This window comes from Parabacteroides sp. MSK.9.14 (assembly GCF_019041495.1).
GTDB classification, from domain to species: domain Bacteria; phylum Bacteroidota; class Bacteroidia; order Bacteroidales; family Tannerellaceae; genus Parabacteroides; species Parabacteroides merdae.
The window spans coordinates 1-115,343 of record NZ_JAHPXO010000005.1; the positions used below are offsets into that span (position 1 = coordinate 1).

91 protein-coding genes, 6 tRNA genes and 2 pseudogenes (1 of these 99 running past the window's edge) are annotated in these 115,343 nt (G+C 46.5%); 39 read left to right on the forward strand and 60 right to left on the reverse strand.

The genetic code is table 11. The features are described 5' to 3' along the window. Positions 1 to 74: 74 nt before the first annotated feature. Positions 75 to 2,228 (forward strand): annotated as a pseudogene (locus tag KTG12_RS03980) (helicase-related protein); the annotation flags it as partial. Between the two features lie 63 nt (positions 2,229 to 2,291). Here the strand turns inward: KTG12_RS03980 and KTG12_RS03985 are convergent. The 5 genes from KTG12_RS03985 to KTG12_RS04005 all read right to left on the reverse strand — a co-directional run bounded on the left by KTG12_RS03985 (position 2,292) and on the right by KTG12_RS04005 (position 6,305). Then, positions 2,292 to 3,305: a YhcG family protein gene (locus tag KTG12_RS03985; protein WP_004295486.1), complete on the reverse strand. Its 1,014-nt coding sequence runs from the start codon at positions 3,303 to 3,305 to the stop codon at positions 2,292 to 2,294. A 136-nt stretch (positions 3,306 to 3,441) separates the two neighbouring features. Then, complete coding sequence (locus KTG12_RS03990; RefSeq protein WP_004295487.1) at positions 3,442 to 3,768, reverse strand: helix-turn-helix domain-containing protein; 327 nt, start codon at positions 3,766 to 3,768, stop codon at positions 3,442 to 3,444. A 3-nt stretch (positions 3,769 to 3,771) separates the two neighbouring features. Then, positions 3,772 to 4,083: a helix-turn-helix domain-containing protein gene (locus KTG12_RS03995; protein ID WP_004295488.1), complete on the reverse strand. Its 312-nt coding sequence runs from the start codon at positions 4,081 to 4,083 to the stop codon at positions 3,772 to 3,774. A gap of 398 nt (positions 4,084 to 4,481) precedes the next feature. Continuing rightward, the gene (locus KTG12_RS04000; protein ID WP_004303821.1) at positions 4,482 to 5,342 is read right to left on the reverse strand and encodes an RteC domain-containing protein; all 861 of its coding nucleotides are present in this window, start codon (positions 5,340 to 5,342) and stop codon (positions 4,482 to 4,484) included. A gap of 105 nt (positions 5,343 to 5,447) precedes the next feature. Next, on the reverse strand, positions 5,448 to 6,305 hold the full coding sequence (locus KTG12_RS04005; RefSeq protein ID WP_005681366.1) for a helix-turn-helix transcriptional regulator: 858 nt from the start codon (positions 6,303 to 6,305) through the stop codon (positions 5,448 to 5,450). A 431-nt stretch (positions 6,306 to 6,736) separates the two neighbouring features. Between KTG12_RS04005 and KTG12_RS04010 the strand changes: the two genes are divergently transcribed. The 4 genes from KTG12_RS04010 (at position 6,737) to KTG12_RS04025 (ending at position 11,678) form a co-directional block, all read left to right on the forward strand. Next, on the forward strand, positions 6,737 to 7,936 hold the full coding sequence (locus KTG12_RS04010; protein ID WP_119215288.1) for an acyloxyacyl hydrolase: 1,200 nt from the start codon (positions 6,737 to 6,739) through the stop codon (positions 7,934 to 7,936). Positions 7,937 to 7,989: 53 nt separating this feature from the next. Further along, positions 7,990 to 9,312 (forward strand): tRNA (N(6)-L-threonylcarbamoyladenosine(37)-C(2))-methylthiotransferase MtaB, encoded by a 1,323-nt coding sequence (gene mtaB / locus KTG12_RS04015; RefSeq protein WP_119215287.1) that lies wholly within the window; start codon positions 7,990 to 7,992, stop codon positions 9,310 to 9,312. Positions 9,313 to 9,700: 388 nt separating this feature from the next. After that, positions 9,701 to 10,588, forward strand: coding sequence for a lysophospholipid acyltransferase family protein (locus KTG12_RS04020; RefSeq protein WP_119215286.1), 888 nt, complete (start codon positions 9,701 to 9,703; stop codon positions 10,586 to 10,588). 25 nt (positions 10,589 to 10,613) lie between these two features. Then, positions 10,614 to 11,678: a glycosyltransferase family 2 protein gene (locus KTG12_RS04025; RefSeq protein ID WP_005637051.1), complete on the forward strand. Its 1,065-nt coding sequence runs from the start codon at positions 10,614 to 10,616 to the stop codon at positions 11,676 to 11,678. Between the two features lie 314 nt (positions 11,679 to 11,992). Here the strand turns inward: KTG12_RS04025 and KTG12_RS04030 are convergent, their stop codons facing one another. The 4 genes from KTG12_RS04030 to folB form a co-directional block, all read right to left on the reverse strand. Then, positions 11,993 to 12,637 carry a MarC family protein gene (locus tag KTG12_RS04030; RefSeq protein WP_005648061.1) on the reverse strand — a complete coding sequence of 215 codons (645 nt, stop codon included), beginning with the start codon at positions 12,635 to 12,637 and terminating at the stop codon, positions 11,993 to 11,995. Between the two features lie 58 nt (positions 12,638 to 12,695). Continuing rightward, on the reverse strand, positions 12,696 to 13,940 hold the full coding sequence (locus KTG12_RS04035) for a PNGase F N-terminal domain-containing protein (RefSeq protein ID WP_138272537.1): 1,245 nt from the start codon (positions 13,938 to 13,940) through the stop codon (positions 12,696 to 12,698). A 6-nt stretch (positions 13,941 to 13,946) separates the two neighbouring features. Then, a complete protein-coding gene (locus tag KTG12_RS04040) occupies positions 13,947 to 15,392 on the reverse strand; it encodes a monomeric [FeFe] hydrogenase (protein WP_005637059.1) in 1,446 nt (481 codons plus the stop codon). Positions 15,393 to 15,517: 125 nt separating this feature from the next. Next, on the reverse strand, positions 15,518 to 15,880 hold the full coding sequence (folB, locus tag KTG12_RS04045; RefSeq protein ID WP_005648063.1) for a dihydroneopterin aldolase: 363 nt from the start codon (positions 15,878 to 15,880) through the stop codon (positions 15,518 to 15,520). 92 nt (positions 15,881 to 15,972) lie between these two features. Between folB and KTG12_RS04050 the strand changes: the two genes are divergently transcribed. Continuing rightward, a complete protein-coding gene (locus KTG12_RS04050; RefSeq protein ID WP_005648064.1) occupies positions 15,973 to 16,329 on the forward strand; it encodes a polymer-forming cytoskeletal protein in 357 nt (118 codons plus the stop codon). Between the two features lie 94 nt (positions 16,330 to 16,423). Here the strand turns inward: KTG12_RS04050 and KTG12_RS04055 are convergent, their stop codons facing one another. The 9 genes from KTG12_RS04055 to rpsF form a co-directional block, all read right to left on the reverse strand. Then, on the reverse strand, positions 16,424 to 17,677 hold the full coding sequence (locus KTG12_RS04055) for a DUF6383 domain-containing protein (protein ID WP_138272536.1): 1,254 nt from the start codon (positions 17,675 to 17,677) through the stop codon (positions 16,424 to 16,426). A gap of 304 nt (positions 17,678 to 17,981) precedes the next feature. Continuing rightward, on the reverse strand, positions 17,982 to 20,666 hold the full coding sequence (locus KTG12_RS04060; RefSeq protein WP_005637072.1) for a 4-alpha-glucanotransferase: 2,685 nt from the start codon (positions 20,664 to 20,666) through the stop codon (positions 17,982 to 17,984). 105 nt (positions 20,667 to 20,771) lie between these two features. Continuing rightward, positions 20,772 to 23,315 (reverse strand): adenosylcobalamin-dependent ribonucleoside-diphosphate reductase, encoded by a 2,544-nt coding sequence (locus KTG12_RS04065; protein WP_036724401.1) that lies wholly within the window; start codon positions 23,313 to 23,315, stop codon positions 20,772 to 20,774. Between the two features lie 253 nt (positions 23,316 to 23,568). Continuing rightward, complete coding sequence (gene dnaA, locus KTG12_RS04070) at positions 23,569 to 24,957, reverse strand: chromosomal replication initiator protein DnaA (protein WP_005637083.1); 1,389 nt, start codon at positions 24,955 to 24,957, stop codon at positions 23,569 to 23,571. 380 nt (positions 24,958 to 25,337) lie between these two features. Continuing rightward, on the reverse strand, positions 25,338 to 26,222 hold the full coding sequence (locus KTG12_RS04075; protein WP_022322900.1) for an MlaD family protein: 885 nt from the start codon (positions 26,220 to 26,222) through the stop codon (positions 25,338 to 25,340). 37 nt (positions 26,223 to 26,259) lie between these two features. Beyond that, positions 26,260 to 27,465 (reverse strand): N-acetylmuramoyl-L-alanine amidase, encoded by a 1,206-nt coding sequence (locus KTG12_RS04080; protein ID WP_173022985.1) that lies wholly within the window; start codon positions 27,463 to 27,465, stop codon positions 26,260 to 26,262. Between the two features lie 127 nt (positions 27,466 to 27,592). After that, entirely contained in the window at positions 27,593 to 28,036 is a 444-nt protein-coding gene (gene rplI / locus KTG12_RS04085) for a 50S ribosomal protein L9 (protein ID WP_005637097.1), read from the reverse strand. Positions 28,037 to 28,056: 20 nt separating this feature from the next. After that, positions 28,057 to 28,326 (reverse strand): 30S ribosomal protein S18, encoded by a 270-nt coding sequence (gene rpsR / locus KTG12_RS04090; RefSeq protein ID WP_005637107.1) that lies wholly within the window; start codon positions 28,324 to 28,326, stop codon positions 28,057 to 28,059. A 2-nt stretch (positions 28,327 to 28,328) separates the two neighbouring features. Next, a complete protein-coding gene (rpsF, locus tag KTG12_RS04095; protein ID WP_005637109.1) occupies positions 28,329 to 28,682 on the reverse strand; it encodes a 30S ribosomal protein S6 in 354 nt (117 codons plus the stop codon). Between the two features lie 1,050 nt (positions 28,683 to 29,732). Here rpsF and KTG12_RS04100 point away from each other — a divergent pair. Then, entirely contained in the window at positions 29,733 to 30,734 is a 1,002-nt protein-coding gene (locus KTG12_RS04100) for an alpha/beta hydrolase (RefSeq protein WP_119215304.1), read from the forward strand. A gap of 112 nt (positions 30,735 to 30,846) precedes the next feature. Next, complete coding sequence (locus tag KTG12_RS04105) at positions 30,847 to 32,328, forward strand: capsule assembly Wzi family protein (RefSeq protein ID WP_119215284.1); 1,482 nt, start codon at positions 30,847 to 30,849, stop codon at positions 32,326 to 32,328. A gap of 1 nt (position 32,329) precedes the next feature. Here KTG12_RS04105 and KTG12_RS04110 read toward each other — a convergent pair whose 3' ends face one another. Next, a complete protein-coding gene (locus KTG12_RS04110) occupies positions 32,330 to 33,067 on the reverse strand; it encodes a 1-acyl-sn-glycerol-3-phosphate acyltransferase (RefSeq protein ID WP_119215283.1) in 738 nt (245 codons plus the stop codon). Positions 33,068 to 33,204: 137 nt separating this feature from the next. Here KTG12_RS04110 and KTG12_RS04115 point away from each other — a divergent pair, with 137 nt between their 5' ends. Then, a complete protein-coding gene (locus KTG12_RS04115; protein ID WP_005637127.1) occupies positions 33,205 to 33,375 on the forward strand; it encodes a hypothetical protein in 171 nt (56 codons plus the stop codon). A 67-nt stretch (positions 33,376 to 33,442) separates the two neighbouring features. Here the strand turns inward: KTG12_RS04115 and KTG12_RS04120 are convergent, their stop codons facing one another. From KTG12_RS04120 to mtnA, 21 genes are all read right to left on the reverse strand, one after another. Continuing rightward, positions 33,443 to 33,751: a DUF3467 domain-containing protein gene (locus tag KTG12_RS04120; protein WP_005637128.1), complete on the reverse strand. Its 309-nt coding sequence runs from the start codon at positions 33,749 to 33,751 to the stop codon at positions 33,443 to 33,445. Positions 33,752 to 34,089: 338 nt separating this feature from the next. Continuing rightward, positions 34,090 to 34,971: an AraC family transcriptional regulator gene (locus tag KTG12_RS04125; protein ID WP_005637129.1), complete on the reverse strand. Its 882-nt coding sequence runs from the start codon at positions 34,969 to 34,971 to the stop codon at positions 34,090 to 34,092. 5 nt (positions 34,972 to 34,976) lie between these two features. Next, positions 34,977 to 35,840, reverse strand: coding sequence for an endonuclease/exonuclease/phosphatase family protein (locus KTG12_RS04130; RefSeq protein WP_005637130.1), 864 nt, complete (start codon positions 35,838 to 35,840; stop codon positions 34,977 to 34,979). Positions 35,841 to 35,967: 127 nt separating this feature from the next. Continuing rightward, the gene (rpoC, locus tag KTG12_RS04135) at positions 35,968 to 40,254 is read right to left on the reverse strand and encodes a DNA-directed RNA polymerase subunit beta' (RefSeq protein WP_005637131.1); all 4,287 of its coding nucleotides are present in this window, start codon (positions 40,252 to 40,254) and stop codon (positions 35,968 to 35,970) included. Positions 40,255 to 40,327: 73 nt separating this feature from the next. Then, the gene (gene rpoB, locus KTG12_RS04140; protein WP_005637132.1) at positions 40,328 to 44,140 is read right to left on the reverse strand and encodes a DNA-directed RNA polymerase subunit beta; all 3,813 of its coding nucleotides are present in this window, start codon (positions 44,138 to 44,140) and stop codon (positions 40,328 to 40,330) included. Positions 44,141 to 44,247: 107 nt separating this feature from the next. Next, positions 44,248 to 44,625 (reverse strand): 50S ribosomal protein L7/L12, encoded by a 378-nt coding sequence (gene rplL, locus KTG12_RS04145; protein WP_005637133.1) that lies wholly within the window; start codon positions 44,623 to 44,625, stop codon positions 44,248 to 44,250. 45 nt (positions 44,626 to 44,670) lie between these two features. Continuing rightward, positions 44,671 to 45,201, reverse strand: coding sequence for a 50S ribosomal protein L10 (rplJ, locus tag KTG12_RS04150; protein WP_005637134.1), 531 nt, complete (start codon positions 45,199 to 45,201; stop codon positions 44,671 to 44,673). A gap of 16 nt (positions 45,202 to 45,217) precedes the next feature. Beyond that, entirely contained in the window at positions 45,218 to 45,916 is a 699-nt protein-coding gene (gene rplA / locus KTG12_RS04155; RefSeq protein WP_005637135.1) for a 50S ribosomal protein L1, read from the reverse strand. A gap of 15 nt (positions 45,917 to 45,931) precedes the next feature. Beyond that, positions 45,932 to 46,375, reverse strand: coding sequence for a 50S ribosomal protein L11 (gene rplK / locus KTG12_RS04160; protein WP_005637136.1), 444 nt, complete (start codon positions 46,373 to 46,375; stop codon positions 45,932 to 45,934). 74 nt (positions 46,376 to 46,449) lie between these two features. After that, a complete protein-coding gene (gene nusG / locus KTG12_RS04165; RefSeq protein ID WP_005637137.1) occupies positions 46,450 to 46,992 on the reverse strand; it encodes a transcription termination/antitermination protein NusG in 543 nt (180 codons plus the stop codon). 12 nt (positions 46,993 to 47,004) lie between these two features. Continuing rightward, complete coding sequence (secE, locus tag KTG12_RS04170; protein ID WP_005637138.1) at positions 47,005 to 47,199, reverse strand: preprotein translocase subunit SecE; 195 nt, start codon at positions 47,197 to 47,199, stop codon at positions 47,005 to 47,007. Positions 47,200 to 47,218: 19 nt separating this feature from the next. Continuing rightward, positions 47,219 to 47,291 (reverse strand) — tRNA-Trp (locus tag KTG12_RS04175). A 48-nt stretch (positions 47,292 to 47,339) separates the two neighbouring features. Beyond that, complete coding sequence (gene tuf, locus KTG12_RS04180) at positions 47,340 to 48,527, reverse strand: elongation factor Tu (RefSeq protein ID WP_005637139.1); 1,188 nt, start codon at positions 48,525 to 48,527, stop codon at positions 47,340 to 47,342. Between the two features lie 52 nt (positions 48,528 to 48,579). After that, a tRNA-Thr gene (locus KTG12_RS04185) sits at positions 48,580 to 48,651 on the reverse strand. A 10-nt stretch (positions 48,652 to 48,661) separates the two neighbouring features. After that, positions 48,662 to 48,734 (reverse strand) — tRNA-Gly (locus tag KTG12_RS04190). Between the two features lie 42 nt (positions 48,735 to 48,776). Further along, positions 48,777 to 48,859: transfer RNA gene (locus tag KTG12_RS04195), tRNA-Tyr, on the reverse strand. A 93-nt stretch (positions 48,860 to 48,952) separates the two neighbouring features. Beyond that, a tRNA-Thr gene (locus tag KTG12_RS04200) sits at positions 48,953 to 49,026 on the reverse strand. Positions 49,027 to 49,122: 96 nt separating this feature from the next. Beyond that, complete coding sequence (gene hpf, locus KTG12_RS04205) at positions 49,123 to 49,422, reverse strand: ribosome hibernation-promoting factor, HPF/YfiA family (RefSeq protein ID WP_005637140.1); 300 nt, start codon at positions 49,420 to 49,422, stop codon at positions 49,123 to 49,125. Next, on the reverse strand, positions 49,419 to 50,321 hold the full coding sequence (xerC, locus tag KTG12_RS04210; protein ID WP_173022987.1) for a tyrosine recombinase XerC: 903 nt from the start codon (positions 50,319 to 50,321) through the stop codon (positions 49,419 to 49,421). The genes hpf and xerC overlap by 4 nt, the downstream gene beginning before the upstream one ends. Positions 50,322 to 50,403: 82 nt before the next feature. Next, the gene (rpsU, locus tag KTG12_RS04215) at positions 50,404 to 50,595 is read right to left on the reverse strand and encodes a 30S ribosomal protein S21 (protein WP_005637142.1); all 192 of its coding nucleotides are present in this window, start codon (positions 50,593 to 50,595) and stop codon (positions 50,404 to 50,406) included. 97 nt (positions 50,596 to 50,692) lie between these two features. Further along, a complete protein-coding gene (gene mtnA / locus KTG12_RS04220; RefSeq protein WP_005650426.1) occupies positions 50,693 to 51,742 on the reverse strand; it encodes an S-methyl-5-thioribose-1-phosphate isomerase in 1,050 nt (349 codons plus the stop codon). A 324-nt stretch (positions 51,743 to 52,066) separates the two neighbouring features. Between mtnA and mnmA the strand changes: the two genes are divergently transcribed. Next, positions 52,067 to 53,143, forward strand: coding sequence for a tRNA 2-thiouridine(34) synthase MnmA (gene mnmA, locus KTG12_RS04225; protein ID WP_005648093.1), 1,077 nt, complete (start codon positions 52,067 to 52,069; stop codon positions 53,141 to 53,143). Between the two features lie 354 nt (positions 53,144 to 53,497). Here mnmA and KTG12_RS04230 read toward each other — a convergent pair whose 3' ends face one another. The 3 genes from KTG12_RS04230 to KTG12_RS04240 form a co-directional block, all read right to left on the reverse strand. Then, positions 53,498 to 54,439, reverse strand: a complete 942-nt coding sequence (locus KTG12_RS04230) for a ribose-phosphate pyrophosphokinase (protein ID WP_005637158.1) — start codon at positions 54,437 to 54,439, stop codon at positions 53,498 to 53,500. A 146-nt stretch (positions 54,440 to 54,585) separates the two neighbouring features. Continuing rightward, positions 54,586 to 56,277 (reverse strand): alpha-amylase family protein, encoded by a 1,692-nt coding sequence (locus KTG12_RS04235; RefSeq protein ID WP_155143699.1) that lies wholly within the window; start codon positions 56,275 to 56,277, stop codon positions 54,586 to 54,588. Between the two features lie 58 nt (positions 56,278 to 56,335). Beyond that, the gene (locus KTG12_RS04240; RefSeq protein WP_119215303.1) at positions 56,336 to 57,175 is read right to left on the reverse strand and encodes a patatin-like phospholipase family protein; all 840 of its coding nucleotides are present in this window, start codon (positions 57,173 to 57,175) and stop codon (positions 56,336 to 56,338) included. Between the two features lie 180 nt (positions 57,176 to 57,355). Here KTG12_RS04240 and KTG12_RS04245 point away from each other — a divergent pair, with 180 nt between their 5' ends. The 3 genes from KTG12_RS04245 to KTG12_RS04255 all read left to right on the forward strand — a co-directional run bounded on the left by KTG12_RS04245 (position 57,356) and on the right by KTG12_RS04255 (position 63,476). Continuing rightward, on the forward strand, positions 57,356 to 59,560 hold the full coding sequence (locus KTG12_RS04245; RefSeq protein WP_155143697.1) for a sodium-translocating pyrophosphatase: 2,205 nt from the start codon (positions 57,356 to 57,358) through the stop codon (positions 59,558 to 59,560). A 465-nt stretch (positions 59,561 to 60,025) separates the two neighbouring features. Beyond that, positions 60,026 to 62,218: a glutamine synthetase III gene (locus tag KTG12_RS04250; protein WP_005637168.1), complete on the forward strand. Its 2,193-nt coding sequence runs from the start codon at positions 60,026 to 60,028 to the stop codon at positions 62,216 to 62,218. Positions 62,219 to 62,315: 97 nt separating this feature from the next. Beyond that, on the forward strand, positions 62,316 to 63,476 hold the full coding sequence (locus KTG12_RS04255) for a 6-bladed beta-propeller (RefSeq protein ID WP_155143695.1): 1,161 nt from the start codon (positions 62,316 to 62,318) through the stop codon (positions 63,474 to 63,476). A 15-nt stretch (positions 63,477 to 63,491) separates the two neighbouring features. Here the strand turns inward: KTG12_RS04255 and KTG12_RS04260 are convergent, their stop codons facing one another. Continuing rightward, the gene (locus tag KTG12_RS04260; RefSeq protein ID WP_005637175.1) at positions 63,492 to 64,463 is read right to left on the reverse strand and encodes a discoidin domain-containing protein; all 972 of its coding nucleotides are present in this window, start codon (positions 64,461 to 64,463) and stop codon (positions 63,492 to 63,494) included. Here KTG12_RS04260 and KTG12_RS22235 point away from each other — a divergent pair. Further along, positions 64,407 to 64,616: pseudogene (locus KTG12_RS22235) on the forward strand (AraC family ligand binding domain-containing protein); the annotation flags it as partial. The gene KTG12_RS04260 and the pseudogene KTG12_RS22235 overlap by 57 nt on opposite strands. A 222-nt stretch (positions 64,617 to 64,838) precedes the next feature. Next, positions 64,839 to 65,153, forward strand: coding sequence for a helix-turn-helix transcriptional regulator (locus KTG12_RS21670; RefSeq protein WP_227226067.1), 315 nt, complete (start codon positions 64,839 to 64,841; stop codon positions 65,151 to 65,153). A 60-nt stretch (positions 65,154 to 65,213) separates the two neighbouring features. Here the strand turns inward: KTG12_RS21670 and KTG12_RS04270 are convergent, their stop codons facing one another. The 7 genes from KTG12_RS04270 to KTG12_RS04300 all read right to left on the reverse strand — a co-directional run bounded on the left by KTG12_RS04270 (position 65,214) and on the right by KTG12_RS04300 (position 74,316). Beyond that, positions 65,214 to 66,407 (reverse strand): glycoside hydrolase family 97 catalytic domain-containing protein, encoded by a 1,194-nt coding sequence (locus KTG12_RS04270; protein ID WP_138272534.1) that lies wholly within the window; start codon positions 66,405 to 66,407, stop codon positions 65,214 to 65,216. Beyond that, positions 66,346 to 68,346, reverse strand: coding sequence for a glycoside hydrolase family 97 protein (locus tag KTG12_RS04275; RefSeq protein WP_022322190.1), 2,001 nt, complete (start codon positions 68,344 to 68,346; stop codon positions 66,346 to 66,348). Before KTG12_RS04275 ends, KTG12_RS04270 begins: the two co-directional genes overlap by 62 nt. Positions 68,347 to 68,513: 167 nt before the next feature. Continuing rightward, positions 68,514 to 69,866, reverse strand: coding sequence for a TolC family protein (locus KTG12_RS04280; RefSeq protein WP_122298190.1), 1,353 nt, complete (start codon positions 69,864 to 69,866; stop codon positions 68,514 to 68,516). A gap of 14 nt (positions 69,867 to 69,880) precedes the next feature. Further along, complete coding sequence (locus tag KTG12_RS04285; protein WP_122298191.1) at positions 69,881 to 71,002, reverse strand: efflux RND transporter periplasmic adaptor subunit; 1,122 nt, start codon at positions 71,000 to 71,002, stop codon at positions 69,881 to 69,883. Positions 71,003 to 71,081: 79 nt separating this feature from the next. Continuing rightward, positions 71,082 to 72,344, reverse strand: coding sequence for an ABC transporter permease (locus KTG12_RS04290; protein ID WP_122131830.1), 1,263 nt, complete (start codon positions 72,342 to 72,344; stop codon positions 71,082 to 71,084). 30 nt (positions 72,345 to 72,374) lie between these two features. Next, a complete protein-coding gene (locus tag KTG12_RS04295; RefSeq protein ID WP_122205299.1) occupies positions 72,375 to 73,640 on the reverse strand; it encodes an ABC transporter permease in 1,266 nt (421 codons plus the stop codon). Then, positions 73,633 to 74,316: an ABC transporter ATP-binding protein gene (locus tag KTG12_RS04300; protein WP_022321819.1), complete on the reverse strand. Its 684-nt coding sequence runs from the start codon at positions 74,314 to 74,316 to the stop codon at positions 73,633 to 73,635. Before KTG12_RS04300 ends, KTG12_RS04295 begins: the two co-directional genes overlap by 8 nt. A 358-nt stretch (positions 74,317 to 74,674) precedes the next feature. Here KTG12_RS04300 and purT point away from each other — a divergent pair, with 358 nt between their 5' ends. The 9 genes from purT (at position 74,675) to KTG12_RS04345 (ending at position 86,514) form a co-directional block, all read left to right on the forward strand. Continuing rightward, positions 74,675 to 75,856, forward strand: a complete 1,182-nt coding sequence (purT, locus tag KTG12_RS04305; protein ID WP_022321818.1) for a formate-dependent phosphoribosylglycinamide formyltransferase — start codon at positions 74,675 to 74,677, stop codon at positions 75,854 to 75,856. A 98-nt stretch (positions 75,857 to 75,954) separates the two neighbouring features. Then, positions 75,955 to 76,677 carry an MBL fold metallo-hydrolase gene (locus KTG12_RS04310; RefSeq protein ID WP_022321817.1) on the forward strand — a complete coding sequence of 241 codons (723 nt, stop codon included), beginning with the start codon at positions 75,955 to 75,957 and terminating at the stop codon, positions 76,675 to 76,677. A 28-nt stretch (positions 76,678 to 76,705) separates the two neighbouring features. Beyond that, positions 76,706 to 77,083 carry a VOC family protein gene (locus tag KTG12_RS04315; RefSeq protein WP_022321816.1) on the forward strand — a complete coding sequence of 126 codons (378 nt, stop codon included), beginning with the start codon at positions 76,706 to 76,708 and terminating at the stop codon, positions 77,081 to 77,083. A gap of 120 nt (positions 77,084 to 77,203) precedes the next feature. Further along, a complete protein-coding gene (locus KTG12_RS04320; RefSeq protein WP_005637207.1) occupies positions 77,204 to 78,166 on the forward strand; it encodes an ROK family protein in 963 nt (320 codons plus the stop codon). Between the two features lie 103 nt (positions 78,167 to 78,269). Continuing rightward, complete coding sequence (locus KTG12_RS04325) at positions 78,270 to 78,785, forward strand: NUDIX domain-containing protein (protein ID WP_022321815.1); 516 nt, start codon at positions 78,270 to 78,272, stop codon at positions 78,783 to 78,785. A gap of 80 nt (positions 78,786 to 78,865) precedes the next feature. Next, entirely contained in the window at positions 78,866 to 81,865 is a 3,000-nt protein-coding gene (locus tag KTG12_RS04330) for a tetratricopeptide repeat protein (protein ID WP_122298192.1), read from the forward strand. Between the two features lie 9 nt (positions 81,866 to 81,874). Next, entirely contained in the window at positions 81,875 to 83,626 is a 1,752-nt protein-coding gene (locus KTG12_RS04335; protein WP_022321813.1) for a hypothetical protein, read from the forward strand. Between the two features lie 218 nt (positions 83,627 to 83,844). Beyond that, positions 83,845 to 85,173: an MATE family efflux transporter gene (locus KTG12_RS04340; protein ID WP_022321812.1), complete on the forward strand. Its 1,329-nt coding sequence runs from the start codon at positions 83,845 to 83,847 to the stop codon at positions 85,171 to 85,173. A gap of 63 nt (positions 85,174 to 85,236) precedes the next feature. After that, positions 85,237 to 86,514 (forward strand): O-acetylhomoserine aminocarboxypropyltransferase/cysteine synthase family protein, encoded by a 1,278-nt coding sequence (locus KTG12_RS04345; protein WP_022321811.1) that lies wholly within the window; start codon positions 85,237 to 85,239, stop codon positions 86,512 to 86,514. A gap of 136 nt (positions 86,515 to 86,650) precedes the next feature. Here KTG12_RS04345 and KTG12_RS04350 read toward each other — a convergent pair whose 3' ends face one another. From KTG12_RS04350 to KTG12_RS04360, 3 genes are all read right to left on the reverse strand, one after another. Continuing rightward, on the reverse strand, positions 86,651 to 87,805 hold the full coding sequence (locus KTG12_RS04350) for a glycosyltransferase family protein (protein WP_155143693.1): 1,155 nt from the start codon (positions 87,803 to 87,805) through the stop codon (positions 86,651 to 86,653). Next, positions 87,802 to 88,602: a UDP-2,3-diacylglucosamine diphosphatase gene (locus KTG12_RS04355; protein ID WP_122202841.1), complete on the reverse strand. Its 801-nt coding sequence runs from the start codon at positions 88,600 to 88,602 to the stop codon at positions 87,802 to 87,804. Before KTG12_RS04355 ends, KTG12_RS04350 begins: the two co-directional genes overlap by 4 nt. A gap of 127 nt (positions 88,603 to 88,729) precedes the next feature. Then, complete coding sequence (locus tag KTG12_RS04360; protein WP_022321809.1) at positions 88,730 to 90,886, reverse strand: translation factor GTPase family protein; 2,157 nt, start codon at positions 90,884 to 90,886, stop codon at positions 88,730 to 88,732. 214 nt (positions 90,887 to 91,100) lie between these two features. Here KTG12_RS04360 and hemW point away from each other — a divergent pair, with 214 nt between their 5' ends. The 3 genes from hemW to KTG12_RS04375 all read left to right on the forward strand — a co-directional run bounded on the left by hemW (position 91,101) and on the right by KTG12_RS04375 (position 93,140). Continuing rightward, entirely contained in the window at positions 91,101 to 92,228 is a 1,128-nt protein-coding gene (hemW, locus tag KTG12_RS04365; protein WP_005648175.1) for a radical SAM family heme chaperone HemW, read from the forward strand. Positions 92,229 to 92,401: 173 nt separating this feature from the next. Then, a complete protein-coding gene (locus tag KTG12_RS04370; RefSeq protein ID WP_008154394.1) occupies positions 92,402 to 92,977 on the forward strand; it encodes a zeta toxin family protein in 576 nt (191 codons plus the stop codon). Beyond that, entirely contained in the window at positions 92,970 to 93,140 is a 171-nt protein-coding gene (locus KTG12_RS04375) for a hypothetical protein (RefSeq protein WP_005637232.1), read from the forward strand. Before KTG12_RS04370 ends, KTG12_RS04375 begins: the two co-directional genes overlap by 8 nt. Positions 93,141 to 93,731: 591 nt before the next feature. On the opposite strand, the gene KTG12_RS04380 is transcribed toward KTG12_RS04375, so the two are convergent. Continuing rightward, positions 93,732 to 94,091, reverse strand: a complete 360-nt coding sequence (locus tag KTG12_RS04380; protein ID WP_005637239.1) for a hypothetical protein — start codon at positions 94,089 to 94,091, stop codon at positions 93,732 to 93,734. Between the two features lie 468 nt (positions 94,092 to 94,559). Further along, positions 94,560 to 95,696 carry an aldose epimerase family protein gene (locus KTG12_RS04385; protein WP_173022984.1) on the reverse strand — a complete coding sequence of 379 codons (1,137 nt, stop codon included), beginning with the start codon at positions 95,694 to 95,696 and terminating at the stop codon, positions 94,560 to 94,562. A 136-nt stretch (positions 95,697 to 95,832) separates the two neighbouring features. Here KTG12_RS04385 and KTG12_RS04390 point away from each other — a divergent pair, with 136 nt between their 5' ends. The 7 genes from KTG12_RS04390 to KTG12_RS04420 all read left to right on the forward strand — a co-directional run bounded on the left by KTG12_RS04390 (position 95,833) and on the right by KTG12_RS04420 (position 108,308). Beyond that, entirely contained in the window at positions 95,833 to 96,627 is a 795-nt protein-coding gene (locus KTG12_RS04390) for a thymidylate synthase (protein WP_005637244.1), read from the forward strand. A 111-nt stretch (positions 96,628 to 96,738) separates the two neighbouring features. After that, entirely contained in the window at positions 96,739 to 97,236 is a 498-nt protein-coding gene (locus tag KTG12_RS04395) for a dihydrofolate reductase (RefSeq protein WP_005648179.1), read from the forward strand. Between the two features lie 133 nt (positions 97,237 to 97,369). Next, a complete protein-coding gene (locus KTG12_RS04400; RefSeq protein WP_155143691.1) occupies positions 97,370 to 103,054 on the forward strand; it encodes an alpha-2-macroglobulin in 5,685 nt (1,894 codons plus the stop codon). A 142-nt stretch (positions 103,055 to 103,196) separates the two neighbouring features. Next, positions 103,197 to 103,574 (forward strand): DUF1573 domain-containing protein, encoded by a 378-nt coding sequence (locus KTG12_RS04405; protein WP_022321804.1) that lies wholly within the window; start codon positions 103,197 to 103,199, stop codon positions 103,572 to 103,574. A 25-nt stretch (positions 103,575 to 103,599) separates the two neighbouring features. Continuing rightward, positions 103,600 to 104,715 (forward strand): DUF1573 domain-containing protein, encoded by a 1,116-nt coding sequence (locus tag KTG12_RS04410; RefSeq protein WP_046451853.1) that lies wholly within the window; start codon positions 103,600 to 103,602, stop codon positions 104,713 to 104,715. A gap of 82 nt (positions 104,716 to 104,797) precedes the next feature. Continuing rightward, complete coding sequence (gene meaB / locus KTG12_RS04415) at positions 104,798 to 105,898, forward strand: methylmalonyl Co-A mutase-associated GTPase MeaB (protein WP_022321802.1); 1,101 nt, start codon at positions 104,798 to 104,800, stop codon at positions 105,896 to 105,898. A 4-nt stretch (positions 105,899 to 105,902) separates the two neighbouring features. Then, positions 105,903 to 108,308 (forward strand): PQQ-binding-like beta-propeller repeat protein, encoded by a 2,406-nt coding sequence (locus KTG12_RS04420; RefSeq protein ID WP_138272529.1) that lies wholly within the window; start codon positions 105,903 to 105,905, stop codon positions 108,306 to 108,308. An 81-nt stretch (positions 108,309 to 108,389) separates the two neighbouring features. On the opposite strand, the gene pfkA is transcribed toward KTG12_RS04420, so the two are convergent. From pfkA to porQ, 4 genes are all read right to left on the reverse strand, one after another. Beyond that, positions 108,390 to 109,370: a 6-phosphofructokinase gene (gene pfkA, locus KTG12_RS04425; RefSeq protein ID WP_005637251.1), complete on the reverse strand. Its 981-nt coding sequence runs from the start codon at positions 109,368 to 109,370 to the stop codon at positions 108,390 to 108,392. 96 nt (positions 109,371 to 109,466) lie between these two features. Continuing rightward, positions 109,467 to 110,339 (reverse strand): 4-hydroxy-3-methylbut-2-enyl diphosphate reductase, encoded by an 873-nt coding sequence (locus KTG12_RS04430; protein WP_216945411.1) that lies wholly within the window; start codon positions 110,337 to 110,339, stop codon positions 109,467 to 109,469. 2 nt (positions 110,340 to 110,341) lie between these two features. Further along, positions 110,342 to 111,034 carry a (d)CMP kinase gene (cmk, locus tag KTG12_RS04435; RefSeq protein WP_036724312.1) on the reverse strand — a complete coding sequence of 231 codons (693 nt, stop codon included), beginning with the start codon at positions 111,032 to 111,034 and terminating at the stop codon, positions 110,342 to 110,344. A 222-nt stretch (positions 111,035 to 111,256) separates the two neighbouring features. After that, positions 111,257 to 112,249 carry a type IX secretion system protein PorQ gene (porQ, locus tag KTG12_RS04440; protein ID WP_005637256.1) on the reverse strand — a complete coding sequence of 331 codons (993 nt, stop codon included), beginning with the start codon at positions 112,247 to 112,249 and terminating at the stop codon, positions 111,257 to 111,259. A gap of 222 nt (positions 112,250 to 112,471) precedes the next feature. On the opposite strand from porQ, the gene KTG12_RS04445 reads away from it, so the two are divergent. The 5 genes from KTG12_RS04445 to KTG12_RS04465 all read left to right on the forward strand — a co-directional run. Continuing rightward, complete coding sequence (locus KTG12_RS04445; protein WP_005637269.1) at positions 112,472 to 113,161, forward strand: energy transducer TonB; 690 nt, start codon at positions 112,472 to 112,474, stop codon at positions 113,159 to 113,161. 64 nt (positions 113,162 to 113,225) lie between these two features. Further along, positions 113,226 to 114,200, forward strand: coding sequence for a polyprenyl synthetase family protein (locus KTG12_RS04450; protein WP_005637270.1), 975 nt, complete (start codon positions 113,226 to 113,228; stop codon positions 114,198 to 114,200). A 2-nt stretch (positions 114,201 to 114,202) separates the two neighbouring features. Further along, complete coding sequence (locus tag KTG12_RS04455) at positions 114,203 to 114,991, forward strand: TatD family hydrolase (RefSeq protein ID WP_122204114.1); 789 nt, start codon at positions 114,203 to 114,205, stop codon at positions 114,989 to 114,991. Between the two features lie 144 nt (positions 114,992 to 115,135). Continuing rightward, positions 115,136 to 115,223, forward strand: a tRNA-Ser gene (locus tag KTG12_RS04460). Positions 115,224 to 115,304: 81 nt separating this feature from the next. Beyond that, positions 115,305 to 115,343, forward strand: the 5' end (the start) of a protein-coding gene (locus KTG12_RS04465; protein WP_005637272.1) for a MotA/TolQ/ExbB proton channel family protein. Its footprint extends 699 nt past the window's final position; only the first 39 of its 738 coding nucleotides appear in the window; it begins with the start codon at positions 115,305 to 115,307; its stop codon lies off the right edge, out of view.

The following is a 115,343-nucleotide window of genomic DNA, read 5'->3' on the forward strand; positions in this document are numbered from 1 at the left end:
TGAATTTCAATATATTTAGAATGTCAAACAAAAAAATAAGAAAGTTCTGATAATGGCTCAAATCCAAAATTTCGGATTTATGCCACAAATTCAAGAACCTGACTTTCACGACCCGGCATGACCGGGTGGCGGGCCTCGGAAATCCCGAGGGGTCGCAGCGGGCGCTCAACATGCTTTTCGCGCTGCGTACCATACAGCAGCGCACGGGCCGCGACCTGGGGGCGACGTTCCTCTCGGGAACGACCATCTCCAACTCGCTCACGGAACTGTACCTGCTTTTCAAGTACCTGCGCCCGAAGGAGCTGGAGCGTCAGAATATCCGCACCTTCGATGCCTGGGCGGCCATATTTGCCAAGAAAACCATCGACTACGAGTTTTCCGTGACCAACGAGGTCGTGCAGAAAGAACGGTTCCGATATTTCATCAAGGTTCCCGAACTGGCCATGTTCTACTCCGAGATTACAGATTACCGCTCGGCGGAGGATATAGGGATCGACCGACCGCAAAAGAACGAGATATTGCACAATATCCCGCCGACACCCCAGCAGACGGAGTTCATAGAACGACTGGTGCAGTTCGCCAAATCGGGCGATGCCACGCTCCTGGGCCGCCTGCCGCTCTCGGAGCGGGAGGAAAAGGCGAAAATGCTCATTGCCACAGACTACGCCCGCAAGATGTCGCTCGATATGCGTATGATAGACCCCGAACTATACAGCGACCACGTGGACAACAAGGCGAGCCACTGCGCCCGTATGATTGCCGGTTACTACCGCCGTTTCGAGGCGTACAAAGGTACGCAGTTCGTATTCTCCGACCTGGGAACCTACAAACCCGGAGCGGGGTGGAACGTCTATTCCGAGATACGGCGTAAACTCGCGGAGGATTACGGCATACCCCAAAGCGAGGTGCGGTTCATCCAGGAGGCGACCTCGGAAAAAGCGCGCAAGGAGATGATCGCCGGTATGAACACCGGAAAAATCCGCGTACTCTTCGGATCGACCGAGATGCTCGGGACGGGAGTGAACGCGCAGAAACGCTGCGTGGCGATACACCACCTGGACTGCCCCTGGCGTCCCAGCGACCTGGAGCAGCGCGACGGGCGGGGAATACGCACCGGGAACGAGATCGCCAAACTCCATGCCGACAACAAGGTGGACGTGATATTATACGCCGTCGAGAAGTCGCTCGACGCCTACAAGTTCGGGCTGTTGCACAACAAGCAACTGTTCATCCGCCAGCTCAAGACCAACAACATGGGAAGCCGTACCATCGACGAGGGGGCCATCGACGAAAAGAGCGGCATGAATTTTTCCGAGTATGTCGCCGTCCTCTCGGGAAATACAGACCTGCTGGACAAAGCCCGCCTGGAGAAGAAGATTGCCACGCTCGAAAGCGAACGCCAGGCATTCGTGCGCGGCAAATCATCGAGCCGCTACAAGCTGGAGCAGATCACGGAGAAGATAGAGAAGAACAACGACCTGATACGGCGTATCGGCAAGGATCTGGAACACTTCAAGGCCCGCGTCGAGTTCAACGAGGACGGCTCGTACCGCAATCCCGTGAAACTGAACGGGCTGGAAACCTCCGACCCCAAGCTCATCGGGAAACAGCTCAACCATATCGCCGAAACGGCACGCACGCTCGACAGGCTCGAACCCATCGGGAGCCTCTACGGGTTCGAGCTGCTCGTCCAGAGCGAAACGACCGGGAAAGACGGGCTCGACCTGGTGCAGAACCGTTTTTATGTCCGGGGTGAAGGGGATTATCTATACCAGTATAACTACGGGAATATCGCCTCCGACCCGCGACTGGCGGCGATGAACTTCATCCACGCGCTCGCGACCATCGAGCCGACACTGGAGAAATTCCGGAAAAAGAATGAGGAACTGGAGAAAGATATTCCCGTCCTGCGGGAAGTGGTGGAAAGTTCCTGGCGCAAGGAGCCCGAACTGACGGCCCTAAAAGCTGACCTGACGGAAATAGACCGCAGGATACAGCAAAGCCTCAAACCGATAGAAGAGAGCGAGGGAAAGGAGGCGGAGGAGGATAACGACGTGTGCCGGGAACGGCATGACACGGCGGAAGAGCTCCCGAAGGAAGACAACACGGCGGCCCGTATTCCTTCCCGGCTGCGGCAGATTGCCGACGCCTCCGGGGGGCGCATCGTGATCGCGGGCGTGGGCAGCCCGCCGGAGAACGGCCCTGCGAAGAAAGGGATCAAGATGTAAACGAAAAGCCGACGGAAGTACAGATTTCCATCGGCTTTTTTCATATGTCCGTGAGCGTTGTCGTCACACTTCCTGCAAGAGTGTTTGCAGCTCCTCCTGCGTGGGAAGATAGGTCATGTACTGGGCGGCGAAGACCTGCTTTTCATCTTCGGGCAGCGTATAACGGACGACCGCGTCGTTTTTCTCCGCGCAGAGGACGATACCCACCGGAGGGTTATCCCCGGGATTCATCAACTCACGGGTGTAGTAATTGACATACATCTGCATCTGCCCCAAATCCTGATGGGTCAGCTCCCCGGATTTAAGGTCTATTAAAACGAAACAACGGGCCAGGTAATTGTAAAAGACCAGGTCGATGTAGAAATGCTTGTCATCGAAGGAGATACGCTTCTGTCGCGCGACGAAGGCGAAGCCTTTCCCGAGTTCGAGCATCAAGCGCTGCAAGCGGCTGATGAGCAGTTGCTCCAGATCGGTTTCCAGAAAATGCTCTCCCTGCGGGATACCGAGAAACTCCAGGATATACGGGTCGCGGATGATCTCTTTGGGTTCGACACGTCCGGGTTCGGTACGGGAAATCTCCTCTTTCACAGCTTTCTTGTCTCGGCTGGCCAGCAGGCGGTCATAGAAAAGCGTGTTGATTTGGCGGTCGAGCTGCCGGACACTCCAGTTTTCCTTGACGCACTCGTGCAGGTAAAAATCACGGGCGGCATCGCCCGACACCTTGAGAAGCGTGCGGCAATGCGACCAGCTCAATTTATCACACAGCGTGTGATATTTCGGGTAGCACTGGTAAAACTGCCTCATGTACCGCAGGTTGGTGGCCGTGAACCCGTTTCCGAACTCCGCCACGAGCCGCCTGGAAAGGGTGTTGATGACAGCCTTGCCATATCCGGCACGGTCGGTTCCCTGCTGCTCGTACTCCACTATGTATTTCCCTACCTGCCAGTAAGCCCTCACGAGGGTCGAATTGACATGATGTATCACCTTCGCGCGCGCTTCCTGCAAGATATGGCGCACATTATGCAGCAGCTCTTCCTCCCCTTTGTCGGCAGGATATATTTTATCAGTTTCTTTCATTGCTTCATTATTATATAGGCTTCATTCAGCAAACATACTGATTTTACGGCAAATATCGAGCGGTTGTACCGCCTTGTCGTGCCTTATTCCATGTATCTCCGCGTTTTTCCATGACGCCGGACTCTCGGGACAGGGCCTAACCGGAACCGGCAGGACGATCCTTTTTCAGCTTGCGGAAATTACTGAAGTTACGCTCGATGAACCGCAGGACGTCCGATTCCCGGTAGAAGGTCTTGTGATAGATCATCTCGTAAGGCAGCTCTCCCGAGGTGCGGTAACGCTGGAGTGTGCGCTTGCTGATATTGAGCATACGGCACAGGTCGTAATTGTCCAGAAGACGCTCCCCGTCAGGCAGGATGGAAAGCGGTTGCTCCACGTCCCCCGCGCACAGCTTCTCGATACGTTCCAGCCGTTCCGAGAGCCGCTGCATCCATCCGTCGAAATATTCCTTGTCCAGAAACATGGCCTACTCCTTTGGTTGGTTCTTGCGCCGCACGGAACGCTCCTTCAGCACACGGCGGATTTCCGTGAGGGAATAATACAGCTTCCGGTTGATGGCCGAATAGGTGATCACGTGATCCGAGCGGAGGCGTTGAAGGGTACGCCCGCTGATACCCAGGTAACGGCAGACCTGCTCGCCGTCCATCCATTCGTCGTTTATATACTCCTTATTCCATGCACGCCCCTTTTCAGGGAGAGAGGCGATTGCAGCCTCTATTTTCTCTATACGCCCGACAAGCTCGTTATAGGCTCGCGAACCGATCACTATGATTTTCATACTCCTTTGTTTTTTAGTCTGTTACAAAGGTCGGGCTTATATGGACAGCTTAAAACGAGGTCGGTACGACTTTTTTTTGATAATTTGCAGTGAACTGATTCTCAACGGTTCATGCGGTGAAGAAGGCAGTGTTTTTTACCGAAATCCGCGGCCCGTACTCGGTATTTTTATGGGCAGAAATGCGATAGAATACTGTGATTCAACGCTTAACGGTGTTCTAATCCGGACGGGGCTACAACGGAACACCCGTATCGGCTCCTTATACGGGTGCAAATACGGGCGTTCGGGAAAGTTCCTTTCGAGAGTTACGGGGGAAAACCGACCTCGGTTCTTTTGTTATATACAACGCTGATTATCAGTGTTTCTATAAGGAATAGAGTGCTTTACCGGTTCATATTCTACTCGGAATTGCCGTTTTTCTTGTTTCGCTTCCACGTCTGCATACGTTTAAGCAGGGCCTCTTTCGCCTTGTCAAGCCACGGTGTCGGGTTGTTTCGGATTTTCATATCGCAGAATGTCCTCGAAAGGTTCATGTCGAGGTGTACGTTGAAAGCGTTGGAAATGTAGCTGGCAAGTTGCGTGAGTGGCACATTGCCGAAACAGCCTTTACTGTCGAGCAGGTAAATAAGTTCCGTCAGATCCGTCTTCGAGTCCTGCCATGTCGGACGCACGTCAGACAATGGCAGAACCATGTTCCGGAGGTTCGTGCTCTCCAGTGATTCCAATTCGCCCATAAGATAAACCGACAACATATCGTTGGCCAGGATTTTCGCCACCTTGAAATCCGCGTTTGTCGAAAACTGCGGGTCGAGTTCATAGTAGAAGGTTTCCAGGTATTGCTCCGTGTCGGTCTGCCCGCGCAGGAAATAGAGGCTGTCCAGGTGTGTAGCGCCGCTGCGGAAATAGCGGATAAAGTCAAGGCGTTTCTGCGTGTACGCGTTGATGGCCCGAACATGGGCGTCCAGGTACTCCCGTTGTGCCTCGATACTTCCTACCGGACGGTTCATCTCGATATTGTAGAGCTTGCGGTAATAGATCAGACGGCAAAAAAGACGGGGTTTGATTTCTTTGAAGAACTTTATTTCCTCGTCATCGTTTTGAAAACGGTAGCCGATGATATATTGTTTCAAACGGTCGAACGCTTCTCCCAGGACACGTGACGCTTCAAGCGACTTTTTCAACACGTCGGTATCCCGCGATTCGATACGTTCGATACTCCGCAGGACTTCGCTGTTTAATTTTTCTATAAATGCAATCATAATCCGTCTTGTTACTTTCGCGTATAAAGTTAGCGAATCGAAAAACCGGCGGATTACGATTTTTATCTTTCTCTTCGTTTTTTTATCACGAGGCCGATTTTAATGTCAGATCCGGCCTTCCTGGCGGATGGAAGTGGGATTGCTCCCCATATTCCGCTTGCAAAAGTCCGTAAAGTGGGATTGGGCGGAGAAACCGCACATGTAGGCTATTTCCTGCAACGTGTAGTGTGTCGTCCGCAGCAACTCCCCGATACGTTCGATACGGCGCTGACGTAACCACGAGGAGGCCGAGCAGCCGAAAACCCGCTGGAAACGCCGGCGGAAGGTAATCGTGCTGGAATACCCGCAAACCCCGGCGAGTTCCGTGACGTTATCCGAGGCAAGATAATTCGATTTGACACGGGAGATGAACTCGTAATCGTCCCCCAGGTGCAACAGCTCCTCGAACTCCCCGACATCGGCGGGAGTGAGATGTTCATAAGAGGCGTCGAGCATTTTCAGCATGACAGCAGCGTTACATTCAACGGGCATACCCAATGTCTTACGGGCTTCACGCAGGTAATTCTTAAACCGCAGCCGCAGCGTGTCGTGATGCGGGTAGGAACACTGGAACAGAATGGTGCAGACCGTCCGCAGTTCATCGACACAACAGTAGCCGAAATACCACGTTACAAGACGCTCGACGTAATGGACGGCATGAAACTCCTCCGAAAGCATCAGAAGAAGCAGGAACGGGGTGAAATCCTGGTATTCCCCCGTTATGGGACGGGGTGCTTCGTCAAGCAAGGAGGCAATGTCCCGCATCAGAAGAGAATCTCCCGAGTACGCTTTTATTTGTTCGGAACTGCGGGCATAATCCCGGTAACGCGATATGACCGCCGACAAAGCATTGAACTTCACGGCGTGAACGCCTTCTATAAAGGAAGGGCGAAGACTGTTGTAAATGGATAAGTCGGTTTGCATAAGTCATTTCTATAAAACGGAGCCGCATCCCCTTGTTGCCAAAGCTCCGCAAGTCGTTACTTATGAACCGCTTGGAACACGGTACGAATCCTAATTACAAATATATCGCATCCGACAATCCGGAACAAATATCAGCAGGCAAAAATGAAAATAAACCTCGTTATTTTTGATTTTTACCTGCAATAATATTATATTTGCAAACAAATAAGAGTTGTTTGACAGCATGAGAAATATAGTGTATCAAAGCACTTTACCAATTTCTTATCCGTTGCCTATTCTCATGCGAGTTTCTTTTAATCTATTTGTAGTCAATTAAATACCTTCAGACTACATCAAATATAGCCAGAGTTTAACCAACAGTACAACAATACCCAAAGGTTTGACAAACTAAATTTTTACCTATCTTTGGCAACCGAATAAACGGATGAGACATGAAGAACTGGAAAGTACTTATTACAATATGTGTGTTAGGATGCACTCATATATGTGCACAAGAGACAGGGGCGAACGACACCGTCTCCCGCCATCCGCTCACACACGGGGTCGGTATCGACTTCCGTCCCGTCTACCTCATCCCCACCAATGAGTTCTTTGCCGGCGCAAACGCTGCATGGCAACCCTTGCGTAAGTCCGTGTCGGCACACCTGAAATACTCTTTCCGGTTTCATCCCGATTCGCGCTACGGGAAATTATACCCGCACACGTACCAGGGAATCGGTGTCTCATACCACTCTTTCTTTGACAAGGCCGAGATCGGGACTCCGGTTGCAGTATATGCATTCCAGGGAGCACGCATAACCCGGCTCTCCTCCCGCCTGTCACTGGATTACGAATGGAACTTCGGGGCCTCTTTCGGATGGAAAAAGTACCATCCGGGAACCAACGCCTATAATTATGTTGTGGGGTCAAAGATCAATGCCTATATCAATTTGGGATTCTTGCTGAACTGGCAACTGGCGGCAGGATGGCAACTGACGGCAGGCATCGACCTGAGCCACTTCTCCAACGGAAACACCCAGTACCCCAACGCAGGCGTCAATACCGTCGGAGGCAGGATAGGTCTGGTGCACACCTTCGGAGCAAATGCCGGGACGGTGATGTCAGGCAGGCGGACCACACAACGCATCAAACCTCACATCAGCTACGACATCGTCTTATACGGCGCCTCGAAACGAAAAGGGGTTATCAAGCCCGATGAAGCCTACCTGGCCCCCGGCTCGTTCGGCGTATTAGGATTCAATTTCAATCCTATGTATAACTTCCACCAATATTTCCGTGCCGGAGCATCGCTCGACGTACAATACGACGAAAGTGCCAACATCAAGGAATACGAAGCCGACTACAACGACCAGGCCGAGCACAGGTTTTACCGTCCGCCATTCAAGGAACAATTGGCAGTCGGGCTATCCGTACGGGGCGAACTGGTCATGCCGATCTTCACGATCAATGTAGGCATAGGCTACAATGTTTACCACAAATGCACCGATACGCAAGGGATGTACCAAATCCTGGCGCTGAAAACATCTGTCACACGCAACCTGTTCCTGCACGTGGGATACCAGTTGAGCAAATTCAAAGACCCCAACAACCTGATGTTAGGGATAGGTTACCGGTTCCACAATAAACGATAAGAATATACTATCTCCAAACATTTTCCGTAAATTTGCGCGATAATTAAAAGACAATGATTGATAAGACTGTTTTTGAGAACAAGATAGCCGCATACTATACCTTAGGATGCAAGCTGAATTTCGCCGAAACTTCGACCATAGGGAAAGTCCTTGCCGAACAGGGCGTACGCAAAGCACGTCCGGGTGAAAAGGCCGATATTTGCGTTGTCAACACCTGCTCCGTGACAGAACTTGCCGACAAGAAATGCCGCCAGGCGATCCGCCGGATCGGCAAACAGCACCCAGGGGCGTTCATCGTCGTGACCGGTTGCTACGCCCAGTTAAAGCCGGAAGAGGTTTCCCATATCGAAGGAGTCGACCTTGTCTTGGGAGCCGAGCAGAAGCTGGATTTATTAATGTATCTGGACGATCTGAAAAAGAGAGAAGAGGGAGGCGCCATAATCGCTTCCCGGACGAAAGATATCCGTACTTTCTCCCCTTCCTGCTCGGCAGACGACCGTACGCGCCATTTCCTGAAAGTGCAGGACGGATGCGATTATTTCTGTTCCTACTGCACGATCCCCTTTGCTCGCGGACGCAGTCGCAACGGGACGATCGCCAGCATGGTGAAGCAGGCCGAAGAGGTCGCCTCAAACGGGGGAAAAGAGATCGTGCTGACAGGCGTCAACATCGGCGACTTCGGGAAGAGCACCGGGGAAACGTTTATCGACCTGATCCGCGCCCTCGACGAGGTGGAAGGGATCGTACGCTACCGTATCTCCTCCATCGAACCGAACCTGATCACGGACGAGGCGATCGATTTCGTGGCATGCAGCAGACGTTTCGCTCCTCATTTTCATATTCCGTTACAGAGCGGAAGCGACGAGGTGCTGAAACTGATGCGCCGCCGTTACGACACGACCCTGTTCCGGCATAAGATCGAAAAGATCAAAGAGGTCATGCCGCACGCCTTTATCGGCGTCGATGTGATCGTCGGTACGCGGGGTGAAACGGATACCTGTTTCGAGGAGGCCCGCACCTTTATCGAAAGCTTGGACATCAGCCAGCTGCACGTGTTCAGCTATTCGGAACGGCCGGGTACGCAGGCACTCAAGATCGACCACGTCGTCGACCCGAAAACCAAGCATGCCCGCAGCCAGCAATTGCTGGACATATCCGACCGTAAGCTCCATGCTTTCTACGAAGCGCATATCGGCCAGAAGGCGAATGTCTTGTTTGAACAAACACGCAAAGGAGGCATGATGCACGGCTTCACGGAGAATTATATCAAGGTGGAGATCCCGTACGACCACTCGTTGGTCAATGAAACCCGGCAGGTCATACTGGAAGGTTGGAACGAGGACAAAACGGCGTTAGTAGTAAAGATTATAGAATAAATGATTTATCCGTTACTTTTGGCTTGATCCAAAAGTAGCCAAAAGATCAAGGCTTAACCGACAGTTCTTCTGCAACCCCGTGTCAAGCACGGGGGACAAGCCTGTTCCCACATCAAATGTGGGATCGCAAAGGAGCAGGTAGCATCGGCAATCCCCGAAGAGCCGTCAGGCTCTATTTCCGGCCTAAGCCGGTGAGCGTTAAGCGCAGAGACCGTAGTGAGCGCCCGGAGCGTCTGCTGTCTGAGCGAAGCGAGTTTCAGACGCGACAGTGAACGAAAGGAACGGAGTAGCGAAGCAGCTTTAGCCTTGAACTTTTGGTTACTTTTCTTTCAAGAGAAAAGCTACAGATAAATCAGCATTTACACAAATAAAAACTAATAAAACCATCATGTGGAATAAAATACAATATGCGCTTATCTACAGTTGGGTAAAGGTTCATGCCTTATTGCCGATGTGGGCGCTTTATATATTATCGGATATCCTCTATGTTCTGGTCTATAAGGTCGTCAGATACAGGGTGAAAGTCGTCAGGCAAAATATGAAAGCCTCTTTTCCCGATAAATCGGACACCGAACTGCGCCGGCTGGAACGCGAGTTCTACCATCACTTCGCCGACTACGTGGTCGAGACGATCAAGCTCGCCCACATCTCCCTCGAAGAGTTACAACGCCGGGCTTTCCTGAAAAATCCCGAACTGGTAGACACGCTGATGGAGAAAGGGCACACCTGTTTTATCCTCCTGATGGGACATTACGGCAACTGGGAATGGTTTTCCGGCTCGACTTCCCGTTTCAAGGATTCCCGCATCTACCAAATATACCGCCCCCTCAACAACCAGGCATTCGATCGCCTGTTTTTTAACCTGCGTACGAAATTCGGTTCCTTCGGGATCAAAAAACAGGACACCGTGCGTGATGTCATCACCCTGAAGAAAGACAAAACCCGCTGTGTCGTGATCTTTATCGCCGACCAGACACCGAGCCGGAACAACCTGCACTACTGGACGAACTTCCTGAACCAGGATTCCTCCATCCTGACCGGCCCCGAACGCCTTGCCCGCAAACTGGATTTGCCGGTCATATTCCTCGACACGAAGCAGGTGAAACGCGGCTACTATACCATAGATATGAAACTGGTGACCGAGACTCCCAAAGAGACTCCTGAGAACTGGATTACCGAACAATATGCCCGCTTGATGGAAAAATGTATCTTGCGCAATCCGTCGGGGTGGCTTTGGACGCATAAGAGATGGAAACATAAGAGAGTTGAAAGTTAAATTACAAAAAAAGCACACACACAATATGAAAACAAACGAAAACTTTCAACTTTCAACTTTCAACTTTCAACCGGACAAACGTCTTGCCGTCGTCATCCTAAACTGGAACGGCCGCGCGCTGATGGAAGAATTCCTGCCCTCCGTTGTCGCTTGCACACCCGGCGAATGGGCAGATGTAATCGTTGCCGACAACGGCTCTACGGACGATTCCATCGAGATGCTGAAAACAAAGTTTCCGACGGTCGGCATCATCCGGCTGGACAAGAATTACGGCTTTGCCGAAGGATATAACCAGGCATTGAAGCATATCGGACACGAATACACAGTCTTGCTCAACAGCGATGTCGAAGTCACTCCGGGATGGCTGGATGCACCTATCGCCGCGCTGGACGCCGACAAAACGATTGCCGGCGTCCAGCCCAAGATACGCGCCCAACGGAATAAAGAATATTTCGAGTATGCCGGAGCGGCAGGGGGATATATGGACCGGTACGGCTATCCGTATTGCCGTGGACGCGTCCTGCATGTCGTCGAGAAAGATGCCGGACAATATGACACGCCTGCCGACCTGCTTTGGGCCACGGGAGCCTGCCTGTTCGTCCGTACGGCCACTTACAAAGAGGTGGGCGGCCTCGATGCCGGGTTCTTTGCCCACCAGGAAGAAATCGATCTGTGCTGGCGGCTACGTTCGCGCGGCTACCGGCTGGTCTGTACGCCATCGTCGGTCGTGTACCACGTGGGAGGCGCCACGCTGAATGTCGAGAGTCCGCGCAAGACGTTCCTCAACTTCCGAAACAACCTGCTGATGCTATATAAGAACTTGCCGGAAAAGGATTTGAAGCACGTGATGCATGCACGTTTCTGGCTGGACTATATCGCCGCTGCCAAGTTTCTGCTGACCGGCCATTACCCGAACGCCCGTGCCGTGTATGAGGCCCGGAAGGCGTTCCACGAGCTAAAACCGTCTTACGAACCGGTCCGCCGTGAGAATCTCGCCAAAACAAAACTTTCCGGCATTCCGGAGTTGCGAAAAGGAAGCCTGATCTTAGCGTTCTATTTACAGGGGAAAAAGAGATTCACGGAACTATGAACAGAGAGAATTTTGCAGGCAAACGGACAAGTACGGACAGAACGGACACCCGATATATAAAAATCCCGACATTTTACTAAAACGCTAATAATCAACAAATAACCTCTAAAATCCATTCCAAAAACCACTTTTGGGATGCACGTCTGTTGCAAATCGGATGTCCATAATTTCCAAGTGTCCGTTCTGTCCGCATTTGTCCGCTTTCTATTCCTTTAAAACATAACATCATATTAAACAGGCAGATACAAAAAACAACACTCTTTACCGGACTGTACCGGAGTTGCAAGGGAAAGCAATGCCTTCCCTTGTCTTTTTTACAGGTTCGAGTGCTGCAAAATGTCGATCATGATCGGCTTGAAACCGCTCACGAAACACTCTACGGCGATCACCATCAGAATCAATCCCATCAGGCGCATCATGACGTTATTGCCCGTCTCGCCCATGTAACGGTTCAGACGTGTGGAAGCGCGGAGGATCAGGTAGGTGATAAAATAGATCAATCCGATCGTCCCGATCAAGATGCACTTCTTTGCCAATGTCACGGCATCGTCCATCAGCATCAAGGCATTGGCGATCGCACCCGGCCCGCAGAGCATCGGGATGGCAAGGGGCGTAATGGAAATGTCGTTCACATATGTCTTCACCTCCTCCTCTTTCAGCTTGGCTTTCGCATAGCGTGCCTGCAACATGTCGAAACCGATCGTGAAGATGATAATGCCACCCGCAATACGGAACCCGTTTGTCGAAATACCGAAAAACTTGAACAGGAACTGCCCGGAGAAAGTGAAAACCATCAGCGTTAGGAACGATACGATTGTAGCGCGGCGGACAATGGCACGACGCTGTTCCTCACTCATGCCATTCGTCATGGTCAGAAAGACAGGCATCGTCCCTAACGGATTTGTCAGCGTAAAAAACGAGGTAAAACATAACAGAAAAAAAGGTAACAATGAATCCATAATAATACTATTTTTATAATGTGTCAATAGAATAATGTGCCAATAAAATATCGGCACATTATTTTTCCCATACTAAATAAGCAGACACGAGCCAATGGTTCAGCTTGTTCCCGTCTATCTCTGCTGCTTCGGGAATGCTGACCGTGAAAGTATGCTTGCCCGGCGCGATATCTGTCAAAAGAATCTCTTCAGGCATCACATCCGAACCCGGACACCAGTTGGAACGTGACAGGTCGGATGATCCTAACGGTTCTTCCACTTTCTTTTCCGAATAACCGTCTTTGGCAATATAAGAAGCCAGGCGCTCTTTCAACCACACGCCCGTTGCCGGGTTGAAACGGCGGAAAGAGGCACAATCCGAACGCCAGGGGATGAAGTTCAACACTTCTTTCCCATCGATCGAAACGATATTGCGTTTCTCGACAAATTCATCACCACCGGAATGGCCGCCATGACCGGTCACGATATATTTCAGCCGGACATTACGCACACCGGCGGGAATCTCGAAATCCGTCGACACGTCCCGACGGGCAAAGATATCCGGATAGGTCTGCCCCTCGTAGTAGACCGTATTCATCAACGGCTCCACATGGCGGCGGGTCAGCGGATCATAAGCCAGGCCGGATTCATCCACATCGACCGTCATACTGGCGATATAGCCTTCCGTCGTCCAGGTGTCGATAAAGATGCCAACATAGGCTCCTCCTTCCAAAAGTGGATACAGGTCGGTTATATCCTGTTCCCAGCTGACGCTATCTTCCCAATGGTCGATATAGACCGGCTTACGGTTATGCGTCAGACTGTCGTCGGGAGCACTGAAATGTCCTACCCCGAAAGGTGTCATGAAACGCATCAGTTCGACCGTCGGTTTATAATCTTCGCCCGCAACGATCCCGACCATGTGTTCCAGCTTCGTACTATCCACTTCCGGGAACTGCTTTTCTCCCTTAGCGATGTTCAGCAGGTTGATGCCCGACTCTTTCGGCAGGACGAAACAGGAACCGGATTTATCCCAGCGGTCGCCGTTGGAGGCAATCGTCACCTTCAATTTGACAAACACATTGCGTTCGTATTCGGGCAACGTTATTTTCTTCAGGATGATACGCCCGTTCACCAGATGGTAAATGCTGTCCGCCCCCGGCGCATTATAGGCTTCCGGATAGATATCCGGTGCAAACCGTACGGGCGTATCGTCAAACACACGTACGGTAAAGTCTCCTTTCGCAGGAATCTCCCGCGGTCCGCATGCCGTCAGCAATAACGCTCCCGCCAGCGAAAAGAGTAAAACAATCTTCTTCATCATTTGCGTTTAGTATTTAGTAAGCTCTTTAAGCAACTGTTTCTGCCCGGCAGACCGGTCGCCATGCACACACGGACCGGTCACACAACCGCCTTCACAGGCCATCACCTCGATAAATTGTCCCGGAGCCTTGCCTGTCTTAGCGTATGCACGCAACAATGCGACGTTCTTCTTCGTAAGGTTGGCCACTTGGATCGTATTCAAGCTAGCATCCTGGTCTTCTTTCAAGTAGACCTTCACCGCATTGATCACACCGCCTGCTTGTGCAAATCCATGTGCCTCACGTACGGAGTTACGCAAGACGGTGAACGGTTGTGCCTCTTCGATCTTGATATCCATACCGGCCAACACGGAACCGACCTCTTCGAACGTGAGCGTAAAATCCACACAGGGGTCCATCTTCACTTCTTTCCGCTTCGCCACGCACGGGCCGACGAACACGATCTTGGCATCCGGATATTTCTCCTTCACGATCCGGGCGGTGTAATACATCGGCGAACCGGTAGTCGAAATATATTTTTTCAAGTCCGGGATATGTTTCTCGGCAAGCTGAATATAAGACGGACAACAACTGGTCGTCATAAACGGTTGGCCTTCCGCCAACTTTTCTTTCAGTTCTTCGGCTTCGTGGCGGGTCGTCTCCATCGCTCCCTGCGCCACTTCCACAACTTCAAGGAAGCCCAGTGACTTGATGGCACCGTAGACCTTCTCCACCGGAGCCGCAAACTGGGCCAGGATGGACGGGGCGACAATGGCTACCATCGGTTCCTTGTTGCGCAGGCGTTGCAGGATGTCAAACACCTGGGATATCTCGAATATCGCCCCAAAAGGACAGGCGTTCACGCATTTGCCGCAATAGATACATTTGGATTCGTCGATATGTTCCACCCCGTACTCGTCCTTGCTGATCGCCTTCACCGGGCAAACTTCCTCGCAAGGGATCGGGATATACACGATAGCATGATAGGGGCAGTTTTGGTGGCATTTGCCGCAACTGATACAGGTATCATGGTCGATCTCCGCCTGCCCGTTCTTCTTGAAGCGGATCGCGTCTTTCGGACAGTTCATATAACAGCTGCGCGCCACGCAGCCACGGCAAAGGTTCGTAATCTCATAGTTCACCTGTACGCAGGACGAACAGGCTTCATCCACCACGCACATCAGGTTCTCTTTCTTGTTTTCCGAACGCAGCAACGCTTGTTTGGCGTATTCAGACAAAGGGGTCAGCTCGTCGACCTCGTCCTGCATATCGAATCCGAGCAGCGGCAATGTCTTGTACTTCCACACAGCCCGTTCTTTGTGCACACAGCAACGGCCGATGACTTTCGACTTACGGGGACTCAACTCGATAGGCAGACGGTCTATCTCTTCGAGCAGACGGTTTTCCTTCCAAAGTTTCACTAACTTCGCCAGCAATCCGTGGCGGACAATCATTACATTGTTGGTAAATGCCATGGTGAATATATTATTTGTGCTTTAGGCTACAAAGATACGGAGCATACGCCCCTCCCGCCAAATAACGGACCAGCTAAATTATAAAAATCTTTTGCCGAAGGACTAAGCCCGGCAAAAGATTGATTTCAGGAGAAAGTTTCACCAAGGATGATCGATGCGCTATGGACATCACCTCCGAAGGGCGGATTCAGCTTAGAGAGTTTCAACTCGACTGCTGCCAGCTGGGGGAAACGCTCCTTCAGAGCATACAAAATCCGTCCTGCCACATGTTCTATCAGCTTGGAAGGGATATCCATCTGCTCTTTTACAACCGCATAGACGGCCGCATAGTTGATCGTATCGTCCAATTCGTCACTCTTCACAGCCTGCTCCAATGGAGCCGTAAGAATCAGATCCACAACGAAATCGTTCCCCACCTTCGTCTCCTGCGGCATTACGCCGTGGTAGGCATAGAATCTCATTTTCTCCAGTTCTATCTTTGTTGTCATAATTCGTTATTTTATCTGTAAATGTAAATAAAGTAAACCTTTCTGCCAAAAAATAGTCTTATATTTGCGATAAGCAACTAACTACATATATGATGGGAATAAAGCAAAAAGAAGAAAACACGAATGGCGGCCTGCATAATACCCTTGCCGCCGGTACGACCGTTAAAGGCGACATCGTGACGGAAACAGACTTCCGCCTGGATGGAAAAATCGAAGGAGATGTAAGTTGTAGCGGCAAGATCGTGATCGGCCCGAAAGGGAACGTCACGGGAAACATCGTTTCCACAAATGCCGAAATATTAGGGGAAGTGGAAGGTTCCATACACGTCAGTGCCAAACTTGTCCTGAAAGCGACCGCCGTCATCAAAGGCGATATATTCGCCCAAACGCTGGAGATCGAACCGAACGCCCGCTTCAACGGGGTTTGCAAGATGTCAGGGGAAAAATAACGACAAAATCCTTTTTCATAATAAAGTCACAGAACCGGAGGAGCGTTTTCTCCTTCAATTCTGTGACTTCTTGTTTTATATCTGACAGTCGTCCTTACCGTAACAAGACTTTCACGCATGTCCCGTCTTCCAAGACGACAATATAGACGCCTTCAGCCAAACCGGTCATTTCGCTATAGCCATCCGATAGAGAAACGGTGCGAACCGTCTGCCCGGCAATATTGACTACTCGCACTTTCATCGGTTCGGATGTCGTGATACAGATACGTCCATCGATCGCCTGTATGTGGCTTTCTCCCTTCGCGATGATTTCCGTAGCCGTCGGATCATCATCGAGAGGAACTTCCACGACAGAACTGCTGTCGAATGTCGGAACAGACAACCTATCGCCTGTAAGGTTCGCCTTGCCGTCCCAGGGGAAATCCTCACCGTTATTCGGATCGGTGAAGAGCTTTTCATTGATGGTGGTCACGAAATCGGAAGCCGAAAGTGCCTTGGCAAGCGTGCCGGAGCCAGCACCTTCCAGATAATAGCAGTCAATGATGGAGGGCAGTTCTTCCTCACCTGAGCGGAGGGTGCTTTCGCTGCAATCATCACCCGAAATCGCGCCACCGGTCACCTTGCCCATATTGTAACAGTTATAGACGCTCGCATCGCTGCCTATGTATCCGGTAATGCCACCTGCCATACCTGCCGGATCGATGACCGTCCCGGCATTGTAGCTGTTCGAAACGCTGCTGATCTTGCGCATACCGCCGGTCAATCCGCCAATGCTTCCCTCTGCCGTCCCGCTGACAGTGGCAGTGCTGAAGCAGTTCTCAATACGTCCGTAGCTGAGCATCCCGCTGATGGCACCGGTGTATTCCTGCCCATCATCAGCTTTGGAAGTGACCGTGCCGCCGACTATGCCGAGGTTCTTCACCACACCCCAAGCGACATAGCCGAACAGCCCGTACGACTGCCGCCCGTCGATCGGCTGGACGTTCAGTCCCTTGATGACATGTCCCTGCCCGTCGAAGTAGCCTCCGAAACGGACTTCATCAGGCTCCTCGCCGTTGTTATACTCACCGATCGGCGTCCAAGATTCGCCACCGAGATCGATGTCGGCCGTCAGTTTGGCATTAAGCCGGACAACCGTATCGTCGTCCATGTTGATTTGACCGTCACCGTTGGTGTCCACTTGTTCATGCTCGGAAGCATTCACCTGATCCCGGAACCATTTCAGATGTTCCGCACTCTCTATTAAATAATACCCATTCTCGTCCTGCGAGGGTTGAGTTTGCCCGAAGGCTGAAAAAGTCGGTGCCACAAATAGGGCAAGACAATAAAAGTAAAGTTTGTTCATCATATATTATAAAGTTTAAATTAGTAATCTTCAGTTCGTACCCATTGTATATTTCTTATAATAAGGAATGGATAGCCGGCGCCACAAAAAAGCCGGCTATCCCCTTCATATGAAGGGGATAGCCGGCGCCACAAAAAAGCCGGCTATCCCCTTCATATGAAGGGAGCCACGGATACTTTTTCGTTTAAACCTACTGTTATAACTTACAATGAAGCAAATATATAAAAAAATAACGGAGGAACACTCTATTTACTTATTTTCTGAAAAAATAGCGTGCTCCTCCGCGACTGTAGAACCGACTGGCTGTTTATTTTCTCCCCGAATTCCTAATCAGTTCCGTAATCTTGTTATTCAGGCAGTCTGCCTCGATCAGTTTCTCCAACGTGATGTGCATCCTGTATCGCCAATAATGGTTTGAATCGGACGGGACGTTGATGCGTTCCGCTTCGTAATCTTTCCGCTTGATGGAGTCATCCATTGCAAACCAGTCCTGTATGGGGATTATGGCCAGCATCGAAGCCGTCGCCAGGTGGTTGGAAACGATCTGCGTCGCCAAATCTGCCGTACATTCCTCTGGCGCATCCCCGGCATATCCCAGAACATTATTATAATAACGCTGTATCTTAGCACGGTCCTCTTTCCACCAGCTACGGAGCGGTGTCATATCGTGGGTGGATGTCGTACAAACCGAATGATAAGGCAGGTTGTACAAGTCCGAAAATTCACGTTGCGGAGTCTTGGGCATACGTTCTATTTCCAGACTGAATATCTGCAATTTGTTCATCACATCGGGGACGGATTCCGGGATCATTCCTAAGTCTTCGCCACAAACCAACATGTTCGTACTGCCTACCAGCGGAGTCAGGCGGTTAAAGGCTTGAGCTTTCCAGAACTCATTATGGCGGTGATAGAAAAAGTTCCAATATAACTGGTCAAAAGCATATTGGTCAGAAGCGCTCAACTCGCGATACAAGTAGGACTGGCTAGCCGAAATACGCGGGTGGAATTTATCCGGCTCACGCGGATCGCGCAGGAACAGCACTTCATTGGCTATGGCAAACAGTCCTTTCTTAATCCGAAGGGATGCCTCATCCGTCTTTCCGGCAAACAGAGCTTCCACCTTGCGTTGCGTATCGCAGAAAGGTTTCAACACGAAATGCCGCGATGATGACTGGGCCAGGAACGCACCGATCACTTCTTCCGTCTGATCGCCAAACAATTCGGGCAGGAACTCGCGGTTGATATGAGGGGTAGTCAGGCGCGCTTCATTGAAATCCAAGCCATACTGTTCGATTTCGTTCGGGGTAAGCGGCAAAGCAGGGTTGAAATGCCCGCAAAGTCCCTGAACATACTCCGACGGTACTTCCCAGATACGGAAAAAGCCTAAGATATGATCGATACGGAAACTATCGAAATAATCTTCCAATTTACGGAAACGTTTCTTCCACCAGGAGAAATTATCTTTCTCCATCATATCCCAATTATAGGTCGGGAACCCCCAGTTCTGACCATTTACGGAGAAATCGTCGGGCGGAGCACCGGCCTGACCGTTCATATTAAAGTATTTCGGTTCCATCCATGCCTCGACACTCGTACGGTTCACTCCTATAGGCAAATCGCCTTTCAGCACGATCCCGTTCTTGCGGGCATAATCGGAAACGCCCTTAAACTGGGTATGCAGGACATATTGCAGGAAATACAAGAAAGATATTTCCGGATATGCCTTGCCTCCCACGGAACAAAGTTCACGAATAGTGTTCTTATCGAATACGGAGTTCTCTTTCCATTGCGTGAAGTCGGAAGTCCGGTACATGTCACGCAAGTAGCAATAGGCGGCATAAGGCATCAGCCAGGACTCGTTTTGCGCGAAAAACTCCCGATATTCAGAGGTGGACAAGATCGCCTCGCCCTCCTGCCTGAAGTATTCCCGGCAATATTCCAGCTTATATCGAACCGTCTGTTCGTAATCGACGGCATCCAGTCCGTTCAACTCTGCCTGTTTCCGGGCAAAAAAGGCCGCCTTTTCCGGATCTGCCAGCTCTCCCAGATCGGGCAGGCTGATGTACATCGGATGAAGGGCGTAAATCGAAATGGCGCTATAAGGATACGAATCGGTACGGGTATGCGTCGTCGTCGTGTCGTTCATAGGAAGCACCTGGATGATACGTTGACACGTTTTCCTGGCCCAATCCACCAACATACGCAAATCCCCCAGGTCACCGACTCCGAAGCTCTTCTCCGAACGTAAGGAAAAGACCGGGATCACCGAACCGGCACACCGCCATAAAGGCAGGTTATCACGAAAATAAAGGCCCGAAACGATCACCGTCTCTCCCACCTGTTGCGAAGGCAGATTCAAGACACGGTTCTCATCTTCTTCCCAATATAAAGGCTGCTGCTGATCATCGCAGATCAGAAACTTATATTCCAACGGATAGGAAATCTCCCCCGCATCCAAGTCTATATGCCAGACGGGAAAGGTGTCGCAACTCAATATTAACGCTTTATCAGGATGCCAATTGCCCAAACAGTCCTGATTTCCGGTGATAGCCACGCGCTGGTTCTTTTCGACACGCGGAACAGAGATCTTGATCGTAAGTCTCTTACCGCTCTTCACCACCCGCTCATGCGTATTACACGGATGTGCAAACAAACTTTTAGTAAATGCTGAGGAATAAAAGGCCAGATTAGCAGGACGAACCTGCCAATAATCATATAGTGTATATTGGTCTGCCTGGCCGATAAAGAATACCTGATGGTTCTTTTCCCATTCCTCGAATATCTGCTTGTCGTTTACACTCAGGAAATATCTGTATTCTATATCCTTGACAGGAGAGGTCACTTCCAGTTCAAGCTGCCAGTTTCCATCTCCCTTATAACTCATTTCTTTTGCCAAAGCAGGTTCCCAGGAACCCAGCTCAGGAATCGACCCTACAACACATAACTTCTGCCCCCAAACGGTATGGAAGTTGATATTAAAGGTGACTTTCATGGTACTTTTATATTTATGATTTATGATTCATGGGATATTATTCACGATTTATGATTTATCATTTAGCGTCAATGATAAATCATAAATCATAAACCATAAATCTTTTCATCCGCATCTCGAAGCACCGCAATTGGTACAGATCAGACAACCTTCCTGGTAGACAAGTGTCTCATGTCCGCAATTCGGGCATTTCTGGCCTTTTGCCTCCGTACCGTTCGGCAGGTATTTCTTCAAAGCGCGTTCCACACCGTTCTTCCAAGTGTTGATAGATTCGTTATTCAGTTCCATACCTTGAACCAGCTTGATCACCTGGTCGATCGGCATACCGTAGCGCAAGACACCGGAGATCAGCTTGGCATAGTTCCAGAATTCCGGATTGAACTTGCCGTCCAGACCTTCGATCGTCATCTTGTAACCACGCTTATTCTTGAACTGGAAGTCGTAATGCTTCTGGCCGTCCTCGTCATAGCTCTTGATAATGCTACCCTTCGAAACGTTCTTCGGCAACATGATACCTTCATCGTCATCGGCAAGACCGGTAAAGATTTCGTACGGGCGACCATTCAGCAGACCGACAAATGCAATCCACTTCTCACGGTTGTTCTGGAATTTCACCACGTCGGCTTCCAGTTCGCGCGGACGGGTAGCCACGATAACCGGCGGCTCCATACAGTTGCAATCTTCTTTTTTCTTCTTCTTGTTATCCGTAGACAACAATACACCTGAGCGGGAACCGTCACGGTAAACCGTACAGCCCTTACAACCGCACTTCCAGGCTTCCACATACAGGGAGTTCACAAGGTCTTCCGTCACATCGGCCGGCAGGTTGATTGTTACGCTGATGGAGTGGTCCACCCATTTCTGAATACGTCCCTGCATACGGACTTTCTGCAACCAGTCGACATCGTTTGACGTCGCTTTATAGTAAGGAGACTTGGCAACCAGTTCTTCTACTTCTTCTTGTGTATATTTTTTGGAAGCAGAGAAGCCGTTGGCCAACATCCAAGTTACAAATTTATGATGGAATACGATATATTCTTCGAATGCGTCACCTGTTTCGTCGACAAAGTCAACACGAGCTTCCGCATCGTTCGGGTTCACCTTGCGGCGACGGCGATAAACGGGCAGGAACACCGGTTCGATACCCGAAGTAGTCTGCGTCATCAAGCTGGTCGTTCCCGTCGGTGCTATCGTCAGACAGGCGATATTACGGCGACCGTATTTCACCATGTCGTCATACAGCTCCGGATCGGCTTCACGCAGACGGTTGATAAACGGATTCTTTTCTTCGCGCTTTGCATCATAGATATCGAATGCACCACGTTCTTTGGCCATTTCCACAGAAGAACGATAGGCAGCCAAAGCCAACATCTTCTGTACCTTCTCGGCAAACTCTGTCGCTTCTTCCGTGCCGTAGCGCAATCCCAAGGCGGCAATCATATCGCCTTCGGCTGTGATGCCCACACCTGTACGACGTCCCTGCAATGTTTTCTTCTGTATCTTCTCCCACAGGTGGCGTTCGCTCTGTTTTACTTCCAATGATTCGGGATCGGCATCGATCTTCTCCAGAATCTTTTCAATCTTTTCTGATTCCAAGTCGATGATATCATCCATGATACGTTGCGCCAGGATAACATGCTTCCGGAACAGGTCAAAATCGAAATAAGCCTCTTTTGTGAATGGATTGACAACATATGAATATAAGTTGATTGCCAACAGACGGCAGCTATCATACGGGCACAAGGGGATCTCACCGCAAGGGTTGGTCGAAACCGTACGGAATCCGAGATCCGCATACGAATCGGGAACAGACTCTCTCAAGATCGTATCCCAGAAAAGCACACCGGGTTCAGCCGACTTCCATGCATTATGAATGATTTTCTTCCAAAGTTCGGCCGCATTGATTTCCTTCACATTGGTAGGTTCCGACGAGTCGATCGGATATTGTTGTTTATAAGGAGTTCCGTTGATTACGGCCTGCATAAATTCATCATCGATCTTCACAGAAACGTTAGCCCCCGTCACCTTCCCTTCCGTCATCTTGGCATCGATAAACGATTCCGAATCCGGATGTTTGATGGAAACACTAAGCATCAAGGCACCACGACGGCCGTCCTGGGCCACTTCGCGGGTTGAATTTGAGTAACGTTCCATAAAAGGAACCAATCCGGTCGATGTCAACGCCGAGTTCTTAACAGGAGATCCTTTCGGACGAATATGTGATAAATCGTGACCAACACCGCCACGACGTTTCATCAACTGCACTTGTTCCTCATCAATTCGAATAATCGCACCATATGAATCGGCATCTCCATCCAATCCGATTACAAAACAGTTAGAGAGTGAGGCAATTTGAAAATCATTGCCAATTCCCGTCATCGGGCTTCCTTGCGGCACGATGTAACGGAAATGATCAAACAGGGCAAAGAGTTCCTCTTCCGACAGAGGGTTAGGATACTTCTTTTCTACACGGGCAATTTCACTTGCCAAGCGGTGATGCATGTCTACGGGAGACTCCTCATAGATATTTCCGAATGCATCCTTCAAGGCATACTTATTTACCCATACTTTTGCGGCCAATTCGTCACCGGTAAAGTAGTCCAGTGAAGCTTTAAACGCTTCATCGAAGGTGTAAGTTTTACGATTCACGATTGTTTTAAGTTTAATGATGTGCAAGTTTAAGCATTGTTTATGGATTAGCCAAATTATTCAATAAAGAAAATATACATTGTCGACAAGTTCTCCCTTCCATAGACCAACCATGCTATTTATCAATAGTTTACCTTTTCTTTCAATTCAAAAAGTTTTCCAAAAAGAGAACCGACACTACAATAAGATTTTCTCAAAATAGAAAAAGGACGCAACCCGGAAGCGCATCCTTTCATATAAATATATCATCAAATCAAGCCTTGAGCAAAGCCTCGATCTCTTCTACCGAAGAACGGAAAGATTTATTCGTTTCGATCTGGTCCCTTACCGTCTTACAGGCATGCAAGACGGTTGCATGGTCACGCTTCCCGACGATCTTCCCGATATGAGAAAAAGAACTATCGGTATACTTCTTCGCCAGGTACATCGTAACCTGACGTGCCTGCACGATTTCCCGCTTGCGTGAGTTGGTCTGGATAGCGGCTAGTTCCAGATTATAGTATTTACAGACTACATCCTGAATCGATTCCACAGACACCTGCTTCTTTTCCAGTTTTACGACGCGGCTCACCACCTGTTTGGTCAAGGGCAGGTCGATCATCCGGTTGAACGCCGTAGAATAAGCCAGCAAGGACGCAACGATACCTTCCACATCACGTACATTCTCCGTCACGTTGCTTGCAATAAAATTGAACACGTCATCCGGAATCACCACACCGTCATGGCTGATCTTATTCTTCAGGATTTTCTTGCGCAAATCCAAATCCGGGCGATCCAGCTCTGCCGTCAGCCCCCATTTCAAACGGGTAATCAAACGTTCCTCCATTCCCTGCAAATCGACGGGAGCTTTATCGGAAGTAAGGATCAACTGTTTGCCCAGCAGATGCAAGTGATTGAATATATGGAAAAATGTATTCTGTGTCTTATCTTTACCGATCAGTTCCTGGATATCGTCCAAAATCAACACATCCACGCCTTGATAAAAATACATGAAATCATTTGTCGTATTTTTCCGGATGGCTTCCGTGTATTGTACGGTAAAAAGGTGGGCTGATATATACAGCACCTTCTTTTCCGGATGGATCTCCTGAATGCGGTTACCGATCGCATGGCATAAGTGGGTCTTTCCCACACCGGACGCCCCGAATACAAACATCGGGTTAAAGGTCTTCCCCGGTTCCTGTGCGATAGCCTCGCTCGAAGAACGGACCAGACGATTGCTTGTCCCTTCAAAATAATTGTCGAAGTTGTATTTAGGGTTCAAATGAGAATCCCAATCCTGACGAGCTTTAGACTCGAATAGAGAAGGGATATCCGCACTTTTCTTACCGGTACGGGGAGCGTCATTACCGGTAGGTAAAGTAATCATGCCATCTTCCTTTACCTTATCAACGACTTTGATACGATAGTTCAATATCGTACCCTGTCCTATCACACGATATAAAGTAACTTTCAATACGTTCACATACTTCTCTTCCAGATACTCGTAAAAGAACTGGCTGGGTACTTGAATCGTAAATTTATTATCCTCGTATGATAATGGTATGATAGGCTTGAACCATGTGTTAAAAGCGGCCTCAGGGACAATGTCCTTAATGACTGCGAGGCATTTATTCCACAAAGTTTGATATTCAGTCTGCATGATTTTTTACTCTCCCAACTCTACTTACAACTTCAATTTTTATTTTTACGACTACAAAGTTTAGAAATTAATTCCGAAAAAAAAAGTATCATTTTGTTTGGAACTTTTGATTGTTCAATATCCCGTTTATTGTCAGGCAGTTAATTCCAACAATCTGAATATCTTCATTTTAAAATATCAGAATCACAAAAAACCTTTGTTTAAGAGCATTCTTTAGCTCCTTGCCATCTCTGGCAACCGACTTCAAAAAAGGCCTTTCGATCCAGTTATACTTCTCAATCTAAAGGCCTTAGAGAAGTCAAACTTCTGTATTTTATATTTTTTCGTTTAATTGGAATAATTCTAAATAAACAGATTTGTACAACAAATCTTATGCAATCTTAAAATACAGAAAAATGTACATATCTTTTGGGGTTCTGCCTCAAATCGAGCAAAAGCTTGGAGGCATTGTCTGCCGTACTGTTCAGGTTATCGTAAAGAGCACGGTCGTTCAACAGGAGTCCCATACTATTATCCTTTGAGTTCAGCTTACGCGTCATCTGTTCCACGTTATCCAATGTTGCATTCACCGCATTCACGGTCGTTGCCAGATCCAGTTTTTTCAAATCCGTGCTGACATCGGCAAAGTTTCCGGTGATGACCTTCAGATCGCTCATAATGCCCGGCACATCCTTGCTCAGCATCTGGTTGAGCTGGCGGGAAGAAACAGCCAGACTATTAGTCGTTGTCTCTATATTATTCAAAGACTGGGCCAATGCCGGATGATTTACCAGCGTTTGCAAACCGCCCAGAATCGAATCGATCTTCGGCAAGAGCAGTTCCACCTGCGGGAGAATCTTTTCCTGCACGGATTGCATCATATCCGACTCCATCCGCCCCTCGATCGTATCACCGGGCTTCAGATAGTCGTCCACATACTTGTTCAGATGGATATGCAATTCACCGCCACCGAGGAAGCTGTTCACAATCGTGATATAACTGCCTTTATTAATTTTCATGTGGTCTTCCAGGCTGATATCGATCGAAATCTTATCGACGGCATCATAGTCATAAACTATCTCACGCACCAGACCGACTTTAAAACCTTCTACAAATACAGGACTCGAAACCGTCACTCCCTTTACATTCGTACAAGCCACCACATAATGATTTGTCGGTTTAAACAGATTGATCCCTTTCAAATAATTAATTCCTAAATATAGCAATGCCAGACTGACTATAAACACAAGTCCGATCTTTGCTTCTTTGGTGAATACATTTTTCATTTCTTCTCTGTATATATAAATATAAATTCTGTTACTATCAATATTTCACTTTCTTTCCATCTTTAAAGGCGACTATAAAAGCGTCCTTAAAATCTTTCGCTACCCGCCGGCGCAACTTGCGGATAGAATCGAAACTTGTCGTCTCGCCGTATGTATACTTGTAAATGCCTTTCTCAATAAAGTAATCGACATTCTTATATCCTTTAAACAATTTAGAACCGGAAGAAAGTTTTTTATCTGAGGTAAGTATTTGTATTTTATAAATCGTTTGCCCCTTTTTAACCCGACCCGCTTGCTTCGCGGAGACTGCCGACTTGGACACGCGACTCTGGTTGGACTCCTCCATCTTGTTCTTTTGGCGAATATACTCTTCGCTTCCAGGAGGCGCAGAAATCGGTTGATTATCATCAATATTATCTACAACTTCCAATATAGGAGCAGCACTTGCATTTCCCGCCAACGCACCGCGCTTGCGGTCATACTCCCACTTATATTTTGTAAAAGCATTATAAATGGCGGTTGCCAGTTTGTTTTGCCCTTCCTTCGTTCTCATGAAGCGTTCTTCCGCAGGATTCGAGATATACCCTAATTCCACAAGAATACTCGGCATGCTCGTCTTACGCAGCACAAGGAAACCCGCCTGCCGCACTCCCCTGTTATTACGCTTGGCCGAAGCAAAACATTTCTGCACCTCCGAAGCCAGGCTAATGCTCTGCTCCATATGCTTATTCTGCATAAATTCGAAAATAATATACGATTCGGAAGAAGTCGGATCGAAACCTTCATACTTCTGCAGATAATTATCTTCCAAAAGGATTGCTGAGTTTTCGCGCATAGCGACTTCCAGATTCTCATCCGTACGGGCCAAACCTAATGTATAAGTCTCCGTTCCCGATACGGAACTGCCTCTCTTCACCGCATTCGTATGAATGGAGATAAACAGGTCCGCCTTATTCCGGTTGGCGATATTCGCTCTCTCGTCCAATTCGATGAAGACATCCGTTTTGCGTGTATAAATGACTTTCACATCATCATGCTTTTCCGATATCAGGCTACCGAGCCTAAGAGCTACCGCCAGATTAATAGCCTTTTCATTGATGGACGAACCACGCGCACCAGGGTCTTTCCCCCCATGCCCGGCATCGATCACCACCGTAAACGTCTTTTCCTTTGCCTGCGACACAGGTAAAACAAAAAACAAGGCTATCACCAAATTGATATATAGAAAAGTTCTTTTTACCACTTTAAAAATTTCTTGCAAATTCGGGACAAATGTAATGTTTTTTGATGAGTTAAACTGGGCTGATCTGAAATAAAAAAAGGGCAATTCGCAAGGAATCGCCCTTTCCATTTATAGATCCGGTATAGGATTATTCAGAAACTACTTCAAAAGGAACTTCTACCGATACTTCTTTGTGAAGTTTCAAGGTAGCTTTGTAATTGCCAACTTCCTTAACAGATTCCTTGATATAGATAATCTTACGGTCTACCTCGAAACCGGCTTTTGCCAATGCATCAGCCACTTGGATATTCGTTACAGAACCGAAGATCGTACCTGTAGAGCTTGTCTTAGCACCGATTGTCAGGGCAACGCCTTCCAACTTAGCAGCCAAAGCCTGAGCATCCTCTTTGATCTTAGCCAACTTGTGAGCACGTTGTTTCAAGTTTTCAGCCAATACTTTCTTTGCAGACTCAGATGCGATAACTGCTTTACCCGTGGGGATTAGAAAGTTACGTCCGTAACCGTCTTTAACCGTTACGATATCGTCCTTGTAACCTAAGTTGATTACGTCTTCTTTCAAAATAACTTGCATATTCTGTCTCCTCTCTTTTATTATTTCATTAAATCGGTTACGTAAGGAAGCAACGCCAAATGACGAGCTCTTTTAACAGCCTGAGCGACACGACGCTGGAATTTCAAAGAAGTACCAGTGATACGACGCGGAAGAATCTTACCCTGTTCGTTCAGGAATTTCTTCAAGAATTCAGGATCTTTGTAATCGATATACTTGATGCCATTCTTTTTAAAACGGCAATATTTTTTCTTTTTAACGTCTACTGAAGGCGGAGTCAAATATCTGATTTCTGATTGAGTTGCTGCCATGATTAATTCTCCTTTACTGTTTCTTTAGATGATTTCAAACTTCTTCTCTTTGCTGCATATTCTGCTGCATATTTGTCCTGGCGGAAAGTCAGGAAGCGAATCACACGTTCGTCACGACGGAAGTTAATTTCCAGTGTAGCGATTGTTTCCGGATTTGCCTTGAATTCAACCAACTGGTAGAAGCCTGTTGTTTTCTTGTCGATAGGATAAGCTAATTTGCGCAAACCCCAATTTTCTTCGTTCACGATTTCAGCACCCTGTTCTTTCAGGAGGTTCGTGAATTTTTCTACCGCTTCCTTCATCTGAGCGTCAGACAAAACGGGAGTCAAAATGAAAACGGTTTCGTAATTGTTCATAAAACGCTGTTTTGTATTGTTATTACTAAATATTTTTTGCGGTGCAAAGGTAGGAACTTTTTTTTATTCTGCAAACAAAAACTTTTATCTTTTCAGAGCAACCTCAATTATGTTTATCCTAGTAAGCTCAGTAGCAAATCAGAATAGAAAACTCTGCCGAAGCCATGAATTAACGTTTTATCCGGCAGAGGAAATGATTAAATTGCCTACTATAAGATTATTATTGAATATAATTTAAACAGGCTCTAAACCAAACAGTTCACCTCTAATAAAAAAGGTGCAGTCAATGGCTCAATATAAACAACTCATTACAAGTAGCTTACAGAGGTTTTCCGTTCATTGTGGTTCAATCCTACATCTTAAAATAAATATATTAATATATATATAGGCTCATATCCTTGTACCCCTTTAAACCGGCATAGACACGACAGGTATGAGAAGAATCCCTTCTTTCGCATCCGGAAGTCCGGTCTTTTACCTCCCGAACTTCTTGGTTTGACACGCCAAAGTCCCTTGTTTCGTACACAGAAGTCCCTTATTTCAAGGCTCACCCGGATATTGCACGATCGTCCTCACCTGTAGGGGGAGTCTACATCTTCTTCCCTTTCCTTCAATCGTTTCCCCGTGGCTCTGTCTTTAGCTCCGGGTTTACCCCTACCCATTGGGACAACCGTTTCCCTGCCGATACCGACATCAAATCAGAACTGTAAAGGACCGCCAATTCCTCCCCCCGTAACTCCTGACTTCGAATTCATTCATCATCGTAATCCCCATCGTTTTATCGTCCCGTAAAGATAAGCAATAATTAGTGATATTCAAAATATAATGGCATCTATATTCTACCTTTTCCTACCTGTTACCGCACCGATCTTCGCCGATATTCCCCAAACCGTATTCCTGCCTGTTGCGAGGCCCTACCTTCGTGTTGTCATTGATAATGAAAACAGGTAGAGCGACCAATACGAATTCATAAAAATCGATATCTTTGCAATCGGTTATCTGCAACAAACATCAGGACGAATGCGTTATAATAAAGAAATTAAAAACGATATGACACGAAAACTATATTTTACAATCTTATCACAGCTCTTCATATCTACAATTTACGCTCAATACGTCCCGGACATACTGGGCGATAATTATCTGCGCCGGACCATTCAGATGCCGGATGACTACGAGGGGAAAGTCGTCTGCACGCTTGTCAAGAAGCCACAGTTACCGGAGGCCAAACAGGCAATCTTGTATATACATGGCTACAATGACTATTTTTTTCAGAAACAATTGGGTGACAGCGTGAATGCCCACGGTTATAACTTTTATGCTATGGACCTCCGCAAGTACGGACGCTCGATACTGCCGAACCAGAATCCTTTCTTCTGCAAAAGCTTGAAAGAGTATTTTGCAGACCTCGATACTGCCCTTGCCATTATTAAGGAAGAGGGGAATGACAAAATATTGCTGATGGCACATTCTACCGGTGGATTGATTACCCCGTATTATCTGGACAGCAAAAAAGGTAAACTTCCTGTCGACGGATTGATATTGAACAGCCCCTTTCTGGACTGGAATTTCGGATGGATGATGGAAAAAATCGTGATCCCTGTAGTTTCCTGTATAGGGAAACTATTTCCTAACCTGACCGTACAAGGATACGGGGATGCTTCGTATGCTCATAGTCTGCTCAAACAATTCAAAGGGGAATGGGTATATAATACGGACTGGAAGATGATTAACGGCCATCCGAAAAAAGCCGGATGGATAAACGCCATACAAGAAGCGCAGAAAACAGTGCAGAAAGGGATCGGCCTGGACTGTCCGGTACTGGTGATGTCGTCAAACAAGTCGTTCCCGGAAACAAAAGAATGGAATAACGAATATCTGTCTTCCGACATCGTGCTGGACATACACGATATTCAAAAATACGGACAGAAATTAGGCAATTATGTTACACGTGACACGATACAGAACGGGATTCATGACTTGATACTCTCTGAAAAAGACTCGCGCGACCATGTATATCGCACAGTGTTCGACTGGTTGCCAGGAAAATAAACATTGATTATTCTGATATTTGTATTTTCAGAATGCTTATACTTCTTTTCGAAATGAGATATCCGCCGGTAAGTTTTAATCCTTACCTTTGTCCGGTTAAAATAAATATGGAATGAAAGCCTTACAGACAATCATTGCAGTTGCCACTCTTCTCCATGCTGCAAATACTTTTGCACAGACGGAAGAAGCAGAAGATGCAACCTCATATAAAGCCGAAGTTTTCGGATCGGCCAGCAGCGGATCGACAACTCCGTTCTGGATGGTGAGCAATCGGTACGGGGTAGTTCCCCTAGACGCCAATAACGGCTATCTCAACGCTGGAGTTTTTCATCAACAACATTTTGGAAAGGGATTTCGCTGGAGTGCAGGGCTGGACATTGTAGCTGTCGTACCCCGTTACCGTAATGTGTATATCCAACAGATATATGCCGAGTTAGGATATAAAAGTATGCTTCTGAGTGTGGGGAGCAAAGAAAACCGGCATTCGCTTTGGGATCATTCCCTTAGTTCCGGTGACATGGTTCTCTCCTCCAACGCACGCCCGATTCCGGAAATAAAACTGAGTATGCCGGAATTCACCGTCGTTCCGCTCACAAAGGGTTGGATGCAGGTGAAAGGAGATTTTGCGGTAGGCAAGTCTTTCGATACCAAATATCTGGAAGATTTCTCCAATGGAAAACAAACCTATATAAAGAACGTCCTTTGGCATCATAAATCTTTTTACGTCCGCATCAAGGACACGCAAAACAAATTCCCGCTTTCCGGTATTATCGGCGTGCAACACTGGGCGCAATGGGGTGGAACATCCAGCAATCCGAGAATAGGTGTACAACCTCACTCCCTGAAAGATTTTATCCGGGTAGTTTGTGGTAGCGAAGGCGGAGACAATGCAACTCTGTCGGACCAGGTCAACGTGCTTGGCAATCATTTCGGTTCGTACGATTTCAAACTGGAATATACGATGCCGAACTGGAAACTGGCAGCTTATCATCAGCATTATTTCGAAGATAAATCCGGAATGATATTCGTGAACGGGACAGACGGACTTTGGGGAGCACAGTTGGATTTGCCACGCCTTCCCTGGCTAAAAAAGGTTGTAACGGAATATTTGGTCACCCGCAATCAGAGCGGACCGTTCCATTTTATCATCTTCGATCATGACAAATATCAAGGTCCGGGTGGTGGCGGAGATGATTATTACAATAATATAGAATACATAACCGGTTCTTCCTATTTCGGACAAGGTATAGGATCACCGCTTCTGACTTCCCCCCAATACAATACGAACGGGGATATAGATTTCAAGAATACACGTGTACGTGCCTGGCATTTGGCATTTGAAGGAGACCTGTCGCCAATGGTTTCCTATCGCCTCAGATACACACTCATGAATAGCTGGGGAAAACCTTACGCCCCGTTTCTGAATAACAAAAGAAGCAATTCCGGACAGGTGGAAGTCAAATATCGCCATCCACGCCTGCAAGGTTGGGAATTCACAGGAGCTGTGGCCGCAGATGCAGGTTCACTCTATGGGGATAACGTCGGGTTCAGTCTGAGTGTCTGCAAACGCGGCATTTTAAAATCCTGGAAATAGATTATTTATATTGCTCCCATAAGGCTGACGCAATGATGTCTTGTGTTTTGTCAGCCATCTGCTGCAATCCTTTATGGGAAGCATCCATCCCTTCGGTCGGGATAGGCGGATGAATGACCATTTCCATCTTGTGACGGTGAATATTCAACGAACCGATCGGCAATACGTCAAAAGGTCCGTTCAAGGTGATCGGGACAATCTGTAAATGCTGGTCGGCTGCCATCTGGTAAGCTCCTTTCTTAAAACGGATCATCTTTCCGTTATAAGTACGTGAACCTTCCGGGAATACCACCACCGACGTTCCGTTCTTCAGGCTACGTTCCGCCTCCAACACGCTACGGGCGGCAGCTTTCGGTGTCGAATTATCGACAAAAATAAAACCTGCAGCCCGGCAAGCAGCTCCCACAAACGGGATTTTGGCAATACCGGCTTTCATCACCCACTTGATCGGTACACCCAAAAAACCATATATAAGGAATATGTCGAAAGCGCCTTGATGGTTGGCAACAAATACGTACGATTTCTTCCGGTCTATATTTTCCCGTCCTTTCACCTTCACCGGGCAAAGGGCCAAATGGCAAGTCAGCCATGACCAAATCATTCCCGGATAATAAGCAAATATTCTTTCCCCGCCTAATAGGCAACCAACAATAACCGTAAGGGCTGTCAGTATGGTCAATGCCACAAAAACAGGAACCACAAACAGCCATAAATAGAGCATATAAAGTATCCGTAGCATATATAACTGTATTATTTCACAAATATAAAAGCTAAATTCAATGGTTTCATCATTTTTGTCCCAAAATATTTTTGCAATCGGGTTATTATTGCTTTATTTGCGGTAGAAAAAAAATAATATATAAAATATCTATCACCATGAACGAATTATTGAAAAATCTGGGGGTAATCGTACTCCTTATCGGTGTTATCATTTTGGCTGTACCGGCAATTAACGGAGGATTGTCAAATACTATTCTTCTTACCGGTTTAGGAGTCATTATTCTGGGTTATATCGGTCATATCGTTATAAACAAGAGACTCGGATAATCACACACTTACAAATAAAAAAGTCCGCTCCTTAGGAACGGACTTTTTTATTTTCTGTCCAGGATAATCAGGCTTCCCCTTTCACACCTCCGATGGGAGGAACAAAATCTTCAAATTTGGCAGTCTTACCATTTGCTTGTTCTTCAAACTTTGCCAGATTATCTTGCAAAGCAAACAACAGTCGTTTTGCATTGTCCGGAGTCAGGATGACACGACTTTTCACCTGTGCCTTCGGAGCACCCGGCACAACGCGGATAAAATCCAATATGAACTCGGATGAAGAATGTGATATAATTGCCAGATTTGCATACGTTCCCTGAGCCATCTCTTCTGACAGCTCTACTTGAATCTCATTTGTCGGTTTGTTATTTTCCATATTCTTATTATTTGATTATAAATATTCCAAGACAAATATACATATTAAAATCGGAATAGTATCAAATAAAAAGGGCTACCTTCACAGGCAGCCCTTTTTCAGTTGTGTTTTTAATTCTCAATTCTTTAGACCAATGTAAAAAAAATACCTTATTGTGTTTAATATTCTATAATCTCGACGCTTAAACTAAGGCAATTCGTCTTAGTAATTTCATTGTTTATTCAACGTTACAAAGATATGCCTCATACAATTAACCACCAAATACTATTTTATCATTATATGATACTATTCCGTCACAGATAATTCATTTATTTTGCAAATTAGTTTAAAATCATGTTTTAAATCCTAAAACGAGTACGTGCATATTTTTCACGATATTCGGTAGGAGTATTACCTTTTCGTCGCTTAAAAGCCCGATTGAAATTCGATAAGTTATTAAAACCAGATTTATAGCATATTTCTGCTATTGTATCACTTGTGTCAATCAGTCGGCAAACCGCTTCAGCTATACGAATGTCATTCAAATTGTCGATAAAAGTTTTTCCCGTCCACTTTTTCAGAAACCGAGTAAGCGACGCTTCGCTCATATTTATTAACGAAGCAAGTTCGGACAATAAAACCGGACGCTGATAATTTTCATGCAAAAACAACATGATCGTATCCAGACGATCATTATCTATATTGCTAAAGTTTTCTACAGTATTGATAGCATTTAACTTGCGTGCCTTTTCATCTAACGACAAAGTCTTGAGTATTTCTATCAAACGTAATAAATTGTGAAACGAATCCGGTTTATCACTCGATAGCTTTTTAAGTTCGGGTTGAATACGCAAAATCATTTCACGGCTAAAGACAAGACCGCACGAGGCTTTCTCAAACATATCTTTTATAGTCTTGAAATGACGCTTGTTGATAAAACTATCAAAAAGAGAGGCATGGAACTGAATTGTTATTTCCAAAATATCCGTACTCAGACATTTGTGATTTGAATAAGCATGCTTGGCTCCACCTGCAACCAATAACAGATCAAGCTCTTCCATCTCCTCCACCGAATCACCAACGATTCGAATCGCGCCAGCAGCATTCTCCAAATAGTTCAGTTCAAATTCCGGATGCACATGAAGCGGATAGGAAAAACTACGCTTAGGTCGCTGCATCACCAGAAAACAATCTTCCGGTGAAAGCGGCGTAATTTCTCTTAATACATCTACGGAACCCATAACATTTACTGAACAATTATTCTCGATATAACAGGACAATGGTCTGAAGGATATAAGTTATCCAGACTTTCAGCCAAAACACCATGACGAAGTACTTTGACATTACCTTTTACAAAGATATAATCAATCCATACACGTTCGTCCAAAGGAACACGCCCATAATCGTGGAAAGTCCACTCAGGTCCGTAGCACAAAGGAGCCAATGTACGGGCATGTGTCAAATGTCGCGGATCTTTTTCGTCTGTTAAAACTTTAATCGGATCATCAGTCGGAACAGCATTAAAGTCACCAGTAACAATCACCGGTAGATTTCTGGAAAGCAACTTCACCTGCTTTAAGACTAAAGAAGCCCCTTCATGACGAGCAACCTGTCCCATGTGATCCAAATGAGTGTTCAGAAAGAAAAACTCTTTTCCGGATTTCTTATCTTTGAATATCGCCCAAGTCGCAACACGCTCACAAGCGGCATCCCAGCCTTTTTTGCCCACGGCATTCATATCTTCCGCCAGCCAGAAATTGCCACTTTTGACAACAGAGAAACGATCCTTTCTGTAAAGGATAGGAGAATATTCACCTTTTGTCTTACCATCTTCACGCCCCACCCCGACATAACCATAGTCCGGCAAACGGTCCAATAAATCCGTCAACTGATTATGCAAGACTTCTTGCGCACCAAACATATCGACATCATAAAACTTGATCACATTGGCAGCCAGGTCTTTCCTATACTCCCACCAGTTAGCCCCGTCAGACTTTGTACTCATGCGAATATTAAAAGACATCACATTCATTTCATTATCAAGATGTTCAGCAAAAACAATATTCGTCGAGATCAAAAGGGTGAACAAATAAAATAGTACTTTCTTCATATATGATTTATTTTAATTATCAAGATAATACACAAATATAAGGACTCTGATTTTATTAAACAAATAACAGAAAATAAAAAAGGGCTACCGAATATCGGTAACCCTTCTCTTTTATTTATTCCGCATTTTACTCATCGTCTCTGTCCATAGTATTGAAATCTACGACATTCTTACGATTTGCAAAGATACGTTCGAACTCATCTTTAGCACCGACAACCAATTTGTCGAAATCACGCTGGCCTGTACCGGCAGGAATCAAATGACCGCAGATAACGTTTTCTTTCAAACCTTCCAGACGATCCACTTTTCCATTGATAGCAGCTTCATTCAGCACTTTAGTTGTTTCCTGGAAAGATGCGGCAGACATAAAGCTGTTTGTCTGCAAAGCGGCACGAGTAATACCCTGAAGAATCTGGTTAGCCGTAGCAGGAACTGCATCACGGACTTCAACCAATTTCAAGTCACGACGTTTCAGCATACTATTCTCATCTCTCAACTTACGGACAGTCACGATCTGACCTGCCTGCAATGTCTGAGAATCTCCCGGATCCGTCACAACCTTCTTGCCCCAGATACGATCGTTTTCATCCATTACCTCCAGCTTATCAACCACCTGCTGTTCCAAGAAGCGAGTATCTCCCGGATCGATGATTTCAACCTTACGCATCATCTGACGAACAATTACCTCGAAATGCTTATCGTTAATTTTTACACCCTGCAGACGGTATACGTCCTGGATTTCATTTACGATATATTCCTGAACAGCCGTCGGTCCCATGATTGCCAGGATATCAGACGGAGTAGTCGCACCATCAGACAGAGGCATACCAGCACGAATGTAGTCATTTTCCTGAACAAGCAGTTGCTTGGACAGAGGCACCATATATTTCTTTACTTCACCCAATTTGGATGTAACAGTAATTTCACGGTTACCACGCTTGATCTTGCCGAAACCAACTTCACCATCGATTTCAGAAACGACAGCCGGGTTAGACGGGTTACGAGCCTCAAACAATTCCGTTACACGAGGCAAACCACCAGTAATATCACCGGCTTTACTTACTGCACGCGGAATCTTGACCAAGACTTCACCCGCCTTAACCATATCGCCCTCGTCTTTTACAACGTGTGCACCCAACGGTAATGAATAATTCTTCAGATAGTTTCCGTTTTCATCCACGATGTGTGCAGCCGGAGCTTTTGTCTTATCTTTAGATTCGATAATGATCTTTTCCTTCAAGCCGGTCGTTTCGTCACTTTCAACATTGTAAGTAACATTTTCAACCAAACTTTCGAATTCGATCTTACCGGAAACTTCCGATACGATAACGGCGTTGAACGGGTCCCATTCGATAATAACATCCCCCTTCTTGATTGTATCTCCATTCTTGAAGAACAATTTGGAACCATAAGGAATATTGTGAGCCAGTAATACGATCTTCGTTGTCGGATCGACAATACGGAGTTCAGCCAAACGGCTGACAACAACCTGGAATTTCTTACCGTTTTCTTCGCTATCCACAGCACGAAGTTCTTCGATTTCCAGAACACCGTCATATTTAGAAGTGATACTGTTTTCTGTTGCCACGTTAGATGCGATACCACCGACGTGGAATGTACGCAGTGTCAGCTGAGTACCCGGTTCACCGATTGACTGTGCTGCGATAACACCCACAACCTCACCTTTCTGAACCATCTGGTTCGTAGCCAGATTACGGCCATAACATTTCGCACAAACACCTTTCTTGGATTCACAAGTCAATACAGAGCGGATTTCAACACTTTCGATCGGAGAATCTTCGATCTTTTTAGCCGCATCTTCACGAATTTCTTCACCGGCCCGAACGATTACTTCTCCTGTCAACGGATGAATAACATCATGAACGGAAACACGCCCCAAGATACGTTCACCCAGACTAGCGATCACTTCATCATTGTTCTTCAATTCCGTACAAACCAAACCACGCAACGTACCACAATCTTCTTCATTAATGATCACATCATGCGATACGTCAACCAGACGACGAGTCAAATAACCAGCATCAGCAGTCTTCAAAGCTGTATCGGCCAAACCTTTACGAGCACCGTGAGTAGAGATAAAATACTCCAACACGGACAGACCTTCTTTAAAGTTAGAAAGGATCGGGTTTTCAATAATCTGACCACCTTCTGCACCACTTTTCTGCGGTTTTGCCATCAAACCACGCATGCCGGACAACTGACGAATCTGTTCTTTAGAACCACGGGCTCCAGAATCCATCATCATATAGATAGAGTTGAAACCATCATTATCAGCAGTCAACTGCTTCATCAATGTATCGGACAACTTGCTGTTAACATGTGTCCAAGTATCAATAATCTGGTTATAACGTTCGTTGTTGGTAATGAACCCCATGTTATAGTTGTTCATAATCTGTTCAACTTCGTCATAACCTTCTTTCACCAACGCCTCTTTTTCAGGTGGGATCAGAACGTCAGCCAAGTTGAAGGACAAACCACCTTTGAAAGCCATATAATAACCCAGATTCTTGATATCATCCAAGAACTGAGCCGTACGGGCAACACCACAAGCCTTGATCACCTTACCGATGATATCACGGAGAGCTTTTTTACCCAATACTTCATTAATATAACCGACTTCTTCCGGAACAAATTCATTGACCATCAAACGCCCGACAGAAGTTTCGACCATTTTCTTAACCGGATTACCTTCCTTATCTATGTCGTTCACATATACTTTGATCGGAGCATGGATATCCACTTTCTTTTCATTATATGCGATCGTTGCTTCTTCCGGCCCATAGAAAACAAGACCTTCACCTTGTGTTCCCTTGCGCATTTTGGTTATGTAGTACAAACCTAACACCATATCCTGGGAAGGAACAGTAATAGGTGCACCGTTAGCCGGATTCAGAATGTTATGAGAAGCAAGCATCAACATCTGTGCTTCCAATACGGCCTCGTTTCCTAAAGGCAAGTGAACAGCCATCTGGTCACCGTCGAAGTCGGCGTTGAATGCCGTACATGCCAACGGGTGCAACTGAATAGCTTTACCTTCGATCAACTTTGGCTGGAATGCCTGAATACCCAAACGGTGCAGTGTCGGTGCACGGTTCAGCAATACCGGATGTCCTTTCATTACGTATTCCAAAATATCCCAAACCACCGGCTCCTTACGGTCGACGATCTTCTTAGCAGACTTAACCGTTTTTACGATACCGCGTTCAATCAATTTACGGATCACGAAAGGCTTATAAAGTTCGGCTGCCATATTCTTTGGCAGACCACATTCATGCATCTTCAATTCAGGACCTACAACGATAACCGAACGGGCCGAATAGTCAACACGTTTACCCAACAGGTTCTGACGGAAACGACCTTGTTTACCTTTCAAACTGTCGGAGAGAGACTTCAACGGACGGTTAGCATCTGTCTTAACAGCACTCGATTTACGAGAGTTATCAAACAAAGAATCCACAGCTTCCTGAAGCATACGTTTTTCATTACGTAAAATAACTTCGGGAGCTTTAATATCGATTAATCGTTTCAGACGGTTATTACGGATAATAACACGACGATACAAATCATTCAAATCGGAAGTAGCGAAACGGCCACCATCCAACGGAACCAACGGACGCAGTTCTGGAGGGATAACAGGTACAACCTTCACGATCATCCATTCCGGTTTGTTACGCCCTCTGGATGCACGGAAGGACTCAACAACCTGTAAACGTTTCAATGCTTCGTTCTTACGCTGTTGCGAACCGTCTGTGCTTGCACGATGGCGCAATTCGTAAGACAAAGAATCTAAGTCCAGACGAGCCAACAAATCATAGATGGCTTCAGCACCGATCTTTGCGATGAACTTATTCGGATCCGTATCTTCCAACATCTGGTTTTCCTTTGGCAGGTTATCCAGAATCTGCAAATATTCTTCTTCCGAAAGCAAGTCCAATTCAGCAATAGTGTCTACACAACCCGGCTGAATCACGACATAACGTTCGTAATAGATAATAGAATCCAGTTTCTTGGTCGGCAAGCCTAACAAGTAACCGATTTTATTGGGCAGGGAACGAAAATACCAGATATGAGCAACAGGTACAACCAAATGAATGTGTCCCATACGTTCACGACGTACTTTTTTCTCTGTAACTTCTACCCCGCAACGATCGCAGACAATACCTTTATAACGAATACGCTTGTATTTACCGCAATGGCATTCATAGTCCTTGATAGGACCGAAAATACGCTCACAGAAAAGACCGTCACGCTCAGGTTTGTACGTACGATAATTAATCGTTTCCGGTTTTAAAACTTCACCACTAGAGTTCTCAAGAATCTCTTCAGGGGAAGCCAGACCGATGGTTATTTTTGAAAAGTTACTCTTTATTTTGTTTTCTTTTCTAAAGGCCATATTTTTTATTTATAAAGAGTTATCAATGAGTAAGTAGATGAGCCGAAACTCATCTACTTATATTGTTTTTGAATTAATCCAGAGTAAAGCTTAAACCAAGACCTCTCAGCTCGTGCAGCAATACGTTCAAAGATTCGGGGATACCCGGTTGTGGCATCGGATCACCTTTCACAATTGCTTCGTAAGCCTTAGAACGTCCAACAACGTCGTCAGATTTGATCGTAAGAATTTCCTGAAGAACATGTGCAGCACCGAAAGCTTCCAGTGCCCAAACTTCCATCTCTCCGAAACGCTGACCACCAAACTGTGCCTTACCACCCAGAGGCTGCTGAGTAATAAGAGAGTACGGACCGATTGAACGAGCATGCATCTTATCGTCAACCATGTGACCCAACTTCAGGAAGTAAGTAACACCCACTGTAGCCGGCTGGTCAAAACGTTCACCTGTTCCACCGTCATACAAGTAGCTCTTACCGTAACGGGGTAATCCGGCTTTGTCCGTCCATTCATTCATATCATCTAATGTTGCACCATCAAAGATAGGAGTAGCAAATTTAACCCCCATCGTCCGGCCTGCCCAACCTAACACAGCTTCAAAAATCTGTCCTAAGTTCATACGAGAAGGTACACCCAGCGGATTCAAACAGATATCAACCGGAGTTCCATCTTCAAGGAATGGCATATCTTCCTGACGGACGATCTTGGAAACAATACCCTTGTTACCATGACGACCGGCCATCTTATCCCCAACCTGGATCTTACGTTTCTTAGCAATGTAAACCTTAGCCATCTGAACAATACCAGTAGGCAGTTCATCGCCGATCGTAAGATCAAATTTCTTACGTCTCAACTCAGCATCCAGTTCCTTATATTTCTTCAAATAATTCAGAATCACCTGCTTGATAAGTTCGTTCTTATCAGCATCGGCAGTCCATTTACTTACTTGGATAGAATTATAATCCAATTCTTCCAGAGCCTTGCGAGAGAACTTTACTCCCTTCGCAATAATCTCTGTATTCATATAGTCTTTAACTCCCTGAGAAACCTTACCATTAGTCAAAACCAACAGTTTATCAACCAACAAGTTCTTCAGGTCAGCCATCTTCATTTCGTATTCCTCATCCAATTTAGGAAGAATAGCCTTGTCTGTCAGTCTGGACTTACGCTTCTTGATGGCTTTCGAGAATAAAGCAGTTTCAATAACTACACCACGAAGAGACGGGGTTGCTTTCAAAGAAGCATCTTTCACATCACCAGCCTTATCGCCGAAAATTGCACGAAGCAATTTTTCCTCTGGAGAAGGATCAGATTCACCCTTCGGAGTAATCTTACCAATTAAAATATCACCCGGTTCAATACGAGCACCCACACGGACAATACCTCTTTCATCCAAATCCTTAGTCGCTTCTTCGCTGACATTCGGGATATCGGAAGTCAACTCTTCCATACCACGTTTCGTTTCACGAACCTCCAAAATGTATTCGTCAACGTGAACTGAAGTAAAGAAGTCTTCACGGACCATACGTTCGTTCAAAACGATAGCATCCTCATAGTTGTAACCCTTCCACGGCATATATGCCACTTTCACGTTACGTCCCAAGGCCAACTCACCATTCTGAGTAGAATAACCTTCCGTCAGGATATCGCCAGCCTTCACACGCTGACCACGATGACAGATCGGACGCAGATCGACAGTCGTACTTTGGTTAGTCTTACGCCACTTCGGAATATTGTATGTCTTAACCGCATCTTCGAAACTTACGAATTCTTCATCTTCCGAGCGGTCATATTTGATCTTGATACAAGTTGCATCCACAAATACAACTTCTCCCTCACGTTCAGCCATGATCTGGGTACGTGAATCACGAGCAACCTGCGCTTCGATACCTGTACCAACGATTGGAGCATCCGTACGCAGCAAAGGAACAGCCTGGCGCATCATGTTAGATCCCATCAATGCACGGTTAGCATCGTCATGTTCCAAGAACGGAATCAAAGAAGCCGCAATAGAAGCAATCTGCTGTGGAGCAACGTCCATCAAATCGATCTCCGTAGGAGGCACGACCGGGAAATCAGCTTCAAAACGAGCTTTCACTCTATCACGAACAAACTTGCCGTTATCATCCAATGGAGCATTTCCTTGGGCAATCGTCAATTCTTCTTCTTCTTCTGCAGTATAATATTGTAAACCTTCCTCAGAAAAGTCCACCTTACCATCAACAACCTTACGGTACGGAGTAGAGATAAAACCAAGATCGTTAATCTTAGCATATACACACAAAGAAGAGATCAAACCGATGTTCGGTCCCTCAGGAGTTTCAATTGGACAAAGACGACCATAATGCGTATAGTGTACGTCACGAACCTCAAATCCAGCACGTTCACGAGACAGACCACCCGGTCCCAATGCAGACAAACGACGTTTATGCGTAATTTCAGCCAGTGGATTTGTCTGGTCCATAAACTGAGACAAAGCATTCGTTCCGAAGAATGAGTTAACGACAGAAGAAATAGTCTTCGCGTTAATCAAATCAATCGGAGTAAACACTTCATTATCGCGTACATTCATACGTTCACGAACCGTACGAGACATACGAGCCAAACCAATACCGAACTGGTTGTACAGCTGTTCGCCCACTGTACGCACACGACGGTTGCTCAAATGGTCGATATCATCAACGATCGCTTTCGAGTTGATCAACTCAATCAGATACTTGATGATCTCGATTATATCTTCTTTTGTCAAAACCTTAATATCATCGCTGGTAGTAAGGTTCAACTTCTTATTAATTCTGTAACGGCCAACTTCACCTAAATCATAACGCTTTTCAGAGAAGAACAGGTTCTGAATAACTTCACGGGCACTTGCTTCATCTGCAGGTTCTGCATTTCGCAACTGACGATAAATATACAGGACAGCTTCCTTTTCAGAGTTACTAGGGTCTTTCTGAAGCGTATTATAGATGATAGCATAATCTGAAAGATTCTGGTCCTCACGATGTAATAGAATGTTTTGCGTGCCAGATTCCAGAATAGCCTCAATATTGTCGCTATCGAGAACCGACTCACGGTCGATGATAACGTCATTACGTTCAATAGAAACAACCTCACCGGTATCTTCATCTACGAAATCTTCCACCCAAGTCTTCAAAACACGAGCAGCCAGTTTACGACCGATCAGCTTCTTCAGGTTAGCTTTCGAAACTTTTACTTCTTCAGCCAGATTAAAGATCTCGAGAATGTCTTTATCGCTTTCAAAACCAATAGCTCTTAAAAGGGTTGTTACAGGTAATTTCTTTTTACGGTCGATGTAAGCATACATCACATTGTTGATGTCAGTTGCAAACTCGATCCAGGAACCTTTAAAAGGAATGATACGCGCTGAATACAACTTCGTACCATTGGCATGTGTACTTTGTCCAAAGAATACACCCGGTGAACGGTGCAATTGTGAAACCACAACACGCTCCGCACCATTTATCACGAAAGTGCCCCTTTCCGTCATATACGGAATCGGGCCCAGATATACGTCCTGTATCACTGTATCGAAATCCTCGTGATCAGGGTCTGTACAATACAGTTTTAACTTCGCTTTTAAAGGCACACTATAGGTTAACCCGCGAGCAATACATTCGTCAATCGTATAGCGAGGCGGATCTATATAGTAATCTAAGAACTCCAACACAAAATTGTTACGCGTATCTGCTATCGGAAAATTCTCGGCAAATACCTTATACAATCCCTCCTTTTTTCTCTTTTCAGGAGGTGTGTCAAGTTGAAGAAAGTCTTGGAATGACTTCAATTGTACTTCGAGAAAGTCCGGATATGGGAACTGATTTTTGATCGAAGCAAAATTAACTCTTTGGTTTTCAGCTGTTGAAGACATCTAGTAAGGAATTTATTGAACTTATTGAAATTATAGACACAAAAAGGTTAAGAATCTCCTTTAAGGGAGACTCTTAACCAAATCACCTGATTACCAGGTTATAAATACTATTTAAGCTCAACTTCAGCTCCAGCTTCTTCCAACTGTTTCTTCAATGCTTCAGCATCAGCTTTAGCGATTCCTTCTTTGATAGCGCTAGGAGCACCGTCAACCATATCTTTAGCTTCTTTCAAACCAAGACCAGTTAATTCTTTTACTAACTTAACGATAGCCAGCTTGTTTGCACCAGCTGCTTTCAATACTACGTCAAAAGAAGTTTTTTCTTCTGCAGCGGCAGCAGCGCCACCGGCAGCAGGACCAGCAACAGCAACAGCTGCAGCTGCAGGTTCGATACCATATTCTTCTTTCAGGATTGTAGCCAGTTCGCTAACTTCTTTTACGGTCAGGTTTACTAATTGTTCTGCAAAAGCTTTCAAATCTGCCATTTTTGTATGATTTAAATGTTTGTTTATCTGTGTAAATTAAAAAAATTATCTTTCTTCCAAAGTCTTCAACAGACCATGGATAGTTTGTCCTGATGACTGAAGAGCAGAGATAACGTTCTTCGCCGGAGATTGCAACAACATGATAACATCTCCGATAAGTTCGTTTTTGCTCTTGATATTTACCAAGGCTTCGAGATTTTCTGCACCGATATAGAAACTTTCCTGTACATAGGCAGCTTTCAATTCCGGCTTAACAGGAGCATCCTTTTTAGCATCTTTAGTAAATTCCTTAATCAGACGAGCGGGAGCATTAGCAGTCTGTGAGAACATCACAGCTGTATTGCCTTTCATTGCAACCTGCAGAGGTGAGAAATCACCTTCTACATTTTCCAATGCCTTTTTAAGCAAGTTATTCTTTACAACAACCAACTTGATCTCTTTCTTGAAACATTCCCGTCTCAATTTGCTGGTTTTCTCAGCATCCAATGCTTCGATGTCAGTCAAATAAAAGTTAGGATATTCCTTTACGATCTCAGTCAGTTGACCTATAATTAAGCCTTTATCTTCCTTTTTCATTGTCCAATAATTTTAATTAGTTTTCTTCAACTGATTTGGGGTCAATTTTAATACCCGCACTCATTGTACTTGAAAGATAAATGCTCTTTATATATGTACCTTTAGCTGCAGACGGTTTCAACTTCAAAAGAGTTGAAATAAATTCCTTAGCATTGTCACGAATCTGATCGGAATTGAAAGAAATCTTACCGATTGAAGTGTGAACGATACCGGATTTGTCTACCTTAAAGTCGATCTTACCTTGCTTAACTTCTTTCACTGCGTTTCCAATTTCATTGGTAACCGTACCACTCTTTGGGTTAGGCATCAAACCACGCGGGCCTAATACTCTACCCAGAGCACCAATCTTACCCATGATAGAAGGCATAGTGATAATTACGTCAATATCAGTCCAACCGCCTTTAATCTTTTCAATATACTCGTCCAATCCAACATAGTCAGCACCTGCAGCAGTAGCTTCAGCTTCCTTGTCTGGTGTACATAATGCGAGAACCCGAACCTGCTTACCCGTTCCGTGAGGCAGTGAAACCACACCTCTCACCATTTGGTTAGCTTTACGAGGGTCAACACCTAAACGAACATCAACATCTACAGAGGCATCAAACTTAGTAGTAGTAATTTCTTTTACCAAAGCTGAAGCTTCTTTCAATGTGTACGCTTTCCCAGCTTCAATCTTGCCCAAAGCCAACTTTTGATTTTTTGTAAGTTTACTCATCTCAATTGAAGTTTATTAATTATTACCCGGGAATGTCCCTTTAACAGTGATACCCATACTTCTTGCTGTTCCGGCAACCATTCTCATAGCTGACTCGACAGTGAAGCAGTTCAGATCGACCAACTTGTCCTCTGCAATAGTTTTTACCTGATCCCAAGAGATTTCTGCAATCTTCTTACGATTCGGCTCAGCAGAACCACTCTTCTGTTTGGAAGCTTCCAACAACTGGATAGCAACAGGAGGAGTTTTTACAACAAAGTCGAAAGACTTATCGGCATAGTAAGTGATTACAACAGGTAATATCTTACCGGCCTTGTCTTGGGTTCTGGCATTAAATTGCTTGCAAAACTCCATAATATTAATACCCTTAGAACCCAGAGCAGGTCCTACAGGGGGAGAAGGGTTTGCTGCTCCTCCTTTAATCTGCAATTTGATTTGTCCAGCAACTTCTTTAGCCATTGTTTCTAAAATTTTTTAGATATATAACATCGATAACTTTTAAAGAAAGACAGTACTTTTCGTAACAAAAGCACTTATTCCTTCTCCACTTGCATATAACCCAACTCAAGCGGTGTTTTACGTCCGAAAACTTTTACCATCACTTTAAGTTTCTTTTTCTCGGCATTGACCTCCTCAATCACACCAGTGAAGCCATTAAAGGGTCCAAAAGTGATTTTCACATTCTCACCAACATAAAACTGAATATCTAGGTCATCTTGCTGTTCCTGCAATTCATCAACCGTACCTAAAATACGACTAACTTCTGCCGGGCGCAAGGGAACGGGATTATCCGATCCACCCAAAAAACCGATTACGTTAGGAATGTTTCTCAATCGATGAGCGACTTCTCCAACCAAAGCGGCTTCTACCAAAACGTATCCAGGCAAGTAAGCACGTTCTTTCATCACCTTCTTACCATTACGTACCGTAAAAGTCTTTTCAGTAGGAATCAAGACCTGTGACACATACTCACCTAAGTCAGTATTCTTCAACTCAGCCTCAAGATACTCTCTGACTTTATTCTCCTTGCCACTAATAGCACGCAGAACATAAAATTTCTTTTGAATATCAGACATACTTTAAACTGATTAAAAGATTTTCTCGTAGAAGAAACGCATCACGCCCTCAAAGCCTAAATCAATAACAAAGATTAATGCCGCAATTATAAGGGAAGCAAACATAACAACCACAGCACTATTGGAAAGCTCTGTTCTCGTAGGCCAAGAAACTTTATAAACAAGTTCGTTATAAGATTCCTTAATATAATTAATTATCTTTTTCATCGAATCTATAGATTTTTAGCACGGAACGAGAGGCTCGAACTCCCGACACCTGGTTTTGGAGACCAGTGCTCTACCAACTGAGCTAGTTCCGTAAAATAGCCAGCCCTAAAAAAAGACTGGCTACATTTTATATGTTTGAATTAGTTTTCTAATTCTGTGATCTGACCAGCACCTACTGTACGACCACCTTCGCGGATAGCGAAACGAAGACCTACATTACAAGCTACCGGATAGATCAGTTCAACGTCAATTGTAACGTTATCACCAGGCATTACCATTTCAGTTCCTTCCGGAAGAGTGATTTCACCAGTTACGTCCAATGTACGGATATAGAACTGAGGACGATATTTGTTGTGGAACGGAGTGTGACGACCACCTTCTTCTTTCTTCAAGATATAAACCTCAGCTTTGAAACGAGAATGTTCTTTTACCTGACCCGGGTGGCAGATTACCATACCACGTTTGATTTCGTTCTTGTCGATACCGCGAAGCAACAAACCAACGTTGTCACCAGCTTCACCCTGATCCAGTAACTTACGGAACATTTCAACACCTGTAACAACAGATTTCTTTCCGTCAGCACCCAAACCGATGATCTGAACTTCATCACCAACTTTCACAATACCAGTTTCGATACGACCAGTAGCAACTGTACCACGACCAGTAATAGAGAATACGTCTTCGATAGGCATCAAGAAAGGCTTGTCAACTTCACGCGGAGGCAGCGGAATCCAAGTATCGCAAGCTTCCATCAGTTCCATTACTTTTTCTTCCCATTTCGGATCGCCATTCAAAGCACCCAAAGCAGAACCACGAATGATCGGAGTGTTATCACCATCGAAATCATAGAATGAAAGAAGTTCTCTCATTTCCATTTCAACCAGTTCCAACATTTCTTCGTCGTCCACCATGTCACATTTGTTCATGAAAACAACCAATCTCGGAACGTTTACCTGACGAGCCAACAAGATGTGCTCGCGAGTCTGAGGCATAGGACCATCAGTAGCAGCAACTACGATGATAGCACCGTCCATCTGAGCAGCACCAGTTACCATGTTCTTTACGTAGTCGGCGTGACCCGGACAGTCTACGTGAGCATAGTGACGGTTTGCAGTCGAATACTCTACGTGAGAAGTGTTGATAGTGATACCTCTTTCTTTTTCTTCAGGAGCGTTGTCGATTGAGTCGAATGAACGCAATTCTGAAAGACCTTTCTTTGCCAATACTGTTGTGATAGCAGCTGTCAAAGTTGTTTTACCGTGGTCAACGTGACCAATCGTACCAATGTTCACATGTGGTTTCGATCTGTCAAATTTCTCTTTTGCCATAACTTAATTGTTCTTTATTTGATTAATGATCATGTTCTAAAATACCATTTTGAGCCGGTGCCGAGACTTGAACTCGGGACCTCTTCCTTACCAAGGAAGTGCTCTACCGCTGAGCTACACAGGCAATAAATAAGAGCGGAAGACGGGACTCAAACCCGCGACCCTCAGCTTGGAAGGCTAATGCTCTATCAACTGAGCTACTTCCGCAATTTCAAACAAACCAATTCTTTTATAAATTGTTTTATTTTGTGGGCAGTGATGGATTCGAACCACCGAAGTCGAAAGACAGCTGAGTTACAGTCAGCCCCATTTGGCCACTCTGGTAACTGCCCAATAAGTTGACAGTTGAAAATTGATAGTTGACAAATAAAACTGGAAAGTGACATAAACTGTCAACTGTCAACTTTCCACTATCAACTATTTTGAGCCTCTTGTCGGATTCGAACCAACGACCCCGAGATTACAAATCACGTGCTCTGGCCAACTGAGCTAAAGAGGCATATCTGCTTCAAAAAGCAGCCGTTTCGTCACCAAGGCGAAACGGCTGCAAATTTAGGCATTATTTCTTATATACCAAATTTATCTACCGTTTTTTTTATTTGGCTCTGATTTTTTCCTTGAATTTAACTAACTGTTTCTCCAATGCTTCTACGCATTCGTCAATTGATTCTTCAAAGGTATCATTTACCTTTTCGGCAAAACAATCTCCATTTTTAATAATCAACCGAATAGCAGCTTCTTTATTCTTTGCAGATTCTGGTTTTACAACCTTTAAACTAACTTCTGCCGATATAATGCCGTCGAAATACTGTTCCAACTTAGCCACTTTCTTCTGAATAAACGCTTCTAATTGATCAGTTGCATCAAAATGGATTGCTTGAATTCTAATGTTCATAATAAACCTCCTTCTTTTTGTGCTCTTGGATGAGCATGATACACTTTTTTTAATTCCTCAAAGGTTGTATGTGTGTAAATACTGGTAGAAGCCAGACTGCTATGACCGAGTAACTCTTTCACGGCGTTCAACTCCGCTCCATTATTCAACATACTTGTTGCAAACGAATGTCTTAATACGTGGGGACTGCATTTTGCCAATGTCGGAATGTCCGAAAGCTTCTTTTTTACTATCGTATAAAGAATACCCGTAGACAATTGTTCTCCATTCTTCCGGACAAAGAACCATCCGCATCCTGCGTCAACTTCACGATTTCGGACTTCAGTGTATGCAAGCATCAAGTTTTTTAATCTTTCTGCAAAAGGAATCAGCCGCTGCTTGTTACGCTTACCTGTCACCCTGATCAGCATAGCATCGTAGTCTATATCGGTATCTTGTAAACCGACCAGCTCCGAACGTCTCACCCCGGTATCATACAGCATTTCAAGTATCAGACGATCCCTCACCCCTTCAAAATCCTCATCAAACCCGTCTCCATCCAACAACTCTTCCATATCCTTCTCTTTTACAAAAGTAGGTAACGGCTTCTTTGTTTTCGGACCGGTCACAAACCGTAACGGATTTACAGAAACGAATCCCTGCTTCATAAGGAATTTAAAAAAAGATTTCAAAGAACTCAATTTCCGATTGACAGATACGGGCGAAATCTTATTATCCAACAAAGATATAATCCAATTCCGTACAATATCCGTATCAACTTCCCCCGGCACAAATATGCCTTCCTTCTTCTCTTTTACAAAATCTTCAAACTGCTGTAAATCTTTAAAATAAGCATTAATCGTATATTCGGAATAATTCCGCTCATACCGAAGATAATCTAAAAATGAATCAATCAGCACATTCACGTTGCATCAACTTTTATGCAACGAAAATAAGAATAAGAATCCAATAAAACAAGCCTGGCAGATAGATTTTGTATTTTTATTCTTCTACCTGCTGTAATTGCTGAACGTAAACAGCACGCATAGTTTGTTTTCTCTTTGCTACAGAGGGTTTTTCGAAAGCCTGACGGTTTCTCAATTCTTTTACTACACCTGTTTTTTCGAACTTTCTTTTGAATTTCTTCAGCGCTTTTTCAATGTTTTCGCCTTCTTTTAATGGAACTACGATCATAATTTAATTTATTATATTGTTTAATTACTATATCCACAAATTGGGCAGCAAAATTACTGATTGTTTCGGGATTAGCAAAACTTTCCGTAAATATTTTTCAGAAATCCTCCAGACGGAAAGGAGGATAAGCAATACCTTTTTCGGTTATAATCGCAGTTATCAAGTCGTGAGGAGTTACATCAAAAGCCGGATTATAAGCTTTCACCCCTTCAGGAGCCATCCGCGAAGCATACCACATATCCGTAATTTCCTTGGGATTCCGTTCTTCTATCACGATCGAATCCCCATCCGGACAATTCAAATCAATAGTGGATGTCGGACCTAACACATAAAAAGGAATACCGTAATAACGAGCCAGGATCGCCACTCCCGAAGTCCCGATCTTATTAGCCGTATCGCCATTTGCCGCGACCCGGTCGCAACCGACCACGACAGCCTGTACCCAGCCTTTCCGCATGACGGCCGACGCCATATTATCACAAATCAAGGTAACATCCACACCCACCTTCTGCAATTCGTAGGCCGTCAGGCGTGCACCCTGCAACAGCGGACGCGTTTCATCGGCAAACACCTTAAAGCCATATCCACGTTCTTCTCCTAAATAAACCGGAGCGAGAGCCGTTCCATATTCCGATACCGCCAAATGACCGGCATTGCAATGTGTCAGGATTCCCATTCCCGGGCGCAACAAGGACAAGCAGTTCTCTCCTATCTTACGGCAAGCAGCCGCATCTTCCGCCCGGATCGCCTCCGCCTCGACACGCAACAGTTCCACTATTTCCGGAACAGGATTCACAGAATGGGCGACCACAACTTTTTCCATCCGGTCCAAAGCCGCAACCAAGTTGACCGCAGTAGGGCGAGAAGATGCCAGATAATCCTTGATTCGGAGAAACTCACTGCAAAAACCACCATAAGTGTTTGCCGCAATCTGTCGGCTACAAACATAAATGCCATAGGCAGCAGCTATCCCGATAGCCGGCGCCCCGCGCACCTTTAATCTATATATAGCCTCCCAAATCTCTTCTGCAGAAGAAAGGGAAACATAGACTTCAGATCCCGGCAAGCAGGTCTGGTCCAAGATAATCACAGCACTCCCGTCCTGACTCAAACGGACCGTCTTTAAATCTGTTATGTCTACATTCATAAAAGAGAACTATTATGGATGCGAAAATAAGCAATTCCGATGAGATGAAAAATGTTTTGCAGGTTAAAAGTATCCCAACTAGAATCGCTCTTTCAATTCTATCAAATCGTCACTACTATCCCTTCAGTTAGAATAAGATTCGTCCGGCTAGATATAATACCGTAATCGAGCAGTTCCAAACCCAACATTTCCGAAAGATACTGCCAATAATTTTTCGTCGTCCCGACATGTATCTTATCGGTAATCGATGCACCCAAAGTATCTCTCCTGTTTTAATTGAAAAATTTACCGTACCTTTGTACAATTCTTATTCACTGTAAAAATATGGAAATCGCAGCATTAGTTTCGGGAGGAGTAGATAGCTCCGTAGTCGTCCACCAGTTGAAAGAGGCAGGATACGATCCTACCATTTTCTATATCCGTATCGGCATGGAAGATAAAGACGGATATATAGACTGCCCTGCCGAAGAAGATATTGAAATCACCTCTTATATCGCCAAGAAGTACGGTTGCCGGTTTGAAATCGTCTCCTTGCACGACGAATATTGGGATCGTGTCGTGAGCTACACCATTGATTCCGTAAAACGCGGACTCACCCCCAACCCGGATATGATGTGCAATAAATATATCAAATTCGGCTGCTTCGAAGAGAAATGGGGAAAGGATTTCGATAAAATAGCGACCGGTCATTACGCCACGACAACCGAGATAGACGGTAAAGTATGGCTTTCCACCGCCAAGGATCCGGTAAAAGATCAGACCGACTTCCTCGGCCAAATCACTCGTTTGCAAATACAGAAATTAATGTTCCCGATCGGACATCTCATGAAAAGCGAAGTCCGAGCTATAGCCGAACAACAAAAACTGCCGAGTGCCAAACGGAAAGACAGCCAGGGAATCTGCTTCTTAGGCAAGATCAACTATAATGATTTCATCGAACGCTACCTGGGCAAACGAACCGGAAAGATCGTCGAACTGGAAACAGGCAAGGTGTTAGGCAAACACAACGGCTACTGGTTCCACACCATCGGACAGCGTAAGGGTTTAGGCTTAAGCGGAGGACCGTGGTTCGTTATCAAAAAGGACATCAAGCGGAACATTATCTATGTTTCCAACGGTTATGATCCGGAAACACAGTACGGCAAGATTATCAACATGCACGGCTTCGACTTTATCACCGAAGACCCATGGGGAGAATTTGAAGACGAGAAAGAGATCACTTTCAAGATCCGCCACACACCGGACTTCACACACGGCCGCATCCGTCGCATCGGAGACTTATACCGCATCGAATCCGACAACAAAATCCAAGGAATAGCCCCCGGACAGTACGGAGTAGTCTACGACAAAGACCATCGTCTTTGCCTCGGCAGTGGCATGATTATTGATGAAGAGAAATAGGCAAATTGCTAATTATTATTTTTGGCCGTAATATTCAAATTAAGTAAAGATAGAGGCAACAAGTAAAAAAGAAACGGTAAAAACATAAGTATGACGGTCTATGGGAGTGCCATTATATAATCAGACCGGTTATTAGTCTGGAGCCAAAACGAAACAGAGTTTATACTCCTTTTTACCGATACCGGTACGCATGCTGATCCATTCTGACCTATAGATTAAACCAATAATTCATCTTAATCATATCAAGCGAGAAGGTTCTCGCTCTTTTTCATGCAGACAAAGTTAAGAATTATATGGAAATAAAAAGGCTGCTCATCCCGCAGGATTGCAGCCTTTCCTTGATATATGCATTAATTAAATAGTATACAGAGAACTGATAGATTCACCGCTACAAACACGACGGATGGCTTCGGCAAACATATCGGCAACAGACAACACTTTCACCTTTTCGCATTTCTTTGCATAAGGGATAGAATCCGTAAAGATCATTTCAGTCAAAGCAGACTGGTCTACACGTGTAGAAGCCGGGTCGGACATAACGGCATGACTGGCGATGGCACGCACGGATTTAGCACCGTTTTCGAGCATCAGGTTGGCAGCCTTCGTAATAGTACCGGCCGTATCCACCATATCGTCGATCAAAAGTACATCCAAACCTTTCACATCACCGATGATACGCATTTCGGCCACTTCATTGGCACGCAGACGTGACTTGTGGCAAATAACCATCGGCAAACCCAGGTATTTGGAATAACTGCTGGCACGTTTAGTTCCTCCAACATCCGGTGTAGCGATACACAGGTTATCCAGAGGCAATGATGTTTTAATGTAATCCAGGAAAATGGAAGATGCATACAAGTGGTCGACCGGAACATTAAAGAATCCCTGAATCTGATCGGCATGCAGGTCCATCGTAATCAAGCGGTCGATACCGGCAGTACTCAGCATGTCTGCGATCAGTTTGGCCCCGATAGAAACACGCGGTTTATCTTTTCTATCCTGACGTGCCCAACCGAAATAAGGAATAACTGCGATTACAGAGTGTGCTGAAGCACGCTTGGCAGCATCGATCATCAGGAGAAGCTCCATCAGATTATCAGAGTTAGGAAACGTTGATTGTACCAGGAATACATCGCGACCGCGAATCGACTCTTCATAAGAGACGGCAAATTCACCATCGGCAAAGTGTTGAATGTTCATCTGTCCCAGCGGACAACCAAGACTATTGCAAATTTTCTCTGCAAGATACCGGGAGTTAGTTCCCGAAAACACCAAGAAAGGAGTTTGTGCACTCATTATTCCGAATATTTATCTTAAGTAAATAGATTTGAATTGTGAGTGCAAAGGTACAAAACAATTATGATTTATGATTTATGATTTATGATTTATTACCAAACACATCGGTCAGAGCAGATCATAAATCACAAACCATAAATCATAAATCAATATGTAAACTTCAGTAAACGACCGGAATAAGCAGGTATAACGACCTGATAGGGCCAAGCAGCCGTCAATGTGCTGATACAGTTCTCTCCAGTCATCAGATCGGTCTGTACGGCAGCTTTGTTGTCCCCGAAATCAAGTGCCTTGAATGCCTCGTCAGGAATTTGGATGCGTACCGTCTGCTCTGCCTTGTCAAAGTTGACCACCACTAACAACACTTCATTCTGATATTTACGCATGAACACGAATTGACGGTGTGAATTAAAATACGGATTGCTCAGGTTTGCATACATCAAATCATAGAAAACTCCTTCCGTGATAACCCGTTCGGACTTTGATATATTCAAGATCTTTGCATACACCTCGCGCAACTGCCGTTGTTCGGCAGTCAGTTTGCCCCCATCGAAAGCTCCCTCGTTTATCCAGTTACGCAAGCTGGCAAGACTCCAGTAATCAAAAATCGTCGTGCGCCCATCACGTCCGCTGAACCCTTCATCGTCCATTCCCGGCTCTCCTAACTCCTGTCCGCTGTAGATCATCACCGGATTGGTATTCATCATAGCCAACACGATCATCCCCGGAATTCCCGGACGCGGATCACCGGCAAAGAAGTAAGAAGCGATACGCTGCTCGTCATGGTTTTCAAGGAAGTTCAACATATTATGCTGGATGCCTTCGAGTGACTGCCAGCATCCGGAGATATTGCTTGCCGGAGCCTGGTTACACATGACCGCCCGTACCGTATCGTACAGTCCGACCTTATCATACAAATAATCAAAATGTCCGTTCCAGATATAATTGCGATATTCTGCCGGATTATAAACTTCGGCAATAAAACAAACATCATAAGCCTGTTTCACCTTCGGGATCACCCAGTTCCAGAATTCAACCGGAACCATTTCCGCCATATCGCACCGGAAACCGTCTATCCCTTTTTCCGCCCAGAAAAGCAGGATATCCAGCATCTTCGCCCATGTATTGGGAACCGGATCAAAATGCAGGGTACGGCCGTTCACATAATCAACACCATAATTCAACTTGACCGTCTCATACCAGTCGTTTTGTCCGGGACAGGTACTGAAGCAATCATTCCCCGTGACTTTCGCCGGAAATTCACTATATTCAAAATCTTCCTGCTGAGCACCGAATTGCAGACACAAAGTCTGCCCCGGTATATAATAGAAATTATTATTAGGATCGAAAGCTTTCGAAGTATTGTCTTTTTGCCCCAAGTCTTCCACATATGCCATCTTGGCATCCGAATAATACTGGCGGGCCACATGATTAGGTACGAAATCGATGATTACTTTCATTCCGGCTTCATGCGTCCTTCTGACCAGCGATTCGAATTCTTTCATACGGTCAGGCACATTATCGGCCAGGTCCGGGTCTATATCATAATAATCTTTGATCGCATAAGGCGAGCCGGCATTCCCCTTTACGACTGCCGCATGGTCTCTTCGTATCTGGTAAGCCGTATAATCAGTATTCGTTGCATGTTCGATCACTCCGGTATACCAGATATGGGTGGTTCCCAACTCCTTAATCTTGGACAAAGCAACCGGCGTAAAGTCCGAAAACTTTCCTACTCCGTTTTCAACTTTACTTCCATTCTTCACCAGGGATGATTTCATATTTCCAAACCAACGTGGAAAGACCTGATATATTACCATCTTATTTGCCTGTTTCATCGCGTTATTTGCCAACTTAGTTAATATTTGGAGTGAACACCGGAACTTCCGGAAAAAACTATGGCATCAAGGCGTTGTTTCTTCTTGCCATAATAGCGTTCACCAAGGTTTCATATTTATTTTCTTTTATCACGACCTCGAATGCCCGGATCGCCGCAGCATATCCGATACCCGCGATCTCATCCACATTTTCCAGATCGAATGTCTTATACATACCGAACTCCTCCGCCTCGATCAGGACATCGCACATCTCGCGGTCCTCCAACGTGTTTGCCCGGAACATATAGTGGTAGGAACGTTCCGCGATATGGAAAATCGTCTGCTTGTACTTTTGCGGGACAAGGGGACTGACATTCACACCGATGATACGTTCACACTCTTCACGGATGATCGAAACCGGGAAATTATGGAAAAGACCTCCATCAACATAATGCACTCCGTTTATCACGACCGGGCTAAAGATAATCGGAATACTACAGGAAGCGGTCACCGCCTCTACGATGGGGCCGCTACGAAACTCATGGCTCTCGCCATTGTCAAGATCGGTCGCCACGACAACCAAAGGAGTTTTCAGCTCTTCAAACGTTTTAGCCCTCAAATGACGACGAAGGAAATAGCGGAACCGCTTGCTGTCGAACAATCCCGATTTCGGGATTTGCAACTGGGCGAATTCGGAAAACTCACGTCCGGTAAAGAGTTCTTTAATTTCGTCGGACGTATAGCCATCGGCAAACAAAGCACCCATCAACGAACCGACACTCGTACCAACGATGATATCCGGCTTCAGACCGCATTCTTCCAGTAATCTAAAAACTCCGATATGAGCGAAACCTTTCGCTCCTCCTCCGCTCAAAGCCAAGCCTAATTTACAGGTCTTATGGTTCGTTTCTTCCGTCATTTGCGTTTTCATTCTTATTCTGTGACAAATATGCTGTTTTTTTTAGAATGAAACATTATTATTTACGAAAAAGTTTCTCTACTTCTTTATTTTTGTTATATTTACAGATGAACAATAAAGGATCGTAAGACGCTAAGTGTCAAAACGATTAAATTCGTATTAATTTTAAATCTCATTGCTATGATTACACCTATTTTTTGGATCATACCGGTAGCCTCCATCCTGGCACTGGTATTTGCTTGGTTCTTCTTCAGGCAGATGATGAAAGAGAGTGAAGGGACGGAGTTAATGGCAAAAATAGCCCGGCACGTACGCAAAGGAGCTATGTCATACCTGAAACAACAATACAAGGTTGTCGCTTCGGTGTTTCTCGCCCTGGTGGTTTTGTTCTCCATCATGGCGTATGGATTCGGAGTACAAAACGAATGGGTTCCGATCGCTTTCCTGACCGGCGGTTTCTTCTCTGGTCTTGCCGGTTTCTTAGGGATGAAGACGGCTACTTACGCATCCGCCCGTACCGCCAATGCCGCCCGGTCGTCTTTGAATAGCGGCTTGCAGGTTGCTTTCAGGAGCGGTGCCGTAATGGGGCTGGTTGTCGTCGGCCTCGGCTTGCTGGACATTTCGTTCTGGTACATATTATTGAATATCTGCATTCCGGCAGAAACGATGGATGCCACACATAAACTGACCATCATAACCACCACCATGCTGACCTTCGGTATGGGAGCTTCCACACAGGCACTCTTCGCCCGTGTCGGCGGTGGTATCTACACAAAAGCAGCCGATGTCGGAGCCGACCTGGTCGGCAAAGTCGAAGCCGGCATCCCCGAAGACGACCCGCGCAACCCGGCAACCATTGCCGACAATGTGGGAGACAACGTCGGAGATGTGGCCGGCATGGGGGCGGATTTGTACGAATCATATTGCGGTTCCATTCTGGCAACCTCCGCATTGGGTGCTGCCGCATTCGTGGCGTCCGGCGACGTAGAGATGCAATACAAGGCGATCGTGGCGCCGATGCTGATCGCCGCGGTCGGGATCGTATTGTCGATCATCGGCATCTTCGCCGTCCGTACGAAGGAAAATGCGACTATACGTGAGCTGCTGAAAGCGCTTGCCATAGGGACAAACCTAAGTTCCGTGTTGATCGCCCTCTCCACTTTCGGCATTCTTTATTTGTTAGAGTTGGACAATTGGTTCTGGATCAGTTGTTCGGTTATAATCGGATTGTTGGTAGGGATCGTGATCGGCCAATCGACGGAATACTACACCTCCCAGTCTTATAAGCCCACCCAGCGGGTTTCAGAGGCCGGACTGACCGGACCGGCAACGGTGATTATCTCCGGCTTGGGGCTGGGCATGCTATCGACCGCCATTCCGGTACTGGCCGTAGTAGCCGGGATCATCTGTTCGTTCCTTTTTGCTTCCGGCTTCGATTTCAACAATGTAGGGATGGGGTTGTACGGCATCGGCATCGCCGCCGTCGGAATGCTCTCGACATTAGGGATCACTTTGGCTACGGACGCTTACGGGCCTATTGCCGACAATGCCGGCGGCAATGCGGAAATGTCCGGCTTGGGCAAAGAAGTACGCAAACGTACGGATGCGCTCGACTCCTTAGGCAACACGACCGCCGCAACAGGCAAAGGGTTTGCGATCGGCTCGGCAGCCTTGACTGGCTTGGCTTTGCTGGCTTCTTACGTGGAAGAGATTAAAATAGGCTTGCTCCGGTTGGGCGAAACAGTCCTGACATTTTCCGACGGCAAAGCCATCGAGGTATCAAAAGCCTCTTTCTCCGACTTTATGATCTATTATGATGTCACACTTATGAACCCGAAGGTGTTGGCGGGGATGTTCCTCGGCTCCATGATGGCTTTCATGTTCTGCGGGTTGACAATGAATGCAGTCGGACGGGCAGCCGGACACATGGTGGAGGAAGTACGCCGCCAGTTCCGTGAAATCCCCGGAATACTAACAGGAAAAGCCGAACCCGATTACGCCCGTTGCGTGGCCATCTCGACAAAAGGGGCGCAGCATGAGATGGTGACCCCTTCCCTGTTAGCCATCATCGCACCGATCCTCACCGGTCTGATATTCGGAGTGACAGGAGTGGTCGGACTGCTGATCGGCGGCCTGAGCACCGGGTTCGTACTGGCGATCTTCATGGCCAATTCGGGAGGCGCCTGGGACAACGCCAAGAAACATATCGAAGAAGGAAACCACGGCGGCAAGGGCAGCGAAGCCCATAAGGCGACAGTCGTAGGCGATACGGTCGGCGACCCGTTCAAAGACACCTCCGGTCCCAGCCTCAACATCCTGATCAAGCTGATGAGCATGGTAGCGATCGTCATGGCAGGATTGACAGTAGCCTGGAGTTTGTTCTGATCGGGTGATAGGTGATAGGTGAAAAGGCCTTTTTGTAAAACTTTTCTGAGTTTGAATTAAAAAACGTCACCTTAAAGGCGGCGTTTTTTAATTCATTTTTCCTAAACTTTTACAGAAACGGGGGTTTACCTATCACCTATCACCATAAATCACTGATAATCAATAATAGCATTTCTTAATACACCTTTTTTATTTATCCCACGCGATGAAATGTTTGAATCTTCATTTACGCCCTCATTCGAAAGGACAGACACCCCAAAAAGGCTACCGTAAAGCTATGCTTTATGAAGGCTAAAGCTATGGGTTACGCAACCTAATGCATAGCTTTAGAGAAGCTGGTGCATTGCCGAACGGGATGCGCCGGGACAAATCGTTTCCTACTCATCTATTTTTAACTACCGGATGAAAGCATTCATGGAGAATTGCATGTATCTTTGCAGCCGGTATAACATAAAAACAATCTGTATGTCAATCTCACGCTTCAATGCAGTGGAGAAAGCATCCAACCGAAAGGCAGTGGAAGCCATTACTCCCAATCAGAAAGTATCCGAATATTATGGTGAGAACGTCTTCAACCGGAAGGCAATGCAAAAGTATCTCTCCAAGGAAACCTACAAAGCCCTGACCCATGCCATCGACAACGGAACCCCTATCGACCGCGAAATAGCCAATCATGTGGCTGCCGGCATGCGCATGTGGGCACTGGAAAAAGGAGTCACACATTACACACACTGGTTCCAGCCTCTTACCGACGGGACAGCCGAAAAGCACGACGCATTCGTCGAACATGACGGCGGCGGTGGCATGATCGAAGAATTCAGCGGCAAGCTGCTCGCACAACAGGAGCCGGACGCATCCAGCTTCCCCAACGGCGGATTGCGCAACACGTTCGAAGCCCGCGGCTATTCGGCTTGGGACCCCTCCTCACCTGCGTTTATCGTAGACGACACCTTGTGTATCCCGACCGTATTCATCGCCTATACCGGTGAAGCGCTGGACTACAAGACCCCGCTGATCCGCTCCATCGAAGCCTTGAACAAGGCAGCCAAAGATGTCTGCCATTATTTCAACGAAGACGTCAATAAAGTCATCACCTATTTAGGTTGGGAACAGGAGTATTTCCTGGTAGACGAAGACCTCTATTCCGCCCGTCCCGACCTGTCGCTGACGGAACGTACTCTCTTAGGACACGAAAGCGCGAAGAACCAGCAATTGGACGACCACTATTTCGGAGCCATTCCCTCCCGTGTACAGGAGTTTATGAAAGACCTGGAAACTGAATGCTACAAGTTGGGCATCCCGGTCAAGACACGCCATAACGAGGTTGCCCCGAACCAGTTCGAGCTAGCGCCTATTTACGAGGAATGCAACCTCGCCAACGACCATAACCAGTTGTTGATGTCAGTGATGAAACGTGTTTCCCGCCGCCACAACTTCCGCGTGCTGCTCCACGAAAAGCCTTTTATGGGCGTGAACGGTTCGGGCAAGCACTGCAACTGGTCGATGGGAACCGATACGGGCATCAACCTCTTCTCTCCGGGAAAGGACCGGGAAGACAACCTGCGTTTCATCACATTCGTGGTCAACTCGCTGATGGCCGTTTATAAATACAACGCCTTGCTGAAAGCCAGTATCGCTTCGGCTACCAACGCGCACCGCCTGGGCGCCAACGAAGCGCCTCCCGCCATCATCTCATCCTTCTTAGGAACACAGATCACCGAAATTCTGGACAAGTTCGAGAACTGTTCCATCGAAGACGCTATCGAGGTGGACGACAAGAAACGCCTGCATCTCGGCTTCGGACAGATCCCTGAACTGCTGTTAGACAATACGGACCGTAACCGCACCTCTCCTTTTGCTTTCACCGGAAACCGTTTCGAATTCCGTGCATTGGGATCGTCGGCCAACTGCGGTTCGGCGATGTTGGCACTGAACTCTGCCGTAGCCTACCAGCTCCGCCAGTTCAAACAGGATGTCGAAGCCTTGCGTGCCGAAGGAAAGAGCAAGGAGGCCGCCATCTTCGAAGTGCTGAAAGCCTATATCAAGGAATCCAAACCGATCCGTTTCGACGGGAACGGCTACGGCGACGAATGGAAGGAAGAAGCTGCCCGCCGCGGCCTGGATTGCGAAAACAGCGTTCCGTTACAATACGATGCTTACCTGAAACCGGAAGTTATCCGGATGTTCAAGGAAACGGGTGTACTGAGCGAAAAGGAATTGGAAGCCCGCAACGAAGTGAAATGGGAAATCTATATCAAAAAGGTACAGATCGAAGCTCGTGTCCTTGGCGACCTATCGCTCAACCATATCATCCCGGTTGCCGTCCGCTACCAGTCATTGCTATTGGACAACATCGCCAAGCTGAAAGAGACTTTCGGCGGATATCCGGAATATGACGATATGTCGGAAGAGCCCCGACGCCTGGTTCGCAAGATTGCCGGACATATCTGTTCCGTCACTCGCATGGTGGACGAAATGGTGGAAGCCCGCAAAAAAGCAAACCGTATCACGGATTTGCGTACCAAAGCGATCGCTTACCATGATACCGTCGCTCCCTATCTGGACGAAATCCGTAGCCACATCGACGACCTGGAGCTGATGGTCGATAACCAGATGTGGCCGCTGCCGAAATATAGGGAACTGTTGTTCATCCGTTAATTTACATTAATCATTTAATTATTATATAAGTATGAATAGTTCGTATCTACGAATTATTCATACTTTTGTTTTTATAATCACTTAAATCTACGTGAATATGAAAACAAAAGCATTCCTTCCCGCTATCGTTTTCCTTCTGGCAAGCCTTGCAAGTTGTAATTCCTCCGTTCCGAAATCGTTGGTAACTGACGACGGCAGTGTCAGGATAATCGAAAACCCGGACGGCCCGCTTTACATCTGCGACCTGAAAGCGGCAGGCGATACGATTGATATCCCACTTAGCGAACTGGTCGAAGATTGCCGGATCGTGCGTTTTGAAACCTCCGACGAGGCCCTGTTCAAGGCCTGGTGGATCGAGGTGAGCGATAACTACATTTGCGTACGACAGCAATCCAACGTGGTCAAGCTATACGACAAGGACGGAAAATTCCTCTGCAACATAGGTGCAATGGGAAACGGACCGGGCGAGTATCCGGTGACTATCTACGACGGGAGTATCGACGAACGAGGCGGCCATATATTCCTCTCTCTCTTTTATGGGAAGAAAATCATGATGTACGGCCTTGACGGGAAATGGATAAAAGATATCAATCTTCCCGGACAAATCAACAAACCGAAAATCGAGGTCAATGCCGACGGTACGCTCTCGGTCGTACACATGCCTTTTGAAGAAGGGACGCCGATCGCTTTCCGGATGGACACGAACGGGAACATCCTATCACAAATACCGGCACTCGACTATATGTTGGCAGGAAATTTCGACAATGAGATATTTTCCTACCGGAATACCGGAATATTCGACTTCTTTTATACCGGCATCGACACGACTTTCACATACGATACGGAAGCAAACAAGCTGATCCCCCGTTTCACGATGAACTTCCCCGGTTTTGCCCAAAAACCTATCCATATCTACACGGAACTGCCCAACCATATCCTCATCCACTACTACACTTGGGATAAAGGCCGGTTCACACCCGGAGGAGACATACTGGTAGATAAGATGAAAATGTCATCTTCCCAATATCACCTGGTCAACGACTTCTACGGGAATCTCCCGATTCCCAATCCGAACAACCACTTCAACAAGGGCAGATTCATTTTCAATGTCGAACCGGCTGCACTTCAGGAAATGATCGAAGCCCATCTCGCCTCCGGCAAATGTCCTCCCGAAGCGAAAGCCCAACTGAAAGAATTGGCCACTACGCTCCATGAGAACGACAATAACCTGATGTTTGTGGGAAAGCTGAAGAGGTAAAAAGAAGTCTGTTGATTAACGGCAAACTTTTATCCGGGAAGTCCGAGTAATACCGTTCTCATTATAGGCATCTATCGTAAAGTAATAAGCAACCCCTTTATTCAGACTTCCGATTTCCAATGTATTTTCTCCCATCACCTGGAAATTATTATACAACTTGTCTCCGGCTATTCCGTAGCGGACAATATACCCCTGAGCATCCGGAACAGCCTCCCAACAAAGACGCGCCTTGCACGGATCGGCCTCATCCCTTTCCACCGTGAAATCATTTACGGCACGCGGAGTACTCCCCTGACCTTTTCCAAAAATTCTCAAATCGCGTACGGAAAAATTTTCCGACACCATATACTCCTTGTTTTGCAACTTGATATACCGGGCTTTGAACGGTTCTTCAAATTCGATATAATCATGAGGAGTGTCTGTTTTCTTTGTACCATAGTCCACCACCAAAGACCAATCTTCGCCATTTACCGAAGCGTAAATCAGATAGCTCTGGTAAACTCCGGAGACAGCACCTTTTTGATTAGCCCCGTATTCATCGAAATTCACCTGAATAGCATGGATAGACGAAAGCCGTTGCAAATCTACTTGTGCCCACTCCATGTCACGGTTCGATTGGGCGACCCAAGCTGTACGGGCGTCCTCATCCACTATATTTTCTGCCGGATAACCTTCCAGCGAAGAAGATACGCTCACTTTTTTTCCATACGAAAGCAACATCCACCCGGGTTGATATTCACCGGCGATCTGTTCCTTTCCTCCGGGCAGGAACATCGGGTAATCTCCTAAATAGGTGTTCGTAAACAAATAGCCGTCTTTATCAAAGCCGGACGGATAGAAAGAGACCCTGCGTTCAAACATATGCCGGACGGAAATTGAATTGGTCGCGGCTTTCCAATAGTTCTCACTACCGGCCGTAAAGATACAACCATGTCCCGCCCCTCCGATAAAACCGGTCGGTTTATAAGAAACCGGACTGTTCTCCATATAGGTAAAAGGCCCGGCGGGAGAAGTACCGTACAGAAAAATCAGTATATCATCGTACCTCCCCATGTCCCTTATTCATTTGAGGCGGACAGCCATGATCCTTGGACAATCTATTGGCTTCATTTCTGTGGTAAGCTAACCGAATCATTCCTTTCTCCCAACCCCGCTCCTCAAGAAATATTAGCAGACGAACATGTACGGCAACTCGTCCGCATCCGTCTATTCGAAGAGATATACAGTAGTTTTGCCAGAGGTTACATAAAAGAATATCTGGCTTATTCATCCATGTGCTTATATACGTTTCTCTCAACTTTCATTTTTCAGGAACAGTTCCGCCATATCGATCTTCCGACCCACAAAGAAAATTCATTCTCGATGCGAGTTATCTATTACTTACAAGAACACGTGGAAACCAATCTGACCTTAAAAGATTTAGCGGAATATTTCAAATATTCGGAATCTCACTTTTCCACCTTATTCCAGAAAGAAACGGGTACTTCCCCCATCAATTACTTTACACGCCTAAAAATACAGAAAGCCTGTCAGTATATCGAACTTACGGATATGAAACTGAACGAAATTGCGATGCGGCTCGGATTCGAGGAGCAGGCCTATTTCTCCCGTGTCTTTACCAAAGTTATGGGAATATCTCCTTCCTCTTATCGGAAAAAAGAAGCCGATAACAGATAAATAAAAAGAAAGCCGGAGAAGGAACATTCCCTCCGGCTTACCACGTGATTTGAAATAAATCTATTGGAAATTAAGAATCGAAAAATGCAGCACACATCCGCTATTCCCGACCAAATCAATGATAACCTCATTGCGGTTCTCCAACCTGATTTTCTTGGCATCGACGACATCCTTTTTCTCCTCGGAAGCCTGGTAATAGAGTGTGGCGGTATAGCCCTTTCTGTTTTTCAGAAAATCAATGGGTAAGGAGATTTGTTTTTTGTCTCCGGCATTCAACATGCTTACATACCAATCGGAACCCGAACGGCGGGCGACCACAGCATATTTTCCCATTTCTCCCTCCAGGAAGCGAGTTTCGTCCCATACGGTCGGAATAGAATTATAGAAACGGGTTGCAGCATCTGTTTTGATCACAGACTCGGCAGAGCCTGCACCACCGGCGCGTCTCGGTGATTTTTCGGGACGGTCATACCAATAGACAAACTGCCAGGGACTGTAAATAGCGACTAATTTAGCTAACTGGGCAGCACGTCCGCCCATCTTTTCCGTGACTCTTTCCGCAAAATAACAATTGGTATAGTCACCCGCTCCGCAGATCATGCGATTATATAATGTATAGATGGCCTGGTCCAGCGACGGACTTTCTTCGTCGCCACGGATACCTTCCTGAGTCAGTAAATTCGGATACGTGCGCGAATAGCCTGTCGAACGATACTCATCGTGGATATCAACCATCAATCCATATTTGGCGGCTTTGCGTACTGCCTGATGCAACCATGCCGTAGCGTATTGGTCGCCCACATTCACAAAACCATATTTTACACCTTTGATCCCCCATTTCTTATATAAAGGCAGAATTTCATCCAGTTGCTGATGCAGTGCCTTTTTATTCACATAAACCAGTATTCCAACTCCTTTTGAATTGGCATATTCTATTACTTTAGGCAAATCAAGCGGTCCTTTCGAACGGGCCGGATCAACCGTAACGGTGGTCGCATCCGATTTCACATCTTCTTCCGCCCCATACCAACCGGCATCAAACAGCACATAGGCTATATTGTTTTCTGCGGCAAAATCAATACTAGCCATACTGCCAGCCGTTGTCAATGTAACTTCACGAATTACCTGTCCGGGCTTGATCCAGCTAGTGTTCGCAATCTGATTAGGTTCGTTCAAGTTAAGAACGAAGTAATTATTTTCGACCAATTTTCCCGGAAGGGCTGACAAGCGGAAAAGCCGCTTGCTCACCAACACGCATGGACGGAGTTTTCTTAATAACAAGACACGCACCACCGCCCGGAGCCAACTTCAATGTCAGTTTATCATTGTTTGTCAGTTGCCGAGTCGTAACTTTCAAGCTTTCCCGGTTTGTCAGATAGTGGGCATCGTCGCCGTCTTCGATGACTTCAACAGTATATTTTCCTTTTTCCAAGAAAGAAAGAGGCAGATCTATCGTCCTTCCGGACTCATTCGTGGCCGCACCGACTAAGTAGGCATCCTCCGTTTCACGCATCATCACGATATACTCCCCGATTTCACCGGCCAGGGTACGGCTCTCTTTCCACGGCATCTTCTGGGCAGACAGGAAGTTCAACAAAGCCGGGTACTTCCGGTAGTATTCTGGAATATCCGGCAAAATAGTCACGCCAGAAAAAGCAATCAACGTACGGGCAGCTTCCGAAACCAGTGTGGAAGGAACCGGCTGACTCTCGTCCACACGTGTCGTATGCCCTTGGCGAAGGTCAAACATTCCGTTGTTCATATCGATCGGACCGGCAACCATATTGACGAAAACGGTCGTCACAAATGTTTTAGGCTCGAACACATGATGTCCGTCCAACTGGGCATGGCAATATTCGCGTGTCACAGCGTTCGGCCAAGTACGCATTTGTCCGTATGGATGAACCGGACCGTCATGGAAATCGACCAACAAGTGATTTTGAGCACAAAGCTCCGTGATCTTTTTCGTCCACCGGTTCTTTTCTTCTTGTGTTCCGCTCATAAAACCGTATTTAACCCCGGCTGCTCCCCAATCCCCATACTGTTTCAAGGTCTTTTCTATCGGATATTTCCGACCTCCGACATCATTCAGATAAAGCCAGATTCCGACACCTTTCTCTTTTCCATATTTCAACAGCCGTTGCACATCCTGCGCTTTTTCTCCTTTAACCGGATCGGAATCCGATTCGAATTCCGGTCCATACCAATTGGCATCCAACACCAGGTATTTGAAACCCTGCTCGGCAGCGAAATCGACCATTCGTACCCAGGAAGGATAAGACATCCCGTATGTAAATCCATCCCACACAGCTCCGTTGATACGCCAGTCCCAGACAGCCAACCCCGGTTTCACCCACGAAAAATCATAACGAGAGTCGGGATCCGGATTCAGCAACTCCAACAAATGGGAATCGGTCAACACGCCAGGTGTCGTCCCATACAAAACGACACGCCAGGCTGATGTATATCCCGGCGACAGACTGGTCGGCTTGGAAGCGACCGAAAAGAGCGATTCCCCCCCCTTAGATTGTAAAACAAGAGGTGCTCCTGTTTCCAGACAGGCTTCATGGATTGCCATATAATGTTTATCACCCGCCTTCACGGTCATCACCGGCAAACGGGTTCCATCTGTTTCCGTCAACTTTTCGGGTCCTATATTATGATTTTCGCCATTATAGAACCATGCCGTATAATCTCCTGCAAAGTTATAGGCCGTCAATTCGGACTGCACATTTACACACGGTCCTTTTCCATCCGGTATTTTATAACAGAATGCAAAGCCGTCATTATATCCACGGACAACCAACTGCATCCGCTCCGGTTGTCCGGCCGGATTCACCAAATCGATCACCAATTCATTAAAATGATCTTCAACCACAGCCCGTTTACCCCAGAGCGGTTTCCATTCATCCCGTACTTTCCGGTCGGATACTTTCTCTATTTTCCAACCGGAAGAAGGAACCGTCTCCTGTGATTCCAATTTGAAACCCAGCGGAGATTCTTTGATCAATATTTCTCTATTAGCTGCAAAAGTGTAGGTCAGCAAACCGTCGTTATGTCGCTGAATAGCCATCTTCAACTTTTTGTCGGGAGAGAAAACCTGATAAAGTTTGGGAAGATATTGGGCCCAAACGCTGTCCCCCTCCAGCCAAACGAATAGCAGCAAAACTAATGTCACAAATCTTGCATTCATAATATGTTTTTCTAGGTATTAATATTAGATCCACTCCATTAAACGATTATACTTTCATAGTCCTTGAATTGTAAATCATAATCTCTCGGACAAATATAAGAACAAAAAGAAGGTTTCCATCACAGAGACCTTCTTTTTCTTAAACAAATGTGTCTAACCTAAATATGTTATAGTGTTATTGGTGTGCCGTTATAGAAGTCCAAGATTTTGGTGCGGAAAATGAAGTCATACTTGGCCTGAGCCTGTTCGGACAAGCTCTGGGCATACTTCGTTTTGGCTTCGCTGTATTCAAAAACCGTACTCTTACCGGCGGCATAACGGTCTTCGGCATAAGAGAAAGCCTCCTTGCTAGCGAGGACAGATTTGTCGGATGCGGTATATTTCTCCTGGGCAGCAGTCGCATTGTAGTAGGCTTGCTGGATTTCTTTATACAACACCTTCTTCGTATTCTCCATCATCAACTCCCGGTTCCGGATATTGATACGGGCGGAGCGGACACTGTTACGAACCTGAAAGCGGTTGAACAGCGGGATACTCAAGCTGAACCCGATCGTTCTACGTCCGTTGTTTTTCAGCTGATCGCCAAAAGGAAGGTTCGTATATTCGCCATCACCGGAATAATGGTAATAGCCGTTGCTGTAGCTGGCGCCGAAATTCAATTTCGGATAATAACCTGCCCGAGCCACTTTCAGCATTTTCTTCTGGCTTTCCAAGAGAAATTCCTGCTCCTTGATCTGCGGCTTGAAAGCGACAGCATGATCATAGACATTGTCCGGTGGAAGGATGCTGCCCATATACTGTTCAACCGCATCTTCTATTTCAGGGACTACGATATCGAAATTTTCACCGTCGCGTTCCAGTTCGAGGCTTTGCGTCAAGTCGAGCAATGCCAGTTTCACATTGTTACGCGCTTCGGTCAGCGAGACTTCGTCCTTCGCTAGCTGCGCTTTCATATCGTATAACTGGGAAAGGGGAACCTTCCCGTTCTTTACCAATGCTTCGGTTTTCACGACCTGCTCATTGCTCAGCGCAACCTGCAACTCGGCAATCTTTTGGACTTCCTTATTATACAAAACCTGCAAATAGTAGGAAGCAACATTAATCGACAAGTCTTCCTTCGCCTTATTCAACGTTTCGACAGCCGCTTTCAAGTCCAGCTTGCGGGCAGCGATATCGTTGGGAATACGCAAGCCGTCGAATATCGGCATGCTCAAAGAGACAGATGCCGAAGTATTAGCCGAGTTCTGATCCACAATCACACCTGATTTGGAAGGAGAACGTCCAAAGTCGAAGTTCTGTCCGATATTGGCATTCAGATCGGGCAACCAACTGAATTTGCTGGTGTTCAATTCCACTTTCCGGCTTTCCTGGTCCTGCTCTCTCTGCTTCAGTTCGATGTTATGTTCGATCGCATAGCGGATACATTCTTCCAGAGACCATTGTTTGGCAGGTTCCTGTCCCCGAGCCAAAGAACCGGAAAGAAATAAAGCCGTAGCGATTATTAATCGTTTTCTCATCATTTTACTGTTTACAATTATTTCTTATTCGGATTGACAATCGCCCCGCGTACCTTTTCGTTTTCGGCGAGACCTTCCTTTATCTCGATCTTAATGCCATCGGACAAGCCTACTTTGACAGCCCGTTTCTCAAACACTTGTTCTGGCTTTTCCGCTTTTACTACTTGTACGAAAGTAGAATCACCGCTAAACTCGACACAGCTTTCGGGTACGGACAATACATTCTCCGCACGCTTCAACACAATCTCGGCGTTGGCACTGTAGCCGGCACGGATAAAGGCATCGCCTGGCATATGTACGGCTGCCTTCACCTCAAACAGCACAGCCCCGTTCTCTTCCACTCCCTTAGGAGCCACATACTCCAGTTCAGCATCGAACGTGCGGCTTTCCATAGCGCCAACCGTCAATTTGATCGGCATCCCTTCATGGATACGGCCGACTTCCGTCTCGTCTACTTTCCCCCTAAAGATCATATTGCTCATATCGGCAACAGTAGCGATCGTCGTACCGTCGTTGAAAGTATTCGATTGGATCACCGAGTTACCGACCTTGATAGGCACATCCAAGATCATACCGGTGATAGTAGAACGAACCTGTGTCGTACTGGAAGCGGCAGACCGTTTAGAGATACCTTCACGGATAATCTCAAGAGCATCCTGAGCGTTCTCTGCCTCTTCCTGCGCCTTTTTATAGTTGGCAAGAGATGTTTCGTAATCTTCTTTGGAGATAACCCCCTGTTTATGCAACTCTTTATCCCGCTTGAAGGTAGCACTGATCTGTTCGAGGTTGATCTTCGCCACCCGTACACGCGATTCGGCACTATTCAACTGAACCATTTCAGGAATAACCTTGATACGAGCAATGATCTCCCCTTCTTTCACCATCTGTCCAGCTTCTTTCAGCAATTCGGAGATGATACCCGACATTTGTGGTTTGATAAGGACTTCATCACGAGGTTCGACCTTTCCGGTCGCCACGGTCTTCGTCTCAATCGTGTCACGTGCAGGGGTAACCAACTCATAGAGGGTAATGACAGGTTGCGCTTTCTTCCACAAGAAATAGAAAGTGCCGACAACAGCAACTCCCACAAATACCAAAAAGATGATCCGCAGGACTTTTTTTACGATACGATTCTTCATAACTATACTTTTTTATTAATTGACAATGGAAATATTTATGATTTATACGTAGACACAAATTATAAATCATAAATCCAATTCACTCTTCCCTGATAGCATCTATCGCCTTGATCTGCATGGCACGCCAGGCCGGGATCAACCCGGCAAGGAGACCGCTGAACAGCAGAATTACGGTAGCTGCCACCGCTGTCCCGATATGGATTTCGGGATTGGAAAAAAACGTGTCGTTAGACACATCTCCGCCGCTTGCCATCGCATTGTTCACCACATCGAGCAGGAATACCCCCACGCTAAGCCCGATCAACCCGGCAAGGGATGTCAACAGCAGGCTCTCACTCATGATCTGCGATATAATATCGAAAGGCTTCGCACCGATCGCACGGCGCACTCCGATCTCGCGTGTCCGCTCCCGAACTGTCACCATCATAATATTACTAACCCCAATAATACCAGCCAGCAGAGTTCCGATACCGACAAGCCAAACCAGAATATTAATACCGGTGAACAACATATCGAATGTTTCGAACTGTTTGGCTATCGTAAAGCTGCTGATAGCATGTTCGTCCGTCGGGGAAATTTCGTTCTGCGAACGCAGGACCGTCTTTATGTCTTCCACCATCTTATCACAGGAATAACCGTCGTCGGCCGTCGCACAGAGGAACCAGAACTTGTCTCCCTGGTTGGAAGCCTGCTGGAGCGTCTTAAACGGAATCATTACGCTTTCCTCCGTACGCCCGCCAATCTGGGCACGGGGCTTCGGCTTGATCACACCGACTACCTGGTAATAGATACCATTCACCCGTATGTACTGTCCGATCGGATCTTCATCCGGGGCAAAAAGGACTTCGCGCACGATATTACCGATCAGGCACACCTTACGCTTTTCGATCATGTCGATTTCATTTAACAAGCGTCCCGCCAAGATATGCTGCGTTTCGATATTGAAATATTCAGAATAGACGCCACGCACGTTATATGTACCAGCTTTCTGTCCTCTCACTACATTATTCTGTCCGCCCCATTGCATAATCATCGGCGAAAGATAGCGCACTCCTTTCACACGCTGGCGGATCGTCTCCAAGTCGCGGTTGCGCATCTGCCAGTAACGCCCTTTCTTATACCCTTTGTAGGGTTCGCCGGTCCGTTCGGAAAAGAAGAATGCGGAGTTCGTCGAAAAACCGTCGACGTTCTTCAACACGCCATTCTTAAAACCGTTGCCGGAACCCAACAGGATCACCAGCATCAGGATGCCCCAGAACACACCGAAGCCGGTCAGCAGGCTACGGGTTTTATTACGGGTGATCGTCACCCATATTTCCACCCAGCGATCTATATCAAATATGAACATAATCTTTCTATTTTCAATTACCAATTATTCATTGCGCATGGCCTCGATCGCCGTGATCTTGACCGCCTTGCGGGCAGGGAAATAGCCGGCCAGCACGCCTGCCCCGATGATCAGGGCCGTAGCGGACAACACCACACTGAGGTTCACCGTCGGATTCAGGAAGATGCTCATGTCATCCTGCGAAACATTCTTTCCGGCATTCATCATCTCCATAACCGAATTGATTCCTTCTGTCAGCCCGATCCCTAAGATCATGCCCAAATAACCGAACACTGCCGTGATCAGGATCGATTCGACAATGATCAGTTTCAGGATGGAGAACGGAGTCGCCCCTATCGCCTTCCGGATGCCGAACTCCCTCGTCCGCTCACGTACCGTTATCAGCATGATGTTGCTCACGCCTACGATCCCGGCAGTCAGTGTCCCGATGCCGATCACCCAGATAAAGAGGGCGATACCGTTCAGCATCCCGTTCAGCATCATGAAGTTTTCGAGCGTGCTCCACATACCGATCGCCCGCCGGTCTTCGGGGTCGAACTTATGCCGCGCTCCCATCTGCTGGCGGAAACGTTTCTCGAAAGCGTCAAATTCTTCCTGCGTGGAAATACCTTTCACCGTAAAGATAATCTCATCCAGTCCGTAGCCAGCGTTATACAAGGTCTGCGCCGTACTGAAAGGGATATAGGCCGGCGCGTTGTTGTCGTTGTCCTCCGCCTTATAGACACCGATAACCTGGTATGCGACACTTCCGGCATTCACATATTTGCCCAACGGGTCCTCGCCTTTGAAAAGGACTTCTTTCATGCGGGGGCTCAGGACAATCACCTTCCTTTTTTCCTTCACATCTATATCATTGATAAAACGGCCGTTCCCAACCGTCATTTCGATATTGTCGATCACCGCCTTCGAAGGGTGCACTCCGTTCAGGGAATAGGCGTTATATTCGTCTCCGTAGGAAAGCGTATCGCTCCGGCTGATACTCGCCGTGATCAAATCCACTTCGGGATTTTCGCGAGGGATGGCAATCAGATCTTCATCTTTGTATTCGATCCTCCGGTTCATCTGCATTCCCTTGTACGGCTTGCTCGTGTAGCGCGGCCATGTCTCCACCCGATTCAGGCTAAAGTTGCGAAAGTTCGACATGATCCCGTTCTTCATCCCGTTTCCTGCCCCCAAGAGGACAATCAACATGAAAATCCCCCATGCTACGGAAAAGCCGGTCAGGAAGGTACGGAGTTTATTCTTTTGGATCGTACTCCATATTTCTCGGAAATTATCAAAGTCAAACATGTCCCAATCCTTTTTCTATTGTTTCTATCAGACCGTCTTTCACGCGGATAATGCGGTCGGTTGCCTCAGCCACGGAAGGTTCGTGCGTCACGATCACCATCGTCAGCCCTTCGAGGTTTACTTTCCGGAGCAGCTCCATCACCTCAACCGTCGTCTTACTGTCCAACGCTCCGGTCGGTTCATCCGCCAAGATCACCTGCGGTTTGGCAATCAGGGCGCGGGCAATGGCAACACGCTGTTTCTGTCCACCGGACATTTCGTTCGGCATATGCTCCGCCCAGTCCTTCAGCCCGACCATATCCAGATATTCCAATGCCATAGCGTTTCGCTTCTTGCGACTTACTCCTTGGTAGTACAGGGGCAAGGCTACGTTCTCCACCGCATTTTTGAATGAAATCAGGTTAAAGGATTGGAAGATAAAACCGATCATCCGGTTACGCAGTTCCGCCGCACGGGTTTCGCTCAGATTGCGGATCAACTGCCCGTTCAGGGTATAAATGCCCGTATCGTATGTATCCAATATTCCCAAGATATTCAGCAATGTGGATTTCCCCGATCCCGACGCCCCCATAATAGACACCATCTCTCCCTTCTCTATATCCAAGTCTATGCCTTTCAAAACATGTAGCGGCGCACCGTTAAAATACGTTTTGTTAATTCCTTCCAGATGAATCATTATATTTGTTGTTACTTTTATCTATTAGACGAACATTTTGCAAAATCGTTACATAAATAGAAAAATATTTTGTCATTAACTGCCACAAATATATGCTTTACCAAGATACCTTGTATCACAAGGTACTTATATTTAACCCAAATTAACCTCACATAGGTATATATTTCTTTGTAGAAAACGACATTTACATCTGCATGGAAACCTAATCAGATTTGCATCTATTTTATTTTCTACAATGTCGAAAACAGATTACACTTGTATCCATTCGGAAATCCCCTATTGAGAACCACTTGTCAATTGCCAATATTACTGTACCTTTGCACCTATGAACAAAAGAAATATAATACATTCAATAAATATGGTAACAATAGGAACACCGAAGTCGGCTACCGCAACGAAAGTTTTGCTCTGCGGTTCTGGCGAATTAGGCAAAGAATTTGTAATTGAATTACAGCGTTATGGAGTGGAAGTAATCGCTTTGGACAAATATGCAGATGCTCCGGCCATGCAAGTCGCCCACCGTTCGTATGTCGTATCGATGTTGGACGGAGACGCTTTGCGCGAGATTGTAGAAAAAGAAAAACCAGATTATATCGTTCCCGAAGTGGAGGCCATCGCAACACAGACGTTGATGGAACTGGAAAAAGAAGGATTCCATGTCATCCCGACAGCCCGTGCCACCTGGTTGACTATGAATCGCGAAGGCATCCGCCGTCTGGCTGCCGAGGAATTGGGTTTGCCGACCTCTCCTTATCGTTTTGCCGAGACAGAAGAAGAATTTATCGAGGCTGTCAAAGTTATCGGAATGCCATGTGTCGTCAAGCCGATCATGAGCTCGAGCGGACACGGACAAAGCATTATCCGTAAAGAAGAAGATATCGACCGCTCCTGGCACTATGCACAGGAAGGCGGACGTGCCGGTGCCGGAAAAGTGATCGTGGAAGGGTTTGTCGATTTCGATTACGAAATCACCCTGTTGACCGTCCGTCATATTGGAGGCACATCATTCCTAGAACCGGTCGGACACGTACAGGTTGACGGCGACTATCGTGAATCCTGGCAACCACAGGCAATGAACCCGGTTGCCAAAGAAAAGGCACGCGAAATTGCAGGCAAAATCACGGAGGCGCTCGGCGGCCGCGGTATTTTCGGGGTCGAATTGTTTGTTAAGGGCGAAGATGTCATTTTCAGCGAAGTCTCTCCCCGTCCGCATGACACAGGAATGGTCACAATGATCACGCAGGATCTTTCGCAGTTCGCTTTGCATGCCCGTGCTATATTAGGCCTACCGATCCCGAACATAGCTTTTCACGGTGCAGGCGCTTCGCGTGCTGTTGTGGTCGAAGGGGACAGCAACCAACTTTCATTAGGCAACCTGGATAAGGTCTTGGAACAGCCGGACACCCAAATGCGCTTCTTCGGTAAACCGGAAGTCCGCGGACATCGCCGTATGGCAGTGCTGCTGGCACGCGGATTGGATGTGGCCGATGCACGCCGAAAGACAGGGGTGATGATGGAGCAACTGGAAATAAAGTTGTAATATCGTAATCAGCATTGACCGGACGCAAACGAACGCTGATTTGCACAACAAGAATGCGACCTTCCGTGTTTTGTTTATAAAAAGAAAGGAAAATATACATGAGACTTACTTATATCTACCATAGTGGTTTTGCTATCGAGGCAGACGAATTTGCCATTTTGATCGATTATTATAAAGACACAGGGAGGTCACCGGAAAAAGGTTTCGTGCATGAGAAACTATTGAATCGTGCGGGTACATTATATATATTGTCATCCCATTTCCATCCGGATCATTTCAATCCGGAGGTTTTGAGATGGAAAACATACAAAAAAGATATCGTCTATCTTTTCGGCAAAGATATTTTGAAAAGGAACCGGGCAGGGAAAGAAGATGCAATCTATCTCAAAAAAGAAGATTCTTATGAAGATCATAACCTGTGGATCAAGGCATTCGGATCAACAGACTCCGGCATATCCTTCCTGATCGAAGCCGAAGGGAAACGCCTTTTCCATGCCGGCGACCTAAATAACTGGCACTGGAAAGACGAATCGACTCCCGAAGAAGTCGCAGAAGCAGAACAAAATTATCTGAAAGAATTAGGTGATTTGGCAAAGGCGACCGACAAGCTAGATGCTACCATGTTTCCGGTCGATCCGCGTATCGGGACCGACTTCATGCGCGGTGCACAACAGTTTGTAGATCATATCAAAACCAATATCTTTGTACCGATGCATTTTTGGGATCGTCCGGCGGAGGTGGTTGCTTTCAGACCTTACGCGGAATCGCGTGGTTGCCGGTATGCGTTGATATCCGTTCCGGGAGAAGGGACAGACATTTGAAAATGGAAAATAAAAAAATAGAGAGAAAATGGAAATAAAGAGCAGATTTGATCATTTTAATATCAATGTCCTGGATCTGGACAGAAGTATTGCGTTTTATGGAAAAGCGCTTGGTTTGAAAGAACACCACCGCAAGGAAGCGACAGACGGTTCGTTCACCTTGGTTTATCTGACAGACAACGAGACAGGATTTCTGTTGGAACTGACCAGGCTTCGCGACCGGAAAGAAGTATACGAATTAGGAGACAATGAAAGCCATCTCTGTTTCCGTGTAGCCGGCGATTATGACAAGGTACGCGAATATCACCGAGAACTCGGATACATCTGTTTCGAAAATAACGAGATGGGCTTGTATTTCATCAATGATCCAGACGATTATTGGATTGAAATTTTACCTGCTAAATAACATATCGGGTAACATATTCACGTCCATTTCGGTTTTTTTTGAATAAAATCATTGTACCTTACCAGATTCCTCTTATATTTGCTTTCCAGAAAAAGCATTATTAATCTAAAATATAAAATCATGGAGAAGCCTTATGTAGTAGGTATCGATATAGGTGGTACCAATACTGTTTTTGGCGTAGTAGATGCAAGAGGAACGATCTTGTACAGTAGTTCAATTAAAACCGGAAAGTATACTGATGTCGACGATTATGTCAGCGAACTTGCAAATGGCCTGAAATTAGTGATCGACCAGGCAGGCGGTGTAGATAAAATAAAAGGTATAGGTGTAGGAGCTCCGAACGGTAACTTCTTTAACGGTTGTATCGAATTTGCACCAAACCTTCCTTGGAAAGGTAAAATTCCTTTGGCTCAGTTAATCAGCGAAAAGGTGGGTGGTGTGCCCGTGGCATTGACAAATGATGCGAATGCAGCTGCTATCGGTGAAATGACGTATGGTGCTGCCCGCGGTATGAAAGACTTTATCGTGATCACATTAGGTACAGGTGTCGGGAGCGGCATCGTAATCGGCGGTAACCTGGTTTACGGGCATGATGGATTTGCAGGCGAGCTAGGTCACGTGATCATGCGTCGTAATAACGGACGTCCTTGTGGTTGTGGTCGTCAAGGTTGTTTGGAAGCATATGCTTCTGCTACAGGAGTTGCCCGTACGGCACGCGAATTTCTGGAAATCCGTAAGGATGACAGCTTGCTTCGCGAATTGGATCCGGACGAAATCACATCCAAAGACGTGTATGACGCAGCAATGAAGAATGACAAGCTGGCTTTGGAAATCTTCGAATTCACAGGTAACATCCTGGGTGAAGCATTCGCTGATTTCGTTGCATTCTCCAGCCCAGAAGCGATCATCCTGTTCGGAGGCCTAACTAAAGCCGGAGATCTGATTATGAATCCGATCAAACGTTCAATGGAAAAGAACATGTTGAAAGTGTTCGAAGGCAAGACAAAATTATTATTCTCCCAATTGAAAGAAAGCGATGCAGCCGTATTGGGCGCAAGCGCACTGGGTTGGGAAGTGAAGTAATAAAAACACAAAGCTATTTCAGGCACGGATTTCGCGGATTGCACAGTTTGTTAGAACAGTGAAATCCGTGTAATCCGTGCCTGACTATTAAATATAAAATATCATGTCCCATCCTTTACATCAATTTACGTATTGTCCGAAATGCGGAGCCAGGACATTTGTGGAACGCAACGAGAAAGCCAAACAATGCACAACTTGTGGGTTCGTCTATTATTTCAATCCTTCCTCGGCTGTCGCCTGCTTCATCCGCAATTCAAAAGGAGAACTGCTGTTGGTACGTCGTGCCAAAGAACCCGCCAAAGGGACACTCGACTTGCCGGGAGGCTTTGTCGATATGTATGAATCAGCCGAAGATGCAGCCCACCGGGAAGTGAAAGAGGAAACGGGACTTGACATCGTCGGCTGCCGTTATCTCTTTTCCATTCCCAATCTTTATCCCTATTCCGGCTTCGAGGTACATACGGTCGATATGTTCTTCGAATGTCTGACCGAATCCTTCGACGGAGCAAAAGCTGAAGACGATGCAGCCGAGATTATTATTCTGCCAGCCAACCAGTTGAATCCGGACGATTTCGGATTGCAATCTATCAAAAAAGCAGTAGACCGCTATATAAAGTAATATATTTCTTATATTTGCAACTTAGAACCAACATATACCGTTATATTTATATATATCTGTATTATAAAAGCTAAGGAGTGATGAAAAGAATACTTATTCCACTGTGCATAGTGGTGGGGAGTCATGTCGCATACGGGCAGCGGTCGTACCAGTTTGATGCACCGGATCGCCTATTTGTAGAAGGGAAAGAGTTGTTTAGTTTAAAAAATTATGCCGGTTGCATTGACAAGTTGGAGGCTTACAAACAGCATTCCACGAATGCCGACCTGATCCAAGAGGCAGACTATATGCTGGTCTATGCCGCTTATGAACAGGGACGCCCTAATGCAGACGAGTTGCTAAAAGACTATCTGGAAGAATATCCAGCTTCCCGCCATAGCGACGAGATCGGTTACATGATCGGTTCCGTACATTTCGAACGCGGTGAATATGAAAAAGCTATTTTCTGGTTCAACGAAGCCGATATCGACATGTTAAGTCCCGAACAGCAGGAGGCTTATTCTTTCCGTCTGGCTTATTCGCTGTTGCAGACCGGTGAGATGGAAAAAGCCCGCGGCTACTTCGCACGGATCGAGCAGGTCGGAGACAAATATAAGGAAGCCTCGACCTATTATGTCGCCTACATCGACTACGCGATGGGGAATTACAACAATGCTCTGATCGAGTTTTCCCGTCTGAAAGAGAGCCCGAAATACCGCGAGCAGTCGCAATACTACATCGCACAGATTTATTTTATCCAGAGCAAATACGAAAAGGTGGTGAAAGAAGGTGAAGAGCTTCTCTCTCTATATCCCGATAGCAAGAACAACAGCGAGATGTACCGGATCGTTGGTGATTCATATTATCATTTAGGCGACCAGGAAAAAGCGATCCGGATGTTGAGCAAATATGTTTCATCTACGGAAAACCCGCTCCGCAGCGATCTGTACATTTTAGGTGTATGCTACTTCAATAAAGGGAATTACAGCAATACGGTCAACGCCCTGAGCCGGACCGTACGCCAGAACGACGAGCTGACACAGAACGCCTATCTCTATCTCGGACAGTCTTACCTGAAGTTAGGCGACAAAAACAATGCCCGCATGGCATTCGAGGCTGCTGCCACCTCTTCATTCGACAAACAGATAAAGGAAGTCGCCATGTACAACTACGCATTGCTCATCCACGAAACGGCATTTACAGGGTTCGGCGAGTCGGTGACGATCTTCGAAGACTTCCTGAACGATTTCCCTAACTCGCAATACGCAGACAAGGTGAACGACTATCTGGTCGAAGTCTACCTGACTACCAAAAACTACGAAGCCGCTTTGAAATCAATCAACAAGATCAAACATCCGAGCACCAAGATACTGGAAGCCAAACAGGACATCCTTTTCCAACTCGGAACACAGGCTTTTGCCAATGTCAAGCTGGATGACGCCGTTAGTTTGTTCAGCCAGGCAATCCAGCTCGGTTCTTATAATATGGAAGCCCGCAACGACGCCTATTTCTGGCGTGGCGAATCCTACTACCGCATGGGAGAATATGAAAACGCGATATCGGACTATCGCACGTATCTGAACAATACGCGCCAGCGCAATACGGACATGTATGCTCTGGCTTATTATAACTTAGGTTACAGCTATTTCAAACTGCGGGATTACAGTGCGGCCCTGAACCGTTTCCGCCAATATGTCGACCTGGAAAGTAACCGGCAGGCCGCTTCTTTGGCTGACGCTTACAACCGTATCGGCGATTGCCTGTATCAGAACCGCCAGTTCAGTCTGGCAGAAGAAAACTATTCACGTGCAGTCCAGTTGTCTCCTTCCGCTGGCGATTACTCGATCTACCAGAAAGGATTCCTGTTAGGGTTGCAGAAAGACTATAAAGGCAAGATCAGCGCAATGGACCGCCTGATCAGCGAATATCCGGAATCGCAATATGTAGACGATGCGTTGTTCGAGAAAGGACGCTCTTATGTCTTGCTCGAAAACAGCTCTTCCGCCGCACAGGCGTTCGAAAAGCTGATCCGCGAATTTCCTCAGAGCAGCCTGGCACGTAAAGCAGGCATCCAGCTCGGTTTACTATACTACAACGACAACCAGCCGGAAAAGGCGCTCGCCGCCTACAAGCAGGTGATCAGCAATTATCCGGGTAGCGAAGAAGCTAAAATCGCATTGCAGGATTTGAAGTCTGTTTATATCGATCTCAACGATATCAATGCTTATGCCAGCTATGTGAACTCCATAGGCGGCAACATCCGCTTGGAAGTAGGCGAACAGGATTCGCTGACCTATATCGCCGCCGAAAAACTCTTCATGCGCGGTGACAACGACGGTGCTCGCCGTAGCCTGATCAACTACCTGCAAACATTCCCCGAAGGGGCGTTCAGTTCGAATGCCAACTTCTACTTAGGTAGCATCGCTTTTGCCAAGAAAGAGTTCGACGAAGCCATCCAACGGTTCAAATCGGTCATTGCCAGCGGCGACACCAAGTTCCTCGAAGAATCGGTTGCCCGCACGGCCGAAATCGAATACCTGAGCAAAGATTATCCGGCCGCATTGGAAAGCTTCAAACGCTTGCTGATCGTAGCCGAGAATCCGGAGAACAGACAGGCCGCCCGTTTAGGCATCATGCGCTGCGCCTTGCAGACGGGACAGCAAAAGGATGCCCTTCTGGCGGCAGACGAATTGCTGAAAGAACCGAAGCTCTCTCCTGAACTGGAAGCCGAAGCCCGTTACGTACGTGCTAAAGCCTATATCGCCCAAAAAAAGGCGAACAAGGCGCTTGCCGACCTGAAAGAATTGAGCAAAGATACCCGTACGGTACACGGTGCGGAGGCCAAATATCTGTTGGCCCAACTATATTACGATACCAACGATGACAAGAATGCCGAAAAGGTGCTCATGAACTTCATTGAGAACGGTACGCCTCACCAATACTGGCTGGCTCGCGGATTTATCCTGCTGGCCGACATCTATATCCGCCAGGGTGATGACTTCCAGGCTCGTCAATACCTCACCAGCCTGCAGAACAATTATAAAGGTGACGACGATATCGCCGGTATGATAGAAAATAGATTGGGTAAACTTAAGAACTAAGAAAAAGTGATGAAGACAATATACAACATCAAAGCACTGTGTGTGATGGCCCTGTTAGGGAGTGTCGCAACCGTCAGCGCACAGGAAGACAAAACGAAGGAAAAAAACCTGAACCGGGAAATGACGCTTGAACGCGAATACGACCCGACCGTACAGGATGCCAGCAAAGTGAACACATTGCCGGTCATCAAAGGACCGGTTGTCAAGAAGAAGGCGATCGACTACGCGACTTTCACCGTCCCCGCCGATCCGGAGAAGGAGATCAGCCTCCTGCCTTCAGGCAATATCATGACGGATATCCAGTACAACAAACGCCGCGGTTATTTCAACTTCGGCGGCGGTACGTATCTGAACCTGAACGGCGACTTAGGCTACCACATCCTGAGCACGGACAAGGATAAGCTGAATATCTGGTTCTCCCATCGTTCGACGAACGGGAAGGTGAAATATATCGATACGGACTTCGACAAGGTTAAGGCCAAATTGAATGATAACTTAGGTGGACTCAACTTCAAACACGCATTTGAAAAACTATCGTTGAACATGGGGATCAAATACGGATACTCCGCATTCAATTACTATGGGCTACCGGTTTACAGTCCCGAATCATCAGTAACATTAGTTCCGGAAAATTTCGACCGTGAGACCAATCAGGTAAACCAGACTATCCAGGCAAAGATCGGAGTCGAATCGAAAGAAGACGCTCCTGTCGGCTATCTGTTAGATCTTGGATATACCAACTTCTCCCATAAATATGCGTTAAGCAAGGAGCAGGACGGACCTACGGAACATACGTTCGACGTAAAGTTTGATTTGAACGCCCGTTTCGGCGGTGAACAGCGCATCGGATTAGGAGGAAACGTAGAATACTTCAATTACAGCCTGCCGACAATGGGCGGACAGGAATATCTGGAATTTGAAAACCATGCCGAAGCAACTCTTTCGCCTTATTACAAAGTGTCGGGAGACAATTGGAATTTGAAGTTAGGTGCGAACATCATGTTCGTGACCGGTGACAACAGCAAATTTATGGCCTCCCCGAATATTACGGCTGACGTGGAAGTTGCCGATAAAACCGAGCTTTACCTGGTTGCCGGTGGCAAACTCTACTCAAACAGCATGTACGAAATTTCGCAGGTCAACCGCTATATCAACCCGACGATGGAGCTGCTTCCTTCCCGTAACTATCTGGATGGGACGGTCGGTATCAGAAGCGGTATCGCTCCCGGTTTCTGGTTCGATGTATTCGGGGGATATAAGATCACGAGTGATGAAGTTTTCTTTGCTCCGACGCTCCTTGCTCCAAGTGCGCAAGGCGATATTTTTGCTAATACCAGTAGAGCTTTGCAAGCAAATGCAAAACATGCGTTCGGCGGTGTCAATCTGAAATATAGCTATCAGCAATTATTCGACATCAACCTGAAAGGTGTCTACAATAGTTGGAACGTCGACGATATCGAAGATGCTTACGGCAAACCCGAAATGGAATTGACAGCCGGCATCACCGTCCGTCCGATCAGCCAAGTAACTGCTTCTTTGGATTATTATTTAGCAACCGGCCGCAAGACGTTCTTAGGAAGATCGGAAGGTGAAAAGATGAAAAACATCAACGAACTCAACCTGACCGGAACTTACACCCTAAACGACACCTTCGGGCTGTATCTGAAACTGAACAACGTCCTGTTCCAGAAATACGAACTCTATTACGGCTATCCGATGCAGAGTTTCAGCGCGATGATCGGGGTAAACATCAATTTCTGATACTAATTTTTATCCGTACAGCCTGCCGCCACTCGCGACAGGCTGTTTTTGTTTATAGAGAAGCTGGCATGAGACATGCGAGGCTGTTTTCCAACAAAAACATCCCGGCATGAGGCATGTAGAGGCTGTTTTCAGGCAAAAGCTCCCCGGCATGCTGCATGCCGACATCTTTTCAGCGGAAAACATCGTATCTTTGTCCCCGAATTAAATAAACAAACATGCAAGGAACAAAAAATCTGACAGAAGGGCCTATTAAAAAGCAACTGTTCAACCTGGCGCTTCCCATCATGGGAACCTCGTTTATACAAATGGCCTACAGTATCACCGATATGGCCTGGGTAGGGCGTCTGGGTAGCGAAGCGGTAGCCGCTATCGGAGCTGTCGGTATCCTGACGTGGATGACGACTTCGATCTCCTATCTGAATAAAGTGGGTTCGGAAGTCAGCGTGGCACAAAGCATCGGAGCCCGTGAGGAAGATGATGCCCGCGCCTTTGCCTCCCACAACCTGACGATCGCCCTCATGATTTCCGTCTGTTGGGGATTCCTGTTGTTCGTCCTGGCAAATCCGATCATCAGTTTCTTCAAGCTCGACACAGAAATTTCCGGCACAGCAGTATCTTATCTCAAGATCGTGGCAACCGGGTTTCCGTTCATTTTCTTGGCAGCCGCCTGTACCGGAATTTATAATGCGGCTGGACTAAGTAAAATCCCGTTCTACGTCAGCGGTAGCGGATTGATCATGAATATGGTACTCGATCCGTTGTTTATATTCGGGTTTGGAATGGGAACAAACGGAGCGGCTTGTGCGACTTGGTTGTCGGAAGCGACCGTACTGGCCATCTTTATCTATTACCTGAAAAAGAAAAACCGGCTATTCGGAGGATTCCCGTTCTTCATCCGGTTGAAAAGCCGCTACAGCAGACGAATCTTTCAGTTGGGGCTTCCCGTAGCACTGCTAAACAGTCTGTTTGCCGTTATCAACCTGATGATGGCACGCACGGCCTCCACCTATGGCGGACACATCGGACTGATGACGATGACAGCCGGCGGACAGATCGAAGCGATCGCCTGGAATACCTCGCAAGGATTCAGCACGGCTCTAAGCACGTTCGTGGCGCAAAACTTTGCCGCCCGGAAAAAAGAACGTGTCCTGGGTGCTTACCATACGACACTGAAAATGACTGCCCTGTTCGGAATCTTCTGTACGTTGCTTTTCGTGTTCTTCGGCAGCGAAGTATTCTCACTGATCATACCCGAAAAGGCCGCTTATGAGGCAGGAGGCGTTTTCCTTCGCATCGACGGCTACTCTATGTTGTTCATGATGCTGGAAATAACAATGCAGGGATTATTTTACGGTACGGGCCGCACGCTCCCACCCGCCATCATCAGCATCACGTTCAACAGCCTTCGTATCCCGATGGCGATCGGGTTGACAGCAATGGGACTGGGCATCACCGGTGTCTGGTGGGCAATCAGCATTTCCAGTATGCTGAAAGGGATCGTCGCATTCATTTGGTTCCGTATTTTACAGAAGAAGATATTGTGATACAAACAAACTATTCCTTATTTTTGCCGGATAATAACAAATACATAGTAAAACATTATCATAATGAACAATTCATTAAAGCTGGAAACCCTCTGCGTGCAGGGAGGCTGGCAACCGAAAAAGGGAGAACCGCGCGTCCTGCCCATCTATCAGAGCACGACATTCAAGTATGACACCAGCGAACAGATGGCCAAACTGTTCGACCTGGAAGAGAGCGGATATTTCTATACCCGCCTGCAAAACCCGACAAACGATGCTGTCGCAGCCAAGATCGCCGTTTTGGAAGGTGGCGTAGGCGCCATGCTGACATCTTCCGGACAGGCAGCCAATTTCTATGCCGTATTCAACATCTGCCAGGCCGGCGATCATATGGTCTGCTCGTCCACGATCTACGGTGGAACGTTCAACCTGTTCGGCGTGACAATGAAGAAATTGGGCATCGAAGTGACATTCGTCGACCCTGATGCTTCGGAAGAAGAAATATCGGCTGCTTTCCGTCCGAACACAAAGGCTTTGTTTGGCGAAACCTTGTCCAATCCGGGCATGAGTGTGCTCGATATCGAAAAGTTTGCCCGTATCGCCCACAGTCATGGTGTGCCTCTGATCGTGGATAACACATTCGCTACGCCGATCAACTGCCGCCCGTTCGAATGGGGAGCCGATATCGTGACGCATTCTACAACCAAGTATATGGACGGCCATGCGACAAGCGTAGGCGGTGCGGTTGTGGACAGCGGCAATTTCGACTGGGATGCACATGCCGACAAATTCCCCGGCCTGACAACCCCGGACGAATCCTATCACGGCCTGACCTACACAAAAGCTTTCGGCAAGATGGCTTATATGACAAAGGCAACGGCACAGTTGATGCGTGACTTAGGTTCCATCCAGGCTCCGATGAACGCCTTCCTCTTGAATTTAGGACTCGAAACCTTGCACCTGCGTATGCCTCAACATTGCAAGAACGCCCAGCAGGTTGCCGAATGGCTCGAAGCAAACGAGCAGGTCGCTTGGGTGAACTTCCCCGGATTAAAGAGCAACAAATATTACGATCTGGCACAAAAATACATGCCGAACGGGACTTGTGGCGTGATCGCTTTCGGCCTGAAAGGTTCCCGCGAAGATGCGATCCGCTTTATGGATAACCTGAAGATGATCTGCATCGTGACCCACGTAGCGGACGCCCGTACCTGCGTCCTCCACCCCGCCAGCCATACGCACCGCCAGTTGACGGACGAACAGCTGATCGAAGCAGGCGTAGCTCCCGACCTGATCCGCCTGTCTGTCGGCATCGAAAATGCAAATGACATCATTGCGGATATCGAGCAGGCGTTGAAATAGTATATAAGAATATTTGAACCTTAAAATGATGATCTATCGGTGAATTAACAGACAATGCGCAGCCTTGTCTGTTTGCCCACCGATAGATCTTTTTTCATGTTTCAAATCTGTCAAATCATGAATCAATAAACCGCCATCAAATCGATAACAATTTTCCAAACCGGTATATCCAACGAGTAGACAAGCGATGCCATAGGGAAGCAGGTGTTTCCTCCATCAATAAGTCCGGGCGGAACTCACGCAGGATTAACCAATCCGCCTGCTTCACCCAATGAGAAAAAGCAAGATCCGGCTGATGCGTTTGCGACAGTTGCAACAAAGCATCCAGATCGAACCGATCCGCAATAACGCCGGCCCCGGCATGAACGGCATCAAAAGCATTACAAGCTTGTTCAATATGTGTCGGAACCATCAGAACAGGCTTACCCAAATACATCGCTTCACAAACAGACTCGAACCCAGCAGTCGTGGCATACGCCCTCGCTCCTGCCATATAACGGACAAACAGTGTATCATTCAATTGATGGAAAGAAAGACGGGAATCAACTTTAACTTCAGGAAGCACCTCTTTTTTATCCCAAAAGATATGCAGTTCGACACTCGGATGTACCTTATGCCAGGAACATATCTCTTCACCAAATCCACTATTCAATAAATAGCCATGCAGATAATCCCCTTTTGTCGGTGTCATTTCTAAAACCTCCTTACGCAAAAGAGGAGGAACCACCACGATCCCGTCGGCCGGAACCTCCCGCATCTTACGGAAAGATAACGCCAACTTCTTAGCAGCTCCGATAGCCGTAATGCGGGTAAAGAACTTCAAGGAAGCAAGCGACAGACGATTTTCTTTCGGAAAAGTAAAGTCCGGATGCAGGAATAAGTACTGGTGCGCAATGCAGACCATGACAGCTTTCGGCCGGCAAAACAGGTAAGTAAGTCCGGTCAACAGCTCATAAAAGTTTATGACCACATCTGCTCCTGTCTCCTTTATCATCCGGTTGATATACCGGATACTCGACATATATTTGTGCAACCGGAAAACATTATAAGCTACGCTTTTGACCAGGTTGACCTGTTTATTTTGGGCGGAAGGCAGGAAGTTGGGACTTTCAAACGGATAGACAGGCGCTTCGATCTTCTTGCTAAAGAAATCTGGAAGACGGCGGGCAGGACTTTTGCCAACCAGGACACCAACCACCTGATGGCCTTCGTCCGTCAGCTTCTGACGGAGAGAAAGTGCCTGAGTCAGATGTCCCCGGCCTTCACCCTGTATGATAAACAATATTTTCATATCACTTCGGCATAGTGTAAACAGGAAGGTAGCATTTCATCCGCCGTGTATCCCTCCCTATTATAAGAAACAATATTCCATTCACCTTGTTCATTTTCGACAAGAGCCGTAAGGCTTTCCACCCAATCACCGGAATTCAGATAATGAATATTCCCGTACCAAACATTAGCTGCCTGATGAATATGCCCGCAGATAATACCGTCCAGTTTCTTCGCTTCCGCCAGCTTAACCAGCTCCTTTTCGAAATCGGAGATATAAGAAACAGCACTTTTCACCTTATGTTTGACATGCTGGGAAAGTGAAAAGTAAGGCTTTCCAGCTTTCTCTCTACGCTGGTTGTATATACGGTTCAGCCACAACAGGAAAGTATAGCCCATATCTCCCAACATCGCCAACCAGCGCATATTCGTCGTAACCGTATCGAAGATATCCCCATGTGTCACCAGATAGCGCTTCCCGTGCGTATTCAGAATATAATCTTTCACGATAGAGAGGTTGGAAAAGGTAAACGGAACCAGGTTGTCCAGAAAATCGTCGTGATTCCCACGGACATAGATAATCTCCGTTCCCTGCTTTTCCATCATCTTCATCAGGACTTTAAAGAAATCGGTATGTTGTTGTTTCCAGCGGCGACCTGATTTCCGGAGTTGCCAACCATCGATGATATCGCCGTTCAGTATCAGACGGCCACAGTTAACATGTTTAAGGAAATTCGTCACTTCTTCGGTTCGGGAATGTTCAGAACCCAGGTGAATGTCCGACAGGACAATGGTTGGATAATACTTTCTCAGTTTCATGTTGTTTCTATTAACACGATACAAAAAAACGTACTTCATATTACGGCATTGCAACAGCCATATGAAAAAACAATGAAGGCCACTCCTTCACAGGGGCAGCCTTCATACAATTTATAGAAAATCCAAATCAATCTTCTGCCTGAGTTGCCTCGTAAGCTTTTAACAGCTTGTCCTGGACATCCGACGGAACCAATTCATAGCTGGAGAACTTCATGGTAAATGAAGCACGTCCACCTGTGATGGAACTCAAAGATGTCGAGTACGAAGACATCTCTTTCAAAGGCACTTTTGCCAATAGCTTTTCGTAGCCTTTTTCACTATTCATACCCATAATGATGGCGCGACGTCCCTGCAGGTCACTCATCACGTCGCCCAGATAATCAGCCGGAACCGATACTTCTACATCATAAACAGGTTCCAGAATCTTAGGACCGGCTTCTTTAAAAGCGGTACTGAAAGCATTACGGCCTGCCAGCATGAAAGAAATTTCATTACTGTCTACCGGGTGCATCTTTCCATCATAGACGATGATGCGCACGTCACGGGCATACGACCCGGTCAACGGTCCCTGCTCCATACGAGCCATAATACCTTTCAAGATAGCCGGCAGGAAACGGGCATCGATGGCTCCACCAACGATACTGTTAACAAACACCAGCTTTCCACCCCAGTCCAAATCTATAGTCTGCGTATCACGTACGCTGATTTTATACTCTTGTCCGCCAAAACGATATGTATCCGGTGCCGGCATACCTTCGTAGTACGGTTCGACGATCAGATGAACTTCACCGAACTGCCCCGCACCACCTGACTGTTTTTTATGGCGGTAGTCCGCACGGGCTGCTTTCGTGATCGTTTCACGATACGGGATCTTCGGTTCGTAGAATTCGATCGGCAATTTATCATTGTTCTCGATTCTCCATTTCAACGTACGAAGATGGAATTCTCCCTGGCCGGAAACGATCGTCTGCTTCAATTCCTTGGACTGTTCGATTATCCACGTCGGATCCTCTTCACGCATACGCATCAAGATTTCCATCATCTTTTCAGCATCTGCTTCATTAACCGGCTTCACGGCACGACGATATTTCGGGTCCGGATATTTGATAAAGTCGAAACGATAATCGCATCCCTTACCATTCAATGTGTTACCACGACGAACATCCTTCAGCTTAACGGTAGCACCGATATCTCCAGCAACCATTTCGGTCACGGCGTTACGGGTTTGTCCGGCAACAGAGAACAACTGCGCGATACGCTCCTTCGAACCACGATCGGCATTCAACAAATCGTCACCTTCTTTTACCTTACCTGATATCACCTTAAAATAAGAAACCTGACCGATATGCGGCTCTACAGTCGTCTTGAAGAAGAACAAACTGGTCGGTCCGTTGGAGTCGGGAGTCACTTCCACACCCTCTGTCGTAACCGGGCGAGGCATCTTATCCGTACAAGGAACGACATTACCTAAGAATTCAAGCGTACGACGAACGCACATGTCACGGCCCGCGCATACGCAGAATACCGGGAACATCCCCCGGATAACGAGACCGGCGCGAATACCGGCACGCATATCGTCTTCACTCAATGTACCTTCTTCAAAGAATTTTTCCATCAACATATCGTCATGTTCGGCAGCCGATTCGACCAATGCCTTGTGAAGTTCCATCGCCTTATCCATTTCTTCCGCCGGAATTTCCAACACTTCGGGAACACCACCTTCAGGTTTCCAACGATACATCTTCATTTTCAACACATCGACAACCGCATTGAAAGACGAACCCGTAGAAACCGGATACTGAATAGGAACAACCTTACCTCCCCATTGTTCACGCAGCTGGGCGATTGTCCCATCATAATCAGCTTTATCGTTATCCAGTTGGTTCACAACAAAGATAACCGGCTTATGAAATTGTTCTGTATACCGGAACTGGTTGATTGTACCGACTTCCACGCCGTACTGGGCATTCAGTACCATCAGTGCCGTGTCTGTCACGTTCAGAGCGGAAACTGCACCGCCGATAAAATCGTCTGAACCCGGACAATCAATGAAATTCAACTTTCTGTCCTGCCATTCTACACTGAAAACGGTCGAGAATACCGAGTAACCATACTCCTTCTCAACCGGGAAATAATCGCTCACAGTGTTTCCAGACTCCACACTTCCGCGACGTTTTATAACTCCACCCTCGTAAAGCATCGCTTCAGCGAGAGTGGTTTTCCCAGAGCCCGAACTTCCCAAGATAGAGATGTTCTTAATTTCGTTTGTTTGGTATACTTTCATGATATCAAGGTATTAATTTGTGTTTAACAATAAAGATTGCCCCGAAAACCCTTTTCATTCACGGGACCGCAAATTAGAGATTGTAAAGGAGAAAAACAATTTCAAATCCAGTGTTTGAGAACTATGTTGTTTAACAGTTCAAAGATAAAGAGCGGAAAGAAAGACAGATAGAGATAAAAGTTGCTATCTTTGTATCGTTAAAAAGCAGAACTAAGTGGCAGGTTTATATATCCATATTCCCTTTTGCGCCAAACGATGCCTGTATTGCGACTTCTTTTCCAATACGGATATGAAGTTCAAAGAGCCGTATATCGATGCAGCTATCCGGGAGATGGAATTACGTCAGGAATATATAGGAGGGGAACCTCTTGACACCATTTATTTCGGAGGCGGTACGCCCTCCCAACTTCAACAGGCCGACTTCGAACGGATATTCGAGGCTGCGGACCGCTTGTTCGGCACAAGCTCATGCACAGAAATTACGCTGGAAGCCAATCCTGACGATATGACACCGGAATACGTCGCTTCTCTCCGCAACCTGCCCTTCAACCGGATCAGTATGGGAGTACAAAGTTTCAAAGAAAAAGACCTCCGTTTCCTGAACCGGCGCCATGACCGCGAACAGGCTTTGCGCGCAGTCGGGCTTTGCAAAGAAAACGGCATCCAAAACATAAGCATCGACTTGATATACGGGTTGCCCGGACAGACCTTGGAAGAGTGGCAAGAGAATCTGGATGACGCGATCCGTCTGGAAATTCCCCATATATCAGCCTACCACTTAATATATGAAGAAGGGACAGCCCTATATAAATTGATGGAAGCCGGGAAAGTGACTCCTATAGAAGAAGACTTGAGCGTCACCCTTTTCTCCACCTTAATCAATCGGCTGACCGAAGCCGGATATCTCCATTACGAGATTTCCAATTTTGGCCGTCCCGGTTATTTTTCCCGGCACAACAGTTCCTATTGGACCGGCACGAAATATATAGGCATCGGACCTTCCGCCCATTCCTATAATGGAGAAAGCCGGCAATGGAACATATCTTCCCTTCCCCGCTACTTACAAGGGATCAAGGCAGGCATTCCCGATATAGAGATAGAAGAATTGGACATCAACACAAAATACAACGACTTCATCATCACCGGACTACGCACAATGTGGGGAATCCGGACAGCTGATATCCGGGAGCGGTTCGGAGAAGAAAAGCAAACCTATCTCGAACAGCAGGCAGCTACCTATTTGCGTCAAGGGTTGCTTATCCGTGAAAACGACACTTTAACCCTCTCGAAAAAAGGCATTTTCATCTCAGACGGTATAATGAGCGACCTTTTATGGGTATAAAGGTATGCTGCAGACATTTGACAAAGCCATTAAATTACACCAAACCGCCTGTTTTTACAACGAACTGAGGGGTTATCCGTACATTTTCTGCACATTTTTACTATTTTTGAGAATAAAATTAACCAACATATTAAACTATTATCTATATTTGCCCCAACAAAAGACAGTAAGTAGTGCCATATCTATACATAATATCGGGATGCAACGGAGCAGGAAAAACGACAGCTTCCTTCACAATTCTTCCAGAGATGTTGAAGTGTAAAGAGTTCGTAAATTCCGACGAGATTGCCAAGGGGCTTTCCCCTTTTAATTCTGATAGTATCGCGGTAGCCGTTGAAGCCAGTCGTATTATGTATAAACGCATTAAAGAACTAATCGCTTCAGGCGAAACGTTTGCTATGGAAACTACACTGGCCACCCGTTCAGGCGCAAACCTGATTCGGGAAGCACAAAGGGAAGGGTATTATGTGACATTGTTATATTTCTGGCTGAACACACCGGATCTGGCAGTGGAGCGAGTAAAAATGAGAGTGGCCGCCGGAGGACATAACATTCCGGAGAGTACTATCCGCCGTCGTTACGAGGCAGGTATTCACAATCTCTTTGAACTATATATCCCCATTTGTGATTATTGGATGATTGCAGACAACTCCATGTCACCGATGGAAGTAATCGCCAAAGGTTTCAGGAGTGATAAAAAAGAGATATATAATTCGGATATTTATACAAAACTTGAGCATCATGAGTGAACAAGAAGTTAGAGAATTTGAAGAGAATATAGTTAAAGGTGCCAATATCGCATTCCAGCGATTAGTAAACCAGAAAAAGAAAGAAGACGGTGAATTAGTCTTCTCGCGCAACGGATACATCTTCCGCGTAAAAGCTGCTGATTTGGAAAAAGGGATGTTTTAACTATTATATTGGATATACAAAAAGGCTGGTGAATCAGATTCATCAGCCTTTTTTTGTATCCGGACATTTCCCCATCCCCATTATATGATTGCTGTTGATTCTGACCGCAATATGTTGAATACGACTAAAAACGGCCGATTCCTTTTTATCGTTTTTCCAAGATTCTCTATCACTCTATCACATTTTGCTTCGTAAGCATTGATAAACAATAAGAGCAAGAGTGATACATGCCTGATCCATGTATCACTCCTATGTCACACTTGTATCACTCTCCCTGACATTGAAACAGATAGCCGGTATTGTTTCAAACACGGAAGGAAACATGTCAATATACATTTGTAAGAAGGTTATTTCGTCAACATAAGATACTTTTTTGCAGAAAACAAGCAGGAAAAGAGCGGAAAGCAAGCAGAAATGTTCAGAAACACCCCCATCTTCCGGCTTTCTACACCCGGATGTAGCCACTCTCTACATCCGGATGTTCGGGACGGCTACACCCGGACGCACAGAGTCTTTTCATACTGACTAATTGTAATTAAGATACTTATCCGACAAGAAAAGACTATATGTATCATCCAAACATGAATAGAGTTATTCCGTCCGGCTGATCGTCAATATCTCGGAAAACGATATCGGCCATTCGATTGCATTCATCAATGTTTCGAATGCAATCCTTAAATTAAGAGAAACAGGGGTGTGTCCGGAATAAAGATCACATACAGTCAATGCAAGCAACATCTTTTTATTATAATGCATCCCCTTCAAAGTAACCAAACTGGACAATACCGAAACGGAGCGTGCCCCTTCAAAGTCAGAATCGGTAATATCCGTTTTATCTCTCAACGATTGATAATGTCGGCAGCCCTTTATGTCGGCACTTGTGCCCATAGCTTCCACAATATCCAATAATACGCAACAGATTGCAATTCTTTCCGATTCTTCTGAGCTCATACTCAAATTATGGTGCCGCCCTGCTCCCCTATGTTTGGCATCTATATTAATTAAAAAGCGTGGGAACTGTTAATCTACTATTTTGAAACTGAGGTATCGCCAAACACCCATCGGACAAATAATAAACAACAGCCCACGCTTTATTCTATATACACAAGTATATATAACAAGCGTGAGCGTCCAGTTGTCTATTATCTTTGTCCGACTGGAAAGTTGGCGATTTTCAGTTCCAAAGATAATATCTTAAACGCTTAACGTTATCCATCGACAGAACAGCCGAAAAGTCAAAGCTTCGACAATCCTATGTCAATCGCAAAGATAGTGAAAAAAGGCAAACCATATTATTTACGAAGAAACATTAACAGATATAAATCAAAGATTTTTGGAAACAAAAAAAGGGCGGCCTTTTACTGCCGCCCCTCCAAGCATTCCGATTACCGGAAAGTTTCCCTAAAAATAATACGTATCCTACTTTTCAACCGTGAATTTATATATACACTCGCTGAAATACTTTTCGCCCGGACGCAGCACCACACTTGGGAAGCTCGGCTGGTTGGGAGAATCGGGATAATGTTGTGTTTCGAGACACAAAGCACCGCGATGCGGATAAATCACACCTAACTTTCCTTTATCTCCATCCTTCGTCATTGCGTTTCCGGCATAGAACTGGATACCCGGCTCGTTTGTGTACACTTCAAGGCCGATACCGCTCTTTGCAGAAACAGCCTTTGCAGCCAACACATTGATGTCGCAATTATTATTCAACACCCAGTTATGATCATAGCCTTTGCCTCTTACCAACTGATCGAACGGATCATCGATATGTGCGCCTACGGCAACAGACGTACGCAAATCCATCGGAGTTCCTTCTACCGGATCAAGCGTGCCGGTCGGGATCAATGTTTCATCAACCGGAACATAAGTATCTGCAGCAATCATAATAGAATGATCCAAGATCTGAGAACCCGGAACACCGGAAAGGTTGAAATAGCTATGGTTCGTCAGGTTCACGACAGTCGGTTTGTCCGTTGTAGCTTCGTATTTGATATCGACGGCATTGTCATTCGTCAATGTGTATGTGACTTTCAGGTTCAGATTTCCGGGGAAACCGGCTTCACCATCTTTGGAGAGATACGTCAATTCCACACTTTGGTCATTTACCTGTTTGGCATCCCAAACAACCGTATGGTAACCTTCCGGACCACCATGCAGGCAATGTCCGTTGTTATTCTGCGGAAGCTGGTACTCAACACCATCCAGCGTAAACTTGCCATTTGCAATACGGTTTCCATAACGACCGATCAACCCGCCGTAGTTATTGTTTGGATTGTCCACATACTGTTGGATATTATCGTATCCCAGGACGACATCCGTCATTTTGCCATTCTTGTCAGGAACCATAACCGATACCAGGCGCCCGCCCCAGTTTGTCACACAGGCCTCTGCACCATTCTGGTTCTTCAACACATATAATGCAGTCGGTTTTCCCTGTACTTCTGATACGAAATTAGATTTCATCAGTCCAGAAAGAGTGGCTTCCTCTTTTTTCTCAGTGCATGACAACAAAACACACATTGCCATGACAGCCATACATAGTCTCTTCATTTTCGATACTAATAAATTAATGTTTGTTAGATAGGCAACAAATATACGCTATTATTATCAAAAACAAACGATGCTGTAGAATAATGTTGCTTAATACAAATCACTTTCGTACATTTGTCTGTCATAATAGAGAAAAATGAAACAGTATTTAGAATTACTCGATCGTGTCCTCCGCGAAGGAGTCAAGAAAGAAGATCGGACAGGAACCGGTACATACAGTGTATTCGGACATCAGATGCGCTTCAACCTTGAAGACGGTTTTCCTCTGCTCACAACAAAGAAACTGCATTTGAAATCCATTATATACGAATTACTTTGGTTTCTTCAGGGCGATACAAATGCAAAATACCTGCAGGAACATGGAGTGAGGATTTGGAACGAGTGGGCAGATCCGGATGGAAACTTAGGACATATCTACGGCTTCCAATGGCGCTCATGGCCGGACTATAAAGGCGGCAATATCGATCAGATCAGTGAAGCGGTAGAGACAATCAAGCATAATCCGGATTCACGCCGTATCATCGTCAGCGCCTGGAATGTAGCAGACCTGGACAATATGAATCTGCCTCCCTGCCACGCTTTTTTCCAGTTTTATGTGGCAAACGGCCGCCTGAGCCTGCAAATGTACCAGCGCAGTGCCGATATTTTCTTAGGCGTACCTTTCAATATTGCCTCGTATGCCCTGTTATTACAGATGATGGCACAGGTAACCGGACTGAAAGCTGGAGATTTTGTCCATACGCTTGGTGACGCACATATTTACACGAACCATCTTGAACAGGTAAAGTTGCAACTGACACGCGATCCACGGCCTCTTCCCCGGATGGAAATCAACCCGGATGTAAAAGACATATTCGGTTTCCAGTACGAGGATTTCAACCTAACGGGATACGACCCTCATCCTCATATCAAGGGAGAAGTGGCCGTATAAGAGATTTATGATTTCAGATTTATGATTCATGAACTGCATATAGTCAGACCTCATAAACCATAAACTTGAAATCATAAATCATAAATTATAAATCATAAATCATAAATGGCAATGAGTACTATTTCAATTGTAGCAGCGATTTCCGACAACAATGCGATCGGGAAGAATCTGGGTCTGCTCTGGCACATGCCGGCAGACATGAAGCGTTTTAAAGACCTGACAACAGGACACGCCGTAATAATGGGGCGTAAAACTTTCGAATCTTTGCCAAAAGGCGGATTGCCCAACCGTAAAAATGTCGTGCTGACGACGATGCCTGAAGCAGGTTTCATCAATTGCTTTGCCTGCGAATCCATGCATGACGCACTGGATATCTGCGAAAAGGAAGAAAACATCTTCATCATCGGAGGTTCTCTGGTTTACAGACAAGGATTAGGGATTGCCGACAAGATGTATCTGACCCGTATTCACGGGGAGTTTCCGGATGCAGACGCATTTTTCCCGGTTGTCAACTGGGATCTGTGGGAAGAGGTGGAACGACAGGAATTTCCCGCTGACGAGAAAAATCCGTATCCTTACACATTCCTGACCTACGTCCGTAAAAAATAAAATTACTCCTAATTAACGGTAATTTTACAACTTTTTGCTCTTTCTTTGTATCTATATAAGAAACGGGTTCGGATTTATAATTTATGATTTATCAGTCATACTTCATAAATCCGAAATCATAAATCTGAAAGATATGAAGATAAGAGCAATTATTGTTTTAGCCCTGATCGTATGCGGAATAGTATCCACGATCTTCTACGTGAAAGCAAATCAGGTATCCACCAACGAAAAGGCTATCATAGAAGCCATCCAAACGAAAAACACTCCGGCATTGATCCAGGCGCTTATCAGCCGGATGAAAAATCAGCTGGAAAAAGACGTCAATACATTCCCCGAACTGATCAAAGAGGTGGAAACTTATGCCGGTACATGTCCCGACTCCGCATCTGTAGCCATACTCCACTCCATGATCGCGGAGATGTATAACAACTATTATATGCAAAACCGTTGGAACGTCAACCAGCGGACCGAACTGGCAGGCTATGTTCCCGATGATATCCAGGAATGGACCTCCAATCTGTTCAGAGAAAAGATCAAACAGGAACTGACGCTCTCTCTCCAACCGGCTCGGTTGCTGCAACAAACACCGATCAGCCAATATAACCTGATCCTGAAAAAAGGGAAAGACGCGCCTCAACTTCGCCCTACTCTATATGATTTCCTGGCTTTTCGGGCGATCGACATACAGCCGTCGGATAAATGGTATGAAGATGTGATCGACTTCCGCCGTACACAACCGGAGAAAAAAGCCTTATTGCTGGACGAACTGGACTACTGGCAATATAAATACGACAGCCAGTCTACAAACACCAACGACTACAGAAACACGTTGGACAGTTTGTATAATGTATACGGCAAAGAGCCGTTTGCCGCCGAAATACGCATTGCCGAGATGAATCTTCTCCAACGGGAACGTTATCAAGGCAACAAGGCTCACCAAGACTCCGTCCAGGCGCTCATTTATTCGCTCTGCAAAGAAAGTATCGCGCAATATCCCAAATACGACCGCATAAACGTTTTCAAGAACCAGTTAAACGAAATGGAAACGCCGGTCCTGAATATCCAATCCGACAACAATGTGTATCCGGGCAAGGACCTTACATTGCAAATCAAGTATGTCAACACACCCCGGTTAGTTGTGCGCATCTACAAAAGCCTTCGCCAGCCGGAAGATGCCTGGCGGAATTACGGCAAGAACAGTAAAAGCATGCGGGGAGAACTGGTAAAAGAGGTCACATTCAAGATGAATCTCGCCAACTCATACACCGAAGCCGATTCCACGCTGGCCATTCCGATGGACAGGTTGGGATTATACGAATATGTGATCACGGTTCCCGGCAAGCAGCTGACAGTCTCCAACCGTTTTAGCGTCAGCCGCCTGGCAGCCCTCACCCGCAGCCAGACCAACAACCCGGAAGTGCTTGTCACCGACCTCGAAAGCGGTAAACCGATCGAAGGGGCAACCGTTATCTATTACAAAACCAATATGATGAACGGAACCATCCAACGCCAGGGAGAAGTCAAAACTGACCAGTTGGGAATCGCCATTCTCCCGGCCAAAAAGAAGATCGAGCACATACGTCCGGTACTTCGCGAAGACTCCTCTTCCATCATCACAAATATATATCCTTACGGCACTTCCCGCTCCGGACAGGAAAAGGAGACAGTCGGTTTGTCACTCTTTACGGACCGGGGCATCTACCGGCCGGGGCAAAACGTATTCTTCAAAGGGATCGCTTATGTGAAAGATACGGACAACCCGCATGTCGTGGCTGGACGCTCCTATACCGTCACCCTGCGGGATGCCAACTATAAAGAAGTAGCCAGCAAAGAATTCAAGACCGACCGGTTCGGTTCCTTCAACGGAGAGTTCACCATCCCGGCACAGACTTTGAGCGGGAACTTCACGCTTGTCACAGAAAGGTCTCGTACGAATATCCGGGTAGAAGAATACAAACGCCCGACTTTCAAAGTCAGTTTCCTGCCGCTCAAGGAAGAGGTGTCTTTCGGCCATCCGGTGAAACTGACAGGTGAAGCACAAACTTTCTCCGGTATAAACTTGCAGGAAGGCGAAATAAACTGGACGATCACCCGTCGCCCGTTCTGGGCACGTTTTTATATGCCGGACCCGTTCGATTTTACATACAAGCAGGTGGCTAACGGAACGGCAAAAATTGACAATAAAGGAAACTTCACGATCTCCTTCATACCCGAACGGCCGGAAACTTCAGATATGCGCCCTGCCTTCCAGAGCTACGAAGTAACGGCAACCCTGACCGACAGCAAAGGAGAGACACAAGAGGCAAGCTATACCTTCTCCGTCGGCGATACAGGTATCCTGTTGGATATCCAAATGCTCGGAGAGGAAATGGAAAATGATTCCGCCAAGGCTGTGGTAACGGCCTATACCGTGAATAGGCAAAAAACATCTGCGGAAGGAAGTTACACGATTTATTCACTGTCGGACGAAAAGCCAGAAAAGGATATGTTCGGTGCAGACCGGTACAAAATCAATAAACTGGTGACTGTTGGAACTTTCATAACGGGATACGAAATATCACCTGCCGTATTCCGCGAACTTCCCGCCGGACGCTATCGCCTGGAAGTGAAATCGACCGACTCCAACGGAAAAGAAGTTTCCGCCAATCAGGATTTCATCTTGTACAACCGCCAGGATAAACGGCCACCCGTATTTATGCATACCTGGCTGGTTAATGAGCACACGACCTGTGCGCCGGGAGAAGAGGCCGCATTTATTTTCGGAACATCCGACAAAGACACACATATATTATATGAAATTTATACAGCAGACAATAAATGCACGGAACGCAAACTGATCCGGTTGAGCGATGAAAACCGGACATTCCGCATCCCGTTCAAAGAAACGGACGGGGAAGGTTTCACCGTGTCTTTCACATTTGTCAAAGACGGCAAGATGTATGTGAAACAAGTTCCGGTTCAACGCCGGCAACCGGATCGGAGATTGAATATCCAGGCAAAGACATTCCGTGACCACCTGCTGCCGGGAAGCAAGGAAAATTGGAAATTCCGTATTACGGATGCTGATTCCTTGACCGTCTCCGCTGAAGTTTTGGCTGGCATGTACGATGCTTCATTGGACAAGTTATTGCCTTTCAGCTGGTCTTTCTCTCCTAAAAGATATGTTTATCTGTATGCTCCTCGTTTTTCTGAAGGGACAGCATTCACAAACAGCAGCAGGTACGAAACAGGAGATCGGAAAAGATTGAACGTCCCACAGTTCCAATACGACCGACTCGACTGGCAGGACGTACTGAGAATCGGTTGGCAATATGAACAAAGCGAACGACGCTATGCAACCGGAGCCGTCATGAAATCAGGGACAGCACCGGCAATAACCGAAGTTCTCAACATCACCGAAGACAGTATGCCACTAGAAGAACCGGCAGTAAAAGCGTACCAGGGTGTCGCTAATATCATAGCAGAAGAAGAAGTGGAAGAAAATGGAACACCGTTCTTCCCGAACAAACCGGTCGAACTTCGTGAAAACTTTGCCGAAACCGCATTCTTCTATCCGGCCTTAGTGACCGACGAGGCAGGCGATGTAGCGTTCAGCTTCACGATGCCCGAAAGCAACACGACTTGGAAACTGCAACTGCTGGCCCAGACGGAAAACCTGAAATACGGCTACCTGTCCCGCGAAATCATCACCAGCAAACCGTTGATGGTAACCCCTAACCTTCCGCGCTTCCTGCGCCAGGGCGATGAAGTGACCATCACGGCGCAAATCAGCAACCAGTCGTCTGCCACTATGGACGGACGCGCCAGCCTGGAACTGTTCGATCCGGGCAACGGCCAGCCGGTGATCTGCCTCACCAAATCGCAGAAGCCTTTCACCTTGGGGGTTGACAGCACCACGACTGTCAACTGGTCATTCAAGGTTCCGGCCTCTTCGGACGGTGTTATCGGTTGCCGTATCATTGCCGACTCAGACAAGGGAAGCGACGGCGAACAGCATCTGATCCCGGTTCTGTCGAACGAGATATTGATAACGGAAAGCACCCCGTTCTACCTGTTCGACAAGAGCGAAGAAGTAATCCGCCCGAAAGACAACAAAAATATCCGTCCGTTCCGCACGACACTGGAGTTGACTGCCAACCCTATCTGGTACGCCGTACAGGCATTGCCGACCCTATCCCAACCGGAAAACGACAACGTCATTTCCTGGTTCGCCTCTTATTACAGTAACACTCTGGCGAGCAACATCGCCACCGCCCACCCGCGTATCCAGCAGGTCATCAGCCAGTGGAAAGCACAGGGCGGAAACGCCTCCACGCTCTATTCTAACCTGGAAAAAAATGCAGAACTGAAAAACATCCTTCTACAGGAAACACCCTGGGTATTGGAAGCAGACAATGAAACGGAACAAAAACAGCGTTTGTCCCTCCTTTTCGATATGAACCGGGCAGCAGGACAGCGGGAAACCGCCCTCCGACATCTTCTCGACCTGCAAACGCCGGATGGAGGTTGGGGTTGGTTCAAAGGCATGTATCCGAGCCAGGAGATCACACTCTATATTCTGAAAGGGATGAGCCAACTGACGGAGTTGAATGCAGTCGAATATAACCAGCAGGAAAAAGAGATGCAGATGAAAGCACTCAAATTCGTTGACAAACAAATCCAGTCCGATTATGAGGCATTACAAAAGATCAAGAACTGGCAGAAAAACGAAATTTCTCCATTGGAAATCGAATATCTGTTTGTCCGCAGCAATTACCGAGACATTCCGGAGTTGGGTTCGGCCCGTGAAGCAATCCGCTACTATACGAACCTGGCGGAAAAGCAGTGGGACAAACAATCCATCCACGGCAAAGGAGAAATAGGGTGGCTCATGTGGAGGAATGGAAATAAAGAGATTGCCGGAAAGATTATCACTTGGCTGCGTAAAACAGCTTCGACCTCTCCGGACAAAGGTATGTATTGGGCGAACAACCGGAGCAGAGCAAACGCCTTTGCCTCTCCGATCGACACCCATTGCCTGCTGATGGCTTTCTTCAATGAAGTTTCGCCCGACAAACAAGAAACAGATCGTATGAAACAATGGTTACTCAACCAGAAACAGACGCAGAACTGGAAATCCGTACCGGCAACGGTCAACGCTATTTATACTTTGCTTCTGACAGGCAGCAACTGGTTGGACACTGCCAACACTTGCACCGCCCAATGGGGCAAGCAAACCTATAGCACGACAAGCGGCGAATTGGCCACCGGCTATCTGAAAGTAACCATATCGGATGAAAAAGCGACCTCATCCGAAGGAACCTCCATCTCTATCCGGAAAGAAGGCTCGGCGCCTGCATGGGGAACTGTCTACGAGCAATACTTCCAGAACATCAACGAGGTAAAAAAACAGAAAGGCGTCCTGAACGTAGAAAAGCTGCTATTCGTAGAAACCAATAACGGGACTGAGCGGCAACTTCGTCCGGTCACCCCGGATGAACCGCTCAGTGTCGGCGACAAAGTGGTCGTCCGCCTTGTGGTCCGCACCGATCGCGAAATGGATTACGTCTTCCTGAAAGACCTCCGAGCCGGATGTTTTGAACCGGCAGACCAACTTTCCGGTTCTATCTATAGGGACGGGGTCTGGTATTACCAGTCGCCGACGGATGTTTCGGAGAATTTCTTCTTCGAACGCCTGCCCCAGGGGACTTTTGTACTGGAATATGCCGTATACGTGTCACGTACCGGTGAATATGCAGGAGGAATCAGTACGATCCAATGCCTGTACGCACCGGAATTCGTATCGCATACGGAAGGAAACATCATCAAGGTAGATTGAGTGAGACTCCCAGCGATGGCAAGTGCACACAAATCCGGTATCCCCGACTCGCGATGGAAGCAGAATTTTATTTTTTAAAGAAACTAATTCAGTAGTAAACATTATCTTTGCATTTTAAACAATAGCTAAATAAAAAGAGAAGATGAAACAGATTATTTTTATTTTTATGGCAATCCTGCTGGCAACAGGAATAGCTTCAGCTCAAAACAAAGCTGTAATCTCGGCAGATGAAACCTCTTTCGATTTCGGAACGATCAAGGAAGCGAACGGCAATGTGTCGCACACTTTTAAAATAAAGAATACAGGCGAAGCACCGTTGGTCTTGACACGTGTGATCGCCTCTTGTGGCTGTACGACACCGGAATGGACAAAAGAACCGATAGCTCCGGGTAAAACTGGTGATATCAAAATCACTTATAATCCGAAAGACCGCCCCGGTCCTTTTGTCAAGACTATTTCCGTATACAGTAATGGTAAAACCGGTAGTTTTATCCTGACGATCCGGGGAGAAGTAGAATAATAACAGGAAAACTGAACGATAAAGAATGTTGAACAGAAACAAACTGGTCTTTATTCTTGCCGGTATACTGTTTGCAATAAGCAGTATATCGGCACAAAATAACGCCCGAATCAGTGCAGACGAGCTGATCTATAACTTCGGTACGATTGGAGAATCCGATGGATTGGCAAGTCACATATTTACGATCAAAAACACAGGTAACGGTCCGCTTGTCATCACGAGGATCACAGCATCCTGCGGCTGTACGCAGCCCGAATGGACCAAAGAGCCCATCGCTCCGGGAAAGACCGGAGAAGTAAAAGTAACCTACAACCCGAAAGGACGTCCCGGCCCTTTTTACAAAACTATAGCGATCTACAGTAACGGGAAAAAAGGCAGTTTCTCCTTAGGTATCAAAGGAAACGTAACCCCTAAAGAAGCTCAACCCATACTGATTTATCCGTATAGCATCGGCGACTTGAAACTGCAAACAAAAAATATTCTTTACAGCACGATCCGCCCCGAAGAAACATTGGGAGAAAAGATCAACCTGATCAATGAAGGAAAGACATCTCTGAACATTCATTTAGGAAAGACGCCTCATTATCTGAACGTCGTAGCCAATCCTACAAAACTGGCTCCGGGTGAAACAGGCGAAATATCCATCCTCATGAATGCGAAAGAGGCAAAACGGAAAGGCCGCATGACAGCCGAAATTCCGGTAACGGTCGAAAGTATCGGTCAGAAGAAAGGAACAGAAGGCAAACTACATGTTGCAGCCAATATCATAGACGACTTCAGCAAACTGACTGCCTCGGAGAAGGCGAAAGCTCCGGTAGCCCAGCTATCGGGTACCTTGCTCGACTTCGGCAAACTACCTGACAAAAGCAGTTTCATCCCACTGGTCGGCGGTCGGGTGAGCGGCACGATCGAAATTACCAACTCAGGAAAATCACCGCTTGTCATCTATAGTGTGACCTGCGAAGACGAACGCGTAGCTGTTTCCGGTGGCAAAAGAGAAATAAAACCGGGCACGACAGCCACTTTCAAAGTGACAGTACGCCCGAAAGAGATAAAAACAAAACTGGAAGCCCTCATCAATTTCGTATGCAACGACCCGAACGGTCCGGTACGGCTTGTGAAGGTGACAGCCAATAAATAACCAGGTGAAAGTTGAAAGGTGAAAGTTAAAACAGCTTCCTCTTCCACCTTTCAACCTTCACCTTTCAACTTTCAACTAAATTATGGAACATCCCGAAAACGACGATCTGTACAAAGGATTAAAGGTGAACAAGGGAGTAGCCGATGTACCGACCGTAAATCCTTATCTGAAAAAAAGGATTCAACGCAAAGAATATACGCCTGCCGAATTTGTAGAAGGTATCCTGAAAGGAAACATTACGATCCTCAGCCAGGCGGTAACACTGGTGGAAAGCTCCAAATACGAACACCAGCAAATGGCACAGGAAATTATCGAAAAATGCCTGCCGCATGCAGGAAAGTCTGTCCGTATCGGCATCACCGGAGTACCGGGAGCAGGTAAGAGCACCTCGATCGATGCGTTCGGCATGCACTTGATAGGGCAAGGACGTAAACTGGCTGTGCTGGCAATCGACCCCAGCAGCGAACGCTCGAAAGGCAGCATCCTCGGCGACAAAACTCGTATGGAGGCCTTGTCCCGTGAAAAGAACGCTTTCATCCGTCCTTCGCCATCAGCAGGTTCCTTAGGTGGCGTTGCCCGTAAAACACGTGAAACGATCGTTCTTTGCGAAGCTGCCGGATTCGATACGGTATTTGTCGAAACGGTCGGTGTCGGACAAAGCGAGACGGCTGTCCACTCGATGGTCGATTTCTTCCTGTTGATCCAACTTGCCGGTACTGGAGACGAATTGCAAGGCATCAAGCGCGGGATCATGGAGATGGCGGACGGGATCATCATCAATAAGGCGGATGGTGACAACCTCGAAAAAGCAAAACTGGCAGCGGCGCAATTCCGCAACGCCTTGCACCTGTTTCCGGCCCCCGAATCCGGTTGGAGCCCGAAAGTATTGACTTATTCCGGTTATTACAATTTGGGGATTAAAGAAATCTGGGATATGGTCGGAGAATATATGGAATTCACTCAAAAGAACGGCTACTTCAACTACAAGCGCAACGAACAAGCCAAATATTGGATGTACGAAAGTATCAACGACACACTCCGCGAAACGTTCTACCACAATCCGGCGGTAGAAAAAATGTTGAACTTCACGGAGCAGCAGGTATTGAATAACGAGATCAGTTCGTTCGTTGCAGCCAAACGGATGATGGACCTGTTCTTGGAAAATCTGTCTGCAAAGAAATAAATAAATGGAAAAGAAAAAACTTATACTGCTATTACTAAGTTGCGCGGTAATCACGGAGGCTCATGCTGCCTATCAAGGCCACGTATATGTAGACTCCAACCGGAACGGAATCTACGACAAAGGAGAGAAAGTCTTAAAAGGCATCCGGGTTTCCGACGGGTTGAACGTTGTCAAAACGAATGCCGAAGGAGTATATACACTTCCCGGACACAAACGAGAACGATTTATCTTCATCACCACTCCTTCCGACTATAGGACAGACAATCAATATTACCGGCGGATCAACGGCACAGGGCAAACATACGATTTCGGCCTGCAACCCTGGAAAGGACGCATCAAGCCGAATGGCAGTCACAGGTTCATCCATATTTCCGATACCGAGATATTCAATACGGAAAACCAAGAAGACTGGGCGAATAACATCCGGGATTATGCGGCTAACGAGAATATCTCATTTATCATCCATACCGGTGATATCTGCTATGAAAATGGATTGAAGAACCATATCCATCTGATGAACACGTCAAACATGGACTGCCCGATGTTCTACTGTATCGGTAACCATGACCTTGTAAAAGGGAAATATGGAGAAGAGGTTTTTGAAAATGTTTACGGTCCGGTTTATTATTCCTTCGACTTCGGAAATGTCCACTACGTCGTTACACCAATGGCAGGAGGAGATCATCAGCCCGGCTATACAAAAGAAGATGTATACCGCTGGTTAAAGAATGACCTGGCGCAAGTACCGACAGGAAAACCGATCATCGTCTTTAACCATGACCTGCTGACTTCCGGGAACGAGTTTGTTTTCGGTATTGACGATAACGAGAAGATTAACCTGAACGAACATAACCTGAAAGCGTGGCTGTACGGCCATTGGCATAATCATTTCGTGCGGAAACAAGGAGATGTCCTGACAATCTCGACCGCAACACTCGACAAAGGGGGAATCGACCACTCGACTTCCGCCTTCCGTGTGGTAGACGTGGATCAAAAAGGAGATGTCCAGACTATGCTCCGCTATACCTATATAAACAAGTCCATCGAAACCGCCTCTATCGCGAATGATGCATGTACAATGACGTCAGACGAAAAGATTCCGGTATCGGTCAACACCTACAATGCAGTTGCTCCTGCCATACGTGTCACTTACAGTTGCGTCGTAGACGGCAATACTGTCCTACCGGAAACACAGCTTACTCAAAATACAGACTGGAATTGGTCCGGAATGGCCAAACTCCCGGCAGACTGTAAAGGCAAACGGATTTTCATTACAGCCAAAGCATTGTTCAACAATGGGGAAACAGCAATCAGCCGTTCCTCATTCGTATACCAGCCGGAAGAGATCGGCAAAACACCCCGACTGGCATGGACCCGTAACGTAAATGCCAACCTGTATTTCTCTTCTCCGGTCGTTGCCGGCGGTAAAGTGTACGTCGCTTCTCTCGATGAAGATTTGAAGGGAGAAGGTGCAATCTTCGCTCTGGATGCAAAGACTGGTGAATTACAATGGAGATATCCGGTTCGCAACTCCATCAAAAACACGATTGCCGTAGACGAAGGAACCGTCTTCGCACAAGATGCGGAAGGTTATTTATACGCCATCGACTCACAGACTGGCAAACTAAAATGGGACAAAAAGATGGATGTCGCCGGCCTTCCTGTCCTTGTGGACGGGCTGACAGCCGCCAATGGCATTGTCTATGCCGGAAGTGGAAAGGCATTCGGAGCATACAACGGTAAAACGGGTGACGCAGTCTGGCTGAACAAAGGCTGGCCGCAAGGAGAAGCCACGACATCGACTCCTCTGCTGGCAAACGGAGTAGTTATTTCAGGCGCCAACTGGCGAGGCTTCTACGGCAACGACGCACAAACGGGAGAGTTGCTTTGGAAACTCGATAAAGACGGAATTACGGATAGAGGCGCAACACCGACATATGACGGTAATCTGCTTTATGTTACTTCGCGCCAATCTTTATTTATCATCGACTGCCATTCGGGGGAAGTCATTGTCCGTAAAGAGTTACCATTCAATGTCCAAGTCAATTCGACCCCGTTGGTCACGGATAAACTGATTGTTTTCGGGACGCAGACTGATGGCTTGGTCGCACTCGACCGTGAGACATTCGAGGTCAGATGGAAAGCCCGGACATCTCCAGCTCTGGTTTATACGGCTCCCTATTCCCGCCATCCGGCTGCCACGGTCGAAACGAGCCCCCTACTCATCGGAGATACGATTTACTTCGGAGCATCCGACGGCATCATCTATGGCATAGATAAGGAAAGCGGGCAAACGACATGGAAACATAAAACGGGAGCTCCGCTATTCTCCACCCTGTCAACAAACGGCAACATGATCTTCGCAACCGATTTCGGAGGCAATGTCTATGCTTTCAAATGCAACGAGTAAACAAGAGCTGAACTCTATATGCAAAAAGCCCCGCGGATAAAAAATATCCGCGGGGCTTTTCATATACTTGCCAATAACAGATCAAATAGAAGAAATACGAAGCGTATTCAACAAATCACGATTGATCGGTTTGTCGTTCTTGATCGCTTTGGAGAAAGGAACGTAAACAATCTCATCATTCTGGATACCCATCATCACGTTACGCTGGTCATCCAACAACGCGTCGACGGCAGCCACTCCCATCCGGGTTGCCAAGATACGATCTTGTGCAGTCGGTGAACCACCGCGCTGCAAGTGTCCCAAAATTGAAACACGTACGTCAAACTGCGGATATTCCTTCTTTACACGTTCAGCCACGCCCATCGCACCACCGGTCACCTCACTTTCCGCAACAAGGACGATACTGCTGTTCTTGGACTTACGGAAACCAGTTTCGATCATCTCGGCCAGTTGGTCTTTCTCCATCGATATCTCCGGAATGATAGCCGCTTCAGCTCCCGATGCAATCGCTCCGTTAAGAGCCAGAAATCCGGCATCACGCCCCATCACTTCGATAAAGAACAGACGGTCATGGGAGGTTGCCGTGTCACGGATTTTATCGACACATTCCATGATCGTATTCAAAGCCGTGTCGTAGCCGATCGTGATATCCGTGCCATACAGGTCATTATCAATCGTACCAGGCAGGCCGACAATCGGATAATTGAACTCCTGTGCAAAGATGCGAGCCCCCGTCAGCGTTCCGTCACCACCGATGGCGACCAAAGCATCGATACCATGCTCCATCAGTTTGTCGTAAGCCTGCTTACGGCCTTCCGGCGTCTTGAATTCCGCACAACGGGCCGTCTTCAGGATAGTACCGCCACGCTGAATAATATTACTTACATTCTGAGTCTTGAAATCTTCAATTTCGTCGGTTATCAAACCCTTGTATCCACGATAGATACCCTTAACGGACATTCCGTTATAAATAGCGGAACGTGTCACTGCGCGAATGGCAGCGTTCATTCCGGGAGCATCACCTCCGGACGTTAAAATGCCAATACACTTAACTGTAGACATAGCGTCTTATATTTTATATGTTCGCGGCAAAAGTAATAATTATTTGCCAAAAACCTGTCTATTTTCCAAAACTTCATCAAATCTTACCCCTAAAAGTCAACGGCTGGCATTCAATTCACGAATACGCACAGCCACCTCTTCCATCAGCCACTTCGGAGTGGATGTGGCCCCGCACACCCCGACACTTCCCACATCTTCAGGCAACGGCTCGGTAATCTCCTTTACCTCCGAGATAAAGACCGTGTTCGGGTTTGCCTTCCGACATTCCTCCAGCAGCATCTTGCCATTTGAACTCTTCTTTCCGGCAACGAAATACACCCAATCATGCTTGGAAGCAAACGCCTTGATGTTCGGTAAACGGTTGGCCACCTGGCGGCAGATCGTATCGAAATACTCGAATTGTACCCCATCTGCAATACGCCGCCGGATCTCAGCCACGACTTCACGAAACCCGTCAAGCGACTTGGTCGTTTGCGAGAAGAGGCAGATATTCTGGCTAAAATCCAACCAGCCAAGGTCCTGTACCTTCTCGATAACGATGGCCGTCCCTTCCGTTTGCCCGACCAGACCATTTACTTCGGCATGCCCTTTCTTTCCATAGATCACGACCTGCGTATGGCTATCGCGCGTAGCCACGTAGCATTTATGAATCTTACGTTGTAACTGGAGCACCACCGGACAGGTCGCATCCACGATCGTGATGTTGTTCCGCCGGGCGATCTCGTAGGTCGAAGGCGGTTCCCCATGCGCCCGAAGCAACACCTTTTCTCCCTTCAAACGGGTAAACTCGTCGTGCCCGATCGTCCGCAGTCCCAACTTTTCCAGCCGTTCCACTTCCAAGCTATTGTGCACGATATCTCCGAGGCAATACAACGTATTCGTATTTTTCAGTTCGCGTTCTGCACTCTCGATAGCCGTTACCACGCCGAAACAAAAGCCGGAACCCTTATCTATCTCGACTTCTATCATGGCTAGTCTGATGTAACGACCTTTTCATACTGTTCCAAGAGCCAAGCCTTCTGCTCGGCAATCGTCAAATGCGAGTTATCCAGCTCCAGCGCATCATCAGCTTTACGGAGCGGACTCTCTACACGAGTCATATCGATATGGTCACGCGTCTTCACATTTTCAAGGACTTCCTCAAAAGAAGCAACCTCGCCTTTGGCTTTCAGTTCGTCCAAACGCCGTTGGGCACGCACTTCCGGGCTGGCTGTCACATAAATCTTCAGTTCCGCATCCGGAAAGACAACCGTACCGATATCGCGACCATCCATCACGATCCCTTTCGCCTTCCCCATTTCCTGTTGCTTGGCGACCATCGCACGGCGTACAAAACCTAAAGCAGCAATCGGACTCACGCGGTTGGCCACTTCCATCCCCCGTATTTCTTTCTCCACTTTCACGCCGTTCAGATAGGTATCCGGACGTCCGGTTTCCGGGTTAAAGCGGAAAGAGATATCGATATCGTTCATGGCATCCTGCAACTTCTGTTCATCGATACCACCGCTTGTAAAGAAACCGTGCTGCAAACTGTACAAAGTGACAGCCCGGTACATTGCCCCTGTATCGATATAGGTATATCCCAGCTCCCTTGCCAAATCTTTTGCCATCGTGCTCTTCCCGGTAGAAGAGACACCATCTATCGCTATAATTATCTTTTTCATCACTACATATATTAATGTAAAGGAAATGCAAATATACAACAGTTTATCGCTCCCTTCCTTATAAATTATCCTATTCATCCTTATATTTTATTGTTTTCCATATAATCCGGAAACCGTTCGCAGCCAAGCGGACGATCTATGAGATACGACAAAGAAGCCAACGGACCAGTAATCCATTGGCAAAAGGTCCTATCGTAAAGGAGAACGAAAAACCGAATTTACTTAGAAATCGCTGATCGTAGTGGAGATGCTCAACATCATGGAAAGAGCTGAAGGATGGTATTTGGCTACGGAAACACCGACGTCGAACATCTTGATCCGCACACCGGCACCACCGGAAAAACCGGCAAGAGCGTTACTTCCCTGCAATTTCATGTCCAACGCCGTCTTGGGGTTATACCCGATACCGAGCCAGAAGTTGTCGGAAGGGATATAATCAACACCGATCACCAGATGCTTCACAAAAGACTTGAAAAAATTATCTCCTGTATACTCCCTGTCGTAATCGTCTACATACTCAACCTTCCATTTCGTCAGATACTGTGCAGTCAGCGACAAACGGATCGGCGCATGGGCCATCTGTTTGGTGATCCCCAGCTGGATATCCCAGGGCATCTTCTGGCGCTCATCTTCATAGGCTTTCAATTGGGCTCCGATATTTTTAAAAGCAAAACCGAAAGAAAATCCTTTTTCAGAATCATAATAACTCAAACCGGCATCGACCACCATGCCGATCGAAGTATAATCGCCGATACCCGAATATAAAAACTTCAACGAAGCCCCGCCACGCCAGCGCTCGGAAAGGTCATACGAGAAGAAACCGTTCACACTGATGTCCTTTGCCGTAAAATCTCCCGTCGGAAGACCTTCTTCCGACATTCCCCGTATCTTTCCCTGACTGAAGAACGAGGCTCCCACACCCCAAGCTCCTTTTTCTTTATACGCCTTGGTAAAAAGAGCGCTCCCGACATTGATATCCGATATATAGTTCAGGTAATTCAGATTAACCATCTGGTCCATCTCGGCTCCCAATAAAGCCGGGTTATGAAAAATCAGGGAAGGATCCCTTTCGACCAGAGACATCGTATTGCCTCCCATCGCATTGGCTCTTGCCGAAGAAGGATAGCGAAGAAAAGTATATCCGGTGTCGCCGGTTTGCGCGACAACAGCCCGTAACAAGAAGGAAAAGAAGAATATAAATAGAATATTTCTCATATTTCTCTGGTAAAATGCATACAAAGATAAATAAAACGGGTACATACACCCCACTTACAGAAACGGGAAAAAGCCGAAAAAGGTATATTGGGAGCTATTATTTTTATTCTCAGTCAAAAAAAAAGTAAAAATAGCGTATATTTAATACGAATTGTTCGGATTTAAAAAATAACTCCGTATATTTGTCGCAGAAGAAAAACACATCTTTAAACACTAAGAGATATGGAAGTTAAGAAATCACCGAAAGCGGACCTGGAAAAAGGTAAGACGATGGGTATCCTGATGGGTATGATCGTCGGACTTGCAGTACTGTTCGTGGGCTTCGAATGGAGCGACCGTGAAATCACAATCGTCCAAGATCAGGGCGTTGCTGATATCATCGCAGAAGAAGAAGTTGAAATTACGAGACCGGAGGACACTCCTCCCCCTCCACCGCCACCTCCCGCACCTGCTGTGGCAGAAGTATTAACCGTTGTAGAAGATGACGTCAAGTTGGACGACGTCGAAATCGTATCATCCGAAGACGATGCCGCTTCTGCACAGGTTGAAGCTTATACTCCTCCCGCAGTAGTTGAAGAAGAAGAGGAATCTTCACAGCAGATCTTTACTGTTGTAGAAACAATGCCTGAATTCCCCGGCGGACAAGGAGCTTTGTTACAATACCTGGCAAAATCAATCAAGTATCCGGTTATTGCTCAGGAAAACGGTATCCAGGGTCGTGTATCCTGCTCGTTTGTGGTTAACAAAGACGGTTCTATCGTAGACGCAGAAGTTATCCGTGGTGTTGACCCGTCACTGGATAAAGAGGCTCTCCGTGTGATCAACAGCATGCCGAAATGGTCACCGGGCAAACAGAGAGGTAAACCCGTACGTGTTAAATACACAGTGCCTGTTACATTCAGACTGCAATAATAACATGTAAATAGTACAAAAAGGCTGCTTCTATCGCAGCCTTTTTTATTTAAACAAATAATCTATGTTCGCTTTCAATGACATCCTACAGAAAATAGAGCAGGAAATTACCCGGCTCCAATTCACCTATCCGCCCAAAAGCTTATACGACCCAATCGAGTACATACTTTCACTCGGTGGAAAAAGAATCCGTCCGGCACTCGTACTGATGGCATGTAACTTATATAAGGAAAACGTAGATACAGCCGTCAATCCGGCGTTAGGGCTTGAAGTATTCCATAACTTCACCCTTTTGCACGACGACCTGATGGACGATGCCGATAAAAGAAGAAACAAACCGACCGTCCATAAAGTATGGAATGCCAACACAGCCATCCTATCCGGCGATGCCATGCTGATCGCAGCCTATCAACTGATCGGCGAAACAGAATCCGAATCATTAAAAGAAATATTAGACCTGTTTACCCGTACGGCGCTTGAAATATGCGGCGGGCAGCAGTACGACATGGAGTTCGAATCGAGAACCGATGTAACGGAAGAGGAATATATCGAAATGATCCGACTGAAAACGGCCGTATTGCTAGCCTGTGCCCTGAAGATGGGAGCCATCATGGGGAACGCTCCGAAAGCCGATGCCGAAACGCTGTATCAGTTCGGCATCAACATCGGACTGGCCTTCCAATTGCAGGATGACCTGTTGGATGTCTACGGAGACACGGCCACTTTCGGCAAAAATATTGGAGGAGACATACTCTGCAACAAAAAGACATTCATGCTGATCAACGCTTTACGCCTTGCTTCAAATACTCAAAAAGCGGAACTGAACAGTTGGATAGGTAAAAAGACATTCGATCCGGCAGAAAAAATCGCCGCCGTAACAGCCATCTATGACCAATTGCGGTTAAAAGAGTTGTCCGAAGAAAAAATACACGCATATTATAATCAGGCAATGAACTGCCTAACCTCATTAAACGTAGCTCCCGAAAGGCTAAACATACTGAAAGAAGTCAGCGCCCGTTTAATGAACCGCCAGTCTTAAAAATGAAACTGATCGACACACACAACCATCTGTACTTAGAGGATTTTGATCCGGAACAGGATCAACTGGTCACAATCGCAAAAGAGTCGGGCATAGACACCCTGCTACTTCCGAATGTCGACACGAGCACCATCAGGCGGATGCATGACTTATGCGACCGTTATCCGGATTTCGCCTATCCGATGATGGGACTGCATCCGACCAGCGTTGACGAGCATTATGCAAAAAATCTGAAGGAAACAGAGTCATGGCTCGGTAAACGTGTTTATTGCGGAATCGGGGAAATAGGTATAGACCTGTATTGGGACAAAACATACCTGAAGGAGCAGAAAGAAGTATTCGAGGAACAGCTCAGATGGAGCATCGACCTCAACCTGCCGGTCGCCATTCATACCCGCGAAGCATACCCGGAAGTTTTCGATTCTTTATATAAGGTAGGAGCCGACACGCTCACCGGAGTCTTTCATAGTTTTACCGGTAATGAAGCCGAATTGGAAGAGATTAAAAAATTAAATAATTTCAAAATCGGGATAAATGGAGTCATTACATTTAAAAACTCCAGGCTGTCGGAAATCATCCGGCAGACAGACATCCGAAAAATAGTATTGGAGACAGACGCCCCCTATCTCGCCCCTGCTCCCTACAGAGGAAAAAGGAACGAGCCGGCCTATATCTGGAAAACGGCTGAAAAAGTAGCCCAGACCTATGGACTGACACTCGAAGATACCGTTGAAACAACACGGATAAATGCTCTAAAACTATTTAAAATCGAGAATAAACCAATATCGTGAGATATTTTCGCGCGTATTCAAAATTTATCCACCAGATATTGTGTATATGTCAGGCAAAAACTATAGATTTGTGCACTGAAACGTTTGGATATGCGATTTTTTTCGTATTTTGCACCCGTTTTAGAGAAGCGGTAGCTCGTTTTTGGAGAGATGCTCGAGTGGTTGAAGAGGCACGCCTGGAAAGCGTGTAAACCCCTAAAGGGTTTCGCGGGTTCGAATCCCGCTCTCTCCGCTTTAAGATACCATGACGATTATTAATAACAAAAAATAAAAACAAATAAGAGAATTATTAATCTTAAAAATTAAACACACAATGAAAAAGTATTTTGCAAAAACGTTCATGAGTTTATGT

Excerpts from the sequence above, each read along its gene's own strand:
- KTG12_RS03985 (WP_004295486.1), bottom strand. The coding sequence starts at position 3,305 with ATGAAAGAAACTGATAAAATATATCCTGCCGACAAAGGGGAGGAAGAG.
- KTG12_RS03990 (WP_004295487.1), bottom strand. The coding sequence starts at position 3,768 with ATGTTTCTGGACAAGGAATATTTCGACGGATGGATGCAGCGGCTCTCG.
- KTG12_RS03995 (WP_004295488.1), bottom strand. The coding sequence starts at position 4,083 with ATGAAAATCATAGTGATCGGTTCGCGAGCCTATAACGAGCTTGTCGGG.
- KTG12_RS04000 (WP_004303821.1), bottom strand. The coding sequence starts at position 5,342 with ATGATTGCATTTATAGAAAAATTAAACAGCGAAGTCCTGCGGAGTATC.
- KTG12_RS04005 (WP_005681366.1), bottom strand. The coding sequence starts at position 6,305 with ATGCAAACCGACTTATCCATTTACAACAGTCTTCGCCCTTCCTTTATA.
- KTG12_RS04010 (WP_119215288.1), top strand. The coding sequence starts at position 6,737 with ATGAAGAACTGGAAAGTACTTATTACAATATGTGTGTTAGGATGCACT.
- mtaB (WP_119215287.1), top strand. The coding sequence starts at position 7,990 with ATGATTGATAAGACTGTTTTTGAGAACAAGATAGCCGCATACTATACC.
- KTG12_RS04020 (WP_119215286.1), top strand. The coding sequence starts at position 9,701 with ATGTGGAATAAAATACAATATGCGCTTATCTACAGTTGGGTAAAGGTT.
- KTG12_RS04025 (WP_005637051.1), top strand. The coding sequence starts at position 10,614 with ATGAAAACAAACGAAAACTTTCAACTTTCAACTTTCAACTTTCAACCG.
- KTG12_RS04030 (WP_005648061.1), bottom strand. The coding sequence starts at position 12,637 with ATGGATTCATTGTTACCTTTTTTTCTGTTATGTTTTACCTCGTTTTTT.
- KTG12_RS04035 (WP_138272537.1), bottom strand. The coding sequence starts at position 13,940 with ATGATGAAGAAGATTGTTTTACTCTTTTCGCTGGCGGGAGCGTTATTG.
- KTG12_RS04040 (WP_005637059.1), bottom strand. The coding sequence starts at position 15,392 with ATGGCATTTACCAACAATGTAATGATTGTCCGCCACGGATTGCTGGCG.
- folB (WP_005648063.1), bottom strand. The coding sequence starts at position 15,880 with ATGACAACAAAGATAGAACTGGAGAAAATGAGATTCTATGCCTACCAC.
- KTG12_RS04050 (WP_005648064.1), top strand. The coding sequence starts at position 15,973 with ATGGGAATAAAGCAAAAAGAAGAAAACACGAATGGCGGCCTGCATAAT.
- KTG12_RS04055 (WP_138272536.1), bottom strand. The coding sequence starts at position 17,677 with ATGATGAACAAACTTTACTTTTATTGTCTTGCCCTATTTGTGGCACCG.
- KTG12_RS04060 (WP_005637072.1), bottom strand. The coding sequence starts at position 20,666 with ATGAAAGTCACCTTTAATATCAACTTCCATACCGTTTGGGGGCAGAAG.
- dnaA (WP_005637083.1), bottom strand. The coding sequence starts at position 24,957 with ATGCAGACTGAATATCAAACTTTGTGGAATAAATGCCTCGCAGTCATT.
- KTG12_RS04075 (WP_022322900.1), bottom strand. The coding sequence starts at position 26,222 with ATGAAAAATGTATTCACCAAAGAAGCAAAGATCGGACTTGTGTTTATA.
- rplI (WP_005637097.1), bottom strand. The coding sequence starts at position 28,036 with ATGCAAGTTATTTTGAAAGAAGACGTAATCAACTTAGGTTACAAGGAC.
- rpsR (WP_005637107.1), bottom strand. The coding sequence starts at position 28,326 with ATGGCAGCAACTCAATCAGAAATCAGATATTTGACTCCGCCTTCAGTA.
- rpsF (WP_005637109.1), bottom strand. The coding sequence starts at position 28,682 with ATGAACAATTACGAAACCGTTTTCATTTTGACTCCCGTTTTGTCTGAC.
- KTG12_RS04100 (WP_119215304.1), top strand. The coding sequence starts at position 29,733 with ATGACACGAAAACTATATTTTACAATCTTATCACAGCTCTTCATATCT.
- KTG12_RS04105 (WP_119215284.1), top strand. The coding sequence starts at position 30,847 with ATGAAAGCCTTACAGACAATCATTGCAGTTGCCACTCTTCTCCATGCT.
- KTG12_RS04110 (WP_119215283.1), bottom strand. The coding sequence starts at position 33,067 with ATGCTACGGATACTTTATATGCTCTATTTATGGCTGTTTGTGGTTCCT.
- KTG12_RS04115 (WP_005637127.1), top strand. The coding sequence starts at position 33,205 with ATGAACGAATTATTGAAAAATCTGGGGGTAATCGTACTCCTTATCGGT.
- KTG12_RS04120 (WP_005637128.1), bottom strand. The coding sequence starts at position 33,751 with ATGGAAAATAACAAACCGACAAATGAGATTCAAGTAGAGCTGTCAGAA.
- KTG12_RS04125 (WP_005637129.1), bottom strand. The coding sequence starts at position 34,971 with ATGGGTTCCGTAGATGTATTAAGAGAAATTACGCCGCTTTCACCGGAA.
- KTG12_RS04130 (WP_005637130.1), bottom strand. The coding sequence starts at position 35,840 with ATGAAGAAAGTACTATTTTATTTGTTCACCCTTTTGATCTCGACGAAT.
- rpoC (WP_005637131.1), bottom strand. The coding sequence starts at position 40,254 with ATGGCCTTTAGAAAAGAAAACAAAATAAAGAGTAACTTTTCAAAAATA.
- rpoB (WP_005637132.1), bottom strand. The coding sequence starts at position 44,140 with ATGTCTTCAACAGCTGAAAACCAAAGAGTTAATTTTGCTTCGATCAAA.
- rplL (WP_005637133.1), bottom strand. The coding sequence starts at position 44,625 with ATGGCAGATTTGAAAGCTTTTGCAGAACAATTAGTAAACCTGACCGTA.
- rplJ (WP_005637134.1), bottom strand. The coding sequence starts at position 45,201 with ATGAAAAAGGAAGATAAAGGCTTAATTATAGGTCAACTGACTGAGATC.
- rplA (WP_005637135.1), bottom strand. The coding sequence starts at position 45,916 with ATGAGTAAACTTACAAAAAATCAAAAGTTGGCTTTGGGCAAGATTGAA.
- rplK (WP_005637136.1), bottom strand. The coding sequence starts at position 46,375 with ATGGCTAAAGAAGTTGCTGGACAAATCAAATTGCAGATTAAAGGAGGA.
- nusG (WP_005637137.1), bottom strand. The coding sequence starts at position 46,992 with ATGTCTGATATTCAAAAGAAATTTTATGTTCTGCGTGCTATTAGTGGC.
- secE (WP_005637138.1), bottom strand. The coding sequence starts at position 47,199 with ATGAAAAAGATAATTAATTATATTAAGGAATCTTATAACGAACTTGTT.
- tuf (WP_005637139.1), bottom strand. The coding sequence starts at position 48,527 with ATGGCAAAAGAGAAATTTGACAGATCGAAACCACATGTGAACATTGGT.
- hpf (WP_005637140.1), bottom strand. The coding sequence starts at position 49,422 with ATGAACATTAGAATTCAAGCAATCCATTTTGATGCAACTGATCAATTA.
- rpsU (WP_005637142.1), bottom strand. The coding sequence starts at position 50,595 with ATGATCGTAGTTCCATTAAAAGAAGGCGAAAACATTGAAAAAGCGCTG.
- mtnA (WP_005650426.1), bottom strand. The coding sequence starts at position 51,742 with ATGAATGTAGACATAACAGATTTAAAGACGGTCCGTTTGAGTCAGGAC.
- mnmA (WP_005648093.1), top strand. The coding sequence starts at position 52,067 with ATGGAAATCGCAGCATTAGTTTCGGGAGGAGTAGATAGCTCCGTAGTC.
- KTG12_RS04230 (WP_005637158.1), bottom strand. The coding sequence starts at position 54,439 with ATGAGTGCACAAACTCCTTTCTTGGTGTTTTCGGGAACTAACTCCCGG.
- KTG12_RS04235 (WP_155143699.1), bottom strand. The coding sequence starts at position 56,277 with ATGAAACAGGCAAATAAGATGGTAATATATCAGGTCTTTCCACGTTGG.
- KTG12_RS04240 (WP_119215303.1), bottom strand. The coding sequence starts at position 57,175 with ATGACGGAAGAAACGAACCATAAGACCTGTAAATTAGGCTTGGCTTTG.
- KTG12_RS04245 (WP_155143697.1), top strand. The coding sequence starts at position 57,356 with ATGATTACACCTATTTTTTGGATCATACCGGTAGCCTCCATCCTGGCA.
- KTG12_RS04250 (WP_005637168.1), top strand. The coding sequence starts at position 60,026 with ATGTCAATCTCACGCTTCAATGCAGTGGAGAAAGCATCCAACCGAAAG.
- KTG12_RS04255 (WP_155143695.1), top strand. The coding sequence starts at position 62,316 with ATGAAAACAAAAGCATTCCTTCCCGCTATCGTTTTCCTTCTGGCAAGC.
- KTG12_RS04260 (WP_005637175.1), bottom strand. The coding sequence starts at position 64,463 with ATGGAGAACAGTCCGGTTTCTTATAAACCGACCGGTTTTATCGGAGGG.
- KTG12_RS21670 (WP_227226067.1), top strand. The coding sequence starts at position 64,839 with ATGCGAGTTATCTATTACTTACAAGAACACGTGGAAACCAATCTGACC.
- KTG12_RS04275 (WP_022322190.1), bottom strand. The coding sequence starts at position 68,346 with ATGAATGCAAGATTTGTGACATTAGTTTTGCTGCTATTCGTTTGGCTG.
- KTG12_RS04280 (WP_122298190.1), bottom strand. The coding sequence starts at position 69,866 with ATGATGAGAAAACGATTAATAATCGCTACGGCTTTATTTCTTTCCGGT.
- KTG12_RS04285 (WP_122298191.1), bottom strand. The coding sequence starts at position 71,002 with ATGAAGAATCGTATCGTAAAAAAAGTCCTGCGGATCATCTTTTTGGTA.
- KTG12_RS04295 (WP_122205299.1), bottom strand. The coding sequence starts at position 73,640 with ATGTTTGACTTTGATAATTTCCGAGAAATATGGAGTACGATCCAAAAG.
- KTG12_RS04300 (WP_022321819.1), bottom strand. The coding sequence starts at position 74,316 with ATGATTCATCTGGAAGGAATTAACAAAACGTATTTTAACGGTGCGCCG.
- purT (WP_022321818.1), top strand. The coding sequence starts at position 74,675 with ATGGTAACAATAGGAACACCGAAGTCGGCTACCGCAACGAAAGTTTTG.
- KTG12_RS04310 (WP_022321817.1), top strand. The coding sequence starts at position 75,955 with ATGAGACTTACTTATATCTACCATAGTGGTTTTGCTATCGAGGCAGAC.
- KTG12_RS04315 (WP_022321816.1), top strand. The coding sequence starts at position 76,706 with ATGGAAATAAAGAGCAGATTTGATCATTTTAATATCAATGTCCTGGAT.
- KTG12_RS04320 (WP_005637207.1), top strand. The coding sequence starts at position 77,204 with ATGGAGAAGCCTTATGTAGTAGGTATCGATATAGGTGGTACCAATACT.
- KTG12_RS04325 (WP_022321815.1), top strand. The coding sequence starts at position 78,270 with ATGTCCCATCCTTTACATCAATTTACGTATTGTCCGAAATGCGGAGCC.
- KTG12_RS04330 (WP_122298192.1), top strand. The coding sequence starts at position 78,866 with ATGAAAAGAATACTTATTCCACTGTGCATAGTGGTGGGGAGTCATGTC.
- KTG12_RS04335 (WP_022321813.1), top strand. The coding sequence starts at position 81,875 with ATGAAGACAATATACAACATCAAAGCACTGTGTGTGATGGCCCTGTTA.
- KTG12_RS04340 (WP_022321812.1), top strand. The coding sequence starts at position 83,845 with ATGCAAGGAACAAAAAATCTGACAGAAGGGCCTATTAAAAAGCAACTG.
- KTG12_RS04345 (WP_022321811.1), top strand. The coding sequence starts at position 85,237 with ATGAACAATTCATTAAAGCTGGAAACCCTCTGCGTGCAGGGAGGCTGG.
- KTG12_RS04350 (WP_155143693.1), bottom strand. The coding sequence starts at position 87,805 with ATGAAAATATTGTTTATCATACAGGGTGAAGGCCGGGGACATCTGACT.
- KTG12_RS04355 (WP_122202841.1), bottom strand. The coding sequence starts at position 88,602 with ATGAAACTGAGAAAGTATTATCCAACCATTGTCCTGTCGGACATTCAC.
- KTG12_RS04360 (WP_022321809.1), bottom strand. The coding sequence starts at position 90,886 with ATGAAAGTATACCAAACAAACGAAATTAAGAACATCTCTATCTTGGGA.
- KTG12_RS04375 (WP_005637232.1), top strand. The coding sequence starts at position 92,970 with ATGAGTGAACAAGAAGTTAGAGAATTTGAAGAGAATATAGTTAAAGGT.
- KTG12_RS04380 (WP_005637239.1), bottom strand. The coding sequence starts at position 94,091 with ATGAGCTCAGAAGAATCGGAAAGAATTGCAATCTGTTGCGTATTATTG.
- KTG12_RS04385 (WP_173022984.1), bottom strand. The coding sequence starts at position 95,696 with ATGAAGAGACTATGTATGGCTGTCATGGCAATGTGTGTTTTGTTGTCA.
- KTG12_RS04390 (WP_005637244.1), top strand. The coding sequence starts at position 95,833 with ATGAAACAGTATTTAGAATTACTCGATCGTGTCCTCCGCGAAGGAGTC.
- KTG12_RS04395 (WP_005648179.1), top strand. The coding sequence starts at position 96,739 with ATGAGTACTATTTCAATTGTAGCAGCGATTTCCGACAACAATGCGATC.
- KTG12_RS04400 (WP_155143691.1), top strand. The coding sequence starts at position 97,370 with ATGAAGATAAGAGCAATTATTGTTTTAGCCCTGATCGTATGCGGAATA.
- KTG12_RS04405 (WP_022321804.1), top strand. The coding sequence starts at position 103,197 with ATGAAACAGATTATTTTTATTTTTATGGCAATCCTGCTGGCAACAGGA.
- KTG12_RS04410 (WP_046451853.1), top strand. The coding sequence starts at position 103,600 with ATGTTGAACAGAAACAAACTGGTCTTTATTCTTGCCGGTATACTGTTT.
- meaB (WP_022321802.1), top strand. The coding sequence starts at position 104,798 with ATGGAACATCCCGAAAACGACGATCTGTACAAAGGATTAAAGGTGAAC.
- KTG12_RS04420 (WP_138272529.1), top strand. The coding sequence starts at position 105,903 with ATGGAAAAGAAAAAACTTATACTGCTATTACTAAGTTGCGCGGTAATC.
- pfkA (WP_005637251.1), bottom strand. The coding sequence starts at position 109,370 with ATGTCTACAGTTAAGTGTATTGGCATTTTAACGTCCGGAGGTGATGCT.
- KTG12_RS04430 (WP_216945411.1), bottom strand. The coding sequence starts at position 110,339 with ATGATAGAAGTCGAGATAGATAAGGGTTCCGGCTTTTGTTTCGGCGTG.
- cmk (WP_036724312.1), bottom strand. The coding sequence starts at position 111,034 with ATGAAAAAGATAATTATAGCGATAGATGGTGTCTCTTCTACCGGGAAG.
- porQ (WP_005637256.1), bottom strand. The coding sequence starts at position 112,249 with ATGAGAAATATTCTATTTATATTCTTCTTTTCCTTCTTGTTACGGGCT.
- KTG12_RS04445 (WP_005637269.1), top strand. The coding sequence starts at position 112,472 with ATGGAAGTTAAGAAATCACCGAAAGCGGACCTGGAAAAAGGTAAGACG.
- KTG12_RS04450 (WP_005637270.1), top strand. The coding sequence starts at position 113,226 with ATGTTCGCTTTCAATGACATCCTACAGAAAATAGAGCAGGAAATTACC.
- KTG12_RS04455 (WP_122204114.1), top strand. The coding sequence starts at position 114,203 with ATGAAACTGATCGACACACACAACCATCTGTACTTAGAGGATTTTGAT.